97 protein-coding genes are annotated in these 115,343 nt (G+C 32.0%); 44 read left to right on the top strand and 53 right to left on the bottom strand.

The window, feature by feature from the left end; translation table 11 throughout:
- Positions 1-82: 82 nt before the first annotated feature.
- Complete coding sequence (gene dnaK / locus M4I23_RS17910) at positions 83-1,987, bottom strand: molecular chaperone DnaK (RefSeq protein ID WP_249755302.1); 1,905 nt, start codon at positions 1,985-1,987, stop codon at positions 83-85.
- Positions 1,988-2,468: 481 nt separating this feature from the next.
- Here dnaK and M4I23_RS17905 point away from each other — a divergent pair, with 481 nt between their 5' ends.
- A complete protein-coding gene (locus M4I23_RS17905; protein WP_158851108.1) occupies positions 2,469-3,890 on the top strand; it encodes an L-serine ammonia-lyase in 1,422 nt (473 codons plus the stop codon).
- Positions 3,891-4,057: 167 nt separating this feature from the next.
- Here M4I23_RS17905 and M4I23_RS17900 read toward each other — a convergent pair whose 3' ends face one another.
- The 6 genes from M4I23_RS17900 to folE all read right to left on the bottom strand — a co-directional run bounded on the left by M4I23_RS17900 (position 4,058) and on the right by folE (position 8,509).
- Complete coding sequence (locus tag M4I23_RS17900) at positions 4,058-4,873, bottom strand: mechanosensitive ion channel domain-containing protein (RefSeq protein WP_158851110.1); 816 nt, start codon at positions 4,871-4,873, stop codon at positions 4,058-4,060.
- 23 nt (positions 4,874-4,896) lie between these two features.
- A complete protein-coding gene (locus M4I23_RS17895) occupies positions 4,897-5,067 on the bottom strand; it encodes a hypothetical protein (RefSeq protein ID WP_199269886.1) in 171 nt (56 codons plus the stop codon).
- Positions 5,067-5,651, bottom strand: a complete 585-nt coding sequence (locus tag M4I23_RS17890) for an RNA polymerase sigma factor (protein WP_158851112.1) — start codon at positions 5,649-5,651, stop codon at positions 5,067-5,069. Before M4I23_RS17890 ends, M4I23_RS17895 begins: the two co-directional genes overlap by 1 nt.
- A 333-nt stretch (positions 5,652-5,984) precedes the next feature.
- The gene (lpdA, locus tag M4I23_RS17885) at positions 5,985-7,385 is read right to left on the bottom strand and encodes a dihydrolipoyl dehydrogenase (protein WP_158851114.1); all 1,401 of its coding nucleotides are present in this window, start codon (positions 7,383-7,385) and stop codon (positions 5,985-5,987) included.
- A 196-nt stretch (positions 7,386-7,581) separates the two neighbouring features.
- A complete protein-coding gene (locus tag M4I23_RS17880; RefSeq protein ID WP_158851116.1) occupies positions 7,582-7,860 on the bottom strand; it encodes a hypothetical protein in 279 nt (92 codons plus the stop codon).
- A gap of 58 nt (positions 7,861-7,918) precedes the next feature.
- Positions 7,919-8,509, bottom strand: a complete 591-nt coding sequence (gene folE, locus M4I23_RS17875) for a GTP cyclohydrolase I FolE (RefSeq protein ID WP_199269887.1) — start codon at positions 8,507-8,509, stop codon at positions 7,919-7,921.
- A gap of 122 nt (positions 8,510-8,631) precedes the next feature.
- On the opposite strand from folE, the gene M4I23_RS17870 reads away from it, so the two are divergent.
- Positions 8,632-9,294: an ABC transporter ATP-binding protein gene (locus M4I23_RS17870; protein ID WP_158851120.1), complete on the top strand. Its 663-nt coding sequence runs from the start codon at positions 8,632-8,634 to the stop codon at positions 9,292-9,294.
- A 118-nt stretch (positions 9,295-9,412) separates the two neighbouring features.
- Here M4I23_RS17870 and M4I23_RS17865 read toward each other — a convergent pair whose 3' ends face one another.
- Positions 9,413-10,579 carry an MFS transporter gene (locus M4I23_RS17865; protein ID WP_249755301.1) on the bottom strand — a complete coding sequence of 389 codons (1,167 nt, stop codon included), beginning with the start codon at positions 10,577-10,579 and terminating at the stop codon, positions 9,413-9,415.
- Between the two features lie 106 nt (positions 10,580-10,685).
- Between M4I23_RS17865 and M4I23_RS17860 the strand changes: the two genes are divergently transcribed.
- The 4 genes from M4I23_RS17860 (at position 10,686) to M4I23_RS17845 (ending at position 14,749) form a co-directional block, all read left to right on the top strand.
- On the top strand, positions 10,686-11,450 hold the full coding sequence (locus M4I23_RS17860; protein WP_249755337.1) for a TIGR02757 family protein: 765 nt from the start codon (positions 10,686-10,688) through the stop codon (positions 11,448-11,450).
- A gap of 445 nt (positions 11,451-11,895) precedes the next feature.
- Positions 11,896-12,957 carry a YHYH protein gene (locus tag M4I23_RS17855; RefSeq protein WP_249755300.1) on the top strand — a complete coding sequence of 354 codons (1,062 nt, stop codon included), beginning with the start codon at positions 11,896-11,898 and terminating at the stop codon, positions 12,955-12,957.
- Positions 12,958-13,134: 177 nt separating this feature from the next.
- Complete coding sequence (locus M4I23_RS17850) at positions 13,135-14,124, top strand: YHYH protein (protein ID WP_249755299.1); 990 nt, start codon at positions 13,135-13,137, stop codon at positions 14,122-14,124.
- A 10-nt stretch (positions 14,125-14,134) separates the two neighbouring features.
- A complete protein-coding gene (locus M4I23_RS17845) occupies positions 14,135-14,749 on the top strand; it encodes a hypothetical protein (RefSeq protein ID WP_158851128.1) in 615 nt (204 codons plus the stop codon).
- 642 nt (positions 14,750-15,391) lie between these two features.
- Here the strand turns inward: M4I23_RS17845 and M4I23_RS17840 are convergent.
- Positions 15,392-15,826: a peptidylprolyl isomerase gene (locus tag M4I23_RS17840; protein WP_158851130.1), complete on the bottom strand. Its 435-nt coding sequence runs from the start codon at positions 15,824-15,826 to the stop codon at positions 15,392-15,394.
- 448 nt (positions 15,827-16,274) lie between these two features.
- On the opposite strand from M4I23_RS17840, the gene M4I23_RS17835 reads away from it, so the two are divergent.
- From M4I23_RS17835 to M4I23_RS17825, 3 genes are all read left to right on the top strand, one after another.
- A complete protein-coding gene (locus tag M4I23_RS17835) occupies positions 16,275-16,610 on the top strand; it encodes a hypothetical protein (RefSeq protein ID WP_249755298.1) in 336 nt (111 codons plus the stop codon).
- 85 nt (positions 16,611-16,695) lie between these two features.
- Positions 16,696-17,148 carry a GNAT family N-acetyltransferase gene (locus tag M4I23_RS17830; RefSeq protein ID WP_249755297.1) on the top strand — a complete coding sequence of 151 codons (453 nt, stop codon included), beginning with the start codon at positions 16,696-16,698 and terminating at the stop codon, positions 17,146-17,148.
- A gap of 16 nt (positions 17,149-17,164) precedes the next feature.
- Positions 17,165-17,740 carry a hypothetical protein gene (locus M4I23_RS17825; RefSeq protein ID WP_249755296.1) on the top strand — a complete coding sequence of 192 codons (576 nt, stop codon included), beginning with the start codon at positions 17,165-17,167 and terminating at the stop codon, positions 17,738-17,740.
- A 24-nt stretch (positions 17,741-17,764) separates the two neighbouring features.
- On the opposite strand, the gene M4I23_RS17820 is transcribed toward M4I23_RS17825, so the two are convergent.
- The 10 genes from M4I23_RS17820 to M4I23_RS17775 form a co-directional block, all read right to left on the bottom strand.
- The gene (locus M4I23_RS17820) at positions 17,765-18,259 is read right to left on the bottom strand and encodes a hypothetical protein (protein ID WP_249755295.1); all 495 of its coding nucleotides are present in this window, start codon (positions 18,257-18,259) and stop codon (positions 17,765-17,767) included.
- 102 nt (positions 18,260-18,361) lie between these two features.
- A complete protein-coding gene (locus tag M4I23_RS17815) occupies positions 18,362-20,083 on the bottom strand; it encodes an energy-coupling factor transporter transmembrane protein EcfT (RefSeq protein WP_249755294.1) in 1,722 nt (573 codons plus the stop codon).
- A 113-nt stretch (positions 20,084-20,196) separates the two neighbouring features.
- Complete coding sequence (locus M4I23_RS17810; RefSeq protein ID WP_158851141.1) at positions 20,197-20,715, bottom strand: hypothetical protein; 519 nt, start codon at positions 20,713-20,715, stop codon at positions 20,197-20,199.
- Between the two features lie 94 nt (positions 20,716-20,809).
- Complete coding sequence (locus tag M4I23_RS17805) at positions 20,810-22,045, bottom strand: DUF6638 family protein (RefSeq protein WP_249755293.1); 1,236 nt, start codon at positions 22,043-22,045, stop codon at positions 20,810-20,812.
- A gap of 79 nt (positions 22,046-22,124) precedes the next feature.
- Entirely contained in the window at positions 22,125-23,366 is a 1,242-nt protein-coding gene (locus M4I23_RS17800; RefSeq protein WP_158851145.1) for a hypothetical protein, read from the bottom strand.
- A gap of 163 nt (positions 23,367-23,529) precedes the next feature.
- Positions 23,530-24,117 (bottom strand): NUDIX domain-containing protein, encoded by a 588-nt coding sequence (locus M4I23_RS17795; RefSeq protein WP_158851147.1) that lies wholly within the window; start codon positions 24,115-24,117, stop codon positions 23,530-23,532.
- Positions 24,107-26,068 carry an AAA family ATPase gene (locus M4I23_RS17790; protein ID WP_158851149.1) on the bottom strand — a complete coding sequence of 654 codons (1,962 nt, stop codon included), beginning with the start codon at positions 26,066-26,068 and terminating at the stop codon, positions 24,107-24,109. The genes M4I23_RS17795 and M4I23_RS17790 overlap by 11 nt, the downstream gene beginning before the upstream one ends.
- A gap of 81 nt (positions 26,069-26,149) precedes the next feature.
- Positions 26,150-27,214, bottom strand: coding sequence for a hypothetical protein (locus tag M4I23_RS17785; protein WP_249755292.1), 1,065 nt, complete (start codon positions 27,212-27,214; stop codon positions 26,150-26,152).
- 34 nt (positions 27,215-27,248) lie between these two features.
- Positions 27,249-27,716, bottom strand: a complete 468-nt coding sequence (locus tag M4I23_RS17780) for a hypothetical protein (RefSeq protein ID WP_249755291.1) — start codon at positions 27,714-27,716, stop codon at positions 27,249-27,251.
- Positions 27,717-27,929: 213 nt separating this feature from the next.
- The gene (locus M4I23_RS17775) at positions 27,930-29,273 is read right to left on the bottom strand and encodes a microtubule-binding protein (protein ID WP_158851155.1); all 1,344 of its coding nucleotides are present in this window, start codon (positions 29,271-29,273) and stop codon (positions 27,930-27,932) included.
- Positions 29,274-29,599: 326 nt separating this feature from the next.
- Between M4I23_RS17775 and M4I23_RS17770 the strand changes: the two genes are divergently transcribed.
- Both M4I23_RS17770 and M4I23_RS17765 read left to right on the top strand, forming a co-directional pair.
- A complete protein-coding gene (locus M4I23_RS17770; RefSeq protein WP_158851157.1) occupies positions 29,600-29,842 on the top strand; it encodes a hypothetical protein in 243 nt (80 codons plus the stop codon).
- Between the two features lie 80 nt (positions 29,843-29,922).
- Complete coding sequence (locus M4I23_RS17765) at positions 29,923-30,129, top strand: hypothetical protein (protein WP_158851159.1); 207 nt, start codon at positions 29,923-29,925, stop codon at positions 30,127-30,129.
- 73 nt (positions 30,130-30,202) lie between these two features.
- On the opposite strand, the gene ettA is transcribed toward M4I23_RS17765, so the two are convergent.
- A complete protein-coding gene (gene ettA / locus M4I23_RS17760) occupies positions 30,203-31,894 on the bottom strand; it encodes an energy-dependent translational throttle protein EttA (protein WP_158851161.1) in 1,692 nt (563 codons plus the stop codon).
- 62 nt (positions 31,895-31,956) lie between these two features.
- Entirely contained in the window at positions 31,957-32,139 is a 183-nt protein-coding gene (locus M4I23_RS17755) for a CAL67264 family membrane protein (RefSeq protein ID WP_158851163.1), read from the bottom strand.
- Positions 32,140-32,413: 274 nt separating this feature from the next.
- Here M4I23_RS17755 and M4I23_RS17750 point away from each other — a divergent pair, with 274 nt between their 5' ends.
- Positions 32,414-33,598: an MFS transporter gene (locus tag M4I23_RS17750; RefSeq protein WP_158851165.1), complete on the top strand. Its 1,185-nt coding sequence runs from the start codon at positions 32,414-32,416 to the stop codon at positions 33,596-33,598.
- Positions 33,599-33,684: 86 nt separating this feature from the next.
- On the opposite strand, the gene M4I23_RS17745 is transcribed toward M4I23_RS17750, so the two are convergent.
- The 4 genes from M4I23_RS17745 to M4I23_RS17730 are packed head-to-tail and all read right to left on the bottom strand — an operon-like array spanning position 33,685 to position 35,796.
- On the bottom strand, positions 33,685-34,407 hold the full coding sequence (locus M4I23_RS17745; RefSeq protein ID WP_249755290.1) for a pirin family protein: 723 nt from the start codon (positions 34,405-34,407) through the stop codon (positions 33,685-33,687).
- Between the two features lie 56 nt (positions 34,408-34,463).
- Complete coding sequence (locus M4I23_RS17740) at positions 34,464-34,904, bottom strand: MarR family transcriptional regulator (protein WP_249755289.1); 441 nt, start codon at positions 34,902-34,904, stop codon at positions 34,464-34,466.
- Between the two features lie 2 nt (positions 34,905-34,906).
- Positions 34,907-35,437, bottom strand: a complete 531-nt coding sequence (locus tag M4I23_RS17735) for an NADPH-dependent FMN reductase (RefSeq protein ID WP_249755288.1) — start codon at positions 35,435-35,437, stop codon at positions 34,907-34,909.
- A 2-nt stretch (positions 35,438-35,439) separates the two neighbouring features.
- A complete protein-coding gene (locus tag M4I23_RS17730) occupies positions 35,440-35,796 on the bottom strand; it encodes a DoxX family protein (protein ID WP_158851172.1) in 357 nt (118 codons plus the stop codon).
- Between the two features lie 147 nt (positions 35,797-35,943).
- Here M4I23_RS17730 and M4I23_RS17725 point away from each other — a divergent pair, with 147 nt between their 5' ends.
- Positions 35,944-37,572, top strand: coding sequence for a carboxyl transferase domain-containing protein (locus M4I23_RS17725; protein ID WP_249755287.1), 1,629 nt, complete (start codon positions 35,944-35,946; stop codon positions 37,570-37,572).
- Between the two features lie 72 nt (positions 37,573-37,644).
- On the opposite strand, the gene M4I23_RS17720 is transcribed toward M4I23_RS17725, so the two are convergent.
- Entirely contained in the window at positions 37,645-39,567 is a 1,923-nt protein-coding gene (locus M4I23_RS17720) for a long-chain fatty acid--CoA ligase (RefSeq protein ID WP_249755286.1), read from the bottom strand.
- 475 nt (positions 39,568-40,042) lie between these two features.
- Here M4I23_RS17720 and M4I23_RS17715 point away from each other — a divergent pair, with 475 nt between their 5' ends.
- From M4I23_RS17715 to M4I23_RS17700, 4 genes are all read left to right on the top strand, one after another.
- The gene (locus M4I23_RS17715; RefSeq protein ID WP_249755285.1) at positions 40,043-40,471 is read left to right on the top strand and encodes a hypothetical protein; all 429 of its coding nucleotides are present in this window, start codon (positions 40,043-40,045) and stop codon (positions 40,469-40,471) included.
- Positions 40,472-40,521: 50 nt separating this feature from the next.
- On the top strand, positions 40,522-46,386 hold the full coding sequence (locus tag M4I23_RS17710) for a BspA family leucine-rich repeat surface protein (protein ID WP_249755284.1): 5,865 nt from the start codon (positions 40,522-40,524) through the stop codon (positions 46,384-46,386).
- Positions 46,349-47,125, top strand: a complete 777-nt coding sequence (locus M4I23_RS19975; RefSeq protein ID WP_249755283.1) for a gliding motility-associated C-terminal domain-containing protein — start codon at positions 46,349-46,351, stop codon at positions 47,123-47,125. The genes M4I23_RS17710 and M4I23_RS19975 overlap by 38 nt, the downstream gene beginning before the upstream one ends.
- A 10-nt stretch (positions 47,126-47,135) precedes the next feature.
- Positions 47,136-48,056 (top strand): PorP/SprF family type IX secretion system membrane protein, encoded by a 921-nt coding sequence (locus M4I23_RS17700; RefSeq protein WP_249755282.1) that lies wholly within the window; start codon positions 47,136-47,138, stop codon positions 48,054-48,056.
- A 74-nt stretch (positions 48,057-48,130) separates the two neighbouring features.
- Here the strand turns inward: M4I23_RS17700 and sppA are convergent, their stop codons facing one another.
- The 7 genes from sppA to M4I23_RS17665 all read right to left on the bottom strand — a co-directional run bounded on the left by sppA (position 48,131) and on the right by M4I23_RS17665 (position 55,832).
- On the bottom strand, positions 48,131-49,894 hold the full coding sequence (gene sppA / locus M4I23_RS17695) for a signal peptide peptidase SppA (protein WP_249755281.1): 1,764 nt from the start codon (positions 49,892-49,894) through the stop codon (positions 48,131-48,133).
- 170 nt (positions 49,895-50,064) lie between these two features.
- A complete protein-coding gene (locus M4I23_RS17690) occupies positions 50,065-51,135 on the bottom strand; it encodes an AMP-binding protein (RefSeq protein ID WP_249755280.1) in 1,071 nt (356 codons plus the stop codon).
- A gap of 2 nt (positions 51,136-51,137) precedes the next feature.
- The gene (locus tag M4I23_RS17685; RefSeq protein ID WP_249755279.1) at positions 51,138-52,094 is read right to left on the bottom strand and encodes a CPBP family intramembrane glutamic endopeptidase; all 957 of its coding nucleotides are present in this window, start codon (positions 52,092-52,094) and stop codon (positions 51,138-51,140) included.
- Positions 52,085-53,131, bottom strand: a complete 1,047-nt coding sequence (locus M4I23_RS17680; protein WP_249755278.1) for an o-succinylbenzoate synthase — start codon at positions 53,129-53,131, stop codon at positions 52,085-52,087. The genes M4I23_RS17685 and M4I23_RS17680 overlap by 10 nt, the downstream gene beginning before the upstream one ends.
- Before the next feature lie 237 nt (positions 53,132-53,368).
- Positions 53,369-54,046 carry a metal-dependent hydrolase gene (locus M4I23_RS17675; protein WP_249755277.1) on the bottom strand — a complete coding sequence of 226 codons (678 nt, stop codon included), beginning with the start codon at positions 54,044-54,046 and terminating at the stop codon, positions 53,369-53,371.
- Between the two features lie 43 nt (positions 54,047-54,089).
- Positions 54,090-54,992, bottom strand: a complete 903-nt coding sequence (gene menA, locus M4I23_RS17670; protein WP_249755276.1) for a 1,4-dihydroxy-2-naphthoate octaprenyltransferase — start codon at positions 54,990-54,992, stop codon at positions 54,090-54,092.
- On the bottom strand, positions 54,993-55,832 hold the full coding sequence (locus tag M4I23_RS17665) for a 1,4-dihydroxy-2-naphthoyl-CoA synthase (protein WP_158851192.1): 840 nt from the start codon (positions 55,830-55,832) through the stop codon (positions 54,993-54,995). It lies immediately after the preceding gene.
- Positions 55,833-55,886: 54 nt separating this feature from the next.
- Here M4I23_RS17665 and M4I23_RS17660 point away from each other — a divergent pair, with 54 nt between their 5' ends.
- Positions 55,887-57,002 carry a C1 family peptidase gene (locus M4I23_RS17660; protein WP_158851194.1) on the top strand — a complete coding sequence of 372 codons (1,116 nt, stop codon included), beginning with the start codon at positions 55,887-55,889 and terminating at the stop codon, positions 57,000-57,002.
- 404 nt (positions 57,003-57,406) lie between these two features.
- Here M4I23_RS17660 and M4I23_RS17655 read toward each other — a convergent pair whose 3' ends face one another.
- The gene (locus M4I23_RS17655; protein WP_249755275.1) at positions 57,407-58,072 is read right to left on the bottom strand and encodes a uracil-DNA glycosylase; all 666 of its coding nucleotides are present in this window, start codon (positions 58,070-58,072) and stop codon (positions 57,407-57,409) included.
- A gap of 68 nt (positions 58,073-58,140) precedes the next feature.
- On the opposite strand from M4I23_RS17655, the gene M4I23_RS17650 reads away from it, so the two are divergent.
- The gene (locus M4I23_RS17650) at positions 58,141-58,575 is read left to right on the top strand and encodes a DUF1801 domain-containing protein (RefSeq protein WP_249755274.1); all 435 of its coding nucleotides are present in this window, start codon (positions 58,141-58,143) and stop codon (positions 58,573-58,575) included.
- 1 nt (position 58,576) lies between these two features.
- Here the strand turns inward: M4I23_RS17650 and holA are convergent, their stop codons facing one another.
- Positions 58,577-59,581, bottom strand: coding sequence for a DNA polymerase III subunit delta (holA, locus tag M4I23_RS17645; protein ID WP_158851200.1), 1,005 nt, complete (start codon positions 59,579-59,581; stop codon positions 58,577-58,579).
- A gap of 102 nt (positions 59,582-59,683) precedes the next feature.
- On the opposite strand from holA, the gene M4I23_RS17640 reads away from it, so the two are divergent.
- From M4I23_RS17640 to M4I23_RS17615, 6 genes are all read left to right on the top strand, one after another.
- Positions 59,684-60,136 carry a type I restriction enzyme HsdR N-terminal domain-containing protein gene (locus tag M4I23_RS17640; RefSeq protein WP_158851202.1) on the top strand — a complete coding sequence of 151 codons (453 nt, stop codon included), beginning with the start codon at positions 59,684-59,686 and terminating at the stop codon, positions 60,134-60,136.
- Positions 60,137-60,213: 77 nt separating this feature from the next.
- Positions 60,214-61,200, top strand: a complete 987-nt coding sequence (locus tag M4I23_RS17635) for a glycosyltransferase family 2 protein (RefSeq protein WP_158851203.1) — start codon at positions 60,214-60,216, stop codon at positions 61,198-61,200.
- Between the two features lie 107 nt (positions 61,201-61,307).
- Positions 61,308-62,147 (top strand): OmpA family protein, encoded by an 840-nt coding sequence (locus M4I23_RS17630; protein WP_158851205.1) that lies wholly within the window; start codon positions 61,308-61,310, stop codon positions 62,145-62,147.
- A gap of 663 nt (positions 62,148-62,810) precedes the next feature.
- The gene (locus M4I23_RS17625; protein WP_249755273.1) at positions 62,811-64,490 is read left to right on the top strand and encodes a glycoside hydrolase family 2 TIM barrel-domain containing protein; all 1,680 of its coding nucleotides are present in this window, start codon (positions 62,811-62,813) and stop codon (positions 64,488-64,490) included.
- A 234-nt stretch (positions 64,491-64,724) separates the two neighbouring features.
- The gene (locus tag M4I23_RS17620; protein ID WP_249755272.1) at positions 64,725-65,222 is read left to right on the top strand and encodes a CPBP family intramembrane glutamic endopeptidase; all 498 of its coding nucleotides are present in this window, start codon (positions 64,725-64,727) and stop codon (positions 65,220-65,222) included.
- Between the two features lie 127 nt (positions 65,223-65,349).
- Entirely contained in the window at positions 65,350-65,751 is a 402-nt protein-coding gene (locus tag M4I23_RS17615; RefSeq protein WP_249755271.1) for a hypothetical protein, read from the top strand.
- Positions 65,752-65,764: 13 nt separating this feature from the next.
- Here the strand turns inward: M4I23_RS17615 and M4I23_RS17610 are convergent, their stop codons facing one another.
- Entirely contained in the window at positions 65,765-66,385 is a 621-nt protein-coding gene (locus tag M4I23_RS17610; protein ID WP_158851212.1) for an L-threonylcarbamoyladenylate synthase, read from the bottom strand.
- A gap of 112 nt (positions 66,386-66,497) precedes the next feature.
- Here M4I23_RS17610 and M4I23_RS17605 point away from each other — a divergent pair, with 112 nt between their 5' ends.
- Positions 66,498-67,367: an alpha/beta hydrolase gene (locus M4I23_RS17605; protein WP_249755270.1), complete on the top strand. Its 870-nt coding sequence runs from the start codon at positions 66,498-66,500 to the stop codon at positions 67,365-67,367.
- Positions 67,368-67,431: 64 nt separating this feature from the next.
- On the opposite strand, the gene M4I23_RS17600 is transcribed toward M4I23_RS17605, so the two are convergent.
- Together M4I23_RS17600 and M4I23_RS17595 are read right to left on the bottom strand one after the other, a co-directional pair.
- On the bottom strand, positions 67,432-68,091 hold the full coding sequence (locus M4I23_RS17600) for a hypothetical protein (RefSeq protein ID WP_249755269.1): 660 nt from the start codon (positions 68,089-68,091) through the stop codon (positions 67,432-67,434).
- A gap of 167 nt (positions 68,092-68,258) precedes the next feature.
- The gene (locus M4I23_RS17595) at positions 68,259-70,631 is read right to left on the bottom strand and encodes an ATP-dependent helicase (protein ID WP_249755268.1); all 2,373 of its coding nucleotides are present in this window, start codon (positions 70,629-70,631) and stop codon (positions 68,259-68,261) included.
- A 139-nt stretch (positions 70,632-70,770) separates the two neighbouring features.
- On the opposite strand from M4I23_RS17595, the gene M4I23_RS17590 reads away from it, so the two are divergent.
- The gene (locus M4I23_RS17590; protein ID WP_249755267.1) at positions 70,771-72,315 is read left to right on the top strand and encodes an FMN-binding glutamate synthase family protein; all 1,545 of its coding nucleotides are present in this window, start codon (positions 70,771-70,773) and stop codon (positions 72,313-72,315) included.
- A 56-nt stretch (positions 72,316-72,371) separates the two neighbouring features.
- Here the strand turns inward: M4I23_RS17590 and M4I23_RS17585 are convergent, their stop codons facing one another.
- The 9 genes from M4I23_RS17585 to M4I23_RS17545 all read right to left on the bottom strand — a co-directional run bounded on the left by M4I23_RS17585 (position 72,372) and on the right by M4I23_RS17545 (position 81,690).
- On the bottom strand, positions 72,372-74,132 hold the full coding sequence (locus M4I23_RS17585; RefSeq protein ID WP_249755266.1) for a hypothetical protein: 1,761 nt from the start codon (positions 74,130-74,132) through the stop codon (positions 72,372-72,374).
- An 84-nt stretch (positions 74,133-74,216) separates the two neighbouring features.
- Positions 74,217-74,957 carry a LytTR family DNA-binding domain-containing protein gene (locus M4I23_RS17580; protein ID WP_249755265.1) on the bottom strand — a complete coding sequence of 247 codons (741 nt, stop codon included), beginning with the start codon at positions 74,955-74,957 and terminating at the stop codon, positions 74,217-74,219.
- Positions 74,957-77,806 (bottom strand): histidine kinase, encoded by a 2,850-nt coding sequence (locus M4I23_RS17575; protein WP_249755264.1) that lies wholly within the window; start codon positions 77,804-77,806, stop codon positions 74,957-74,959. Before M4I23_RS17575 ends, M4I23_RS17580 begins: the two co-directional genes overlap by 1 nt.
- Positions 77,807-77,854: 48 nt before the next feature.
- Positions 77,855-78,406 carry a hypothetical protein gene (locus tag M4I23_RS17570; protein WP_249755263.1) on the bottom strand — a complete coding sequence of 184 codons (552 nt, stop codon included), beginning with the start codon at positions 78,404-78,406 and terminating at the stop codon, positions 77,855-77,857.
- A gap of 80 nt (positions 78,407-78,486) precedes the next feature.
- Positions 78,487-78,921 (bottom strand): hypothetical protein, encoded by a 435-nt coding sequence (locus M4I23_RS17565; protein WP_249755262.1) that lies wholly within the window; start codon positions 78,919-78,921, stop codon positions 78,487-78,489.
- Positions 78,922-78,995: 74 nt separating this feature from the next.
- Complete coding sequence (locus M4I23_RS17560; protein WP_249755261.1) at positions 78,996-79,667, bottom strand: hypothetical protein; 672 nt, start codon at positions 79,665-79,667, stop codon at positions 78,996-78,998.
- A 20-nt stretch (positions 79,668-79,687) separates the two neighbouring features.
- Complete coding sequence (locus M4I23_RS17555; protein ID WP_158851229.1) at positions 79,688-80,119, bottom strand: hypothetical protein; 432 nt, start codon at positions 80,117-80,119, stop codon at positions 79,688-79,690.
- A 94-nt stretch (positions 80,120-80,213) separates the two neighbouring features.
- Positions 80,214-80,885, bottom strand: coding sequence for a putative metal-binding motif-containing protein (locus M4I23_RS17550; protein ID WP_249755260.1), 672 nt, complete (start codon positions 80,883-80,885; stop codon positions 80,214-80,216).
- A gap of 4 nt (positions 80,886-80,889) precedes the next feature.
- A complete protein-coding gene (locus tag M4I23_RS17545; protein ID WP_249755259.1) occupies positions 80,890-81,690 on the bottom strand; it encodes a prolipoprotein diacylglyceryl transferase in 801 nt (266 codons plus the stop codon).
- A 350-nt stretch (positions 81,691-82,040) separates the two neighbouring features.
- Between M4I23_RS17545 and M4I23_RS17540 the strand changes: the two genes are divergently transcribed.
- Positions 82,041-82,559 (top strand): hypothetical protein, encoded by a 519-nt coding sequence (locus tag M4I23_RS17540; RefSeq protein ID WP_158851235.1) that lies wholly within the window; start codon positions 82,041-82,043, stop codon positions 82,557-82,559.
- Here M4I23_RS17540 and M4I23_RS17535 read toward each other — a convergent pair.
- Together M4I23_RS17535 and M4I23_RS17530 are read right to left on the bottom strand one after the other, a co-directional pair.
- Positions 82,551-83,471 carry a patatin family protein gene (locus M4I23_RS17535; protein WP_249755258.1) on the bottom strand — a complete coding sequence of 307 codons (921 nt, stop codon included), beginning with the start codon at positions 83,469-83,471 and terminating at the stop codon, positions 82,551-82,553. The genes M4I23_RS17540 and M4I23_RS17535 overlap by 9 nt on opposite strands.
- A 202-nt stretch (positions 83,472-83,673) precedes the next feature.
- On the bottom strand, positions 83,674-85,671 hold the full coding sequence (locus M4I23_RS17530; protein WP_249755257.1) for a M1 family metallopeptidase: 1,998 nt from the start codon (positions 85,669-85,671) through the stop codon (positions 83,674-83,676).
- 107 nt (positions 85,672-85,778) lie between these two features.
- Here M4I23_RS17530 and recG point away from each other — a divergent pair, with 107 nt between their 5' ends.
- Positions 85,779-87,884 (top strand): ATP-dependent DNA helicase RecG, encoded by a 2,106-nt coding sequence (gene recG, locus M4I23_RS17525; RefSeq protein ID WP_249755256.1) that lies wholly within the window; start codon positions 85,779-85,781, stop codon positions 87,882-87,884.
- 49 nt (positions 87,885-87,933) lie between these two features.
- Positions 87,934-88,515: a tRNA-(ms[2]io[6]A)-hydroxylase gene (locus tag M4I23_RS17520; protein ID WP_158851242.1), complete on the top strand. Its 582-nt coding sequence runs from the start codon at positions 87,934-87,936 to the stop codon at positions 88,513-88,515.
- 29 nt (positions 88,516-88,544) lie between these two features.
- Here M4I23_RS17520 and M4I23_RS17515 read toward each other — a convergent pair whose 3' ends face one another.
- Entirely contained in the window at positions 88,545-88,991 is a 447-nt protein-coding gene (locus M4I23_RS17515) for a hypothetical protein (protein WP_158851244.1), read from the bottom strand.
- 665 nt (positions 88,992-89,656) lie between these two features.
- Between M4I23_RS17515 and M4I23_RS17510 the strand changes: the two genes are divergently transcribed.
- From M4I23_RS17510 to M4I23_RS17495, 4 genes are all read left to right on the top strand, one after another.
- Positions 89,657-91,528: a PAS domain S-box protein gene (locus M4I23_RS17510; RefSeq protein WP_249755255.1), complete on the top strand. Its 1,872-nt coding sequence runs from the start codon at positions 89,657-89,659 to the stop codon at positions 91,526-91,528.
- Positions 91,515-91,904, top strand: a complete 390-nt coding sequence (locus M4I23_RS17505) for a response regulator (RefSeq protein ID WP_158851250.1) — start codon at positions 91,515-91,517, stop codon at positions 91,902-91,904. The genes M4I23_RS17510 and M4I23_RS17505 overlap by 14 nt, the downstream gene beginning before the upstream one ends.
- Before the next feature lie 350 nt (positions 91,905-92,254).
- Positions 92,255-99,166, top strand: a complete 6,912-nt coding sequence (locus M4I23_RS17500; RefSeq protein ID WP_249755254.1) for a T9SS type B sorting domain-containing protein — start codon at positions 92,255-92,257, stop codon at positions 99,164-99,166.
- Between the two features lie 181 nt (positions 99,167-99,347).
- Entirely contained in the window at positions 99,348-100,709 is a 1,362-nt protein-coding gene (locus tag M4I23_RS17495) for an exonuclease domain-containing protein (protein ID WP_249755253.1), read from the top strand.
- A gap of 78 nt (positions 100,710-100,787) precedes the next feature.
- Here M4I23_RS17495 and M4I23_RS17490 read toward each other — a convergent pair whose 3' ends face one another.
- From M4I23_RS17490 to M4I23_RS17480, 3 genes are all read right to left on the bottom strand, one after another.
- A complete protein-coding gene (locus M4I23_RS17490) occupies positions 100,788-101,522 on the bottom strand; it encodes an acyl-CoA desaturase (RefSeq protein WP_249755252.1) in 735 nt (244 codons plus the stop codon).
- A 58-nt stretch (positions 101,523-101,580) separates the two neighbouring features.
- On the bottom strand, positions 101,581-102,153 hold the full coding sequence (locus M4I23_RS17485; RefSeq protein ID WP_158851256.1) for a Crp/Fnr family transcriptional regulator: 573 nt from the start codon (positions 102,151-102,153) through the stop codon (positions 101,581-101,583).
- A 216-nt stretch (positions 102,154-102,369) separates the two neighbouring features.
- Positions 102,370-103,134 carry a hypothetical protein gene (locus tag M4I23_RS17480; RefSeq protein ID WP_249755251.1) on the bottom strand — a complete coding sequence of 255 codons (765 nt, stop codon included), beginning with the start codon at positions 103,132-103,134 and terminating at the stop codon, positions 102,370-102,372.
- A 561-nt stretch (positions 103,135-103,695) separates the two neighbouring features.
- On the opposite strand from M4I23_RS17480, the gene M4I23_RS17475 reads away from it, so the two are divergent.
- The 10 genes from M4I23_RS17475 (at position 103,696) to M4I23_RS17430 (ending at position 115,143) form a co-directional block, all read left to right on the top strand.
- Entirely contained in the window at positions 103,696-104,538 is an 843-nt protein-coding gene (locus M4I23_RS17475) for a T9SS type A sorting domain-containing protein (protein ID WP_249755250.1), read from the top strand.
- A gap of 228 nt (positions 104,539-104,766) precedes the next feature.
- Positions 104,767-105,882: a T9SS type A sorting domain-containing protein gene (locus M4I23_RS17470; RefSeq protein ID WP_249755249.1), complete on the top strand. Its 1,116-nt coding sequence runs from the start codon at positions 104,767-104,769 to the stop codon at positions 105,880-105,882.
- Positions 105,883-106,559: 677 nt separating this feature from the next.
- Positions 106,560-107,609, top strand: a complete 1,050-nt coding sequence (locus M4I23_RS17465) for a T9SS type A sorting domain-containing protein (RefSeq protein WP_158851262.1) — start codon at positions 106,560-106,562, stop codon at positions 107,607-107,609.
- A gap of 319 nt (positions 107,610-107,928) precedes the next feature.
- On the top strand, positions 107,929-109,392 hold the full coding sequence (locus tag M4I23_RS17460) for an alpha/beta hydrolase-fold protein (protein WP_249755248.1): 1,464 nt from the start codon (positions 107,929-107,931) through the stop codon (positions 109,390-109,392).
- Between the two features lie 61 nt (positions 109,393-109,453).
- A complete protein-coding gene (locus M4I23_RS17455; RefSeq protein WP_249755247.1) occupies positions 109,454-111,388 on the top strand; it encodes an alpha/beta fold hydrolase in 1,935 nt (644 codons plus the stop codon).
- Between the two features lie 153 nt (positions 111,389-111,541).
- On the top strand, positions 111,542-111,973 hold the full coding sequence (locus M4I23_RS17450) for a phage tail protein (RefSeq protein WP_158851268.1): 432 nt from the start codon (positions 111,542-111,544) through the stop codon (positions 111,971-111,973).
- A 194-nt stretch (positions 111,974-112,167) separates the two neighbouring features.
- Positions 112,168-112,437 (top strand): T9SS type A sorting domain-containing protein, encoded by a 270-nt coding sequence (locus M4I23_RS17445; RefSeq protein ID WP_158851270.1) that lies wholly within the window; start codon positions 112,168-112,170, stop codon positions 112,435-112,437.
- Between the two features lie 1,022 nt (positions 112,438-113,459).
- Positions 113,460-113,642 carry a hypothetical protein gene (locus M4I23_RS17440; protein WP_040757494.1) on the top strand — a complete coding sequence of 61 codons (183 nt, stop codon included), beginning with the start codon at positions 113,460-113,462 and terminating at the stop codon, positions 113,640-113,642.
- A 177-nt stretch (positions 113,643-113,819) separates the two neighbouring features.
- Entirely contained in the window at positions 113,820-114,071 is a 252-nt protein-coding gene (locus M4I23_RS17435) for a hypothetical protein (RefSeq protein WP_249755246.1), read from the top strand.
- 244 nt (positions 114,072-114,315) lie between these two features.
- The gene (locus M4I23_RS17430) at positions 114,316-115,143 is read left to right on the top strand and encodes a hypothetical protein (protein ID WP_249755245.1); all 828 of its coding nucleotides are present in this window, start codon (positions 114,316-114,318) and stop codon (positions 115,141-115,143) included.
- Positions 115,144-115,343 lie beyond the last annotated feature (200 nt).

The raw sequence follows: 115,343 nt of genomic DNA, 5'->3' as shown, positions 1-115,343 counted from the left end.
TTACGAAATGTTTTATAGAAATTCCAAATAAATTCAGAATACAATATTCATTCATTTCGATTTAGCAAAATAGAATTTCTGCTTATTTTACTTCTTCGAAATCTACATCTTCAACATCACTTCCTTCAGCTTGAGATTCTGCTCCTGCATCTGGTCCTGGTTGTGCTCCACCTTGTTCTGCTTCGGCTTGTGCTTTGTACATTTCTTCACTTGCTACTTTCCAAGCTTCGTTTATTTTATCTAAAGCAGGTGTAATAACAGCTAAATCTTTAGATTCGTATGCTGTTTTCAATTCTGCTAAAGCATCAACAACAGGTTGTTTTTTATCTTCAGATATTTTATCACCAAACTCTTCTAATTGTTTTTCCGTTTGGAAAATCATAGAATCTGCTTCATTTAATTTCTGAGCATTTTCAGCTGCTATTTTATCAGATTCAGCATTTGCTTCAGCATCAGCTTTCATCTTTTGGATTTCATCTTCACTTAATCCAGAAGATGCTTCAATTCTGATATCTTGTTTCTTACCAGTCGCTTTATCTTCAGCTCCTACTTTAATAATACCATTCGCATCAATATCAAAAGTTACTTCAATTTGTGGAGTACCTCTTCTTGCCGGTGGAATATCACTTAAATGAAAACGTCCAATTGTATTGTTATCGGCAGCCATTGCTCTTTCCCCTTGTAAAACGTGAATTTCTACAGAAGGTTGATTATCGGCAGCTGTCGAGAATACTTGCGATTTTTTAGTTGGTATTGTTGTATTTGCTTCAATTAATTTTGTAAATACATTACCCATAGTTTCAATACCTAAAGATAAAGGTGTTACATCTAAAAGTAAAACATCTTTAACATCTCCAGATAATACACCACCTTGGATACCAGCTCCTAAAGAAACAACTTCATCAGGGTTTACACCTTTACTTGGTGATTTTCCGAAGAATTTCTCAACTGCTGCTTGTACTGCAGGAATACGTGTAGAACCACCTACTAAAATAACTTCATCAATATCAGATTTAGATAAACCTGCTGCTTTTAAAGCTGTTTGACATGGCTCAATAGTACGTTTTACTAAATCGTCAATTAATTGCTCGAATTTAGAACGTGTTAATGTACGTACTAAGTGTTTTGGTCCACTAGCAGTAGCTGTAATATAAGGTAGGTTAATTTCTGTTTGTGCAGAAGATGATAACTCAATCTTAGCTTTTTCAGCAGCTTCTTTTAAACGTTGTAAAGACATTGGATCTTTTCTTAAATCCATGTTCTCTTCAGCATTAAACTCATCTGCTAACCAACCGATGATTTTCTCATCAACATCATCACCACCTAAGTGTGTATCACCATCTGTAGAAAGTACTTCAAATACACCATCACCTAATTCAAGGATAGATACATCATGCGTTCCTCCACCAAAATCAAATACTACTATTTTTTGGTCAGTTCCTTTTTTGTCCATACCGTAAGCTAAAGCAGCTGCAGTAGGTTCGTTAATAATACGTCTAACTTTTAAACCAGCAATTTCACCAGCTTCTTTAGTTGCTTGACGTTGACTATCGTTAAAGTAAGCAGGTACAGTAATTACCGCTTCAGTAACATCAGTTCCTAAATAATCTTCTGCCGTTTTCTTCATTTTTTGAAGAATCATAGCCGATAATTCTTGTGGCGTATATAAACGACCATCAATATCAACTCTTGGCGTATCGTTATCACCTTTAACTACTTTATAAGGTACACGTTCCGCTTCTTTTTTAGACTCAGAATATTTGTTACCCATAAAACGTTTAATAGAATAAACTGTTTTTGTTGGGTTTGTAACTGCCTGACGTTTTGCAGGGTCACCAACTTTAATTTCACCGCCTTCTACAAAAGCGATTACAGATGGTGTTGTTCTTTTTCCTTCTGCGTTAGGAATAACTACTGGCTCGTTACCTTCCATCACAGAAACGCAAGAGTTGGTTGTTCCTAAATCGATTCCAATAATTTTACTCATAATATATTTTTTTAATGTGTTGAATATTAATTTTTTATTTCGAGTAGTATAAGTCAATCATTATGCCAACCAAAAACAACTGACACAGTGGCAGTTTTTTAATAGTCAATTTTTTAATCAGTAATACTCAGTGCCATACTAATTTAACAACAATCTTCAGTGCTAGCAAAGGTTTTCAGCGCTTATTAAATTATTTAATAAAATGAGTGACAATTATTTTGCAGTGTCTTTCATTAATATAAAATGTTTTTCGGGCGCATCCCAAAAGGGTCGGGCTATCACTACTCGCTCCTCCTTAGGTCGGGAGCTCAAACAAACCGTTCTATCCCTTGCGCACATTTCTGCCAAGTAAAGTAACATAACGAGAGTATATTTCAATTTGTAACCTTTTAACTTTTCATTTATAAAAATTGACACAAAACTTTAAATCCCTCTTAAAACATTATATATATTTGTTTCTAAATACAACGTTTTCGCAACTATGGAATGTATCTCTGTTTTCGACATGCTAAAAATAGGCATTGGCCCATCTAGCTCACACACATTAGGACCATGGCGAGCTGCCGAACGCTGGATTGGCGAGCTAAAAGCCAACAAAACCTTCGATAAAGTCGAAACGATTCAAGTGGATTTGTACGGTTCATTATCCTTAACAGGAAAAGGCCATGCTACAGACTATGCTGTAATGTTAGGTTTAACGGGTGCCGATCCAGAAACCCTTCCTATAAAAGATATAGAAACAACTATAGCTTCAATAAAGGCAACAAAAAAAATACAATTCAACAACGAAAAAACAATAGACTTTCAAGCTGAAAATAATATTGTTTTTAATAAGAAATTTTTACCATTTCATTCCAACGGCATCATTTTTAGCGCCATGATTAACGGTAAAAAAGCAAAATCTACCTTCTACTCTATCGGCGGCGGTTTTGTTGTAAAAGAAGAACGTAAAAACTCCAAAAAGAACTTTGAAATAAAGTGTTCGTTTCCTTACCCTATTGATAAAGGAACAGAACTACTAAAATTCTGTAAAGATTTAAATAAACCTATTTCTGAAGTTGTTTTAGAAAACGAAAAATCTATACGTACAGAAGCAGAAATAGATTATGAACTAAAACGCATTTGGGATACTATGCTAGAATGTATGTATACAGGTTGCCATACCGAAGGCCATCTTCCTGGTGGTTTAAATGTACGCCGTAGAGCTTTCGATATGCACAAACGCTTACAAGGATCATCTCCATACTCAAATCCTGTAGAATGGATTTACTCCATTAGAAATACCGAAGTTAAATTTAGACAAATATTAAAATGGGTAAGCTGTTTTGCCTTAGCAGTGAACGAAGTTAATGCAGCCTTAGGCCGTGTAGTTACAGCTCCTACAAACGGGAGTGCAGGCGTTATTCCATCTGTACTTATGTATTATTTAGTGATTGAAAACCACGATGGAAATTTCGAGGATATTAAAAAATTCTTACTTGTTGCTGGAGAAATTGGTAGCATCTTTAAAAAAGGTGCCACAATTTCGGCTGCCATGGGTGGTTGTCAGGCAGAAATTGGTGTTTCATCTGCAATGGCGGCCGGAGCGTTAACCGAATTACTTGGAGGCACACCAGAACAAGTTTTGGTCGCTGCCGAAATTGCCATGGAACATCACTTAGGTTTAACCTGCGATCCTATTGGTGGTTTAGTACAAATACCATGTATTGAGCGTAATGCTATGGGTGCTATAAAGGCAATTAACGCCGCAGAACTGGCATTAGATACCGATCCGAAAAATGTAAAAGTACCACTAGACAAAGTAGTAAACACCATGTGGGAAACTGCAAAGGACATGAATTCTAAATACAAAGAAACGAGCGAAGGCGGCTTGGCTGTTGGTGTAAATATGTCCGATTGCTAATTTATTATTTTAATTCCAATTTTAGAACAGCATACTTATGGTTGTTTTTATTCAATTTGAATTTTAAACAAAAAAAGGTCCCTTCCCAAATTAATGAGAAGGGACCAGTAGAAAGTGGTTCGGAAAAACGGAATAGTAACCAACCAAATTTTAACCCTAACTTAAAGTTAATCCTGCAATCTTACTTGACTTTCTACTATATCTTTAATAGGAACAATAATTTTCCCAGTACTTGTTTTTAATGTTACCGATATACCATCGATAGATTCTATTTCTCCTTTTATATCGTCAAACTCAATTTTCTGACCGACTTCATATATTTTTCTTGTGTAGAACGTTCTAAACAAATCGCCTACTACTTTTTGAGCTCCAAAACCAACAGCTAAAGCAAAGGCTAATAAAAATGCCGCCAAAATCATGGTAATGTTACTTGTGATAATCTCTGTATCTACACCTGCTTGATTTAATGCTGTTATAGAAATAAAAATTAAAAGCAACATAAATATAGCTTGACTAATCATTTTTCCTCCAGACAACTCCATGGATTCAAAAAACGATTGCAATGATTTTTTAACAAAATTGGCAAACAATAAACCAATAACAAATATGGCTAAAGCTGTTATTAATTTCGGCATATAACCAATCACGCTTTTTATACCATCAGATATCATTGTTAAATTCAACAAATCTGTAACAATCATTACTAAAATAATGTAAAGCATCCATTTAACGAACTTCGCTACAATGTCTATAACATTAAATTGTATTTTTTTATCTCCAAATAAATCAATTTCATTTAGCTTATCATCAAGCTTATCTGCCTTTACAAACTTTAATGACTTCCTTATAATATTAACTACTAATTTTATAATTAATATTCCAATGATAATACCTATTATCGCTCCTGCGATAGTGGGTAAAACATCTACTATACTTTCCCAAATTGTACTTAATGATTCTTTTAAACTGTCGACAAGGTTCATTTTATATTGAGTATTTCGGTTACTTATTTTCTACTTCTCATGGTTAGCTCTATTACGCTCGTTAAATTGTACGAAAACAATTCGGCTATTTCCATAATTAACTTGGCCATGGCGATATCACTCATAACCTTAGCCTTAAGTTCCTGCGGAACTTGCTTTAATGGCTTATTTATGTCTAAAAACGGGTTCTCCATTATCCAAGGTTATTATTATAAACGTCTACTAATTTATCTTTAGCTCGTTTAATTCGCATTTTTACAGCACTTTCTCCAATCCCTATAACATCTTCAATTTCTTTTATAGTTAAGGAGTCTTGATATTTTAAAAGCAATATCATCTTTTCCTCCGGAGAAATCAACTCTAATGCTATTTTTAATTTATCAACTTTCATACTTAGAAAGCTACTATCATCTTCCTCTTCTTCATAGAGGCCTTCTATATTTTCAATATCGGTATAATCTACCGATTGTTTCTCTATTTTTTTTGCTGTGTTTCGAGTAACATAATTAACACAATGATTATAAGTAAACGCATATAACCACGTTGAAAACTTTGAATTTCCTTTAAAGCTTGCTAATTTAACAAATAACTTTAAAAATACATCTTGCGTTAAATCTTTTGCTTCATCTTCATCTTTAGCAAACCCCATACACTTGTTATATACTAAGGTGGCATACCTGTCGTATAAAACTTCAAAAAGCATGGTATCATTGCTATGCACAATGCCTTTTATCAAATCTTCATCAGATTTGTTATTAATGTTTGTTAGGGTTTTCAAATTTAGCTCACGCTAGTTTAATGGTTACAAGTTTTAAGACACAGACTCTTTTAAAAAGTCACATTTTTTTTTCGAAATTTCTAAAAAAAAATAAAACAAAAATTTAATAATCTAAAAACAAGGTATTTATCTTTTAAAAAAAAATATTTTTTTTGTACATAAATTTATTTTGAAAGAATAAACTTGTTAAAGAAATGTAAATTTAATCTAATTTATAGAAAAACAATGCCCTTATTTTATTTTAATATTTTTAAACATAACAAAAGGCTGCTAACAAAAAGTTAAACAGCCTTATAGCATTAAATTTATTTTTATTAAATATTTATTTATAACTTAAATATGTAATGGTCTATTATCGGTTGCTGCTAATGCGGCTTCTTTAATAGCTTCTGTAAATGTTGGATGTGCATGAGACATGCGAGATACATCTTCCGCGGAAGCACGATATTCCATAGCTACTACAGCTTCGGCAATCATATCGGCAGCACGAGCTCCAACCATATGTACTCCTAAAATTTCGTCGGTAGTTTTATCGGCTAAAATTTTAACAAATCCATCTAAATCCATACTCGCTCTACTTCTACCTAAAGCACGCATTGGAAATTGCCCCGTTTTATATTCAATTCCAGCTTCCTTTAATTGCTCTTCTGTTTTTCCAACAGTAGCCACTTCTGGCCATGTGTAAACTACACCGGGAATTAAATTATAATCTATATGTGGTTTTTGTCCTGCAATAGTTTCTGCTACAAACGTTCCTTCTTCTTCAGCTTTATGAGCTAACATAGCACCTTTGATAACATCGCCAATAGCATAAATATTAGATGCACTAGTTTGTAAGTGTTCGTTAACATCAACTAAACCTCTGTCTGTTAATTTAACTCCAGCAGCTTCTGCATTTAAACCATCTGTATAAGCGTGACGCCCAACAGATACTAAACAGTAATCTCCTCTAAATTCTACTTCTTCACCTTTTTTATTATCAGCCTTAACAATAACTTCATCACCAACACGCTCAACAGATTTAACTTTGTGAGATGTATTAATTTTGAATTTTTGCTTCTTTAAAACTTTGTTTAATTCTTTTGATAAACCGGCATCCATAGTTGGGATAATACGGTCCATATATTCTATAACAGAAACTTCAGCACCAAGACGCTTATATACTTGCCCTAATTCTAAACCAATTACACCACCACCAATTACGATTAAGTGTTTAGGAATTTCTTTAAGTTTTAAAGCTTCGGTAGATGTAATAACACGTTCTTTATCTAATGTGATAAATGGCAGCGTAGATGGTTTACTTCCTGTTGCAATAATGGTGTTTTTTGCTTCAATTTCGGTTGTTTCTTCGCCAACAATTGTAATATGTGTAGCGTCTTTAAAACTTCCTAAACCTTGATAAACATCAATTTTATTTTTCTTCATTAAAAAATCAATCCCGCCTGTTGTTTGGTCTACAACAGCTTGTTTGCGGTTTATCATTTTTTCTAAATTCACTTTAATTTCACCAGGAATCTCAATACCGTGTTCTTCAAAATGTTTTACGGCATCATCATAATGGTGTGAAGAGTCTAAAAGTGCTTTACTCGGGATACATCCTACATTTAAACACGTACCGCCAAGGGTGCTGTATTTTTCAATAATTGCAGTTTTCATTCCTAATTGTGCACAGCGAATAGCTGCTACATAGCCTCCTGGACCTGAGCCTATAATGGCTACATCGTATGAATTCATAATATTTTTTTGAAATTTATCATTGTAATTTGAAAATCAAAAATACAAATGTTTTGTGGGAAGTCAATAAAAAAAATAACTTATCAAATAGAATTATAATACTTGTATTTCTTTGGCCTAATTATTTAAAATTCAATTATAAAAGTCTATAAATGGTAGATTATCATCATAATTGGTTAACCAGTTTTAGAAAAATTTAAGCATCAATAATAACGTCTTCCCTTTTGTAAACATAGGTATATAACCACATAAGTGTAAATGTTGGAACAACATCTAAGCCTGGTGCTGCTTCTTCTATAAAAGAAATTACGGCTGCAATTTTACCAGCTTTGCCTTTGTAAAGTTTCGTCATTAACCAAGCAGAAACAGGAGCCCATACCACATCGGTAAATTCTCCAAAACCTGGAATAATAAAAGACACATAGCCTAAAGCATCAAAGGCGATACTGATTGCTAATTTTTTGTATTTGTTCATTTAAATAGTAATTTATACTTTTTTTATAAACAAGAAACATACCAAATTTACTTATAGCCTACTTTCCTATTAATTTTAAAAATTCATTTCTAGTCTCAATTTTCTCAAACTGCCCTCTAAAACCTGAAGTTGTGGTCACTGAGTTTTGCTTTTGTACACCACGCATCATCATGCACATGTGAGATGCTTCAATAACAACAGCTACACCTTGTGGTTTTAACGTATCATTAATACAATCTAAAATTTGCTTGGTTAAACGTTCTTGAACTTGCAAACGACGCGCAAAAACATCTACAACTCTAGGTAATTTACTTAAACCTACAATTTGTCCATTTGGAATATAAGCGATGTGTACTTTTCCGAAAAACGGTAAAATATGATGTTCGCAAAGGGAATATAACTCGATATCTTTTACAATCACCATTTCGTTATAAGACTCTTTAAACATAGCGCCTTTCAATATTTCAACAGGATCCTGATCATAACCCTGCGTTAAAAACTGCATAGCTTTTGCGGCACGTTCTGGAGTTTTTTGAAGCCCTTCGCGTTGCGTATCTTCACCTAAATTCTCAATAATGCTTTTGTATTTATCTTGAACATCTTCGGTAACTTGCGTGTTATATTCTTCTAGATTCTTATAAGCCATCATTTTTGTTTTTCAATTATCTTCAAAAATAAATATAATTATTTAGAATAAGCTAGGTAATAAAATTAAATCAAAATTGTGCGGCACAACTTAAAGTAGTAATTTCACGCCTATATTTTAATTAAATGATTAGAGCAAAAAATATTCAGAAATTCTACGACGATTTACAAGTTTTAAAAGGTGTTGACATACACATAAAACCAAGTGAAGTTGTTTCTATTGTTGGAGCTTCGGGCGCCGGAAAAACAACACTTTTACAAATTTTAGGGACTTTAGATAAAGCATCGCCTAGTGAAAATTTCGAATTAATTATAAACAACACTAATATTGGTGCGCTTAACGATAAGGCTTTAGCTAAATTTAGAAATGAACATATTGGTTTTATTTTTCAATTCCATCAATTATTACCAGAATTTACAGCTATTGAAAACGTATGTTTACCCGCATTTATAAAAGGTACTAATAAAAAAGATGCTGAAAAACGTGCTAAAGAATTATTAGATTTTTTAGGATTATCTCATCGTTATAATCATAAACCAAACGAATTATCGGGAGGTGAACAACAACGTGTTGCCGTTGCTAGAGCTTTAATTAATAGTCCTGATTTAATTTTCGCAGATGAACCTTCGGGGAATTTAGATAGTGAATCGGCAGAGAATTTACATAGTCTGTTTTTTAAATTACGTGATGAGTTTGGGCAAACTTTCGTAATTGTAACGCACAATGAAGAACTCGCTAATCTTGCTGATAGAAAACTAACTATGGTTGATGGGAATATTGTAAATTAATTTCTTATTAAAAAAAACAAGAATTTAATAATAAGCTTATTAACCTTTTAAGCATCTTAAAGTTGAATTTAAAAAAAAATCTGTTTATTATAATCGCCTTTAGTCCTTTATTAAACAGCTAATTTTTCTTTAAAAGACCTAGAAGTCCTAATATTGGGCCGGTAGCTATAATTAAAAACAGATATTTCACTTCCATAACATCTATTAAGTTGCTTGCTAATTGAATACTAACAATAGTTATAGCAAACCCAATAGAATTAACGATTGTTAGCGCCGTACCTTTATGTTCTGCATTTACGTTTTGGGCTACTAGAGTTGAAAACAAAGGTGAATCGGCCACGACAACCATACCCCAAAATACTAAGAATATTATAAAAACAACTTCTGAGTTTAGGCTGAAAAATAACGGAGACACTAAACAACAAAGTCCTGAGAACAATAATGCCATCGCTCCTATTTTTTTAGCGCCATAAACTTGAGATAAATAACCAGAAACAACACATGCCAAAGATCCTGATGCTATAATTACAAAACTGAGCATTGGGATATTGAATTCTACTTCTGGATGTAACTCCACATAAGCCTTTAAAATAATAGGAACAAAAGCCCAAAACGTGTACAATTCCCACATGTGCCCAAAATAACCAAAGGCTGCTTTTCTAAAATCGTGAACTTTAAACACATTGAAAAGTACAGAAATATCGAATTTTGTAACCGGCTTTCTAAACGGTCCATCTGGAACAAATACAAGCATAACGATACCTCCAAGCATTGCCAACACTGTTGTGGTGTAAATAATATGTTGCCAAGAAAATGAACTTCCAAAACCTTTTAAAACATGAGGGAAAGCGGTTCCTAAAACTAAAGCTCCAACCAAGTAGCCAAGTGATTTACCCAAACCTTTATCGAAATAATCGGCTGCAATTTTCATACCTACGGGATAAATACCAGCTAGAAAAAAACCTGTACCAAACCTAAGTATTAACAAACTAGAGAGATTATGGTCTTCCAAAACAATCATTAAGTTAAAAATTGCAGCTAAAACTGCGCTAACAAAAAACACTTTAGATGGAGAAAACCTGTCGGTTATTGTTAAAAGTGCAAATAAAAAGGTTCCTATAATAAAACCAAATTGCACGGCTGATGATAAATGCCCTAAAGCCGACTGATTTAAAGTAAAGTTATTTACCAAGTCCTCAATCACACCATTTGTCGCAAACCACAGCGAGGTGCAACAAAATTGAGCAAATACAATAATTGGTAAAATGTACTTTGTTTGTTTCATCAAAAGGTATTAGAAACGAATTTAGTTTTTAATTGATTAGTAAGACGTGTGTAAAGTCAAGTTATTACAATATTTTTGTTTTATTATGAAAGATCAATCGAAAAAAATATCCAAAGCGGAACTAAAAGAATTTTTAGACGCCAAGGTTTACGAGTTTAACAATCCGAAGTTTATTGATAGTGATCCAATACAAATTCCCCATCAATTTTCGAAAAAAGAAGATATTGAAATCGCTGGTTTTTTGGCTGCTACTATTGCTTGGGGAAACCGAAAGAGTATTATTAACAACGCCAATAAACTAATGAACTTATTGGATAATTCGCCTTTCGATTTTGTTTTAAATCACACAGAAAGTGATTTAGAAAAATTACTACCCTTTGTACACCGCACCTTTAATGGCGGCGATTGCGTGCAGTTTATAAAATCTTTACAGCATATTTATAAAAACCATAATGGATTGGAAGCTATTTTTACTAAACATGCTGATGGTGCTTTTTTACAGACTTCCATTTCTGAATTTAAACGTGCTTTTTTTGAAGTTGATCATTTAAAACGAACAGAAAAACATGTGAGCGACCCCTTACGAAAATCGGCAGCCAAACGTATTAACATGTTTTTACGTTGGATGGTGAGAAACGATAATACTGGTGTAGATTTTGGCATCTGGAAAAGCTTATCTCCTGCTCTATTATCTTGCCCTCTAGATGTACATTCTGGAAATGTTGCTAGAAAATTGGGTTTATTAAACCGAAAGCAAAATGATGCTAAAGCGCTTTTGGAATTAGACACGAGTTTAAGGGCATTGGATAAAAACGATCCTGTAAAGTATGACTTTGCTCTTTTTGGCTTGGGAGTTTTTGAAGGGTTTTAGGGATTGATTTAAAATGTGTTTTGTTTAATGGTCTGAAGATTTTTAATAGAACATTTATAATATTATTGATTTTTTAGCTGTTTTTCCGTTCCTTTCTAAAAGAACATAAAGCATAACGACGACACTAGCGTTAGGGATTGAACGGCGTGTTTGAAATCCTTTTTGCGAAAAAAACTAAAACGGAACATTCTTGGTTGAACTGAATTTTAATAAAAATAGTAATTCTTAAAAAGTTAAGAACGTTTCGCAAAAAGATTGAGTAGTGAAAGCCCGACCCTTTTCGGGTAACGCCAAAAAAAAAATTATTCCGTGAAACATTTTCTTTTTATATCTTCTTTGATTGATTAGTTTATAAAATCGAATTTCATCTTGTCGAAATAAATGGCTAACTTCGTTTAATCTCAATACATACACTCAAAGATAAACATAAAACAGCCAAATTATTATGATAAAAAATCAATATAATTTTTTAACATTAAGTTTAATATTAGTCAGCTTTTTGGCTTGTAAAAACAGTAGTTCTAACACTAAAACGGTTAATAAAGATAAAGTAACCATCTCGGTTAAAAGCGAAAATTTTCTGACGGGAGGGTTAGCTGAACCTATTTCGATAGAAAGTAGAACACTTTCTGATGGTTCTACTGCCGATTGTTATAAAATAGTAGCAACAAGCACGCCAACAGACCATAATATGGGACCTTGGTGCCCTGGCAATGTTTCTGATGATGCTTCGGCTGGAGGTATTTGGTTAGATGATGGAAAGGTGTATGATGTGGATGGTGCTTTTGTAAAAAACTTAGCAACATTTTTTAAAGATGATACTTGGATGTTATACAACAGTGAAACTGGCGAAATCACAAAAACAAAAACGAAACAAGAGTGCCAAGAAGCTGCAAATCCAAATGTTGGAGCAGAATACCAAAATTATTGCGTAGAGTGTTTACCGGCTTATGTGGCAGATGTGCAACATACATATTATATTCCGGTTACTCCTAAAAAAGCTGTTTCGGCCTATACCTTTTCAAAAGGTCCTGGTGGTCGAGGTCCTGGCGGACCAGGTGGTCCAGATGGTCACGAAAGACCAGAACGCCCTGAAGCAGGACACGAAAGACCGGAAGGTAATTCTGGAATGCCTTCTAGCAGAGGTTTAGCTTTTAACGGTGTTGTTTTTGATGCACCTGCTCCTGTAGATAATATTTTAAGTGCTTACACTTTGGCGCCTTTTGATGATGCTGGTGGACATATAAACTTAGCCGCTGGTTATCACTACCATGCTGCAACTGGTATTTCTAAAAAAATAGAACAAGCCGACGGGCATGCTGCTATGATAGGTTATGCCTTTGATGGTTATGGAATTTTTGAAAACACAGATGCCAACGGAAAAGCGTACATAGATTTAGATGAATCTAGAGGTCATTACGACGAAACTAGAGGATATCATTATCATGTAGACGATGCTGGGAATAATAATTTTATAGATGGTTTACGCGGTGAATATGCTTTATAAGCAAAATAAATCTTTCATATTTTAATAAAAAATAAGACACTTATTATTAAAATTGTTAGTCATAATAAATTTTAATCTTTTTAAAATAAAAACATTTTATCACAAGTTTTTTAAATAAAAGACATCTAAACATTTAAACCTTATTATTATCTGAGGTATAAATAATCAAAAAAAATTATGAAAACAACTAAAATTCAAAATCTAGCATTAAGTTTTATTTTACTAGCTTTTACCGCTTGTAGTGACGATGATTCCAACACCGATACAGAAACATCTACAGATGATGAAGTAACGGTATCGGTACAAAGTGACAACTTTCTTTCTGGTGGGCTATCTGAAGCTATTTCTATTGAAAGCAGAACGCTCTCTGATGGTACAACTGCAGATTGTTATAAAATAGTAGTGACATCAACACCTACAGATCATGAAATGGGACCTTGGTGTCCAGATAATATTTCTGACGATGCTTCGGCTGGTGGTATTTGGTTAGAAGATGGTGAAGTTTTTGATGTAGACGGTGCTTTTGTACAAAACTTAGCAACCTTTTATAATGATGACACTTGGATGATGTATGATAGCGAAACAGGGGTAATAACCAAAACTTCTACTATTGAAGAATGCGAGGAAGCTGCAAACCCTAATGTTGGAGCAGAATATGAGAATTATTGTGTAGAGTGTTTACCATCTTATGTGGCAGATATTACTCATACATATTATATTCCTGTAACTCCTAAAAAAGCGACTACCGCATACGTATTTGCAACAGGACTTGGCGGCACTGTAAGTACTGTTCCATCTAGTAGAGGTATAGCATTTAACGGTGTTGTTTTTGATGCGCCTGCTCCTACAGACAATATATTAGCAGCTTACACTTTAGCGCCTTTTGATGATGCTGGTGGACATATAAATCTAGCCGCAGGTTATCATTATCACGCTGCTACGGGTCTTTCTACGACAATAGAACAAAGCGATGGCCATGCTGCTATGATTGGTTATGCTTTTGATGGTTATGGAATCTATGAAAATACGGATGCTAGCGGAAATGAATATACAGATTTAGATGAATCTAGAGGTCATTACGACGAAACTAGAGGTTATCATTATCATGTAGATGAAGCTGGGAATAACAATTTTATAGATGGTTTACGTGGTGAATATGCTTTATAAAAAATCTAAAATGAAGTTTTCCTTTATTATTATTTCAATGTTGGTGAGCCATTTTTTATTTGCTCACCAGCCTGATTTATCGAATGTTATTATTTCTAAAACAGATAATGGTCAAATTATTTTACAAATTAATAGTTCTTTAACCGCTTTTCAGCAAGAGGTTAATTACATTAATGGTGAAGGTGTTTACAAATCTCCAGAAGAGTTTCAAGACTTAGCTATAGCACATTTTAAAAATAGTTTTTCTATTGTTGTTAATGATAGAGATACGTTGCAGTTGAAGAACCCAAAGGTTTTCTTAGGTCATGAAACTAAATTAGTTGCCGAAATTATTGGTCTTCCTGACAAGGTAAACACAATTGATTTAAAAAATGAATTATTTAAAGATATATATAATAGCCAATCTATTATTATCTTTTTAATAGATGAATTTCCGAAGCAAAAATTTACTTTAAATAAAGATAATAATCATGAAATAAATTTAGAAAGCTTAAATGGAACTTGGCAACCGTTGAAAATGCAAAGCGCCGGTTTTAATTCTAATTATTTAATATTCCTCGTGATTCTATTGGCTGCTAGTTTGCTCCTTTATTTTATTAGAAAGAGAAAAAAATTGAACGAATAAACTAATATATTTTTGATGTTTTGAATGAATTCTAATACAATGACTTTGCAAACACACCAATTAGCTCTAAAATAGAATAACACTAGCAAGTACTTGCGTTAGGGATTGCAGTGAAAAACCCACAGTAAGACCAATGATAATTGGGCTTGCGAGGATTTGTAACGGAAAGCCCGACCCTTTTCGGGTAACGCCAAAATTATTTTATTTATGTTTTTTAGAAAAGGATTAATTATAACTTGTACCGAGCCTAAATAAATTTTATTTCTTCGGAAAGTTTTATGTTAGAGCCTTGTTTACCATTAGAGTAAAAAAATATTTAGCTTGCTTTATAAAAAGTTCCAGTTAACTTAGTTCAATGCTGAATGTAAATATTAAAATAATTTTACATCATCGCATCAACAATAATTTAAAGATAGAACCTTAACATAAAATATCATGGCAAAAAGTAAAGATGCAAAGAAGAACGTAAAAAAAGAAGCGACTAAAACTCCTAAGGAGAAAAAAGAAGAAAAGAGACTTAAGAAGTCTAAATAAGATTGCTTAAAACTGAATATTTTTTATAAAAAAACCTGACAAGTATCGTTAAACAATAGCTGTCAGGTCATTAAAAACAAAGTGTTTGTTTTATTTTTTAATTTCTATTTATTTAATCTCTAACACTTCTAGATCAAAAATAAGTTCTTTACCAGCTAAAGGATGGTTGCCATCTATAACAACACTTTCTTCTTTAACTTCCACAACAACTAAATTCATTTCTTGTCCATCTGGAGTTTTAGAAACTAAGCCCATACCAACTTCTGGAGCCATATCTTGAGGAAGTTCGCTTTTATTAACTTCTTGTATTAAATTTGGATTAACATCACCGTATGCTTCTTCTTTAGCAATTGTAATGGTTTTTTTCTCGTTCAACTTCATGTCGATCAATCCTTTTTCGAAGCCAGGTATTATTTGTCCTTGACCTAAAGTAAATTCTATTGGCTCTCTGCCTTCTCCTACAGAACTATCAAAAATTTGTCCGTCAGATAATTTACCCGTATAATTTACTTTTACTGTGTTGTTCTCTTTTACTTGACTCATACTATAATTACTTAATTTTTAAAAATATTCTTTGCATAATTCTTACACAGTAAATATTTTAATTTAAACTTACTTCACCACTAGCCGCCAAAATCAAGCCAAAAACTTAAAAAGAACAAAAAGACCGTTTACAAACTACTTATTTTAAGTGTTTAAAATAAAAAAATAACGTTCTATCCCTTTAATAACAAGAAATACAAGTTTTGGTGATGTAATTAAAAAATAACGACAAAAAATGAAAACTAAATCAGTAAATATGTCAGTTAGCATAAAAACAGAGAACATATTTGTGTCAATTTTATTAAAAACGCCTAATTTCTATAGTCTTTTATCACCTTCTTTTTCGAACTCCTTTTTTATTAATATTGTAATACTTGCCCTTAATTTGTACCGAGAGTTCTATATTAGTAACTTAAAACGAATATATCTTTAAATTAAAATATATAATATGTTAGGACTAGTTTTACTGTATTGGATTGGTAAATATTTTTACAAATTGGCCGAAGAATATAACAAAAGCCCTTGGGGTTTTGCAATTTTAGGAATTGTGGTTTATTACGGTGCTATTGTATTATCGGGTTTAATAGTAGGCATTGTTATGGCATTGACATCTCCAGAGACTTTAGATAATTTTAATGAAACTTTATTAAGCTTTTTATTGCTTCCTTTTGGTATTTTAAGCTGTTATTTATTGTATAAATATTTAGAAAAAACTTGGAAGAAAAACACTCCAGATCCTGTTGAATTAATTGATGAAATTGGTAAACCAAATGAAATTTCTTAGATGCTTTAGGTTTTAAGAGTTTGAGCTAATTTAATTTGTATTGTTTCTAAAAAATAATTATCGAGAAATATTAAATGTGTTTAAAATGAAAATATTAAGAACCAATTCTGAAAATAAAGACTTTATAAAACTTGTAAAGCTATTAGATTTAGATTTGGCCATAAGAGATGGTGAAGACCATTCTTTTTACGCTCAGTTTAACAAAACTGATAGTATTAAACATGTAATCGTTGTTTATAAAAACAACATCCCTTTAGGTTGTGGAGCAATAAAGGAATACGATAATAACGCGATGGAAATTAAACGTATGTTTACCTCTATTGAAAGCCGAGGTATAGGCATTGCTTCCCTAATTCTTAATGAATTAGAAAAATGGGCCAGAGAATTATTGTATAAAAAATGTATTTTAGAAACGGGAATTAAACAACCAGAAGCTATTGGTCTTTATGAAAAAAATGGTTATAAATTAATACTTAATTATGGTCAATATGCAAATATTGAGAATAGTAAATGTTTTGAAAAAGTAATTATAAAATGAATATTCGTAAAAAATAATGACTAATACATTTAGAATAACAATAACTGCTTTGCTTTTGATAGCCTTTAATTGCTTGTTTACCAGTTGCGATTATCAAGAAGAAGAAACTATTGATAAAACGAGCATAATATTACCTAACGGAAAACATATAGTTGTAGAAAAAACAAATACAGAAAGTACTGCTATAGGTGTTTTTTCCAATCATAATTATGGTACAACGCATAGGTTTACTTATAAGTTTTCTATAGATCAAGATCGTATTGATTGGGATGGCGGCAGTGGTGAACCTAAAAACATAACTTTTTGTAAAGACACCACATATATTCGTTATCTAAAAGAGAAAACAATAACAACTAATTATACCGACTCTTTAACTCAGGAAACCGAGCGACATCAACGTAACGAAATACAAGAGTTTTTTCAAAAACACATTGATAAACGTTACTTTTTTAAACTTTTAGGAAGTGATTATTGGGTAGATATTCCTTTAGAACATTATACGTCTATAAGTAACGAATGTGAAGAATACCAAATCCCGAATGATGAGGAATTAGCTTTACCATCTATGAAAAATGATGATTTTAAAGAATAAGGTTTAACACCAAAATCTCTTCTTTTAGAAAACATCTAGAATAGCATCTAATTCGGCACAATATTTATTATCGTTACTACAAAGTATACTCAAGGTTTCAATCATTAACTGGTTTAATTCTTTGTTTTCTGGGTTAATGTTATATGCTAGTTTAAACTCAGAATACGCCATTTTAATTTGATTAGTTCTTAATCGGTTTTCACCTGAATTCACTAAAAAATTAAAAGCTTCCAAATTCTTGAAATTTGTAATTTTAATAATTCGCTGAGACTGTTTATTTGAATAATCTACAAAATGATTAAAAGTAAATACTGAAAGAATTAAAAAGCTAAAAACAAAAACAACCGTTAAAAGTCCGTTTAGTTTTTTGTTTTCTTTTATACTCGGCTTTAAAATGAATGTTCTTGAATATTTAGGCAGCGCTGTAAAGGATTTTAAACGCTCTTTTTTGAACATCTTTTTTTGAGGATCTCTAGAGTAAATCCACTTTTGTAAACCCAAACCCATATAGCCACCCATAATATTTCTTTATTATATAGGTAGAGATTAAGAAGTAAATGTTACAGCTTTTTTCAAAAAAAAACCTTCCAGAATAAATAATCTGAAAGGTTTTGAAAGCTTCTATTTAGATGCTGCTTTTAAAGAATCTATCTCTTTTTGCAGTTGTTTAATTTCTAATACTTTTTTCTGCTCTTGTAACTGTTTTAATAACTCGTCGTTAGAAATCACTGGCTTTATAGAATCTGTAGGCTGCTGCACAACAGCATCAATCTGTTTAGTTTCTTCTACAAAATACGTCCCAATGCCTTCACTAGATCTCCAAGCTTCGTTAAGCTGATCGTAAACCGTTTTATCCCATTGACTCGGGTGTTTTACATCTATCCAAACAACATCACGATACTCACTATCTACTAAAGCTAAATCTGGAGTTGCAGAACCATCGAAATTATTAGAGTCTTCTCGAATAGCCGAAATAGTCCCTAAGAAAAACATACGACGACGCCCTGCTATATCTTTAATATACGGACGAAATTCTACAGGTTTATTAACAGACCAATCGAATTCTTTTCGAGATTCAATAACCTTTAAAGGCATAGCCGAAACACCTGCATAACCTTGTTTTTTAGAAGCATGATCGTAATAATAAAAAGCATCGCTACCATCGGCAGGAATAAAAACACTATACATTAAACTCGTACGCTCATTCCCCACAGGCTCTAAACCAAACCAATGATAAAGACCGCTGTATGCACCTGTTTTAGTATCCGTGAAATTAAAATCGGTTACATAAGGTTGCTTATTTTGATCGTCTGTTAGATTTGGGATTTTAACGGCAGTTTCCATATTCCAAGGTAATGGATCACTAAAACCTCCTAAGAACTTTAAAGATTCTGCTTGTAAACGTGATACCTTTTCGGCTAAAGTATTTTGACCAATTAAATACGGATGATCTTTTATTTCCTCCGGACTTACATAAGTACCTTTCCCTATTAAAATACGCTCAAGATAATCGTTCATGTCGTGCTCTCCACTATCAATTACCATAACACCACCAAAGGTTGGATATGGAAATAAAAAGCCTTTCCATTTAATTAAACTCACCACTTCTACCCATTTACCAGCGTCGTTTTTCATGTAATAAGTATCACTAGGCTCTAAGGTAAATAGTTGAAAAATATTGAAACGCTGAACAACAGCATTGTAGGTGTTTCGACTAAATTTAAGAGATTCTCCAATAGAAAATGTTACAGGAATACGATTCTCACTCGAAAAACGTGGGAATGGTGTGGTACTCGATACAGCAAAAACTTCCTCAGTATTATCGGTCATTCCTTGCCATCTGTATTTTTCAGTTGGTTGAATGGCCATCGTCCATTTATTTTCTTTCCCAATACGAACTAAATGTGGCAAAGAAACATCTTTAGTTTCTCCAACACTTTCATTCGCCATAGAATACACGTTGCGCATAGGTTGAATGCGCTCATTTTGAGTTAATGGTAATTCGTTTATTTCAATACGATTTAAATGATTAAATACGTTATAAGTTTTCATGTATTCGTACATTTTAAACTGCCAACCAACAATGTATAATGCACCGAAGAACACTATTAAAACACCTAGCATAACTAATCTACCAAATGTACTTGTAGAATTTCTAAACTTTCGCAAGCCTAAAAACAAAACAACTACACTTAACAAAATAACAAAAATGTACTTTCTAACAAATAGTAAAGCTGGCTGGTAGTCGTCACGCAACACAAACAATGCAATAAGTAAAATTAAGAACGCAATTATGGTTACTCTTTTTTGCTTTTTTCCTTTATTCCAATAATTTTTAATCATTTTATTTAGTTTGAAGTTTAGAATAAAAATTTACTTGATCTAAACTTTTTATTAATTTGTTTACTATTTGAACAAAACATAATTGTTTTCTTCATGATAATTGTGACTAATTATTAGAGCAACCCCTTATCTTTCAAGCGTTCTCTAGCACTTTTCCCTTCTACTTTTGGAGATTCCTCTTTAATATTTTCTATAACTTCACCTGAATCTCTAGTTTGTAAATCTTCTATAAAGTCTTTTCCTTTTTCAATAGTATCATGCACCATATGCTCAAGAGAATCACTTTGCTCTTCAATAACTTCACTCGATTTAAAGATGAAATTTGCTAAATACGTCCCCACCAAAGTACCCACAATCATAGATGCAAATATAGAAATTGTTGCTATATCTATCGGAATTAAAAAACGAACTAAAACAATACCGATTAGAAACAGAAAACCAACAAAAACTAACCGCAACAGAAATGATTGTTTGTAAACAAAGCCCGTTTGGTCGTTAGGTTTCATTTGCAATGTTTTGGAGTTTATTACCTTGTTAAAAAAACGATACAATGCATTACTTCTTGATTCTCTCCAATAAATAAAGATTCCGAAAAGGATAGCGGCAACGAATATTATGAGTTCTAGTGTCATATTTTTGTTAGTTTGAAGTTTTATTTAATAGCTTTTATGGATTCCGCATCAAGTACAGAGTTACAAATGCCTTTTTTATATTAGTCTTTAATTATCAAATATTGTTACTAATTGTTTCAATCGCCCAATCCTTTAAAGAATCGTCCCAAGTTTCAAAACTAGCATAAAAAGATTCTTTATCATACCAATACCAGAAAAGTACATCTTTAGGTGAAATATTAACGAGTAGCATCCAAATTAAATCCTGATGTTTCCCATCTAAAGATGAATGTGGCTTATGTAATGCCTCAAATAATTTAAAGTCGACAATATCGGCAATTTTAAACTGATTACTATTTTCTATTTTCTCTAAATAACGTTCAACACTCATCACTTTTTTACGAGCATTAATATCTAGTTTATTCAAATAACTCTTATATAAAATCGGATCGTTTAAAATATCTTTTATAGGGTGTTGCGTATTTTTCAAATATGTAGACATCTCAAACTTTTTAATACGTTCGTAACGTTTCGTCTTCACAACAGTCTCTAAGTTATACTCAATAATAACGTGATCTCTTAATTTATCCATAAGTTCTGGTTGTTGAATATGGAAAATTAAAACCTCGTAACTGGTATTAGTTATAGCCTCTTTATGCCATTTTTCATCTTCAAAAACCACTATAGGCGTTATAAAATCACGCAATACATAAACACCGCCAAAGGCTCTTGTATAAAACGAATCTGTAGTGTATTGCAGTTCGTGTAAATCTAAATCTCGATGACGTAAATCACCATATTTTTTAGCGGAACTCAATAGTTCCGCATGAAGCGCTTCATCAATAAAATTAGTGCTCTCATTAAACGTTGAAACTAATTTTCGTTGATCCTTTTGTACGTTTAACAAATCATTAATTAAATGAAAATGAATGTTTACCGTTTTATATTTTAAAACATCTAAAGGTTCATAAAAAACATCGATACCTTGGTCGAAATCTAAGCAAATAGCGCAATCTCTAGTTATATCTTTTATTTTTTCACCATGAATTTTAAATACAAATTTCATGAGTTCTCTATCGAAAGTATGAAACGACAAGTAAACAGGCTTACCTTTCTGCAAAGGAGAAATAATGATACCATGCGGATTCGCTTCACCATTATTAAGGTAATTAATCTCACCTTTTTCATCAGCAATTTCAGGACTCCAACCTATACCATCAATTTGAAAAGACTTTAATTTGGTTTCCGAAAAGCCAAGCTTTACCAAGCATTTATTGTAACGCTCGACGAGTTTTCCACTCACTGAAATGAGTTCGCTTCGGTATAAATTCGCTTCTAGTAATTTTTGCATGTTTTTTATTAATTTAATACTTCAACTATATTATTATTGATAGTTTGTATTTAATTTGATATGTTGGTTAAATAATTCATTATAAACAATCTTGGGTAAAGTTTTTTTTCACGAACTCTTCTCTCGCATTGTTACTTATGTTACTTATACTTTTAGCACTTTTTGAATGATTTTTATTAAATAAATACATTTTACCATTTAAAAAGTCTAAAATTACTCTTTCGTATTCCCAAATGAGAGGAACACCAATAAGATTACTATTACCTGTGTCCTCAATTAAAACATTCTTGAAATTAATATTTGAAATTTTTAAATCAGTAAAAATTTGCCTTTTTCCTTTTTGCGCTTTTTTAGTAATTTCAGAACTATCCTCTTTCTTATAACAATCTTCAAAAGAGAATAATCCTATTGAATTAGAGTGACCAATTTTGTATTTATAATTTTCTTGAAGTGTAATTGAATCTTTAATAGTTAGAGTTCCATTAGAGCCCGTATCTAATTTGATTCTTTTTCGATTACCATTCACTTTAATATTAATTGACCAACTTTTTTTACCACTTTTTAATAAAGGAATTATTTCAAATTTAGAAATGTTTTGTAATTCTATTTTTTCACTTATTTTAACCGTTTTATTTAACATATCAAAATCCCAAATAAAAGAATTTATTATATTATTGCCTAATACTCCCGCTATTGAATCTTGATTAAAAAAAATTCCACATTCATTTTCCCAAATATCTTTATTCATTGATATGTAATCAACCTTTTCAAAATCGATATTTTTGAAGGTAAGTTTATTAAGCTTTTGTATGCTTACATTTTTTGTTTTAATTTGAGAATCGGTGAGAGAAATAATAGTTGTTTTTTTAGAATTATTATAGTTTTCATTAAATCCACATAATTCAGCACCAGTATCAAAACCAATATATTTTGTTTCGTTTCCAATTTTTGCTTTAAGGAAAAGGTGACCCGATTCAGAGCTATAAAAAGGAATCGTGGTGTTATGTTTATTACTGTTCCAAACTGTTATATGATCAGAAAAGGAGGTTAAATGTTTATGTCTAAAAATATTAATTAAAAAATTCAGCACTATAAAAAGCATGGAAATAGTAATTCCTGTAATAAAGTAAGTCTTTTTCTTTTTAAATAAAAAAATAAAAACACAACTTAATATAGCTCCAATATATATAATATAATTATCGAAAGGTTTAGCTTTTAGGTGATTTGACAGATTAACTATAAGTAAAGTTAAAGCTATAAAGAAAAGTACTGTAAGAATTCCTAATACGATGTGGAGTAATTGATTTAACCTTTTCTTCATAGTTACTTTTCAACTTGTGTATACCTCGTTAATAATGCTAATTTTAAAGATAGCATACGTGCAACTGCCTTTTTCTAAAACAAAAAAACAGTGTGTGTTTTATATTCGTATTTAGCAATCGTTTTTATCCCCAATTTTCTTTCAACCGATAATTTAGTTTGTTTTAACTTGTTACAAGTTTATTAATAATAGCATACTGCAATAAAACAATAGTACGCATATCCTGAATTTCACCATTATTAAGCATCTCTATCGCTTCTTTAATGGGTAATTCTAGCACTTCAATATCTTCGGTTTCAGTTTCAACACCGCCGCCTTCGCTTACTTTCATATCATCGGTATATTCAGCAATAAAAAAGTGCATTTTCTCGGTCATTACACCAGGCGACGTATAGGCTTCGTAAACTTTTGTTACTTTATTTATACGGTAACCTACTTCTTCTTCTGTTTCTCTAATAATGCAGTCTTCCGGATTATCTTTATCCAGCATTCCTGCAGTAATTTCAACCAAAAAACCATCTTTATTATCATTTTGATAGGTTGGCATTCTAAACTGCTTCGTTAAAATAACCGTTTGTTTTTCGGTATTGTAAAGTAAAATTCCTGCTCCATCTCCTCTATCGTAAACTTCACGCATTTGGTTAACCCAAGTACCGTTAGTCATTAAATAATCGAAACTTAATTTTTTAAGAATGTAATAATTATCAGAAAGCAGCGTGCTTTTTATGTTTTTTAATCTATTAGATGCCATTTTCAAAAGTTTTTCTTGCTGCAGTTTCTATATTTAATTGATTGACTCTCGCATCTACCTTTCGTTTAAAATCAGTATCTGCAATAGTGGCAACATTATCTAAATAACGCACAACTTCTTGCCTTCTAATTTCCGAAAAGTCTAGACCTTTCATATTCGATTTCATCAATTCCTGAAGCATATTAAATTTCGTTTCATATTCTTGTTTGAAATAAATTTCGGGGTTTTCAAACCAACTTTCTTCCAAATCAAAATCTGTTAATCGTAATGAAATAGCCGACTGAATATTCCTTACATCACGAGACGAGAAGAACGGAAACGCTTTTTGCATATCTTTATACAAATTAGCATAAAAAAGGTGTTCACTGGTTTTATATTTAGCCTCTACTTTATCACAAATAGCATGAACTCTAGCTTCACTTGGTTTACTAGATACATTTAAAATTTCACCCATATTTTTAGACAAACCTTGATCGCTCAAAAAGTTATAGTCCTCAGGGTTTTCCATGTTTACAAAATCGGGTAAAGATTTATCTAATTTGTTCCACCAAATATAATCTTGATCTAAAAAATCATGTTCCGTTCGGGCACCATCAATCTTAAATCGACCTTGCACACGAGAGATTACAGCTTTATCTAACATTTCTGGTAAATTGGTAAATAAACCAATAGAGCTATTACCGTAATTTACCGCATAAGCGCCTTCTGTATAACGCAAAAATACGCCAATAACTTCTTTTACACCAGCAGAAACACCTTGTGATGTTCGCTCTTGTAAATTATTTTCAGCATCATCAATTGGAGCAAAAATTAACTTTGTAGGATCTTGCATGGGTTTCATCCACTCTACCATTTTTTCTGCTGAACCACCTTGAAATGTTGAAATTAAGGTATCTGGCATAGGATGAAACAAAAACGGAATTTCTAAATTATCACAATGCTCTTTTAGCCTGGTTGCGATGGCTGCTATAAGCATTGATTTTCCTGTTCCCGGTATTCCGTAACCCATAAATACTGGCATAAAACCACCAAGTTCTTGAAACGGGTTCTTTTTTGCTTTAAAATCGTAACTTAGCATACGCTCGGTTAAACGGCGCGCAAAGTGCTTAGCATCACGATTACCAACTATTTGTTCAAATTTTATTTTATTAAATTCTATACTTTCAGCCGTTCCAGAAAACACGTTGTTCCACCCTGAAATAGCAAACTCAGATTTTTCTAGTTTATAGGTTCTATCTTCAATAGTTTCGGTGTATTCTAAACTACTTTTTCTAAGTTGAATTTCGCCAATTAAAGCCTCAAAATAGACTACCGTAAAATCGATAACATCTTTATCCGATTTTACAATTTCTGGATGTCCTAAATATTTATCATAATAAAACAGATTACAAGAAATCCCTTTTAGCGGCGACAATAGCGACACTTCTGGAATACCAGCAAACTTCTGTTTCATAACCGATAAATCATCGGAAGCAAAAGGTTTTAAATCATTTAAAATTTTATAAGCTGTAGCAAATAACATAAATGCCGTTGCTGTATGCATTTTACTTTCGAACTCACGTTTTCCGTTAGAATCTAAAGCAGATTTATTCTCATTTAAACTTGATAAACCAGAAGCATCATAGAAACTATCTTTAATCCAAATCCCTAAAGTAATACCTTCTTGCACTGCATAAAGCGTTTGATTTAGATGAATAGGAAGTGCAACAGAATCTGGTAACAATCGTTTTTTTAAAGCTAAAATAGTTTTAGAAACCGAAGTGATATCTACCGAAGAGCCATTGTTTGCTCTCGACAAATAGAGTAAAATAGATTCATCTTTAGCATCTTTATCTTTATTCTTCGCTCTTGATCCTTGCTCCCATTGTACGCTTTTTAAGTAAGATGAAGCTTCATCGCGAAGCATATCGAGTTCTGATAATTTTATTGGAAAAGTTGAGTTGTGTTCCATGTTTTTTTAAGTCTTCAATTGGTAGTCTTAAGTTTTCAGTCCTAAATTACTCCGACTGTCACTTTAACTAAAAATTAATTTTTATTTTTTAATTTCAATTTTTAAACCAGCTACTTCAAAAGGTGCTTCGGCTAAATCATCCAAAATTTCGGGTGTTTTATTGTATAATAGTTGAATAATACGGTGTGGTGCAAAAATGAATTTTTGTTTAAATACGTCGTCCCATTTTTGAAGGGTTTGCTTACTAAAAAAACTACCTTCTTTAAATTCGCTTCCAGATTTTACTTCGTCTATTTTTAAAGAAATCGCGTAAGATTCTAACGGAATTTCCTTTTTACCTATAGCTTGTAAAATGGTGTGCGTTACTACATTTTCGTCTTTTGCAAATACGTTATGTATAGCACCTAAGTCTATACGTTTTATTAATTTTGGTGATACTTTTGGTAATTTCCTATCGATGGTGTAAGCCATGGTATCTAGAGACATTTTACGGTCGGATGTGGTTTTTAACACCTCGTAAATTTCATCTTTATAATCATTTATTTTATTGCCATCATAATTAAAGTACATAAAGCACATAAATGGCCGGTTGTGTTGTACATCGAAAAAACTCCAACTTACTAATAAATCGGCTATGGCATTTTGTGGTGCGCTTAATATTTTTCCTTGTACAAAGCGATTAAATATATATTCTTTTTTTACAGATGAATAATAAACAATGGATGCCGCTTGAAACAACTTTCGTTTAGGAATGGGTTGCTTTTTATGCATTAAAGTGTTTAAAAAATCTTCTTTTAAAGTGGCTATTGGTGTTAATTTTTCTAAATATTCCTGACGTAATTCAAGATCGTTAAATAGGTACCGGAATTCTAAATAGTTTGGAAATCCAGACTCGGTTAAATCCACTTTCATATTATCTTCATCATCATACATATATTTAATACGCATGGCTTCAATGGAATATAATAGTAAATCGGCATATTGTTTAAATAGTTGCACTTCTTGATCGTTACAAAGTTTTTGTCTTTGCACCGCTACTATAAGTTCTTTAAAAACAAAGTCCACCATTTTATGATAAAAGACATACTGCTCCTTGGAATCTAGGATGGCCGAGTCTAATGGTGTTACTATTTGGTTTATTGACATTTATTTTAATTAAATATGAATCTTTACAGATTATTTATTTTAATGCACTTTCGAAAAGGACATCGCCTGATTCTAAAAACACTTTTCCATCGCTTATACGCTTAGATAAATGAATTAAATTCAAGTCTTTTCCGTTTCTTAAATATTCGAGAATAACGCCATTTTCTAATTCGGCATTTGGTCCCATAATTTTTATGGAGTTCTCAGTTTCTTTGGTACTCCAAGAGCCAATAATAATTTTGGTTTCACCGCCTTCGGAAACCAAAACATGAGCGGTATAATCTTTTTTGAAGTCAATTTTGATAATAGAACTAGCTCTCCATTTTTTAGCTGCTGGTGCATGGCTATTTTGAATCCATTTACCAATAAATACATGATCATCCTGATTGTGGTTGATAACAACTATTGTATGGTTTATGTTAGATTGAAAAGTAGCTTTAGTTTTAAAAGATGTTAAGATTATAAAAGCAGATAAAATAATGATGATATGTAATGATTTCATTTGGTTATTTTAAAGTAACATCTGTTTTAAAAACCTTGCCATGGGTTTAATCCCGCGTTAAGGATTAAACGGCCTGTTTGAGCTCCCCGACCTTAGAAGGGAGCGAGTAGTGAAAGCCTGACTTTTTACGATGCTGCAAGGTTTACTAAAAAACCTTGCAGGATTGTAAAAAGGAACGCCCAAATTTTAAAAAGTGTGGCGCTCTTTAATTATTTAGCTCAACAAATCGTCTTCTGTAGCTGCTGGCTTTGGTTTAGCTGCAGGCGCATCATCACTTCCTTTTGGAGCATTAGCATCTGCTTTATAATAGTCTTCAAAAATTTCTTTCATATCGATACCATAGCGCTCTGCAAAATTCTTTTGAATAGCACCATCTTTAGCACGAATTTCTTGTAAAGCCTCGGCATAACTACTGTAAACACCTTGCATAACTTTCTCGTGAACCGGAATATTATCCATCATATCTTGACGCGCTTTAGCACTTGCAGTATGCATTGAGGCTAGAGTTTGACCAATATGCTCATCGGTTTTAACACCTAAATGTTCTAAAATAGCAGCAAATTCTTGATCGGTACGCGCTTTTAAAGCAACAACGTAACCATCGTAATATTTAAGACGCTCTTCAGTATCCGACTTTAATTTGGCACGATGCGTTTGTAAGTTGCTACGTAACGATGTTAACACCTTTATAGTTAAATTGTGCTTATGCACGAAACTGTCTTTACTTGCGGCAAGCGTGGTGTAAGCATTTTTAAGACCTTCCAATTCTTCTACTTTTTGTTCTAAAGTCGTCATTTTACCAATGGCTTCAGAATACTCTGTAGATTGTTTATCGGCGATATCTTCTAACTCTTGGCGCGCTTGTTTTAATAAAGCATATTGCGTTTCAAGCTTTCCTTCTACCTCTTTCTTTTTCTCTAAGGCTTTGGTGTGGTTTTTTGAAGCTTCTACAATAGCATCTTTAAGCTTTTCTTCAACTTCTTTAATTTCTACTTCACGATTTTTTAAACGTGTTACCGCAGCTTGCGATTTATATGATAATTCGCTTAAAAGTGTTTGGATATCGGCACTTTCTATACGCTCTTGAAACATAGCTTTAGCTTTATTATCTGCTCCTGCTCGCGTTTTTTCGGCTACCTTAAACTCTTCTTGTTCTTTTTTAATTTTACTTTTACGTCCCCAAAGGTTATTCCACCAAGTATCTTCTTTCTTTTCGGCATCTTCTAACTCAATTCTGGCGCGTTCTAATGCCTTTTGAGCATCATCAATCACCTTTTGTTCTGTTGGGTTTAATGCCGAAAATTTCTCGAACATAATACCAACTTCATCTTGATAATCGGTTAAATCCTTAATAGCATCTAATAGCGTAGATCTATCTTTTTCTGCCATATGCACAACATCGTCCAAAGTAGCATTTAGAATTTTTTGACGCACTTCGGGGTCATCCTCTTGCGATAATTTAGATTTCATGGTATCAATGGCTTTTCCCCAATTGACATCTACTTTTTCTGTTTTTTCGTTTGAATTAGTTTCTAATAAATCAAAATCATCGGACATATGAATACTGTATTATTTAAGATTAAACATTTTCGATAAGCAATTTCGGTAAAATATATGAGTTCTAAAAGTAATAAAAGAAAATATACTTTTCTAGAACTTAGAATTTCACTTTTTATTCCTACAAAATATAAGTCTATTACTTTAAAGAAATGTTACACCAAATTTTTAACTATAAATATAAAACACTGCTATAAAGATAAATACCAACACTATTTTTTTAAAAAAACTGAAGGAAAAAGTATTGAAAAATAAAAAATTAGAAGAAAAAACTTATAAAAAAACATTATCTTTGAAATGCTATTAATTATATTTCGCACTAAATCATGTTGAATTTTCAACTAAGCCAGACCATACTTGCAATTGCTTTAGTATCACAGTTTGCTATCGCATCCCTACTAACTGTTGTTGTTATATTTTTTACGACCCTATTGTGTCTTGGTGTTAGAAAATCGTATAAATTAAAAAAAGAAAATGAACGCTTAGAATCTATGAGCCCTCAAATAAACGACGAAAAAGATAAGCCTTATAATGATTTTACACAAGGCCACATGTATGATGAAAAATAAAGATTAAGTACATCAATACTATCTAAATATTTTGAACTTTAAATTAAAACCAAATCTTTTTTATATAAAAATAAGCTATTATGAATTTATTATTTACAATTGTTACAGCTCAAAATGCTATTGAAAGTACAAATAGCTTAATTTCAATTTTATCCATCGCATTTATTACAATTCTAGCTTTACTAACAATGAACTTATATAAAGTGTACCAATTAAAAAAGAGAAACGCGGAATTAGAAGCCGAATTAAAAGCTTTAAAAACCGAAACAAGACATCTTTCAAATTAATTTTAATTGAAATTTTTTCTATAAAAAACGCCCACTTCTCAGTGGGCGTTTTTTAATTTATCTGTCAGTAAAACTATCTTACTAATTTCTTATACTTAATTCGTTTCGGCATTAAATCACCACCAAGACGTTTCTTTTTATTCTCTTCATAATCAGAGAAACTACCTTCAAAGAAATAGACTTGCGAATCGCCTTCAAACGCTAAAATATGCGTACAAATACGATCTAAAAACCAACGGTCGTGACTAATAACTACAGCACAACCTGCAAAGTTTTCTAAACCTTCTTCTAAAGCTCTTAATGTATTTACATCTAAATCATTGGTTGGCTCATCCAGAAGCAATACGTTTCCTTCTTCTTTAAGCGTCATAGCTAAATGCAAACGGTTACGCTCTCCACCTGAAAGTAATTTCACCTTCTTGTTTTGCTCACCACCAGAGAAATTAAATCGACTTAAATAAGCTCTTGAATTCACTTCTTTACCTCCCATCATTACCAATTCTTGCTCATCACTAAAGTTTTGCCAAATGGTTTTTTCAGGATCTATATTAGAGTGTTTTTGATCTACATAAGCTAGTTTTGCAGAATCTCCAACTTTAAACTCCCCTTTATCAGGAGTTTCCTCACCCATAATCATTCTAAAAATAGTGGTTTTACCAGCACCGTTTGGTCCAATAACACCAACAATTCCCGCCTGTGGTAAGTTAAAATTTAAATCATCATATAATAATTTATCATCGTAACCCTTGGCAACACCAGAAGCTTCGATAACATTAGTACCTAAACGAGGTCCGTTCGGGATGTATATTTCTAATTTTTCGTCAAGTTGTTTTTGATCTTGACTCATTAATTTATCGTAATTATTTAAACGCGCTTTTTGCTTAGTTTGGCGTCCTTTTGCACCTTGACGTACCCATTCTAGCTCACGTTCCAATGTTTTTTGACGCTTAGAAGCTGTTTTGCTTTCTTGTGCCATACGCTTAGATTTTTGATCTAACCAAGAAGAGTAGTTCCCTTTCCATGGAATACCTTCTCCTCTATCTAATTCTAAAATCCAACCAGCAACGTTATCCAAAAAGTATCTATCGTGAGTTACGGCTATTACAGTTCCTTTGTATTGTGCTAAATGATGCTCTAACCAATGTACAGATTCTGCATCTAAGTGGTTGGTTGGCTCATCTAACAATAATACATCTGGTTCTTGTAAAAGTAAACGGCATAAAGCTACACGACGTTTTTCTCCACCAGATAAAACTCCTATTTTTTTATCGCCATCTGGAGTACGTAAAGCATCCATAGCAATTTCTAATTTGGTATCTAATTCCCAAGCGTTAGAAGCGTCTATTTGATCTTGAAGTTCCGCTTGGCGGTTCATTAACTTCTCCATTTTATCAGCATCAGAATACACTTCTTCTAATCCAAATTGATCGTTAATTTTATTGTACTCATCAAGAATAGCAACCGTTTCAGCAGCACCTTCACGAACTATTTCAATAACCGTTTTCTCATCATCTAATTTCGGTTCTTGCTCTAAATATCCTACCGAATAATCTTGAAGAAATGTAACATCACCTTGATAATTTTTATCGACACCTGCGATAATTTTTAATAAAGTAGATTTACCCGATCCGTTAAGACCTAAAATTCCAATTTTTGCTCCGTAGAAAAAACTTAAATAAATGTTTTTTAATACAGGCGTATTTGCTCCTGGAAATGTCTTGGTTAAACCAGACATTGAGAATATTATTTTTTTATCATCACTCATTTTTTGTACTTATAAATTTAAAATGGTTTATGAATTTATTTATTACGTTCTAAATTCTAGATTTAAACACGTCCTTTAAGTGCATTAAACACCCAAGCTACGGCAAAAAAGCCAAAACCTACTGCTGCAAAACCCCAGCCCGCAACATCATCGTATCGAAAAGCCCCTAAGGCTATTAAACCTAATCCTACTAAAATCATTATGATTGTAGCCCAAGCTAAAACCGTATTTTTATCCATTGCCATATTCTTTCTCTTTTTTTGATGGTTAGTCTAAAGGCAAATATCGGATTTTTAGAAGTAAAACTAAAGTTCTAATCGTTATATTTTTTTAAACTTCACATATTTATGTTTTGAAGTGAAATATAAGAATAAAGCAAAACCGAACCCCTTCCCTTATTCATTTAACAACTTTTTAGAACTTATTTTAAACACTTTTCAATTAACTTTTTTTTAATAAAAAACACAAATTGATACGTATTTTATACTCTATTTTTGTAGTTGATTAAAACCTAACTATATGAATAAAGCCTTACTATCCTTAGCTATTGGCGGATTTGGGATCGGACTTACCGAATTTGTAATCATGGGCATATTGCCTGATATTGCGACATCTTTCGACATTAGCATTCCTGTAGCTGGCCATTTCATTTCGGCATATGCCTTAGGTGTTGTTGTGGGAGCTCCTATACTTACGGGCTTAGGTAGCAAATGGCCTGCACACAAAGTTTTACTAGTTTTAATGCTCTGGTTTACCGTTTTTAATACACTTTCATCTTTTGCTACTGGTTACAATTCCTTTATTATTTTAAGGTTTTTATCAGGCTTACCACATGGTGCTTTTTTTGGAATTGGAGCTGTTGTTGCCGGTAAATTATCGAAAAAAGGAAAAGAAGCTCAAGGTATTGCCATTATGTTTAGTGGTTTAACATTCGCTAACCTTTTAGGTGTGCCGTTAGGAACATATTTAGGAAAATATTTTAATTGGAATGTATCATTTTTAATGGTTGGTATTGTTGGTGTTTTAGCCGTTTTAGCTGTTAAATTCTGGATGCCTGTTTTAAAACAATCTTCGGAAACTAGCTTTATAAAAGAATTAAAAATATTTAAACGCTTAGAACTTTGGCTTATCATTTTACTAACCACAATTGGTACTGGTGGCTTCTTTGCTTGGTATAGCTATATTGCCCCATTAATTACTGATGTTGCAGGGCATGAAAAAGAAGTCGTTTCATACGCCATGATTCTTGCTGGCTTAGGTATGGTAATAGGAAATATAATTGGAGCCAAACTTGCAGAAAAATTACAACCTATTGTTGCCGTTATGTTAACCTTAGTTTTTATGGCAATTTGTTTAATACTAAACACGTATTTAGCGTCCGATAAAGTTATGGTGTTAGTCATGACGTTTATAATTGGTATGGTTACCTTTTGCTTATCAACTCCAATTTCATTAGCAATTATAAATGCTTCCAAAGGATCTGAAACTTTAGGATCTTCGCTAAACCAAAGTGCTTTTAATGTTGGAAATGCTGCTGGTGCTTACTTTGCAGGTTTACCAATTGCAATGGGCTATGGTTATACAGCAGCCGATTGGGTTGGAGCAGCTATGGCTGGTATTGGTGTTTTTATTGCCTTCGGAATTATTCTATATAGGAAACATCGCTTTAAGCGGAAAAACAAAATGAAAGCGTGCTATTCATAATAGCTTTTTGAAACGTTTTTAAAACAAAAATAAAGACTGTCTAAATTAAATTTAAACAGTCTTTTTTATGCCTTAAATTTAATGTTTTAGAACAACATCGGTACTTCTATAAAAAGTAAACTAGCATCCTTATTTGATATTATTTCAAATGAATTTGTTTCTGAAACACCTATGGCATCCCTAATATTTAAAATTGAATTATTAATGATAACTTCTCCAGAAATCGTCATGATGTAAACACCATGATTTTCAGTTTTTAAGTTATAATTGAAGCTTTTGTCTTTATCCAAATCTATTCGAGAAATCACGGCGTCTTGATGAATTTTTAAACTGCCTTCATGAGCTTCATCTATTGATGTTACCAAAGTTTGAAGTTTGTTTTTTCTTTCATCTAAATTGAACATTTTTTGATCATATCGAGGCGTTACATTTTCTTTATTTGGTATCACCCAAATTTGAAATAAAGATAAATGTTCATCTACCGTACCATTAATTTCAGAATGCTCTAACCCTGTTCCTGCCGACATAATTTGAACTTCGCCAGGAAGAACTGACTGCCATACATCGTGCATAGAATCACGATGTTTTAACACGCCTTTTAACGGAATGGTAATAATTTCCATATTGTTGTGAGGATGTGTACCAAAGCCCATTTTAGGAGCAATAACATCATCATTAAAAACACGTAAAGCTCCAAAATTTACTTTTTCTGGATTATTAAAATTAGCAAAACTAAAAGAATGATTAGCTTGCAACCATCCATGATTTGCAAACCCTCTACTATCTGCTTTATGAATTATTGTTTTCATATTCATGCTTGTTTTAATTAAAATCTCGAAATCCATTCAAAGTTAAAAACCTGTATTTACCATCGCATTTTATCAAGTAAATCGCTTAATTGTCCTGCTTCTTCTTCATTTAAATTTTTAAATAAATCTGAGTTCAATGTATTTGGTATAGACTCTAATAAATCGATGCCTTTTTGGGTAATTTCAATATTAACCACACGCCTATCTTCCTTACAAGACAAACGGTTTATATAGTTCTTGGCATACAATTTATCCATTAAACGTGTTGCATTAGGCGCACGCTCTACCATTCTATCTTTTATTACTTGTACACTTAAAGCTTCTTTTGCACCGTTAAGAATTCTTAAAATATTGAATTGTTGTGCAGAAATCCCAAAGGGTTTAAAAAACTCTGCTTGATAACTCGCAATCCAATTTGCCGTGTAAAGAACGTTAAGCATCGCTTTCACCTTATTATTAGGGAATTTCGAATTTATATCTTTACTTATATCGCCCACGTTTACAAACTGTTTTGAAATTTATTAACCGCTTCTTTTAATTGCGTATCCAATATATTGTCTACTATTTTGTTTTCCTTAAAATTTTCACCGAAAAAAGGAAGCGAAAAACTCTCTACAATATTTGCATCGTGAAAAGGGAAACGGCCTTTGGCTATTTCTAAAACAGATAAACCACCTCGTCCTCCTGGAGATGTAGCCATAAGTAGCATTGGTTTTTTGAAAAATAATTTACCTTCAATTCTAGACATCCAATCGAATAAGTTTTTAAAAACAGTTGAATATGCTCCATTATGCTCAGCCAACGATAATATAATACCATCTGTATCTTTTAGAATTTCTAAAAACCGATGTGCATCTTGTGGAATGCCATGTTCATTTTCAAAATCGATACCATAAAGTGGTAAATCAAAATCGTTTAAATCTAATACAGTGGTTTCTACATTTTCGACTAAACTCGCTACGTAAACCGCTAACTGCTTGTTAATAGATAACTTACTATTACTTCCTGCGAATGCTATAATTTTTTTCATAATTATTTATTTATTCGTTTATTAAAAATATACGATATTATTAAAAACACTAACGCTAATGCTGCTGTCATGTGTCCACCATCATTAACCATAATATGGGCCGAAAACGCTAAAATAAAGGCAAAAAAGAAACCAGAATACGCCCACTCTTTTAATGCTTTAAAATTAGGATTCCATACGGCAAATAAACCGAGTAATTTTAATCCTGCATAAGGGTAAATTATGTACGACGGATAGCCTAAACTAGTAAACGCGCCAACAATGGCTTCATGCTTAAAAACATACATGTAAACCGAAAACAATACAATTACAGATAATAAACCTGTTGCGATATAAAATATAATTTTATCTCTTTTCATCTTTTTTTATTTCATTATTAGATCACAAAACTAGTAAATTAAAATTTATATTCCAAGGAATATATTTCCATGGTTTGTATTTTAACAAAATATTCGCTTTATAATTGATTTTTGGTTTTGTAAATTCGTGCAAATAAAATTTCGATAATGGACATCAACTTCAATAAAAACGAAGATCATAACAAACTCTTACTTTCCGAATTAAAAAAACGCCTTGTTAAAGTAAAATTAGGTGGCGGAAAAAGTCGTATTGAAAAACTGCACGCCAAAGGTAAAATGACGGCTAGAGAACGTATTGATTATCTATTAGATTCTAAAAATAAATCGATTGAAATTGCTGCTTTTGCAGGTGAAGAGATGTATGCTGAACACGGTGGATGTCCTTCTGGAGGCGTAGTGGTAAAAATAGGCTATATAAAAAATAAACAATGTATTGTTGTTGCAAATGATGCTACGGTAAAGGCTGGTGCATGGTTTCCCATTACTGGGAAGAAAAACTTGCGTGCCCAAGAAATTGCTATTGAAAATAGGCTACCTATTATCTATCTGGTAGATTCTGCTGGCGTGTATTTGCCTTTACAAGACGAAATTTTTCCTGATAAAGAACATTTTGGACGTATTTTTAGAAACAACGCCATAATGAGTAGCATGGGCATTACACAAATTGCGGCTGTTATGGGAAGTTGTGTTGCTGGTGGTGCTTATTTGCCAATTATGAGCGATGAAGCTTTAATTGTAGACAAAACAGGAAGTATCTTTCTTGCCGGAAGCTATTTAGTGAAAGCGGCTATAGGAGAAAGTATAGATAACGAAACTTTAGGAGGAGCCACAACGCATTGCGAAATATCGGGTGTTACCGATTATAAAGCCAAAGATGATGCCGACGCTTTAAATACTATTAAAAATATTATTGATAAAATTGGTGATTTTGATAAAGCGGGATATAACCGTAGTGAAGCTAAAAAGCCAAAAGAAAATCCTGAAGATATTTACGGGATTTTACCAAAAAGTCGTGCAGATCAATACGATATGCACGAAATTATTAAGCGTTTAGTCGATAACTCGGAATTTGATGAATACAAGGCTGGTTATGGAAAAACTATTATAACTTGTTATGCTAGAATTGACGGTTGGGCAGTTGGTATTGTTGCCAACCAACGTAAATTAGTTAAAACTGCTAGCGGAGAAATGCAGTTTGGAGGTGTTATTTATAATGATAGTGCAGATAAAGCCACACGATTTATTGCCAATTGTAACCAAAAGAAAATTCCTTTGGTGTTTTTACAAGATGTTACTGGTTTTATGGTAGGAAGTAAAAGTGAGCATGGTGGTATTATTAAAGATGGTGCCAAAATGGTAAATGCTGTAAGTAATTCTGTAGTACCAAAATTTACTATTATTATAGGAAATAGCTACGGAGCTGGGAATTACGCCATGTGCGGAAAAGCATACGACCCTAGATTAATTGTAGCTTGGCCAAGTGCTGAACTTGCCGTTATGAGTGGGAATTCTGCTGCGAAAGTGCTACTTCAAATAGAAAAAGCATCTTTACTAAAAAAAGGAGAAGAAATTACACCGGAAAAAGAAGCTGAACTTTTTAATAAAATTAAAGATCGATACGATAACCAAGTATCTCCTTATTATGCGGCAGCACGTATTTGGACCGATGCTATTATAAACCCTTTAGATACCAGAACATGGATAAGTATGGGTATTGAAGCAGCGAACCACGCTCCTATTGAAAAACCTTTTAATTTAGGATTATTACAAGTATAAAAAAGAGCGACTTAACAGTCGCTCTTTTTTTAAATTATTTTTTAGAAAATATTCCGAAGTAAAAACCTCAACTTATTCAGAATACATTTTATCAATAAGTTCTTTGTATTTTTTCAAAATTACTTTTCGTTTTAATTTTAAAGTGGCCGTAATCTCTCCTGCTTCAATACTAAACTCTTTTGGTAATAGAGTAAATTTCTTAATTTTTTCAAACTTTGAAAACTCTTTTTGCAACTCCTCAAAACGCTTTTCAAACATATCTTTAATTTGATTATTACTAATCAAATCTTCTATATCTTTAAAACTAATTTTATGCTCTTCAGCATATTTTTTAATATTCTCAAAACTGGGCACAGCCAAAGCGGTTACATATTTTTGTTGATCTCCTATTACCGCAATTTGCTCAATAAAAGAATCACCAATTAATGCTGTTTCTAGCTTTTGAGGAGCAATATATTTTCCTCCCGAAGTTTTCATTAAATCTTTAATTCTATCCGTAATAACTAAGTTTCCATATTTGTCAATTTTTCCTGCATCACCAGTTTTAAACCAACCATTTTCAAAAACTTCCGCAGTTGCCTCAGGTTTTTTGTAGTAACCTCTCATAACTCCTGGCCCTTTCACTAAAATCTCATTATTAGCACCAATTTTAATTTCAGATCCTGTAATTGTTTTTCCTGCAGAATTAAATTCAAAAAATTGATTTCCAAACAAAGAAACCGTAGCAGTTGTTTCTGTTAAACCATAACCACATTTAATATTTAACCCAAATGAATGAAAAAACGAAACCATATCCGGTACTAAAGGAGCACCTCCACAAGGCATAAATTTTATATTTCCACCAAAGACATCCCGTAATTTACTAAGCACCAATTTATCTGCTATTTTATATTTCAGCTTTAGCTTTAAAGGCACTTTTTTATTAAGACGATGATACTTGTTATGGTATGCATTTCCAATTCCCAAAGCCCAACTTGCTAGTTTCATTTTAGTTGGAGAAGCTTCTTTTCTTTTTTCTTGAATAGCCGTGAAAATTTTTTCAAAAATTCGTGGTACCGTGCACATTAAAGTTGGTTTAACTTCTTTTAAAACCTCAGCAATTTTTTTTGGATCTTGGTTAAAATAAACTTGAATACCCTGTTGCAAACAGAAGAATACCCAACTGCGCTCGTAAATATGACTTAATGGTAAGAAACTTAAAGAAACATCGTTTTCATCAACATCTAATTCTGCTTCGTGTACTTTTAAAGACGATGCAAAATTATTATGGTCTAACATAACGCCTTTTGGTTCTCCTGTTGTTCCAGAAGTGTAAATTATACTTGCTAAATCATTTAATTCAGATTCAAAATGTCGCTTTTCTAATTCTGCTTCAATACTTTTTGGAAATTCAGCATTTATAAAATCGGTAAAATAAACGGCATTTCTATGATTTCTTAAATCAACCGTTTTAGTTAAAACAACTATTAACTTCAGATATTTATTATCCTCTGAAATATTTTCGACTTTGTCAAATTCTTCTTGATCACCAACAAACAACACGCTAATTTCAGCATCGTTTACAACATATTCTACTTCCTTTTTAGAGTTGGTTGCATAAATTGGAATACTTACGGCTCTTACCCCCATAATCCCAAGGTCTGTAATAATCCACTCTGTCATATTTTGAGCAAAAACACCAATATTATCTTGCTCTTTTATTCCGAAATTAATTAAAGCCTTCGAAACTTGTTGGATTTGACGGTAAAAAGAATCCCAAGAAATTCCTTTCCAACTTTGTGAAGCTTCATCTTTATAAAAAATAGCCTCCTTAGTTGTAAATCGCTTCGTGTTATCCTTAATTACTTCTAATAAATGTTTGTAATTCATAATTAATGTTTCGATTATTTTCAAAACTTTTGTGTAACCTTCAAATTTACGAATAATTAGATGACTTAAACATAAATTACTATTTTGATTGTCACTATTAGATATAATACCTTTAACCTTCAACATATCATTTTTGGAAGCACTTCTCTTTAAAGGTTTTGATATGAATTAACTAATCTTATAAATTCTAATCTATAACCACCTTTATCATCTCCTCTACCTGCCTCTACTAGTTTAACTACCTCTTCTAAACTGGTTTTATATTAGTATTTAGAAACTCTTAACCTATAAGCCTTGTACTTTAGTTGAGTTAAATTCTACTTGTGGTTTCAAATTTTTAGCTATTGTAAAGCATATCTCTTAACGAACATGAACAGCATTTTTTCACTGAATTCAGGGTGAAAAAGCTAACTAAAAAACAAGACATTTGCATGATATAAATAAATATGACATCAAAAAAAATATTCTTATTAGAAGGATTAGAATTAACGAATGCCTTTATAACTTATTTTAAACCTTGGGCTTTAACCCATTCGCCTATTCAAGTACCTTTCAAGATAATCACTTTACAATACCAGAATCATATAAAACGGTAGTTCAAATGTATAACACAATACTATTTGGTGTTGGAGCACCTAACTATATAGAATTTAATGGGTATGATGTTGAATCTCTTTCTTCTGAATTTATGTTGGAAGAACTTAAAGGTGATAAGGAAATACGTCAAAGGTTTTGTGATGCTGGTCAAAATTGGATTATATGGGATCATCAACGAAAAAATACTTTAAGAGAACCTGTTATTGTAATTGCTGACCATGGTTTAACCGTTGAAGATATCGATGATTTCCCAGGACAAGATAAAATAGCTTTCGGTATAGGAGGACTTTTTTTAAGATTGATGAGCCAATTTATATTAAACGATACTGATTACGAATGGGATATAATAAATTTAAAATCACCAATGAATGAGGCTTCCTTTTTAACCAATTTAACTCACTTAATCGAAATAAAACAACACTTTAACCGGTAAAAGTTAAATTTTAACAGTATTTTAGCCGCATATATCTTTAAATCCCTAATATGAAATATATAATTAACCTGCTCTTTTTATTTTTAAGTCTCACTTCATTTTCACAAACGGAATTCTTATCTCTTTGGAATACTTCGAATACAGACACAGGGACTTCTGCTATTAATGAAATTGCAATACCAACAAACCCAAGTTACACTTATAATTACAACGTAGATTGGGGAGATGGACAGACTGACGCGGGAGTTACTGGAGATATTACCCATACCTATGCTACTCCAAACACATATACTGTAACTATTGATGGTACTTTTCCTTCTATATATTTTAACAATCAAGGTGACAAATTAAAAATTATAGAGATTTTAAATTGGGGTAACATCCAATGGCAAACTATGGAAAACGCTTTTTATGGTTGTGAAAATTTAAATTTTGATGCCATAGATTCTCCTGACTTATCACAAGTGACTTCTCTTAAAAACATGTTTAAAGCTGCCACATCTTTTAACGGTATTATCAATAATTGGGACATCAGTACTATTACCAATATTTCAGGTTTGTTTTACGGAACAGATATCTTTAATAGACCTCTAGATCTATGGAATACAGGAAATGTAACAGATATGTCTGAAACATTCTATCGTGCGTCAAATTTTAACGAACCCTTAGACAATTGGAATACGGCACAGGTAACAAACATGACCAAAATGTTTTATTCTGCTTTTACGTTTAATCAAAATATAAATGGTTGGGATGTTAGTAGAGTCACGGATATGTCTTACATGTTTTATGGTACTATTTACAACCAACCTTTAAACAACTGGATAGTAAACAATGTTACTAATATGTATTACATGTTCTACTCATCAGATTTTAATTTACCCTTAAATAACTGGACTGTTGATAATGTTACCAATATGTCTAGAATGTTCGGACAATCGGAGTTTAATCAACCTATAGAGATTTGGAATGTTAGTAATGTTACCGACATGTCTTACATGTTTTATAGGCATAGAACCTTTGACCAACCTTTAAACGAATGGGATGTTAGCAATGTTACTAATATGACGAGTATGTTTGATGGATATAGCTGGGGTGGTAAATTCAACCAACAATTAAACAATTGGGTCGTTAACAATGTAACAAACATGAGTTTCATGTTTAGAGATAACAGATATTTTAATCAACCTTTAAATAATTGGATTGTTAGTGCGGTTACAGACATGGAATCGATGTTTGAAGATACCGAAATCTTTAATCAGGATATTACAGGTTGGGATGTTAGTAATGTTATTGACATGAGTTCTATGTTTGAAGATGCCGATGCTTTTAACCAAGCTATTGCTAGCTGGGATGTTGGTAATGTTACCAATATGAGCTCTATGTTTTATTTAACTGACACGTTTAATCAGCCTCTTGAAATTTGGGATGTTAGTAAAGTTAGAAACATGAGTTCTATGTTTAATCGAGCGCTAGCATTTAATCAAGCGTTAAATGGTTGGGAGACCTCGGCTGTAACCAACATGTCTTACATGTTTTATACTTATAACACTGTTACAGCATTTAACCAGCCTCTAAACAACTGGGATACTTCTGCCGTATCAAATATGTCTGCCATGTTTGGAAATGCGTCTACATTTAATCAAAGTTTAGGTTCTTGGAACATAAGTAACATATCAAATATGTCTGATATGTTAGACAACTCGGGGCTTTCTCAAACTAATTATGATAATACATTAATAAGTTGGGAATCGCAATCTGTAAAAGATAATGTGACTCTTGGTGCTGCTGGATTAAATTATTGCGACAGTAGAGATCAACGACAAAACCTAATAGATAATTCTAACTGGACAATCAACGATGACATTATTAACTGTTCGTTTGTGCTTTGCACCTCTTTGGTTTCTCCTGTTAATGGTGATACTAACGTACCTTCTAACACTAATATAACTTGGGAAGCCGTACCTGGAGCTACAGGTTATAAAGTTAGTTATCGAATAGAAAACGGAGGTGCCATTACCGCTACAGAAACCGATTTAGACGTGGGCTACGTTACTGGTTTGGACTTTACATCAGATCTAACTCCTGGCGACACTGTTTATGTAACCATTGTGCCTTACAATACAACTGATGGTGATGCTACAGGGTGCACAGAGGAAAGTTTTACCGTTATATCTAATTGGGTAAACGATCCTACCGCTTTTAAACTTACGATTGACACGAGCATAGCAGAAAGCTACACTAGTGCTGCAAATCAACTTGAAATAGATGCTAATTCTGGGTATCCAGATTATTTAACTTATAACTACTCTATAGATTGGGGAGACAATCAATTTAACAATAATGTTACAGGAGATATTACACATACTTACCTTGTTCCTGGTATTTATACTATCAGTATTATTGGAGATTATCCTGCTCACTATTACTCTTCTTATTTTTCTGACAGCAAGAAACTTCTATCGATAGACCAATGGGGAACCCAGCAATGGCAATCTATGAAGGATGCTTTCTACGGATGTTCGAATATGGAATACAACGCCACAGATATACCAGATTTATCACAGGTAACAACCGCGTATCGTATGTTTGGATCAGCTAGTCTTTTTAATGGTGATATAAACGATTGGGATGTTAGTAATATAGAAGACATGTCTAGTATGTTTCAAAGCGCAACTGTTTTTAACCAGCCTTTAAATGATTGGGATGTCTCTAGCGTCACCAATATGCAGTATATGTTTTCTAGTACGAGAAATTTTGACCAACCACTAGACAACTGGATTACAAGTAATGTTACAAATATGCTCGGAATGTTTTCATATGCCAGTATATTTAATCAAAACATCAACAACTGGGATGTAGGTTCCGTAACTACCATGAGGCGCATGTTTGATAGAGCCAGTCTATTCAATCAACCGTTACTCGGTTGGGATGTGTCATCTGTTAACTCCATGGAAGAAATGTTTAACGACGCAATCGCTTTTGATCAACCAATAGATAACTGGATTGTTAGCAACGTTACCAACATGTCTTCTATGTTTGAAAACGCCACAGCATTCAATCAAAATATTAATAGCTGGATTGTAAGTGCCGTTACTGATATGAATTCTATGTTTAACAGTGCTACAAACTTTAACATGCCTTTAAATAATTGGGATGTGACTTCTGTAACCAACATGCAATCTATGTTTGAAAGTGCTGAAACGTTTAACCAAAATATTAATACATGGAACGTAACCAATGTTATAAATATGGCGTCAACGTTTGAGAGTGCTAAAGCCTTTAACGAACCATTAAACGGTTGGGACGTTAACTCTGTAGTAGATATGACTTCTATGTTTGAAAGTGCTGAAGTCTTTAATCAGCCATTAAACATTTGGAATGTAAGTGCTGTTGCCAACATGACTTCTATGTTTGAAAAAGCTTTGATTTTTAACCAAGACTTAAGTACTTGGAATGTTAGCTCTGTAACTTTGATGCCTTCTATGTTTGAAGATGCTAGAGCCTTTAACCAACCTATTAACACTTGGAATGTTGCTTCTGTTACAACCATGGAAGAAATGTTTAAAAATGCTATTGTTTTTAATGAATCATTAGACAATTGGAACACAGGAGAAGTATTAACCATGGAGGAAATGTTTAGTGGAGCAACTGCTTTTAATCAAAACATAGACAACTGGAATGTTTCCTTTGTAAAGACCATGGAAGCCATGTTTAAAAATGCTTCAAGCTATAACCAAACCATGAATTCATGGAATGTTGCCTCTGTAACAACTATGGAAGAAATGTTTAGTGGGGCCACTGTATTCAACAAGATTATTGATAGTTGGAATGTTAGAGCCGTTACTACCATGGAAGAAATGTTTTATAATGCTACCGCTTTTAATCAAACTATTAATAGCTGGCGAGTTTCAAATGTCTTAAATATGGACGCCATGTTTAGAAACGCCTCATCTTTCGATCAAGCGTTAGATCGTTGGGATATTGGAGAAACAAGTATGCGTTATATGTTTAGCAATGCTACGGCTTTAAACCAAGAGTTTAGTACTTGGGATGTTAGTCGTGTTACTAACATGCAATATATGTTAGATAATACAGCATTAACTAGAGAAAACTATGATGCAACTTTAGTAGCTTGGTCTAAGCTAGTCTTAACTCCTAACATAAACCTTGGAGCTCAAAGCTTACTTTATTGTGACGCCCTGGAAGAAAGACAATCCATGATTGATACTTATGGTTGGACATTTACAGGTGATATTTTAGACTGCCCGATTCCTGCTTGTACCCAACTTATTTCTCCTGCAAATGGAGATACAGATGTACCTGTTAATACAAACCTTACTTGGGAACCTACTCTTTATGCCAGAGGATATAAACTAACGGTTATAACTCAACCCGGAAACGTTTTATTAGTAGATAACGAAACAGTAACAGATCCATCGTATCAATTTTCATTAGATTTTTCAGGCAATGAAATTGTAGAAGTTACTATTACTCCTTTTAATGATGAAGGAGAACCAACAGGGTGTACCATGGAAAGTTTTACTATTACCAACAATAGTGTTCCAACAGTTCCTGAATGTACTTCTTTAACAACGCCTTTAGATGAAACTATAGATATTTCTGTAGAAAGCAACTTAGAGTGGACGCCAATTGCGAATGCAGATGGATATAGAATTACAGCAGGAACAACTTCAGGTGCTACCGATATACTAAATGATATTGATGTAGCCAATGTAACGGTTTACGATTTACCTTCAGACCTTCCTGAAAACACTAAAATTTATATCAAAATAACGCCTTATAATGCCACTGGAGATGCAACAACCTGTTCCGAAGAAAGTTTCACTACAGAAATTATCCCTGTTGCTCCAACGTGTACAAGCTTAACATCTCCTTTAAATGGAGCTACAGATGTTCCAACAGATACAGATATTAGTTGGAACGCTACACCAAATACAACAGGATACCTACTTTCTGTAGGTACTACAGGAGGAGGAATTGAAGTTCTTAATAATATTGACGTAGGTAATGTAACAACTTATGATCTTCCTGATAATCTAAATGCTAATCGATTAATTTTTGTAAACATTACGCCTTATAATGAAGTTGGTGACGCAACAAGTTGTAACGAAGAAAGTTTTAGAACAGGATCTTTTGCAAGCACAGATACTCAAACATGCACAAGCCTTACAAGTCCACTAAACAACGCAACAGATATTTCTATATCAACAAATTTAACTTGGGCTAGTAATGCAACAGCTAATGGTTATAAAATATCTATAGGCACCACAACAGGAGCAACAGATATTCTTACTCTAACAGATGTGGGCAATATAACAACCTACGATTTAGTAACAGACTTACCTGAAACTACTACTATTTTTGTTACTATAATTCCATACGGCGATATAGGTGATGCTACTGGATGCACAGAAGAATCTTTTACTACAGAAACCTTACCAACGGCTCCTAATTGCACAACACTTAATAATCCGCTAAACAATGATACAGATGTAGATATTACTGCAGATTTAAGTTGGATAGCTACAACAGATACCGCTGGATATATTATTTCCGTGGGAACAACTTCAGGCGCTACCGATATTTTAGATAACGAAGATGTTGGAAATGTAACAACTTACAACTTAACTTCAGATTTACCTGAAACAGAAACTATATTTGTAACCATTACACCATACAACGCGGTAGGCAATGCCACAGGATGTACTGAGGAATCGTTTGTTACAGAAACCTTACCAACGACCCCTAATTGCACAACACTTAATAATCCGTTAAACAATGATACAGATGTAGATATTACTACAGATTTAAGTTGGATAGCTGNCAGCAGATACCGCTGGATATATTATTTCCGTGGGGACAACCTCAGGTGCTACAGATATTTTAGATAACGAAGATGTTGGAAATGTAACAACTTACAACTTAACTTCAGATTTACCTGAAACAGAAACTATATTTGTAACCATTACACCATACAACGCGGTAGGCAATGCCACAGGATGTACTGAGGAATCATTTGCTACAGAAACACTTCTAACGATTCCCAATTGTACAACACTTAATAATCCTGTTAATAACGATATAGATATCTCAATAGAGACTACTATTGATTGGGAACCTGTTACAGGTGCAGATGGATACAAAATTTCCATAGGTTCTACATCTGGAGGAACACAGATAATAGATAATTATGATATCGGGTTTTCTACATCTTATAGTTTAGATAACGACTTACTAGAAGGAACGTCTTACTATGTAAATATCACGCCGTATAACGTTATGGGAGATGCTGAATCTTGTACAGAAAGCATTTTCACAACATTAACCCTTCCAAAAAATGATGTTAAATATGGGTTTTCGCCGGATAATGATGGCATTAATGATTTCTGGACCATTGAAGGCATAGAAGTCCACCCTGATAACATCGTTACTATTTATAACCGTTGGGGAGATATGGTATTTCAAACTAAAGGCTATAACAACACAACTAATGTGTTTAGAGGTATCGCTAACAAAAAGACCAAAATGGGAGCAGATATATTACCTGAAGGAACTTACTTCTTTAATTTCTCAATTAAAGGCTCACATAATTTTGACAAACTACAAGGCTTTGTTGTTATAAAAAGATAAACCCAAATCAATGAATTTCACAAAAAAAACAATAGCAATAGCTATACTTATAGGGTTTGCACACTGTATAAACGCACAACAAACACCTACATTTTCAGAATACAATTACAATCCTTTTATAATAAATGCAGCGTACGCTGGCTTAACAAAAAACACAGAGTTCTCTATGAGTAATACTGGTTTTTTCAATCAGTTCGAAGGTAGTCCAATAAGTTTTTCACTAAGTGGGCATGGCTCTTTAAATGAAAACAAGATGGGTATCGGTGCAGCCATAATACGAGACGAAATAGGTATTACCAAATCAACTTCTTTTTTCGCCGCATACTCGTATAAAATATTTTTTGATTTTAAAAGTAATAGACCTTATTGGCAATTGTATGATACAGGAGTTCTATCCTTTGGTATTACTGCTGGATTACAGCAATATCAAAGTAACTTAACCGAATTAGGTATCATAGGAGACCCTAAATTTGCCCAAGATATAAATACATCTATACCAACCATAGGTCTTAGTTTTCTTTTTAACCATGCTTCCTTTTACGTTGGTTTTTCGACTCCAAATGTTATGGGAGATAGCTTAGCTTCAGACAAAAACTTAGTACTAAACAGCCCTTATTATGGATATTTTGGTTACCGTATTTACAATAACCGCTTTGAAGATTTTATGATAAAACCAAATATGCTAATTAAATATGAAGATGGAGCACCATTACAAGCAGATTTTAATGTTGCGCTTAGTTTTAAAAATAAGTTTGAAATAGGAACAGGATATAGAACAAGTAATTCTATCAACTTTTTAGCTGGTATTTATTTATTTAATAATATGCGTGCTATTTACAATTACAATATAGCAAACAAAAATTCACCTTTAGGAAATACCCATGGCCTGATATTAAGCCTTCAATTAAATGAAGGTTATAGTAATAATTAATTACTTATAAAAAATTGAACAAAAAAAAACAGACACCTATCAAAGTGTCTGTTTTTTTTTGTTTATAAAATGGATTACTTCACATCCAAACTATAAGGAAATAATAACTGAATACCTTTACGTTGCGCATGGGCCTTCACTTCCTTATAAATATTATATTGCACTTCCCCAAGTTCATCTTTTAAAATAGTTTCTTTAGCTTTTACTAAACCAAACTCTTGTAGCATTTTATCTAAGTCCTTTTTAAAGATAGGAAATTCGTTAATTTTATAATCTTCAATTCCAGCAGCTTCGGCTGCATATTTTAAGGCTAAATCTAATCCACCTAACTCATCTACCAATCCGTTTTCCAAGGCATCATTTCCTGTCCAAACACGACCTTGAGCAATAGCCTTAACATCATCTTGGTTCATGTCTCGTCCATCAGCAACTCTTTTGGTAAACAACTCATAAATATCTATAATACCTTCTTTTATAAAAGCATGTTGATCTTCACTCATCGGTTCAAAAAAGCTAAAAGTTACTGCATTCTTATTTGTAACCACTTGTTCTGCATTAATACCCATTCTATCGGCTAAAACCTTACCGTTTGGCAACATACCAAACACACCTATACTCCCCGTAATTGTTGTAGGTTCCGCTATAATTTTATCTGCATTGCAAGCAATATAATATCCTCCAGATGCAGCAAGATTACCCATAGAAACAATTACAGGTTTTACTTTTTTAGTCAATTCAATTTCTCTCCAAATTAACTCACTCGCTAAGGCGCTTCCTCCTGGAGAATTAATACGTAAAACAACTGCTTTCACCTTATCATCCTCTCTTGCTTTCTTAAGAGATGCATTCATAGTACCTTGTCCAATATTATTCTCATCGCCTTCTCCATAGATAATTTCACCTTCAGCATAAATTACGGCTATTCTATTTTTGTTAGTTTTCAACTTCAACTTACTAGCTGTATGGATTGCATAATCATATATAGATATCGTTTTTAATTTTTTATCATTTTCAACACCAACGGCATATCTTAATCCATTTACATACTCATCATGATAAGCAATTTTATCAACCATTTTTGAGGACATTGCCAAAGTTGCATTTCTTGCTAAAAGGCTATCGGCAATAATATTTAATCTACTTTCATCAATCATTCTACTTTTAGAAATGTCTTGTTTCATTTCATTCCAAAGTGAATTTAAATACACCGTAATTTGTTCACGATTATTGTCGCTCATTTCATTTTCTAAAAATGGCTCAACAGCACTTTTATATTTACCAAAGCGAACCACTTCCATTTTAACTCCAGATTTTTCTTGAAAATCTTTGAAGTATAATTGTTCGGAAGACAAACCTTTAAACTCCATCATCCCAACAGGGTTCATATAAATAGTATCAGCAACCGAAGATAAATAGTAATCTTTTTGCGTATAAACATCGGCGTAAGCCACAATAAACTTTCCAGATTCTTTAAATTTTAAAAGTGCATTTCTTAAAGCTTTAGTTTGCGATATTCCAGCATCTATAAAATTATTATCAATAGAAATTCCTTTAATTTTATCATCTGTTGCCGCAAAATTAATAGCATCAATTATATTGAAAAGCCCATTTTTCTTGTCTTCATTTAAAAATGGATATTCTGCAAACTCAGTTTTTCCTGCGTAATCCTTAATAGGAAAATCTAGTTTTAGTTCTAAAATAGAATTGTCTCTTACTTGAACAACATCATCACCTCCAGAGCCGAAAATAGCTCCTAAAAGAACAATACCCAAAAAGAAAAGCACACAGAATAAAATAATTCCTGTTACTGTTGATAATACACGTTTTATAAAATCCATAATTATTATTTTTCTATAAGTATTAAAAAAAGCTGTAAAGTTACAGTTTCTACTTATTAATTTTAAAATATTATTCAAAGGAATAATATTACTTTAATTTAAACTAAAAAATAATACCTACAAGGTTATAAAAACCTTGTAGGTATTATTAAGTGATGCTTTATATTTACTTAAAAAGTAATTTGATCTAAAGTATTTTTACGATGAATTTTCCCTGAAGCAGTATTAATAAATTTATTTACTGTATAAATAGCTTTCGGCTTTTCATATTTATCTAAACCATCAAAAATAGAATCATCTAGCTTTTTATTTTTACCTTCAATAATTAAAATAGCTTTTTCACCTAAAGTTTCATCTGGGATAGATGTAATAAAAAATTGTTGTTCAATTTTACATTGAAGTTTATGTTCGATTACCTCAGGGTATAATTTTATCCCGCCAGAATTAATCACGTTATCAAAACGACCTAACCATTCAAAACTAGAATCCGAATGTGTTTTTACTATATCGTTAGTAATAATTTTTTCATCTAAAAGTTCTGGTGCATCAATAACCAAACAACTTCTATCGTCTGTAGAGACCGTAATTCCTGGTAAAGTTTTAAAACATGTTTTGGAATCGGAATCTGTGAAATTATTAATCTTTTTAACAGCAATATGTGAAACAGTTTCTGTCATACCATAGGTTTCATAAACCATAGGTTTTTTATCTTGAATTAAAGCTTTTATACTTTCAGAAACGCGTCCGCCACCAACAATTACAGTTTTTATTTTATCAAAATATTTTGCGAAATTTTTAAGTTGCATAGGTGTAAAAGCGCAAAACTCATAATCCTTCTCGTAATCTATTCTTGGAAAAGCAGCAGGCTCTACAATATCCAATTCTAGACCTAAAACAATAGCCCGAACAATCATCATTTTACCAGCAATAAAATTTGATGGCAAGCAATGTAATACTTTTTTACCTGGCGTAAGATTAAAGAAATTGCCCGTAGCAATAGCCGATTTTATCATGGCTTCTTTTTTAATCATTATCTCCTTTGGCCTACCAGTAGATCCAGATGTACGCACTTTTATAAAATCATGCCTATCCAACCAATCAAGTAAAAATTCACCCAATTCTCGTTCGTAAGCATCTCCTTCTTTTACAAAGCTATACGCTACTTCCATTAAGTCTTCGTGAGAATAATGGTGATCATTTAATTTAAACCTTACATGTACTTTAGTGTAATCTGGTATCATAATTATTCTATTATTTTATAGTCTTCTTTTGTTGGTTCGGTAACGTTGCCTATAAGTTTATCTTTCCAATTGGTCCAATTATATTTCTTAGAAAGAATAAATAAAAGTATTGGAAAAACTACAAATACAGGTATAAATATTTCGCCCAAGGCCATAGTATCAGGATCGGACATATCTTTTAAAATTGAATCGGTTTGAAAGGCTGTCCAATCGGCAGTAACTAACAAAGCTGTAAATAAATTATTGGCTGCATGGAAACCTAAGGCAAGTTCTAAGCCTTCGTCCATTAAAGTTAAAACACCTAAAAACAAACCTGTGCCTATGTAATAAACCATAATTACTGGCCCTAATTGCTCCACTTCAGGATTTGCAATATGCATAAGTCCAAAACCAACAGAAGTTATTAAAAGTGGTAACCATTTATTTTTAAATACCACACCAATACCTTGCATTAAGTAGCCTCTAAAAAAATACTCTTCGAAACTCGTTTGTAACGGTATTAATGTAATAGCTATAGCTGCTAATATTAAAAATGGTTTTAATTTAAAATTAAGCACATAGTCTTCTGGAGCAAAAAAGAAATAATCCACCAATACAAAACTAGATGAAATAACACCCCATAGAAAAAAAATAAACCAAAAACGTTTCCAATCTATTTTTTTTCTCGCCGTTGTTAATTGCACAAACGACTGTTTATGTAAAACTTTAGCCGAAAAAATAACACCTGCCAATCCTGCTGCAAAAGACAACAGCATTAAAAACAGAAATAAATTACTACCCAAAGCCTCAATCATATCTGGGATAGTAACTGGCATATCGCCTGTTTGAAAAACTTTTATGCCTAATACAATTCCCAGAGGAATCATACCTATCATTTGCCAAGCTATAAAAATTATTAATACACCTAATAAATATCGCCACCAATCGTGTAAACCTTTAAAGGCTTGAGCTATATACATACTTCTAAATTAAATTTCCAAGGTTCGACCTTATTATACTGCAATGTACCATTTTTAACTAAAAGTGGTGACTCAAAATTATTAGAAAACAAACTACCAGTTCCTAAACCTTGTGGCAAATTACTGTTTAAAGCATACGTATATTGCGCGATGGCATTTAACCCCACATTGCTCTCTAAGGCACTTGTAATCCACCAACCTATATTTTGTTTGTTGGCTAAACTAATCCAAGAGTCGCTCCCTTTAAAACCCCCAATTAAAGTTGGTTTTAGAATAATATATTGTGGACAAATAGCTTCTAGTAATACTTGTTTTTTTTCTTCGGAAAACACACCTATAAGTTCCTCGTCTAGAGCAATAGGTAATGGTGTAGCTTCGCAAAGTTTTGCCATTTCGACTATTTGGCCTTGTTTTATAGGCTGTTCAATGGAATGTAAATCGAAATCTGATAATATTTTCAGTTTTTCTAAAGCTTCCGAAGGTTTAAAAGCACCATTAGCATCTACACGTAATTCAATATCATTTGAATTGAATTCCTTTCGAATAGATTTTAGCAGATTAATCTCTGTTTGAAAATTGATAGCACCAATTTTCATTTTAATGCAACTAAAACCAGCCTCTATTTTATCCTGAATTTGTTCCTTCATGAAACTTTCCGTTCCCATCCAAATTAATCCGTTAATAGCAATACTATCTTCAGTTTTAGTAAATTTTGAAGGAAATAAATCAAAACCATCAACGCTGTCAATAGATTTAAATGCCATTTCTAAACCAAATTGGATACTAGGAAATTCTTCTAACTGCAATAACAAATTATCTAAACCTAGATTTATGTTTTCGCAAACCCATTTTAGTTTTTCTTCATAATCGGGTCTATCATCAATAGAAAGTCCTCGAAACATTCCACATTCTCCAACACCTTTCTTGGGTCCTTTATCTAAGATAATAAACCAAGTTTCTTTAGTTTTCAAAATACCTCGCGATGTACCGCTGGCTTGTTTGAAGTTTAAAGTATATGGTTGGTAAGTTGCCGTCATAGTCATGCTAAATTAATAATTTATTCCATGAAACATTAAAACTTAACAAGGATTATCATAAAATTTTCAGATTGATTAGTTGTTTATTCTTTTAATATAAAATTGATAATTATTAGACACATAAAGTCATAATAAACCACTTTTTATATAAAATTAGAATTATTACAACGAAATAAGGTCTTAAAAACCAGATGATTCAAATTTAAAAACAAACAGATTAAAAATTACGATGCGTATTTAAAGCTCAATACTCTCTCCTATTTCTAAAAGCATTAAATCTTTATCCTTCTCGAAAAATTTTCGCTTTGCGACCTCGTGATCGATTTCGATGTAACCAAAAGTATCAAAATGACAACCTAATATTTTATCGCATTCCACAAAATCGCTCGCTAAAATGGCATCGTTAATACCCATAGTAAAATTATCACCAATAGGAAGAATTGCCAAGTCTAGTTTGGTTTGCATCGGAATTAATTTCATATCAAACGTTAAAGCCGTATCTCCAGCGATATAAATATTTTTATGCTCACTTTCAATTATAAAACCGCCTGGCTGCCCACCATAAGTACCATCAGGAAAAGACGAGGTGTGAATAGCGTTTACATATTTCACGTTTCCGAACTCAAAATCCCATTGTCCTCCATGGTTCATTGGGTGTCCTTCTAAACCAAGATTCCCAAAATGAGTTACAATTTCGAAGTTAGAAATTATAACAGCATTAGTCCGTTTGGCAATGGCTTCAACATCTAGAATATGATCTTGATGCGCATGCGTAACCATAATATAATCGGCTTCTATGGTGTTAATATCAATATTTGCAGCCTTTTCGTTACCTGTAATAAAAGGATCGACAAGTATGCTAATATCATCTATTTTAATACCTAAACAAGCATGACCGTAAAATGTGATTTTCATTAGAAATAAATTATTAAAATTGAACTCTAAATTTACTAAATTTTTACAACAATTGCCCCAAACCCAGTAAAATAGATAAAAGCACCGTTGTAAGCGCTAACTTTTTTAATTCAGGATCAAAATGTTGTGGGTTTTGTGTGTTATTCACTTTTTTAAGATGAAGAAATAAAGGTATAAAAGCAATTAAAAAAATAAAATTAAAAGCTGACTTATAAAACAAAACACCAAATAAAATGGATAGTAAAATAGCCAAAATAATTAAAAAACTATGATATGTTTTAGCCTTTAAGCTACCTAATTTTAACGCTAAAGTAATTTTATTGGATTTTGTATCCGATTCTATATCACGCATATTATTAAGGTTTAACACAGCGGTGCTTAACAAGCCAATTATTACGGCTGGTAAAATCACTATAAAATCTATCGTTTTTGCAAACAATACATAACCACCAATAACACTAACAAAACCAAAAAACAGAAACACAAAAATATCTCCCATGGCATTATAACCATAGGCATTACCACCAACTGTATATTTAATTGCGGCAATTATTGCCCCAACGCTAAGCACAAAAAAGACTACTGAAAGTAAAAAATGAGTGCTTCCAAAAGCAAAATAAATAGTCAATAAAGCCAAAATGGTTGAAATTACCACGTTTATTGTAATGGCCCTTTTCATTTCCTTTGGAGATATTACGCCACTTTGTATAGCACGCTCCGGCCCTATTCTATCATCATTATCGGTTCCTTTAACACCATCACCATAGTCGTTTGCTAAATTGGAAAGTATTTGAAAACTTAGAGTCGACAAAATAGCCAACAAACAAATTACCCAATTAAAGACATCTTGATAAGCTGCTAAAAAGGAAGCTAAAATAATTCCGGAAATGGATAAAGGTAAAGTGCGCAAGCGCATAGAAGAAATCCAGATTTTTGTTTTATTCATTTATGGTATCCATTTTTTAGGAAAATTAGGCTTTCTTTTTTCAAGAAATGCATCTCGACCTTCTTTGGCTTCATCTGTCATATAAGCTAAACGTGTTGCTTCACCAGCGAATACTTGTTGCCCAACCATACCATCGTCTGTTAAATTCATTGCGAATTTCAACATTTTTATCGATGTTGGGGATTTTCCTAATATTTCCTGAGCCCAATCATAAGCTGTACTTTCTAATTCATCGTGTGGGATAACGGCGTTTACCATGCCCATATCATAAGCTTCTTGTGCTGAGTAATTTCGTCCTAAAAAGAAAATTTCACGCGCTCTTTTCTGCCCTACCATTTTAGCCAAATAAGCCGAGCCATAACCACCATCAAAACTAGTAACGTCGGCATCTGTTTGTTTAAAAATAGCGTGTTCTTTACTTGCTAAAGTTAAATCACAAATTACATGCAAACTATGTCCGCCACCAACAGCCCAACCAGGAACTACTGCTATCACAACTTTAGGCATAAAACGAATTAAACGCTGAACTTCTAATATATTTAAACGATGATACCCATCTTCTCCTACATAACCTTGATGACCTCGTGCTTTTTGATCTCCACCACTACAAAAAGAATACACACCATCTTTAGTAGAAGGCCCTTCGGCAGATAATAATACCACACCAATATTCACATCTTCATTCGCATCATAAAATGCATCATACAGTTCTGCCGTTGTTTTTGGTCTAAATGCATTTCTAACATCTGGTCTGTTAAACGCGATTCGCGCTACACCATTACATTTTTTATATGTAATATCTGTATATTCTTTAACAGTTATCCAATTTTCTTGACTCATTTTCTTTATTTTAGCCAAAAATAAATTTTATTTCATTAAAACCATTCATTCCCTATGAAAAATAATATTTCATTACTTGTTTTGCTCTTCATTTGTATCTCTATAAATGCACAAACTTATAAGTTTGAAACTGTAATAGATATTGAAACTACCGATGTTATTAGTCAAGGAAATACAGGAACATGTTGGAGTTTTTCTACGTCTTCATTTTTAGAAAGCGAAATAATAAGACTTACAGGTAAAAAAATTGATTTATCTGAAATGTACACGGTACGTAATACCTATCCTAAAAAAGCTTGGAACTATATAATGCGCCAAGGAAAAACACAATTTAGCGAAGGTGGCTTGGCTCACGATGTTTTAAACAGCGTAAAAGATCATGGTTTAGTTCCTAGTTTTGTTTTTACAGGACTGGATGAAGCTAATACAAGACATAACCATTCTGAAATGATTACAGTTTTAACTGGTGTTTTAAATACCTATGTAAACGATGTAAAAAAACCACTATCTCCAAAATGGAAACAAGTTACAGAATCGATTTTGGACATTTACTTAGGTAAAAACGTTGAAACTTTTAATTATGAAGGTATACAATATACTCCAAAATCATTTTTAGAAATGACTAAAATTAATCCAGATGATTATGTGAGTTTAACATCTTTTTCTCATGAACCATATTACACCAATTTCGTTTTAAACATTCCTGATAATTTTTCAAACGGGAGTTTCTACAACATCACAATTGAAGATGCAGTTAAAACGGTAAATAATGCTCTTAAAAAAGGATATACAATAGCTTTAGATTGCGATGTAAGTGAAAGTACATTTACAGCAAATCCTGGTATGGCAATAATTCCAGAAGACAGCAATGTAAACCTAAAGGAATTGACCGAAATTGTACCAGAAAAAGAGATTACACAAGCGTACAGACAACAAGAATTTGAAAATTTCAATACCACAGACGATCATTTAATGCATATTACAGGATTAGTAAAAGATCAAAACGGAAATACATACTATAAAGTAAAGAATTCATGGGGAAAAAACTCCGAACGTATTGCAAATAACGGTTTTATCTACATGAGTGAGGCTTATTTCAAATTAAAAATGATTTCTATAACACTTCATAAAAATGTAGTTGATAAAAAATATCATAATATTTTGAATTAATCATAAATCTAACTCCTAAAATATTACGGATACCACAAAAATCAAAAACCGCATTTATAAACGAATGTTCATATTATTTAAATTATTAACTTTGCACATATAAATAGTAGATTATGTATAATTTGCATATCGTCGATATAATTTGTACATTGTCGAATATTTAAACCCCATTTAATATGATTTCAACAATTATTCTTACACTTTCAATACTTATTTTATTTAATTTATTGCTTCTAAAATTTAGCTGTAACAAGACACCTAAAACTACGAAAGTAAATAAAGAGCCTGTTGTTTTATCACCGTATTTAGAATTAGATAACATGAATGAAAGACTTGCACCTACAGGAAGCTAATAACACTTTCTTTTTAGCTTAATGCTAAGTTTTAATTTTCCCTATTTAATTTTACCAGTTAAGTGTTTTTTCACCTAAGTCTTTAAGATATTGGTTTACCTGCGAAAAATGCTTATTCCCAAACCAATACCCTCTATTTGCAGATAAAGGTGATGGATGTCCACTAGTTAAAACCAAATGCTTCTTATCATCTATAAGTTTCACTTTCTTTTTTGCAAAACCTCCCCAAAGTAAAAATATTATATTCTCATTTTTATCACTAACTGTTTTTATCACAGAGTCCGTAAAGGTTTCCCAACCTTGTTTTTGATGACTTGCAGCTTCGTGAGCTCTAACTGTAAGCGTAGCATTTAAAAGTAAAACGCCTTGTTTTGCCAAACGTTCTAGATTACCACTTTTAGGATAGGGAATTCCTAAATCGGCTTCAATTTCCTTAAAAATATTAACTAATGAAGGTGGATGTTTTACACCATCGGCAACAGAGAAACATAAACCATTAGCCTGACCGTAATCATGATATGGATCTTGCCCAATAATCACAACTTTTACATCATTAAAATGACAATAATTAAAAGCATTAAAAACAGCTTCTTCTGGAGGGAAACAAGTATTCGTGTTATATTCATCAGTTACAAATTTCATTAAATTCTTGAAGTATTCCTTTTTAAATTCTTTATCTAAATACGGTTTCCAACTATCGTGAATGTCTAAATTCATTTATATTTTTTTAAGAAGAAACTAAATTAACACTATCTTTAATCTAATTTCAATTTAAGAAGAAAAAAATGGCTTTTAATTCCTTACAGATAGAAACAGATTCTAGAATTGAACAAGTGTTTAATAATTATCCAGAGTTTGTTAAAAACCAGATACAACAACTTAGAACACTTATTTTAGAAGTAGCAAATAGCATTGAAGGTATTTCTAAAATTGAAGAAACCCTAAAATGGGGAGAACCTAGTTATTTGGTAAAAAAAGGAAGTACAATTAGAATAGACTGGAAACCTAAAAAACCAGACCAATATGCCATGTATTTTAAATGTACCAGTAAATTAGTTGAAACTTTTAAAATTGTTTTTAAAGATATTTTTGAGTTTGAAGGGCATCGCGCTATTGTATTTAAATTAGATGATAAAATCCCCGAAACCGAATTAAAACAATGTATTAAAGCTGCTTTAAAGTACCATAAAGTAAAACAATTACCTTTTTTAGGATTATGAACTAAATAAAAATACGCACCAAAAGTTCTTTAAGCAAATCGCCTTGAGGAATAGCATTAGAACCAACACCTTTACTTTTTACATCGAATTCGCGCAAAGTTGCCACTACACCACTCACCTTTCTCATCGGGAAATTTCTAGCAGCAGTAATATAATCATTCACAAAATACGGATTAACACGAAGCGCAGAGGCAACACTTCTAGGCGACTTATCACTTAATCCATGAAACGTAAGCAATTGCGAAAAAAAAGCAAACAATAATGAAACAGTAACAACCATTGGGTTATCTTTTGGGTTATCTCCAAAATATTGTACAATTTTAAAAGCTTTAACCGCGTTGCGTTCACCAACAGCTTTCCTTAACTCAAAATTATTGTAATCTTTACTAATCCCAATATTTTCCTCAACATGTTCTGGCGTAATTTGTGTGCCTTTTGGTAAAATAATCTGAAGTTTTTCTAACTCATTATTTATTTTACTCAAATCAGTTCCTAAAAACTCCACAAGCATTTGTGCTGCTTTCGGGGTAATTTCATATTTCTTCGGAGCCAGTACACGACGAATCCAATCGGCTACTTGATTATCATAAAGTTTTTTACTCTCGTAAACAATACCCTCTTTTTTAAGCGTTTTATATAGCGCTTTACGCTTATCAATTTTTTTGTACTTATAATTAAAAACTAAAACAGTACTTGGTTGTGGGTTTTCGGCATATTTAGCCAATTTCTCAATACTTCTGGATAAATCTTGAGCTTCCTTTACAATAATAACTTGGTGCTCTGCCATCATTGGGTATCGTTTAGCATGCCCAACAATATCATCTATAGTAACATCACGACCGTACAAAACCATTTGGTTAAACCCACGTTCAGCTTCATCTAAAACAGAAGTTTCAATAAAATCTGAAATTTTATCAATATAATAAGCCTCTTCACCCATTAAAAAGTAAATAGGTTTTAAGTTTTTATTTTTTATATCGGTTACTATTTGTTTTACTTCGTCCAAATCTGGTATAAATTCCTAATTATAAATTTCAAATTCCTAAAAACGATTGCTGCCTATAAAATTTGATTAATTGCTTAACTTTGAAAAAATTTTAAAATTTCAGTGTTACAAAAATTAAATTTTCCTGAGTTTTCATTTCGTTTCAAAAATAGCGAAAATAAAGTATCTATTTTCGATTGTATTCGCAAAAAATTTGTGATTTTACAACCCGAAGAATGGGTTAGACAACATTGCACACTCTATTTAATAAATGTTAAAAAATATCCCCTTTCATTAATTAACGTGGAAAAAGAACTCACTATTAACGATTTAAAAAAACGTTACGATATTGTTGTTTTCAATCCCGACGGCAGTATTCATTTAATTGTAGAATGTAAAGCACCAAAAATAAACATTAATCAAACCACATTCGACCAAATTGCACGTTATAATACAGAACTAAACGCCACTTATTTAATGGTAACTAACGGAATAAATCATTATTATTGCCAAATGGATTTCGAAAACGAACGGTATCAGTTTTTAAAAGATATTCCGGAGTATAATCCACAATAAAATAGTTTTAACACCATTCAACAATCTAAACGTTATATTTTTAAACAAATAAACTTTTAACCCATAAACAAGATCAATTGAAAATCGCCATCGCCATACTAAACTGGAACGGAAAAAAACTTTTAAAACAGTTTTTACCTTCGGTAGTTGAACATTCTAAAGAAGCCGAAATTTATGTAGCCGATAATGCATCAACCGATGATTCTATTTCATTTATTAAAAACAACTTCCCTACTGTAAAAATTATTCAGAATGAAGAAAATGGAGGTTTTGCAAAAGGTTATAATGATGCTTTAAAGCATATTGAGGCCGAGGTGGTTTGTTTATTAAATAATGATATAGAAGTTACAAAAAACTGGCTTCTCCCTATTATTGAGGCCTTTAAAAGCAACCCAAATACCGCAATACTTCAACCTAAAATATTAGACTTTAAAAACAAAGCCTATTTTGAATATGCTGGTGCAGCAGGCGGATTTATAGACAAATACGCCTACCCATATTGCCGAGGCCGTATTTTTAACACGCTTGAAAAAGACAATGGACAATACAACGACACTAGCGAAATTTTTTGGGCAACCGGAGCTTGCTTTTTTGTAAAAAATCATATTTTCAAACAATATAATGGTTTCGATGAGCACTTCTTCGCTCACATGGAAGAAATAGATCTATGCTGGCGCGTAAAAAACGAAGGTTATTCTATAAAATACGTTGGAACATCTACTATTTATCATGTTGGTGGAGCTACATTAAATGCTATAAATCCAAAAAAAACCTATCTTAACTTTAGAAACAGCCTTTATACACTTACCAAAAATGCAAAAGGCTCTTTATTCTTTATTATTTTTATCCGTTTAGTTCTCGATGGTTTTGCTGCAACAAAATTTTTATTCGAATTAAAACCCAAGCATACCATAGCAATTCTAAAAGCCCATTTTAGTTATTATTCTAATTTAAATAGGTTATTAAAACAACGCAAGACAATAAAAAATAAAACAAATTACTACAAGAAAACATCCATTGCTATCGATTATTTCGTAAATAAAAACATCTATTACAAAAGATAAAAGAAATTAGCAAAAGTTTTGTTAATAACTCTGCTAACAACCTATTTTTATATACTTTTGTTAATTATAGAACGAACATTTTTTAATCCAAAATTATAAAACAACTTATGAAAAAAGTTTTATTACTTAGTCTGTCAGCCATGTTACTTTTAAGTTCATGTGTTTCAAAAAAACAATTTACAGATCTTGAAGCTAAACAAAAAGAAACTCAAGATTTACTCAACTCGGCAACCGTAAAATTAAACTCTTGTTTAGAAGATCGCGCAGCAGCAACAGCTAAAGCTACCGTATTAGAATCTCAAGTAAACGATTTACGTAATAACAATGATAACCTTCAATTATTATCTTCTAAAGGAGCTAGTAGTATCGAGAAAACATTAGAAAGTATAAAAGAAAAAGAACTTAAAATTTCACGTTTACAAGACGCACTTACTAAAAAAGACAGTATCACGTTAGCTTTAGTAACAAGCCTAAAACGCGAAGTTGGTATTAACGATCCAGATATCCAGGTAAATGTAGAAAAAGGTGTAGTTTTCATTTCTATCGCCGATAAATTACTTTTCCAAAGCGGAAGTTACAACGTAACCACTAGAGCTAAAGAAGTATTAGCTAAAGTAGCTAAAGTTATCAATAGCAAACCAGAATTTGAAGCAATGATTGAAGGTCATACAGATAGCAGATCTTACCAAAAAGGTGTACTTTTAGACAACTGGGATTTAAGTGTTAAACGTTCTACATCTATCATTCGTGTGTTACAAGGCTTAGGTGTTAATCCAGGACAGTTAATCGCTGCAGGACGTAGTTCTTATGTACCTTTAGTAGATAACGATACTGCTGAAAACAGAGCAAAAAACAGACGTACACGTGTTGTTGTTCTTCCTAAAATCGATCAATTTTACGATATGATCGAAAAAGAAATGAAAAACTTAGAAGCTGGAGGAAAATAATCAGCTTAGTATTAAATATTTAAAAGCCCGACTGTAAAGTTGGGCTTTTTTTATACCTTTTTTTGGGCGTTACCCTATCGGGTCAGGCTTTACGTTGCAATTCCTCGTTCGTACCTCTCTGCGGGATTTTCACTGCAATCCTTAACGCAGGGCTTAACACAAAGGTTTGGTTAGAATAGCCTTCTTATAGTGACATAATTATTACAGAATTCTTTATAGGTTCTACTTTTGGAATTGTATTTTTACTTTATTAATATGTGCCAGTTCTATCATTATTAGGCACAAGCTGGAAAAAAACAACATTAGAGCTAAATATGGCACTTAGAGAATTGAAAAAGGAATTAAATCTCAAGCACTAAACAATTCGTTTAAATTTAAGACATATATTATATTGCATAAAGCTTTCGATGAACTTGGAATTAAAATATTGGATGGAATAGAAATTGAAAAACCAATAATGATTTATGGAAATGAGCACGATTGCGAACCGATTAACATCTATGCATTTGAATAAAAAAACTGGCTACAACACAATATATAATTTATTGTTAGTCTTAGCTTGTTTGGGAAAACCCTCCGGGTTCCCAAACTTATGGGTTTTATTTGCTAAATTAGTGGCTTAAACCATACACAAAACCGAGTCCAATTAAAAAAACGGAGTACATGAAAAAAAATTTAACATTAATACTCATTCTATGTATCACCCAACTGATTTTGGGCTGTTCTCAACCGGAGAAGTCTAAAACGGCACAAAAGGAAGTAGAAACCAATATTGAACTAAAAGACAATTGGTACTACCTTAATGGAGAAAAGTTTTTTATAAAAGCAATTGGATACGAAATAGGTGCACGTCCAGGACAACATCCTTATGAAGATGAAAAGAAAGATCATTTGGAGTTAATGAAATTTGATCTCGATAACATTAAAAAAGGTGGTTATAATACGATAAGAACTTGGAGTCAATTTTCTGAAGCTCAATTGAAACTTGTACAAGAATCGGGTTTAAAACTTATTATGGGTTTAGATGTTAATCCAGAAGAAGATTATAGGGATCCTAAATTTATAAATCACTGCAAGACACAGCTTGAAAACATTTTAAAATATGCACCAAAATATAATTGTATAATTACGTATTTGGTTATTAACGAACCTCAAACGGATCATATTCATGAGGTTTCTGCTCAGGCATTTAAAAATTTAATGAAAATGATGATAGATATGATTCATAAAAATCATCCAAATATACCAGTAACACTTTCTGCAAATGCTATGATTAGTGATTGGATGGATATAAGTATGTATGATGTATACGCTTATAATTGTTACGGTTACAATGAAGGCCAAACAGCAACAATGGGGTTTAGAGATTATATTAAAGGTTTAAATAAATTAAACGGATTAGATAAACCATTTATAATAACTGAGTTTGGACATTCAGTATCTCCAAAAGGAGGTTTTGGTAATTTTGGCTCAAGAACCTTAAAGGAACAAAGAGAAGGATTAGTTTCTAATTACAGAGATCTTATGGATGCTGGAGCTGTAGGTATGTGTCCATTTTATTATGCTGATGGTTGGTGGAAAGGTGGAGAAAAAAGCATACATAATAAAGAGCAACCAGAAGAATGGTTTGGATTTTGGGGTTATAAAGATATTAACGACAAATATGGCTCGCCACGCCCAGTTTGGTTTGCCATGCGAGATTATATGAAAGGACTAATTATAAGTCCTAAAAACAAAACAGTACACACCAACACAACAACGATACCTTTAGAGTTTTATAATGATGCCACTATAAAAAAAGTAGTTGTAAAAAACCGTGATGAAATTATCTATTCTAAAAACATAACAAACGCAGGTTATTTTGCAGATCAATTAACAATTAATCCAGATGGTATTGAAGCCATGGAGCTTGCTTTTGAGTTTTTTGATAGTGAAGATAATAGTGTTAAAAACGAATCTATTATAATTCTGGCTTCCAAAACAGTTATAGACTTGCCTAAATTAAGCATAGAAGTTTCACCCAAAAAAGATTTAAACGACGTAAAAACTGGAAGCATTACAACAAAAATAGAAACCAATGAAAATTTTAAACTCATTGGTGATTTAATCGTTAGCTATAATACACATCTTGGATGGGACGTTGGTCCACAAGTATCTGTTTCGGTTAAAGATCAAATGGATAAAAAAGTAATTACTTCTGAAAATTTCTTTAATATTCCTGATAATTGCTGGGTTGTAAATGCATCTGCAGGAATCTCAGTTAGGTATGGTAAGTTTACCTTTAAAATTCATGACCAAAAAATAATTTATAAAGGTGATTGGGCTAAAGAAATCAGTCGTTAGCAAGACTTTGGGTAGGGATTTTAACTTTTATGACTCAAAAATTTATGATGGTTGGACACAATGGGAAAATGGAAATAAAATTGTAGAACAAACATAATATAACACCTATTGCTAACATGTATAAAAAACATAGGACATCTTTGGCTAAATAGAGACGATAGTGCTTATAACCTACCCTGCGTTTCTTGCACCAAACTTAGTGTGAACTATGCCTCTTAAAGAACACAATAGATAATGAAAAAATCACTACAATTTGTAAGGTTTAAAAAGTTTAATGTTTTAATACAATTACTAATATTTACTTTTATACTCTTATTTATTGGAGAGATTTTAGAATTAGTTTTTGGCATGTTTTTTGGAAACAATAATTTTTCAAAATTAGACTTTAGTGATAGTTCTATTGAATATGTGTTGTTCGAAACAGTAATTTTATCTCCACTAATTGAAACGTTTTTTATTCAATTTCTTCTGCTTGAATTTTTACGAGTGCTTTTTAACGGATTATCAATAAATTATTTTTTAGCAGTTTTAATATCTGGTTTTATTTTTGGAGTGTTACATCATTATAATATTCCATATATGATAGCTTTAACAATATTAGGTTGGATATTTGGATATATTTATGTCTTTTATAAAAAAAACAAAAAAATACATCCTATTTTAGCTGTATTGATTACACATTCTTTATATAACTTAATAATTGTATTAAAAGATTACATTTTAGTAAATTAGAATAATTCAGTTGAAGAGCACCTTTAGTAAGTAAAAATAAAAAGATTATTAAACACAAAATCTTTAGTATTCATTGTAGAATTCAACTAAAAACTCAAGAACTTGAGTCGTAATTTAAATAGAACCCATGAAAAAGTCAAACCAAAAACAATATCACTATATTTTAATACTCTTTGCATTTATACTATTTAGCTGTAATTCTGGTAAAGAAAAATTTATAATTGAAGAAATCGAAGAACCTACTAATGGCACAGCCATATCAATAAGAAAGTTTGAAGTTACAAGTTTTGGTTCGAGTTTCTCTTATTCTACGAACTCTACTGACAACGACAACGAAGTAAAAGACATCAAAATTAGTTTCAATAATGAGCCACTAAGCACTATTCTAGAGAAATTGGAGCATTCATACAATATAGGCGACCTTAAAAAAGATCCTATATTGAACATTGACTATTACAGAGAAAACATAACAAATGAAAAGGCCGTTAAAGACATCATTTCTCAATTAAAAAAAACGTACCAGTTTTAAAAAAGAGTATAAATTAAAAAATATCCAAACTTCCCTTACCTTCACGAATAATAACTGGTTCACCTTCAGAAAGATCAATAACCGTAGAAGCCTCATTATCACCATAACCACCATCGATTACTAAATCGACTAAATTACCCCATTTTTCAAGTATCAATTCAGGATCTGTAGTATATTCCAAAACAGTATCATCATCATGGATAGATGTCGAAATAATAGGATTCCCTAACAGTTTTACAATATCTAAAGCAATAGCATTATCGGGTACACGAATACCAACTGTTTTCCTTTTCTTAAATGGATTAGGCAAGTTTTTAGATCCCGGTAAAATAAATGTATATGGCCCAGGAAGTGCACGTTTTAGGATTTTAAAAACAGAGGTGTCAATTTGTTTTACATAATCACTTATATTACTTAAATCGTGACAAATAAAAGAAAAATTAGCTTTATCCAACTTAACACCTTTAATACGTGCAATTTTCTCTAAAGCTTTTACGTTAGTAATATCGCAACCCAAACCATAAACGGTATCGGTTGGATAAATTATGAGTCCGCCACGTTTCAAAATAGCGACCACTTTTTCAATCTCTTTAGGATTTGGGTTTTCCTCATAAATTTTAAAAAATTCAGCCATAATAACTATCTTGCATTACATTATTTACTGGTACAAAGTAAATATTATTTTTAACATACAATTATATAGTCCGATATACTTCAATTAAAAAAGTTATAAAATTATTAACAATATGAAAGTTTTTAAGTTTCTCTCCCTAAATCTCTTAGTTTTAATTACCTTTTTAGGTTGTTCAGAAAAAATAGAACCTATTGCAACAACCAATATTTTAGATACCACGCAAGTCTACGAAGAGTTTGATGTTGTTTATGGTGATGATGAGAACCAAACCTTCGATTTATATTTACCAGCAAACAGAACGTTAGATACTAAAGTGATTATTTTAGTCCATGGAGGCGGTTGGTCTGGAGGTGACAAGACGGAAATGGATGCACTAAAAACACTTTTAATTGAAGATTTTCCTGATGTGGCCATAGCCAACATTAATTACCGATTAGCAGACAGCAACAACAAACCTTACCCAATGCAAACCAACGATATTAGTACCGTGGTGAGATATTTAAAAACAAATGAGATTAAACTTTCTATTTCCGACCAACTTGGTTTTATAGGTACAAGTGCCGGCGGCCATTTATCCTTACTTTGGGCTTATAGTTTTGATACGTTACAAAAAACGAATATGGTTTGCAGTATTGTTGGCCCTACCAATTTAACCGACCCAAATTATGTTACTGCAGCGGAAGAAAGTGATGAACTAGCCACTTATTTAAACTTATTTGGTGATAATCTTACAGATGAATATTTGCAAGAAGCAAGCCCGCTCTATCAAGTTACTGCCAATGCACCTGCTACGCAATTGTTCTACGGTGGAAATGACCCGTTAATACCAATTAGCCAAGGCGCAGATTTAAACGAAAAATTATCTAAACTAAACGTAACTCACGAATATACACTTTATCCCGAAGCTGGACACGGCTGGACAGGTTTAGAGTTTTTAGATACTTGGACAAAAATGAAAGCATTTATTAATACTAATTTGTAGAAATAAAAAAGGCTAAAATTCAGAAATTGAATTTTAGCCTTTTTTATTTTAAAATATATTTTTTCTAACGCATGCCGCCACCCGGAGGGCCTCCTTGTCCTCCTCCACTAGACATTCTTGAATCGCTACTTTGATTCGTTTCCGGCTTAGGGTTTTGTTCCGATTTAACGAAAGTTTGATATTTAATCCACTTAGTATATTGTTTTTCGCTTAAAATAGCTTCTAAGCCTTTATTTAACTTTACCTCAGCAGCTTTAACTTCTATTTTAGCAGGATTAATTTTTGCTTCAATTAAAGCACGTTCTGAATCTTTAGAATCATCAGAAGCGTCACTTCTATCCATTCTTGAACCACTTTCACTTCGACTAGACTGCATGGCTTTCATCTTAGCATTTACATACACATTCAATGTATCAAAGTTATCCTTATTTAAAAGTGCAATTTCATTTACTCGGTTATTATACTTCTCTATAGATTTACGAACCTTTAAGATTAGTTCTTTATCCTTTTTCTTAATTTTAATTTTCTTAATGGCAGCTTCGTCATCATAATTAAAAATTCCTGCAACTTTAGAGGCACTAAATTCAACCATTTTTGGACGCTCTTGGCTGCTCATTCCGCTACTTCCTCCTGGGCCACCACCTTGTCTCCCTCCGCCACCGCCAGGTTGCGCATGTATAAAACTAAAACTTAAAACGCATACTATTAATAAAAGAATTCTCATATAAATTTATTTTTCTGTTGTTCTTAAGTTTAGATGCGGAATCGAAAAAAAACTTTCGGTGTTGGGAAAACTTTAACGGTTTCAACTAAAGTATAAATTTCATACCAAACCTAAGAACAGACCATTTTAAATATCAAATTAATAAAACCATCTCTTCTTAAAAAACTCTACCCAATAACCTCAAGCTTCGCAAACCTTAATAATAACTTCTTAATACCACCATGTTGAAAACTAATTTCAGCTTTCATATCTGCACCTACACCTTCAATTTTCATAACTTCACCAGTACCAAAACGGATGTGCTTTACAATATTACCAACAATTAATTTACTATCAAATAAATTGGTGTTACTACCTGTTTTAGCAACAGGTTTTAAATTTTTAGGTGTTGTAACTTGAAACTTTTCCGGATTAGATTTAGTAGGTCCTCCTTTTTTAAGCACAGCTTGTTTTGCAGGTTTAAACCTAATTTTATTTGGATTTGCAGGTTTATTGTCAACATCACCAAAAATATTAGCATCCAGCATCGGGTTAAATCGGCGCTCCTCTATTGGTGTTACAATATCGAGGTATTGTTCGTCTATTTCTTCTATAAAACGACTCGGTTCAGAATCTACTAATTTCCCCCAACGGTAACGAGATAGCGCATAAGTTAAATACGCTTGTTTTTCGGCACGTGTTAAGGCTACATAAAATAAACGACGTTCCTCTTCAAGTTCGCTACGCGTATTCATACTCATACCACTTGGAAACAAATCTTCCTCTAAACCAACAATAAAAACATGTTGAAACTCTAGCCCTTTTGCCAAGTGAATCGTCATTAAAGCCACGTGATCGGCATCACCTTTATCAGAATCTAAATCTGTTGATAAGGCAACATCTTCGAGAAATTCGGCTAAATTACCTGTGGTGTCGGCTATTTCTTTTTGGCCTTCCACAAAATCTTTCATACCGTTTATAAGCTCCTCAATATTTTCTATTTTAACAACACCTTCTGGCGTGTTATCCTTTTTATATTCGGAAATTATTCCTGCTGTTCGGGTCACGTATTCAGCCAATTCAAAAACATCGGCTGTTTGATTTAATACTTGGAAAGTTTCAATTAAAGTAACAAAATTTACAAGCTTAGTTTTGGTTCCTGCATTAATTTTAACATCCGTTTTATCAATATTTTTCATCACCTCGAAAATAGAACGCTTGTAACCATTGGCTGCAACAATCAATTTATCTACGGTAGTTTGACCAATACCACGGCCAGGGAAGTTTATAATTCGTTTTAATGCTTCCTCATCGGCTGGATTAATAATTAATCGCAAATAAGCTAAAACATCTTTAATTTCTTTCCTTTGATAAAAAGATAAGCCTCCATAAATTCGATACGGAATATCTCGCTTTCTTAAAGCATCCTCAATAGACCGCGATTGAGCATTGGTACGATACAAAATAGCAAAATCACTATTTGGTAACTGGTCGTTCATTTTAGTTTCCCAAATGGTACTTGCCACATAACGCCCCTCATCACCATCGGTTAAAGATCGGTTTACTTTTATTAACGGTCCTTCATCATTAGCTGTCCAAACTATTTTTTCAAGTTTAGTTTCATTTTTATCAATAATTGAATTGGCAGCATTGACAATATTTTTTGTAGATCGGTAATTTTGTTCCAATCTAAACTCCTTCACATCATCATAATCCTTCTGGAAGTTTAAAATATTGCTAATATTAGCACCACGGAAGGCGTAAATACTCTGCGCATCATCTCCTACCACACAAATATTTTGAAATTTATCTGATAAAGCTCGAACAATTAAATACTGGGAGTGGTTTGTATCCTGATACTCATCAACCAAAATATATCTAAATCGGTTTTGGTATTTCGCCAACACTTCCGGAAAACGAGTTAATAGTTCGTTGGTTTTCAATAGTAAATCATCAAAATCCATCGCACCTGCTTTAAAACAGCGATCTACAAATTCTTTGTAAACCTCACCCATTCTAGGTCGGCGTGCCATTGCATCGGCTTCTTTCAATTCTGGATTTTGAAAATAAGCACGAACCGTAATTAAACTATTTTTGTAAGATGAAATTCGAGAACGTACCTGCTTATATTTATATAGATCTTTATCTAGCCCCATTTCTCTAATAATAGAAGAAATCAGTCTATCGGAATCTTGAGTATCATAAATAGTAAAATTAGATGGATAGCCCAATTTATCAGCTTCTATACGTAAAATTTTGGCAAATACGGAATGAAAAGTTCCCATCCATAAATTTTTCGCTTCACTATTACCAACAATAGTTCCAATACGCTCTTTCATTTCACGAGCCGCCTTATTGGTGAAGGTTAACGATAAAATATTAAACGGATCAACGCCCTGACTCATTAAATATGCTATACGAAAAGTAAGCACACGTGTTTTACCAGAACCTGCGCCGGCAATAACAATCATAGGGCCATCCTTTTGTATGGTAGGTGCCAATTGAGCTTCGTTTAACTTACCTAATTGCACCTTTAATTCCTTCTCTAAATCCTTTTCCAAATCCTGTTCATTTTAAAGCGTGAAATTAACCATTGTTACGCATTTTTTAAGTTTGAATTATTAAAAATTATGAACAATCAACTTAAATATTTAAGTTTTAAATATCTTTACGTCTAAGTTATTCAAATAAAAAAAATATATGTTAGATTTTCTAGGAACAATTTCATGGTGGGTATGGGTCTTAATCGCACTAGCCATTGTGGCCATTCGTGATGTATTACAAAAGCATCACACCATAAGTCATAATTTCCCTATTGTAGGCCATTTGCGCTATTGGTTAGAAAGTATAGGTCCCGAAATGCGACAATATTTTGTAGCAAATAACCGTGAAGAATTACCTTTTAACCGTATAGAACGTGGCTGGATTTACGCCTCTGCAAAAAAAGAAAACAACTACGAGGGTTTTGGAACCGATAGAGATATTTTCCAACATCAACACATATTTGTCAATAATGCCATGATGCCTTTTGAAGTAAAAGACAAAAACCATCCGCACATAACCGATAAAACCTTTTTGCCGTGTGCAAAAATAATGGGAGAATTTAATAAACGTAAAAAACCATTTCGTCCAGGATCTATAATCAATGTATCGGCTATGAGCTTCGGTTCGCTTTCTGCAAAAGCAGTAGAATCCATGAACAAAGGTGTGAAAATAGCAGGCGCTTACCATAATACTGGTGAAGGTGGTTTATCTCCATATCACAGCTACGGTGGCGATGTTGTTTTTCATTTTGGAACAGGATATTTTGGTGTACGCGCTGCGGATGGTGGTTTTTCTATGGAAAAATTAGTTGCTTTAGTAGAGAAAAACCCATTTATACGTGCCATAGAAATCAAACTTTCACAAGGCGCAAAACCAGGAAAAGGCGGAGTTTTACCAGGTGCAAAAATAACCAAAGAAATTGCTGAAATTCGCCATGTAGAAATGGGAAAAGATGTGCTTTCTCCTCCCAACCATAAAGCATTTTCTAACGTACCAGAAATGTTGGTTTTTATCGAAAAAATAGCAGAAGCAACGGGCTTACCTGTAGGTATAAAAGGAGCTATTGGAAAACTAGAACAGTGGAAAGAATTGGCAGATATTATGCAAAAAACAGGTAAAGGTCCTGATTTTATTACGGTAGATGGTGGCGAAGGCGGTACAGGTGCTGCACCTCCAAGTTTTGCCGACCACGTATCTTTACCATGGGTTTATGGTTTTTCCGATTTATACAAAATGTTTAAAGATAAAGGATTAAGCGAGCGTATTGTCTTTATAGGAAGTGGAAGATTAGGCTTTCCTGCTAAAGCAGCGATGGCCTTCGCAATGGGTGCCGATTGTATTAACGTAGCTCGTGAAGCTATGATGAGCATTGGTTGTATACAAGCACAAATTTGCCACACCAACCGTTGCCCAACAGGAATTGCTACGCAAAACAAATGGACACAAAACGGTATCGATCCAACTTTAAAATCTGAACGTTTAGCTCAGTATTTTAAAACCTTTAGAAAAGAATTAGTAGAAATTACACATGCTGCAGGTTACGAGCATCCTTGCCAATTTAAAATGACCGATATAGAAATTAATATCGACGGCAACGACTTAGCAAGAGACTTAAGCAGAACCTATATGTACGAGAAAACAAAAGTGCCTTTTAATGGCATGCAAGCTTTAAAAAATTGTGAATATTTAGGAGGTAAATAAAAAAAAAACCGTTTCTATTATAGAAACGGCTTTTTAATTTTAAGATTAAGATCTAGTTAATTATCTCTTAACACATGGATTGTAACAGAAAGTGTTCTTAGACTTCCTGATGTATCTGTATAGGTTCCATTAATCGTTGCATCAATATAATCGCCTACATTACCATAGCTCGCCAAGTTTAGCTGTAAACTATTCGCGACATTATAATCTAAATTTACATTTCCTCCTTCAAAACCAAACTGAGAGAAAGCATAATTACCAGGCGTTATTGTATCTATTCCTATATAAAACCAATCGTTAGTAGCTCCAGTGTTCGATTTTGCACTTATCGTAAAACCTGTACCTTGTTGATATGCATTTGCATCGATACCTATAACATAATAATCTACTGGATTATTATCTACCTGTATGCTAACGTATTCTGTTATAGTGTTACACGCTATAATATTTCCAACATTACTATTGGTAAAATTAAACGTTAACTCATTGGTTGTTTGAAAACTATCATAATCTACACCTTCTAATGTAAAATCGAGAACAGAAGGACATTGTAATACTGAAAATGAAAATGAACCATTTGTTACTTGAGATGTTGCATATTGGTTACCATAATCTAAAACCACATAACCATTTGTAACATTAACACTAGAACAATCTACCAAACTTCCCGTAATAGTTGAAGAAACAACTGAAGACAGTACTACATCTCCTAAATTAGTATCTGCTGAAAAAGGACCAACTGTAGTAGTATACTCTAAATCTCCACATTGATTAAAGGCTTTTAAAGTTAATACCTCATTTGCAGGTATTAATCCACAAATTTCGCCGTCGCTATTAGAATTACCAATTCTTGGATAAACAGCACCACTTCTCCATAACTCTACTTTCACATTAGAAACAGGATTATTAGCATTGTCTACAATATTTAAACACAGGTTTACTGTTGGAAATTGTGCATCGCAGTTCCACCAAGAAAAATGAGCAACTTCTCCAATATATTTTCCGCCTACTAATGTTGCAATACCATCTTCAATCCAATATCCATTAACCTCATCAAAATGCCATAACGGTATACTTGCTGGCGCTACACTTATTTGTGCAGGATCTACAGGTAATTCAATTTGTGCAAAACTACCATCGGCAATGTTTAATTTTTCTCCAGAATCTCCTTTTAATTCAACATTTATCATCCCGTAAGTTTCTAAAACACGCTCTTGTCCATTAGAATTTTGAGCTTGTAAACTTCCTGGCATTAAATCTTCCACATCAGGATTAGCTGGGTCTAAGTGATATACAAATACCTTAACATTACCTGAGTAAGCGTTTCCGTTTTCATCTTTAAAATCACCATCAAAACTTACTTTTGTTCCATTGGTTAAAGAAACCTCACTACTACTTCCAGAAGCTACTGTACCGGCTAAATGCTCCGCTACTAGTATTATTTTAATTTGGTTTGTACCAGAAGTTGGCACTACGGAACGCATTCCTTTTAAATAACCCGATTTTTCGGCTGTAATAAATGCTAAATCTTCGTTTACATCGGTATTATTAATAATAAACATACCGTTTTCGTCTGTAGAAGCGATCTTACCTCCTATTGTAATGTTTACATTTTCTACAGGTAAATTTGTTTCATCAACAATTCTTCCCATAAAATCTCTTTGAATACTTGAACCTAAATCTAAAGTTGCTTCGCTATTTTCTCCAAAATCTACAGAAGAGTCATTACTATCCTTTGGATCGCATGAAGTAAATAATGTGCTTAACACTATAAATAGGCTAAGCATAAATCTAAAATTTTTGTTTACTATTTTCATAATTTAAATGTTTTAGTGTTCGATTTTTACTGATTATACACTTATATACATTTACCTTATTTTTTGTTACCCTATTTTTTAAAATTAATTAAATAAACTTAAAAATGCTTTTCTATTTGTTTTAGATATAGGTACACGATATTCGTTATCTAAAACAACATAACCTTCATTTTCAAAATGACGCACTTTTCCAAGATTAATTATGTGAGATTTATGACATTTAAAAAAATTAGAGTTTAACATTTTTTCGAACTTCCCTAAATTGTAAGAGCTCATTATTGTTATTTTATCTATTAAGTGAATTTTAGTATAACCATCGTACCCCTCTAAATGCAAAACCTCATCTTGAGGAATAAAGGAAACTCCTTTTTTAGTAGGCACCACAATTTTGTTATTGTTAGAAATATTTTCTTCTAATAAACTTACCAATTTTGAGTTATTATCACTTTCATTTTTTAGCTTTATTAAGTCTAAAGCTTTATTTACAGCAGCAATCAAATCATCATTATCCACAGGTTTCAAAATATAATCTATGGCAGATTTTTTAAAAGCTTCAATAGCATATTCACTATATGCTGTTACAAAAATGACCTGAAAATTGACATTTTTTAATTGAGCCAACAGTTCGAAACCATTGATTCTAGGCATTTCTATATCTAAAAACAAAATGTTAGGTTCTTCTTGCAAAATAGCTTCTATGGCTTCTTCTGGTTTTTGAAAAGCACCCAAAACTTTAATAACAGGAAACAGTTTTTTTATCTTGCGCTGTAAACCTTTTAAGTTTGAAATCTCATCGTCTACCAATATTGCCGTTATACTATTCATTATTTATTTTTTTCAATTATAAATATCGACTTATTCCCTTTATCCTCTCGATCCGGATACATTTCTTCTTTACTGTAACTTATGTTCCATTTTTCTGAAGAATTTAAAAAGTGTAATCTATCTTTTAAAACATTAGAAGATTTAACTTCCTTTTGGTTTCTTTTTTTTGTCTTCACAAACCCAACTCCATCATCAATAATTTCAACCTTAAAAGTGAGCGGATTTATGTAAATAAAATTAAGCGTAATTAACCCGTTATCCATTTTATTAAAAACTCCATGATTTACAGCATTTTCAACAATGGGTTGCAACAACATGGTTGGTATAGTTATGCTTTCTTTATCTAATTTCACATCAATATTGATGGTAAAATTCAGCTTTTCTTTAAACCGAAGCTTCTCTATCTCCAAATAATTGTGAAGCACACTTATTTCTGTTCCTAAAGAGATTTCGTTTTCTTTGGATAACTCGAAAAATTGACGAATAAGTTTTGAGAATTTCACTAAATATGTTTCGGAAGCTTCAAAATTATTTTCACCTATATAGTACTGTATTGCCGATAAGGAATTAAAAACAAAGTGAGGATTCATTTGAAATCTTAGTGCTTTTAACTGTAATTCTGACAAACGCTTGTCTTGATATATTTGTTGATTTCTTTTGAATTGTGAACGTTTTACAAAAAATCTAGAAATTAACACAACGAGCATAATACTTAGTAACACCATTAACCCTTTTACCCATATAGCTTGCCACCACAAAGGTTGAATTGTGAAACTTAATTGTTTTTTCGCACTACCGGCATCGATATGCAGCGTATATTTTCCGGGTTGAAGATTATTAAAACTAAAGTTATTAGTGGTTGTTGTTACCCAATCTTTTTGAATAGGTTTTAATTTGTATTTATATGAAAAAACATCGTCTCCCGACGAAAAATTAATATGCGATATATTGAAATTTAAGTTATTGTTTTTTTGATATTTAAAAACAGAATAATCTTCAGAAATATCACTTTTATTATATGTTGCCTTGTCTATATAAACATCTAACAAATGGGTTTCGTTTTGTACATCTTTAGGTAAAACTACAATCCCTTTGTCTGTACTCGCCATTAATTCATTCTTGTAAACAATAACACTGCTCACACTATTAGAAGATAATCCGTTGTTTTTATCTAGAACCAATTGTAGACTAAAATCCTCATTATTTTTTATGTATTTAAATATACCAGACTCTGTTGCTAACCAAATAATATCATCTTCAATAAAGGCATTATTTACAATTAAAAATTCGGAACCAGGAAGTTGCTTTATGGTTTTTAAATCTGAAATGTAAGCTCCAAACCCATCTGTATTTATTAAAATGTCTTCTTCTGAAACTGCTTTCAAGTTTAAAATAGACTTATTAAAATCTTGATTGGTAAATGGTATAGATTTAAATTCTTCATCTATAAACTCTTTTAAACCACTAGATGTAGCTATTAAAAGCTTCTGATTGAATAGGAATATTTGATTAACCCCTTGTTGATTATACTGATTTTCAATGCTGTAATTATTTGGATTTATTTTATTCATTCCAAATGCAAACCTTGTATAAAAATAATCGTCATGATAAACTAATTGCCTAATTTTATCGTTAATATCGTTGACATTGTTTAAAAAACCGAGCTTCTCAATTTTATTGTTTTTTGCGATTCTTACACTCGATTTAGACAGATAATATTCTGCGTCTAAAGCTTTAATATAAGAAGCATCAAAAATATAATCATCTTCTGCTATAAACTGTACAAACTCTTTTTTAAGATCATCATATTTATAAAATCCTTTATTAAAAACATTGGCGATTATTTTATCATTCACATAAGCAATGTTACTTACGGTTTCTGCAGATAAGCAATATTTAACTTGTTGTTTTTCTTTAGGCAAGTGGTAAATACCATTTGTAAAAGTACTTAACCATATAGAACCCACTTTATCATAAAAACCAAAATGTGCTTTTAATTCCTTCAGAATATAATATGTATTGGTGATATGAAAATTGGAGTCTAGCATACCAACAAAGCCTTCTCCTGAAATTTGCAAGCCATTATTGACAAGATTAATCCTTACGTATTTAGACGTTTCAACATTAATCTCATTTTTAAAATTTCTCCTATATAATTTTAAAGTATTTAAGTTGAGAAAAGCGTATTCTTTATTATTTACCCAATAAAATAAACTATCGGTAATTTGGCCTCTTACATTCTTATTTTCAAGTACATCTTTAAACTCAAAACCATCAATAACAGTCTTATTTTCATCTCTAACAAAAATAGAATCTTTAGCTGTATTTGTTGTAAAACTTGAAACCTGAGCATGCTTAACATAAGCCACTCTTATTAAATCTTCTGCTCTAGAATCGGCTAGGCTACGCCATTTTTCATCTTTTAAAACATGAAATTTATTAGAACCCGTTAAAATAATAGTATTATCAACCTGACTTGAAAAAATTGGACTAAAAATCTCTCCTTTTTGCTCACTCTCAAAACCGTATACACTATCATTTTCTATGTAACCTAATTTTGATGATTTAGATAAATACCACAGCTTATTATCTGGTGTTGGGTAAATTCCCCAAACATCATTATTTGCCAAACCGTCTTTAGTAGTAAACACTTTAAAGGTATTGCCATTATATTTAACCAAACCTTTAGCAGAGGCAAACCATAAAAACCCTTTTTGATCTTGAGCTATTTTATAAATATGGTTACTTGGCAAACCATTATCGGTAGTGTAATTTGTAAATTGTTGTGAAAAGGAAAAACTCCATATCGAAATAAGTAATAAAGCGATATAGAGTTTTTTATATTTCAATAGTATTTAATTTTAATTGATTAAAACAAAAGTAAGGGTTTTAAGTATTTATTGATCTATTTCTCGTAATACTCTACCTTCACCCTCTACATAACCTTGAATAGCAGGATCTAATGCATCAATATAATCTCCAGAAAAGGTAAATTCTATATAATCGCCTACAATTACCGGGTGTGCTGTAACTGTGCACATAATAGGTGTGCTTGGTAAATTTGTTGTACTAGAAATAAACACATTTCCTGCAAAAATATCTGTAAAATAAAAATTACCCGTAACACCATCTGAAACTCCCCAAGTAAAATTGGTAGTAGATGTAAACGCGTTGAAATCTTGAAAAGAAAAACTGCCGTCTAAAATGGGGCTTGATCCTGATGCTGTTTCAGCACCTGCTCTAAAAGAAAACTTTTGGTATACTGAATTAGTATTTGTAGTAAACCAGCCTTTAGCATAAGAATCGAAAACCCTTTCTGTTCCGTTATTGATAGTGTATTTAAAATACTCATCGGTATTACCTGTAGAGATCAATGCATCATCACTACTACAACTGTACATTAATAACAATATAACGGTTAAGCTTACTGATTTTAAAATTGAATTCATTATTGTTGTTTTTTATTATCGATATTGATATCTTTAAAACTGATTAGGTATTTCAGTTGTTCTTCATCTAAAAAATAGTTTTATAAAACCTCATCTATTATTACGCAAAACTCCAATTCCATACTGCCATAAATAACATCTAAGCGTACCTCATCGCCTACTGCTGTTCCTGCTCGTTGACAGGTTACTGTTACTCCCTCTAATTCAGCACCATTTATTGAAATCCAACCTGGGCCAGTTTCGTTTAATTCAATAACATTGGTTGTAAAGAACAAGGTTGGAGAACTTGTAAATGATGCTATTTCTATTCCTGGCGCACCATAAGGTCCGTTACTTGCATTGGGAAAATATTGTGTATCTAACTCCGTTTCTGGAATCAAAGTTTGATCGTTATTGCTATCGAAATATGAGAAACCTTGATAGTTACATTGCGACTCGTTTGTTGCATTACCATCATCATTATCACACGATGTTCCTAAGGATAATAAGAGTAATAAAATAAATATATTTTTCATTTTATGCATTTTTAAAGAGATATGGAATTACCAAAACCTTGATTGAATTTTGTTATTAAATTTTAATATGCCTTTTAATCTTGAAAAACACCTAGAGTACCTTCATAGTGTCCTGTAAATGTTTCACCAAGGTGATTCACATAAACATAATCCACATCAATCGTGCTTTCTTCTGGATTGAAACCATCAATATTAATAGCATTTATCGTTAATGTAGGCGTAGCGTTTCCTGGGCCTTGAGCATTAGTATAATCATCTGAAGATGGATTGCCATACTCAACTCCATCAATAAAATAAGGCGTACTTAAAGATTCAAAAGTGCCTGTATAATTTTCTACTATCACAGTATCTGGAGTTGAATTAATTGTTGCATGATAAAGATCACCGACATACGTATTTCCTGCAGTTGGTGCAGAATTTGCTAAGCTTGGATTATCTTCAACTGTTAAATTAAAGAACACAAAGTTAGACGTGTTTAATGTAAATATATACTCGTTAGCATCTGCTGGAGCTCCCGTGCTAGAATCGCCATCTGCCATGCGCCCATCAATGAAGAAAAAGTTGTATTGATCTGGAGGGTTATTATCTTCATCTACTTCAAAATAAGCATTGGCCGTTTCGTAAAATGTGCCATTATGTGTAAAACCATCTGTTGGGTTTGCTGGATCGGTTTGAGCGTCATCATTATTATCACAACTATACATTGAAATAGTAAGAAGTATTAAAAGTGCTTTTATTATTTTCATCGTTATTTTTATTTTTTCTATTAATGGTATAAGTCAATAATTACGCAGTATTCAGCTTCTACACCACCACCAGTAATATCATATCTAAATTCTTCTCCTATGGCATTACCGGCTCTTTGGCAAGCAACATTTACAGTATGGATTGTACCATTAACACTTAATTGTCCTACTCCAGTTGCCCCGTCTGTTACAACTAATGTTACAAACCAAAAATTCCCTGGGTCGCTAGATTTATATATCTCTACTTCTGGCCCATTTGATGATGTGTAAAAGAAATCGGTGGTTAGATCAGATTCCGCAATTAATGTTTGCGTATTATCTGAAGTATCTAAAAAAGTAAACCCGGCAAAATTACATTCATCTTGATTGTCTGCATTGCCATCATCATTATCGCAGTTAAATAAAACTAGTGTTAAAACTAATAGGCAAAGCGTTTTGATAGTTGTTTTCATAATCGTTAATTTATTTTTATATTTATTATATATTTCCCTTATATCAAAGCAACTAAGAAATTGTTACCCCTTAATTGATTCTTTTTTTAATTATTTAAGAAACTTCATCTACTATTCCATCACAATCATTATCAATACCATCTTTAATTTCTAAAGCATACGGATGTATTTTACTATTGGTATCATCACAATCTAAAGCATTATAAACACCCTCTTTTTCTGCTTGTACTTGAGAACCGTAACCATCGCCATCATCATCTACATAAGTAATATCATCTGTATCAATTTCTCCGTTACAGTTGTCATCTATTTCATTATTATAAATTTCGTCTGCTATAGGGTTTATGTTAGGATCTTTATCATTACAATCTGCATTATTAGTCACAAAATTTTCTGGAGCACCTTCTCCTAAAACGATCTCAATAACTTCTGAAACATCCGAATTTCCAAAACCATCACCATCTTCATCATGATAAAAAGTAAAAGCGTGTAAATCATTACAATCTTCATCTATAAGATTATCTGGAATTTCTGTTGCTCCAGGATAAACACTTGCATTGGTATCATCACAATCTGTATTATCTGCTACATATCCTTGAGGTTGGTCATATTGACTATTATAACTTCCATTATCACCATAACCATCTCCATCTGCATCTTCAAACCAATCTCCAGATGGGTCACCAGTACACCCGGAACCTATAATAAATACAGCGGTTACTAATAACATAATTGGTAATATTATTTTTAAAAATCGATTTTTCATAATGTTATATATTAATTGTTTTTAAATCTGTTTGTGTATAATATTTATAGTAGAAATAAGCTGAAATTGAAATAAGGCATAAGCCGATAAATTGCGAATGCGAAAGCACATTTTCTATAATAAACCCTCTATCGTCTCCTCTAAAAAACTCTAGAATACCACGACCTAAAGCATAAAGCATCAAATAGATTAAGAAAATTTGACCATTAAATTGTTTGTGTTTTTTAACCATTAATAATGTTAACATAATGCACACCAATAATAATACCTCGTACAATTGTGTTGGATGTACAGACGCACCATGTGTTGTAGGGAATATTAAACCAGAGCTACTAGTTGTTGGAGCTCCATAACAACATCCTGCGCTAAAACAGCCTAATCGTCCTATAGAATGTACAATGGTTGTTGTAATTGCAAAAATATCTAGCATTGGCAAAACCGGTATCTTCTGCTTTTTTAAATACCAAATGATATATGGAATAATAACTACAAACGAACCATAGAATACAAAACCGCCAGAGAAATTATCTAGCATTAAACTGGGGTTTTGTATATAGTGCAAAGGATCTTGTAAATAGAAAAATAACTTTCCGCCAACAAACCCCGCTATAAAAATGAGATAAAAAAATGTGTTAGAAATATTAGTGATACCTAGTTCTCTTTTCGCACTCCATTTAGTATAAATAGCTGCTGCCAAAGTACCTAATGCAATTAAAAAAGCATAAGAGTAGACTGTAACATGTTTTACACCCAATAGATTTGATAAAAATTCTGGTAATGAAAAATTGAATAGTTCTGGGTGCATCTCGTAAATTATTTTTTTTGTTGAAAAACCTTCTTGTATAATTTTTATAACATTTATTTAGAAGCAGTAAATACTAACTTTATATGCTTTTCTTATTTATACCAATAACACCTTGAAAATATTACCCTTTCAGTAAAAAAATACGTTAGCGAAAATTGATAAAATCCTACTAACGATAAGTCTTATAATAATTAAGAACACGTGCAAAATAAAGTGTATTACTAAGATTATGAAGATGTATTTACCCAATAGATATTTTCGTTGAATGAAACCGTGTTTTCATTCAACCATTAGATAATTTATGTTTTTATAAAAAAACACCTTATGTTTGTAGGAGGATAATTAAACTTATGGAACAGCAAATTTTAAACCTTTTAATGTATATAATTCCTTCTATAATTACGGGAGTTATCGCTTTTTACTTTTTTAAAGAACACACAAAAAATGAGGATGGTCGCAGACGTTTTCTCTTAAAAAAAGATCTGCAAGTAAACGCATTGCCTTTACGCTTACAAGCTTACGAACGGATGGCTATTTTTTTAGAACGCATTACGCCATCAAAACTACTTATTAGAGTAGCTCCAACATCTTCAGATAAAGAAAATTATGAATCTCTATTAATACAAAGTATAGAACAAGAATTTGAACATAACTTATCACAACAAATCTATATAAGTGATAAATGTTGGAACATTATTACTGCATCAAAAAATGCAACTATTCAACTTATTAGAAAAGCCAACTTACTCGAAAAAACCGATTCTGCTAATAAATTACGTGAAGTTCTTTTAACCGAAATGATGGACCGTTTAGCTCCAACCGATGCTGCTCTATCTTATATAAAAGAAGAAGTTTCTAGTTTATGGTAAAATATCTTGGCGCAACTCATTAGAGCGAGCTTCATGGCTTTTTGCCTTCGCATATTCAAAACCTTGTTGCCACCAAGTAGCCATATGTTTTTTATTAAAAATTAATGAGTTTTCGGTTAGTTTCGATGGTGTATAATATAAATTAAGTTGTACATTTTTATATTTGGCAGCTAATTTACCAATGGTAATATCACTACGCTCTACCTGATCTAGTAAGTGCCCAAATAAGTTAAGCATTAACGAAAACGGATTTTTACCAAGTACTTTATTGTACTCCATATTTTCAGATTCTAAAATAACGGCATCAATTTCGGTAGCACCACGTAAAATAGCTTCTCGAATAGGAACAACACAGCCAAAAGCGCCATCTGCATACTCAAAACCATCAACTTTAGCTAAAGACATAAATGGAATGTAATTACATGAAATCCAAATCCATTCGCAAAACTCTTCGTAACTAAATTCTTTTATAGACTTATACTCTACTCTATTTCTTGATAAATTAGAAACCGTAACTACAACATCTTCTTTGGTTGCTCTAATTAAATCGAACTCCTCTTTTGTAAAGTGCTTTTTTAAGTAACGTTTTAGCGATTTACTTTCACCAAAAGTCCTTTTACTTTTTGCAAACTGAAGTAATGTGTTAAAATAATTGATAGTTACATACTCTCGGTCACCCTTTTTTCTCATTACAAAAGGATTTATACTAAAAATATTACTCTGCTTCACGTTTGTAAAAACATCATATATTTTATCAATTTTACCCGCTGCTAAATGAGGCACAAGTAAGCTTCCCGTAGATGTTCCTAAAAACAAATCGTATTCCCTTCCTTCATGTTGCATTAAATATTGAGCCACACCACCGGCATATGCTCCTTTACTTCCTCCACCCGATATTACTAATGCTTTCATTCAAAAATTTTAATGGGTAAATATAAACAAGAATTTATAGATAGCTTATTATTCGTTTAAAACTTATTATTCTAAAAATTAAAAAATAGTATAGTCTATTAACTGTATTTGTAAAAAAACGAATATTAAATATAGTTTTAAAACTAAATCATTTACTTAACAAGATGTTTAACATTTAGAAAACTTAGAACGATTAAAACAATTACTCAACCTTTAATAATTCTTTTGCAAATTTTGAAAATCTCCAATTATGATGTTTTGTAGCTTCTTGCAAATTTTCTTTGCAAGAAGTATTACAAGCTTGTATTTGATGTAAATACTGAAAAGCATTTTGTCTAATTTCAAAACCATATTCAGGACTTGTATAGTTTGTTAATTCTTCAAAATATTCCGCTTTGTTTTTGGTTTCATAATCTTCCGTTATTAATGCTAACACCAACCAAAGTTGACGCACATTTTTACTATTAAAACCTTGAATTCCTTTTGTTTTATCAAGATATTCTTTTCGCTGTAGCGGAAAATTGCTCCACAAATTAAACAAAGCCGTTTCTATAGTGATATACGATTTATCATCTAAAAGCGACTCGTATTCTGTTTTAAATTCTGAAGGGATATTGGACATAGATTTAGCTACCTCTTGACGAACTTTAATGTCTTTTGAGTTTAAAACACCTTTAAATAAATTATCCTTATCAATTAATGAGTCATTAACTAATGATTTAAAAAAATCAACACGAGCAAAATCCCCCACCATTCCATAAAGTAAATCCCATTCTGTAAAACTCTTTTGGTTAACTTCTGCCAATCTACAAGAAAACATAACACCTTTATTCCTTTGTTTTTTTAATATCTCATCAGACTTTCTTTTTAAAACAGATTGAAAAGAATCAACATTCACGATATAGTTCTGCATAAACATGCTTAAATCTAATCCACTTGCCTGCTCTACTTCACCTATAAAATCTTTAGTTTCAACATTTTTAAATTTATACTTCTGTAAATAACTTTTAACACCCTTTTTAAAAGCTTCTTCGCCAACTTTTTCTCGCAACAAATGCAATATCCAAGCTCCTTTTTTGTAAAATGTGGTGCTACTAGATTTCGGGTTTAAAAGCGAAGTGCTTCCTCCTACTTCATCTTGCTCTAATAATTCCTGAGCGTACTCGTAAAGTCTCCAATAGTAATAATCGAAACCAAACACGTCACCTTCTGCTAAAAGCGCGTAATAAGTTGCAAAACCTTCTTGTAACCAATGGTGCGTTCCAGAGGTTTCTGTAACCAAATCTCCAAACCATTGATGTGCCAACTCATGTGCATTCACGTTTACATAATTCTTATCTACAAAACCAATAGAATCGATAACAAAAGCATCAGAAAACAAGGTTGTGCTCGTGTTTTCCATACCTGCATATAGAAAATCTTTAACAGGAATCTGCTTGTAATTTTGCCAAGGATATGGCACACCAATTTCTTTTTCTAAAAAATCGAACATTTGCTTTGTATAGCGATATGTAGGCTCAAATTTTAGAGAATCTTCTGGGTAAAAGTACATTTCTAACGGAATCCCGCTTTTAGATATTTCGGTGTTTTTAGAATATTTTCCAATAGCTAAAGCCAGTAAATAACTTGACATTGGGTGCTGCATATCATAATGCCATGTTGAGGTTTGATCTTTAACGACTTTATTTACAAGCTTTCCATTCGCTATTACTTCATAATTACTATAAAATAAAATAGTTAAATCAAACTCAACTTTTTCGTTCATATCATCGAAACTCGGCAACCAGTTGCTTGTATACTTTCCTTGCCCTTGCGTCCAGATTTGTTTATTTCCATTAGAATAACCCCAATCTATAAAATACATGGCTTTTTTAGGATTCGTTTTAAATAAAATTTCAATGGAATGCTTTGTATTCGCCTTAAACGGGTGTTTTACAATTAGCTGATCCCCATTGTAAAGACTATCAGAAAACTGTGAATCTAAAACATAAGAAATATTTTTAAAATTTCTAGCATCAATAAAAATGGAATCGGTGTTTTTTAATATTTCAAATTGATAAACAATCTTCCCTTCAACCTCTTTTTTTAATAAATCGCCAAATAAAATATCAGCTTTAGCAGTAGTAAAATCTACATATTCGGTTTGTTGACCAAACGAAAAATTCCAAATAAAAATAAATACTAACAAAGACAATCTCATAAATAAATTCTTTCAAAAACTAAACCAATATAGATGTTTTAAAAATGAAATATTAAAAATAAGCAACAAAGTTATTGTAATTTGATAATTATTTCTAGTTTAGTTTTGTGAAAAGTAACTACCTACAAACCCCGATAGATTATTTAAAAGGCATTGGCCCCAATCGTGCCGATGCTTTGCGTAAGGAACTTGGTATACATACGTTTCAAGATTTGATGAATTTATTTCCAAATCGCTATATAGATCGTACGCAGTTTTACAAAATTAGCAGGTTACAACAAAGTAATGCCGATATACAGATTATAGGAAAAATTACAGGTTTTAAAGAAGTTGCCCAAAAACGAGGTAAACGACTTGTTGCTAATTTTGTTGATGAAACAGGCACGATGGAATTAGTTTGGTTTCGTGGCCAAAAATGGATAAAAGAGAATTTAAAAACCAATATTGAATACGTTGCTTTTGGAAAAGCAAATGCATTTGGAGGTAAATTCAGCATGCCACATCCGGAGTTAGAATTGCTAACAGAACACGAAAAAAATATGAGATCGGCCATGCAACCGGTTTATCCATCAACCGAAAAATTGGCCAATAAAGGCATTACAAATCGTGTAATTAGTAAAACGATGCAGCAAATATTTCTGGATACAAACGGAAAATTTGTTGAAACTTTATCCGATAATCTACTTTCTGAATTAAAATTAATTTCGAAAAGCGAAGCCCTTTTTAACATCCATTTTCCAAAGAGTCAAGAATTACTTTCTAAAGCACAATTTCGATTAAAGTTTGAAGAATTATTTTATATTCAACTACAGTTAATTATTAAAAATTTAATTCATAAATCGAAAATAAAAGGTTTTCCTTTTGATAAAGTAGGCAAATATTTTAATCAATTTTTTAAAGACCATTTACCTTTCGAATTAACTGGTGCGCAAAAGCGTGTTTTAAAAGAAATTCGGTCAGATTTAGGTAGTAATGCACAAATGAATCGCCTTTTGCAAGGCGATGTAGGTTCTGGAAAAACCATAGTAGCTTTCATGTCTACATTAATGGCGCTTGATAACGGTTTCCAAGCTTGTCTAATGGCACCAACCGAAATCTTATCAGTCCAGCACTATAATGGTTTAACTGAGCTATCTAAAGAATTGAACATTAGCATCGAAATTCTTACAGGCTCAACCAAAACCTCAAAACGACGAATAATTCATGAAAAACTAGAAAATGGCGATTTGCAGCTTTTAATTGGTACACATGCTCTACTTGAAGACAAAGTGAAATTCAAGAATTTAGGTCTTGCAATTATAGATGAACAACACCGATTTGGAGTTGCTCAACGGAGTAAATTGTGGCGTAAAAACACCTCGCCTCCACACGTTTTAGTGATGACGGCAACACCAATTCCACGTACTTTAGCCATGTCCGTTTATGGTGATTTAGACATATCTGTAATCGACGAATTGCCACCTGGAAGAAAGGCTATAAAAACAGTTCATAGATTCGATAAAAATCGACTAAACGTTTTTCGTTTTATTCGTGACGAAATTAAATTAGGTCGACAAATTTACATCGTGTATCCGCTTATAAAAGAAAACGAAAAAATGGATTATAAAGATTTAATGGATGGTTACGAAAGTATCTCGCGAGACTTCCCGATGCCAGAATATCAAATCTCGATTGTACACGGAAAAATGAAACCTGCAGATAAAGAATTCGAAATGCAACGTTTTATAAAAGGTGAAACTCAAATTATGGTTGCCACTACCGTTATTGAGGTTGGTGTAAATGTGCCTAACGCCTCCGTAATGATTGTAGAAAGTGCCGAACGTTTTGGTTTATCTCAATTGCACCAATTACGTGGTCGTGTGGGTCGTGGTGCAGAGCAGAGCTACTGTATTTTAATGACGGGACACAAACTAAGCTCCAACAGTAAAACGCGTATAGAAACCATGGTAAAAACTAATGATGGTTTTGAAATTGCTGAAGTCGATTTACGCCTTCGTGGTCCTGGAGATATTATGGGTACGCAACAAAGTGGTATTTTAGATCTTAAGATAGCAGATATTATTAAGGATAACGATATTCTTCAACATGCAAGACACCATGCTAAAGCCATATTAAGCGACGATAAAAGTTTATCAAAACCAGAGAATCTGGCTATTTTAAACACTTATAAATCGTTAAGTAAATACAAAAATATTTGGAATTATATTAGTTAGACTTTTAGTTCCAACCTACAAATAACTACTTTTACAAAAAATAAAAAACATGCTTGGTTTAAAATTAGCTACCGACCCGCGATGGGTAAATATTGTAGAATCGAATATTGAAGAAATATTAACCGATCATGCTTGGTGTGAGCAAAAAGCAGCCACTAACGCTATAACTATAATTACTTTAAACCCTGAACACGAAGACTTAGTAACCGATTTACTTGAATTGGCTAAAGAAGAATTGGAACACTTTCAAATGGTACATGATATCATTAAGCAACGTGGTTTTAAGCTTGGTCGTGAACGTAAAGATAGTTATGTAAACGAACTCTATAAATTTATGAATAAAGGAGGTAGTCGCTTACAATCTATGGTAGACAGACTATTATTTTCCGCCATGATTGAAGCTAGAAGCTGTGAGCGCTTTAAACTCCTTTCAGAAAAAATTAATGATCCCGAATTATCTAAATTTTATCACGATTTAATGATTAGCGAAGCAGGGCATTACACTACTTTTATAAGCTTTGCCCGTAAATACGGAAAACCGATAAATGTTGATAAACGCTGGCAAGAACTAATTGATTTTGAAGCCGAAGTAATTCAAACTTATGGAAAATCGGAAACGATACATGGGTAAAACCCATTAATATAAAAATGAAATATATTTTAGTGAAATTCACTAAATTCATGTAAAGACTTCAAAGTTTCTTCATAAAACAAAATCGCAGAAATTAAATTATCTGTATCAGAATACGGTAATATACGATCCTGAAACTCTTTCATTTTTTCTAAATACTCAGCGGTAGCTTCAAATTGATCGTCTAAGGCATTTCTATTATCGCTATCATTAGGTATTCCAAGAGTTGACATTGTTACACCTGGCTTAGTTGCAAAAGCAATATAAGGTAACAATTTAGCCAAACTTTCTATCCGTTCTACGTATAAAACCAATAATTCGCCTTTTTGCATGCGATCTAAGTCTGTTTTATTATGATATTTTCTAATAGCAACTTTTGAACTAATAATACTTTTAGCCACTTTAGTTTTTTGAGCAAAGCCCACACTGGTTATCATAAATAGGCTTATGCAAAATAATACAACTTTAAATTTCATATTGAGGTTTTTTGGGTCAGGAATGCAAATTTAAGTGATTTAACGTAAAAAAAAAGCGTTTTGTCGATTTTTTTTATCAAAAAAAATTTTTCAGAATACAATATATTGAATTCAAAACTTACCTTTTTTTTCTTTATTTAATCACGATAATACTATATTACCTTTATTAAAAAAATACATTTCTTTTGTTTTAACTATCTAAAATCAAAAACAATACCATAATTAATATTTTCAAAAATTCAAATAAGTTTTACTCTATTTAATCACACAAAAACAAGCCCTAACTAACTAAAAACCTGCGTTATAAAAAATTAAATATTTTCATTTAAACTCTATCAATTTTCTTTACAAATATTAATATTGAATGATAATATGAGTATGTCCAATCAATTTCAGATTGTTAAAAATACCATAAATTATATATTATAATAATCACAGACTTATTATTAAAACAAAGGTTTTAATTTAAAATTAACCAAAAAATATTAATTCCATAGATAAAAGGTTATTTTATAGGTTATTTCTTATTTAAAAATTTAATTATTACATTTAAACATGTGTTATACGTAAATAAACTATTTTTACAAACAAAACGTAATAGAAAACTGCTTTTTTATTGAATTTTTATATTATACCTATAAATAATCAAATTATTCCAAACCTAAATGAACTATTTACAAAAAGAGCTTTATAGTTCTTTAAAAACAGATCTTAAAATCATTGAGTTTGTTCAAAGTAATTCACTCGATGGTATGTGGTATTGGGATCTAGAGAATCCGGAAAACGAGTGGATGAACGATCGTTTTTGGGAAGTTTTAGGCTATAATCCTGATGAAATGCCACACAAAACATCTGCTTGGCAAAATATTATAAACCAAGACGATTTAAAAATTGCTGTTGCTAATTTTAATGATCACGTTGAGGATCCAACAATACCGTACGATCAAGTATTAAGATACACCCATAAAAATTGTAGAACTATTTGGATTAGATCTAAAGGACTTGCTCTAAGAAATAAAGAAGGCAAAGCCATTAGGATGGTAGGCTCACATATTGAAATTACGGAACTTAAAGAAAATGAAGAGTTTTTAAACCGTTGCAATCATGAAGCTAATATTGGTTTCTGGGATATGTCTGTAGAAAATAAAACAGTAAAATGGAGTAATACAACTAAAACAATACATGGCGTAGCATTAGATTACGAGCCAAATCTCGAAACTGGTATTAATTTTTACAGAGAAGGTTCTAGTAGATCTAAAATTACCGAATTAGTATTTAGAGCTTTAAATTTTGGAGAAGCTTTTAAAATTGAATTACAAATTGTTACTTTACAAGGAGAATACAGATGGGTTAAAGTTATTGGTATTCCCGAAAAAACAGAAAACAAGTATAGTAGAATATACGGTACCATACAAGATATTAACGATCTTAAAAAGTACCAAATAAAATTAGAACAAAGTGAACAAGCCTTTCGAGGTAATTTTGAAAACGCTGCCATTGGGATGGCCTTATTTGATAAGGATGGTAAATGGATTAAAATAAACCAAACACTTTGTGATATATTAGGGTACACTCAAGATGAGTTAAACCAATTAACTTTTCAAGATATTACACACCCTGAAGATTTAAATACCGATGAATCTTTAATTGAAGACGTAATCATCGGAAAAAAAGACCATTACAAAATAGACAAACGTTATTTCCATAAAAAAGGACATATTGTTTATATTCATCTCGCTGTTTCTGTTGTAAGAGGTACTGAAAAAGAAGCCCTTTATTTTATTTCTCAATTTATTGATATTACACTTTTAAAAGAACAAGAAAAGGCTTTAAAACGTATTATCACTTTTACCCAAGACCAAAATGACCGTCTTAAAAACTTTGCCCATATTGTATCGCACAATTTACGTTCGCATTCTGGTGGAATTTCGGCTCTTTTAGAAATTTTGAAAGATGATGAACCTGATTTTTTTGAAAATGAAATGATTCAATTATTAGCAACATCGTCTACGAATTTAGAAGAAACGATTAATCATTTATCCGAAGTTGTTCAAATTAACTTATCTTCAACTGAGAATTTAACACTAATTCCTCTAAATAATATTATTAATAAACAAATCTCCTCTGTAAAACCACTTGCTGAAAAAAACAATATAAAAATAACAAATAATATAGAAAAAAATATTGAGGTACTCGGTGTCCCTGCTTATTTAGAAAGTATTATTTTAAATTTTGTAACTAATGCAATTAAATACAGCTCTGACGAAAGAAATAGTTTTTTAAATATAAATTCAGAAAAAAATGGACGATACACTATAATTTCATTTACAGATAATGGTATTGGAATAAACCTAAATTTACACAGAAAAAAACTATTTGGAATGTATAAAACATTTCATGACAATGAAGACGCCAGAGGTATTGGTTTATTTATTACTAAAAACCAAATAGAAACTTTAGGTGGAAAAATAGAAGTAACTAGCGAACTTAATAAAGGAACAACTTTTAAAGTATTTTTTAAACATGAAAAAAATTAACTTAGCTTGTATAATTGAAGACGACCCTACACACGTCTATATTACTAAACGGTTTTTGAAACGAACCGGACTTGTGGAATCGATTTTAACATGCTCGAATGGAAAAGACGCATTTGACAAATTAAAAGCAATAATTTCTGACGGAAAGCAGCTGCCAGAATTAATACTCTTAGATTTAAATATGCCTATTTGGGATGGGTGGCAGTTTCTTGATGCTTTTAAAGCAATACCCAGCGAAAAAAAAATAAATATTTACATACTTACAAGCTCTAACAGCGAAGCAGATATAGAGCGCGCAAAACTATATAATATTGATAGTAATTATATTGTTAAACCTATAACTTTAGAAAAATTACAAGAGGTGCTTTTTAATTAATAAAATCTATAGTTTAATTTACTACCCCCTCTTTTACATCACTATCAATCCTCTCAATAAAAACTCAAATTTATTGAGAGGGTTTAGTTAAAAGGCAACCTTAATCAATGTGTAATACACTACCGACTTCATTTTACTTTATAAAACCTTCTCAAATTTCTATAACTCTTTTCTTTTTTAAATTTAGTATATTACTTATAAAAAAGAGTTATTAGCAGTAAACGTCACCTCAAAAACCAATCAATACAACACCCATAAAAGGAGATACGTCGAACAAAGAAAACTTAAAGCTTTGTTAAATCTAATTTTCCATATATTTATTTTTTTATTAAAATAATCAAGATAATTATATGTGGCACTATAGGTCCCTCCTTATATCCCTGATATTACCAACAATTCTTTTTTCACAAAATATCACCCCTTCAATCGAAATTAGCGATGCTGGAGGTTTAACAGATATTTTGGTAGATTGTGATTATCCCACGGATGCCGATCGCTGCTTTGTTTTACAAGCCAATTACACCACTATTTACGAAACTACTTCTTACGAAGTAAACAGTATACCTTTTACTAACTTATCTGGTTTAACAAATGAAAATTCGGTAACCGTTTCTGCCGACGATAAATGGAGTTCTGTTTTACCATTACCTTTCGATTTTTGTTTTTACAACGAAGGTTTCAATTCATTTATTCTTGGAGATAATGGACTAATCAGTTTCAACACCACACTGGCTCTTGCCGATAGCCCTTATTTTTCAGGGAGTTTACCAAACTCATCCATGCCAACCAATGCTATATTTGGTGCTTATCACGATTTAACAAACGATGATAATGTGTTTGGCTGCACCGACGACCCGAGCACACCAGAAAACGAATGTGGCGAAATTAAAACCTATACTACAGGCACTGCTCCGCAACGCACCTTTGTTATTAGTTACGACAATTTAAACCATTTTAACTGCGAAAACACAAGGTCTACAACTCAAATTGTACTTTACGAAACCTCGAATATTATCGATGTTTATATAAAGGACAAACCAATAAATTGCGAAATAACATCTGGAGCTTATCGAAAAAATGCTTTGATAGGAATTCAAAATGAAGATGGAACATCAGCAACAACGCCTACCGATAGAAATTCTGGTATATGGAGCGCCACTAATGAAGCTTGGCGGTTTACACCAAACGGAATTCCTACAACAGTTGTGCAATGGCGAGATGCCAGAAACACACTCATTGCAACAGGCGATCAAATAACCATTTGCCCAGAAGAATCTACAAGTTATACCGCTAGAGTCACTTATGATATGTGTATTGGCACCGATGTTGTTTTAGAAGACACCATAGATATTACCATTGATTTCTCTTACCCAATAGCTATAGACAATGAGCAAACCGTATGCGATATTAACTTGGTTGGAGAAGAAACTATAGATTTAACAACCTATGTGCCATTAATGGTTGGCACGCAAACTGGTTTAGTGTTGAGTTACTATAATTCTCCAGACGATGCGAAAAATGAAACTAACCCAATACCGACTCCAGAAAACTACCTTTTAACAACCTCAACAGAAAACATATATGTTAGATTACAACGTGGCATTGGTTGTTTTGATGTAGGAACACTAACCGTTAATTTAGAAGAATTAGCAACCTCACAACTCTCTCAAATTTCAGAATGCGATGTAGATAATGATAATTCAGAAATTATAACATTTTCCGATTACACCACTCAAATTATTGGTAGCCAATCTAGCGCTACACTTTCCTATCATTTAAATCAAAATGAAGCTGAAAACAATCTAAATCCGCAAACTAATCTAACCGCTGCAAATGGCGATTCTGTTTTTGTTCGCTTAACGCTTCAACCCGATGAATCTTGCCCGAATATTGTAGAAATCCCCATAGTTCTAAATCCCGTTCCCGTTGTTGCACCTATTGAGGTTACGCTTTGTTCTAATATTGCTATTTACAATTTAACACAACATGAAACAGATGTACAATCGAACAATACCTCGGCTTTAAACTTTAGTTATCATCTTTATGAAAGTTGGGCGGAAAGAAACATTTATCCTTTTGACCCAAATGCCACGAGCAATCCTATAGACCCAGAAGTTTACCGTTTAAATAGCGCTTCTCAAATTTGGGTACGATCGTACACATCAAATGGTTGTATTGAAATTTTTCCTATAAATTTCACATATATCGATGGTGTAACCGTTCAAAACGATAACCAAGTTAGTACAGGAACTATTTTCGATTTAACCACATCTATTAATGATATGGTCACCGATTTAACAGGTATTACTGTTCAATATTACGATTCTGAAAATGGAGCACAAATACAAGACCCGAGCAGTTTAATAAGTGATCCAGCTAATTTTGGAGTTACTAATCCTGAAACCGAAGTCTTTGTTGTTTTCACTAATACAGATTCTGGTTGTATCACCATAGGAAGTATCGAATTAGAGTCTGTTGGATTTTCCGGAGGAGCTATCGATGGAGATTTTCAAATTTGTGATACCGATAACGATTCCGAAGAATTAATAACATTAAGCGCATATGATGATAGCTTAATTTCTAGTTTTGATGATTCTAGATACATGGTTGTCACCTATCATATTTTAGAAACCGATGCCGACGCTAATACTGGTGCTATTACCGAAATAAACATTACCACACCAACAACGCTTTATGCTCGTATTGCATTAGTTTTTGAAGGAACCGAACTCCATTCTACAGTAGAAGAAGTTAATTTAGATTTTCAAACCACCATACTTCTTAATCCGGTTTTAGCTACTATTTGTGACGAATTTGGTAACAACAGAGAAGTACATGACATTACTCAATATGAAGATGACATCACTACAGAAACAGGTGCCATTTTCGAATATGAAGACATTTACGGACGAGACATTAGCTCACCAGAAACCTACAACATTATTGGACCAACACGAGTTATTAATGTCTTTGTAACTACACCCGACGGCTGTACAACAGAAACCGATATTACTTTCGATTTTTATCCAATAATAACTACAAACGACGCCGAAATTCAAGCTTGTGATAGTGATAACAATAATGAAGAGCTAATTAACCTAAACGATGCTTTACCAGATGTAAACACAAATTTTATAGACTATGAAACTTCTTTTTACAATACTGAAGCAGAAGCCGAAACAGGAGATCCAACAACCCAAATACCAACACCTGAAAATTATTTAGCCACATCTAACCATTCCGTTTTTGTTCGCTTATACAATACAACCACAACATGCTATAACACAGCCGAAATAGAAATAACTATTGTTTCCATACCCGATTTACGATCTAATATGCTAAGTCTTTGTGATTTTGAAAATGACGGTATTGAAAACAATGTTGATTTATCAGATTTCAACTCAGAGATAATTGGAACTCAAAACAACATCGATTTAACGTATTACAACAGTTTAGATAATGCAAACAACAAAAACACACCAATAACTACAGCGAATATAACAAACACCACAACCTTATATGTTAATCTTTCCGCACCAGATGGTTGCGATATTTCTGGAGACATTAACTTCAGTTTAATTTCCGCACCAGTAGTTAACAACATTGATGTTACCGTTTGCGATAACTTTACCGATGGCAGTGAATATTATGATTTACGTTTAAGTCATGATGCTATCATTTCCGATCCTATAAACCATACATTCCGTTATTTTACTTCAGAAAATAATGCTATTAATAACAGCGGAGCAATTTCATATAGATATCTAATTACTAGTGTTCCGGAAACTATTTATGTCAGGGTTACAAATAGAACCACGGGATGTTTTTCAATTGCTGAAATAACATTAAATTTTACATTTCCTATCGCTGTAAACGACACCGAACTTACGGCTTGCGACGATGATTTTAACCTTTCCGAAGAGTTTGACTTAACCACCGCCATTCCGGCTATGTTAGCCGATACTACAGGGCTTGACATTACTTATTATTCTGATGAAGTAGGCGCACAAACTGCTAATACAGCTTTTCTAATTTCAACACCCGAAAATCATAATACAGCTTCAGAAACCGATAATATTTTTGTTAGATTCGACAATCCATTAACGGGCTGTTTTTCTATAGGTCGCGTTATTTTAAAGGTACTCGCCACACCTAAATTAATTGATAGTAGTCATACTATTTGCGATACCGATTTCGACGGATTTTTCACGCTAGATTTAAGCGACTTAAATGCATTAATCATACAAGATCAAACGAATCTAGTGTTCACATACTTCACCTCATTCTCAAATGCTGAAAATGAAACCGGAGCTATTTCTAACACGACAAATTATGCCATTCCAAATGATAATCATACTGTATATATTCGAGTGAAAAATCAATTTGGTTGTTGGGCTGTTGCCGCAGTTAATGTTAGTATTAGAACATCGACCAATGTTAATACTGTCACCGAAACTTTAGAAGCCTGTGACGATGATTTAAACAATTACTCCTTTTTCGATTTAACGGCTTTTGAAAACTTATTCACTACCGAAATTGGAGCTACTTTTAGATATTTCAATACCAGAATGGATGCTAATTTGGAGCAAAACCAAATTCCAAATCCAACAGTACATCAAAATGTAAATCCAAATTCACAAACTGTTTTTGTTCGAGTGTCTGTTCCCGATAAATGTGATAATATTACGAGTTTCAGTATTGAGACTATTCATATTACACCACCAACATTAACAAAAGCAACCTTTTGCGCGGGTACTTCTGTGGTTTTAGATATGGGACCAAATTACTCAACATACACCTGGAGCACAACAGAAACCACACAATCCATTGAAGTTTCCGTTGCAGGAACGTACAGCGTAACTTTAGAAGACAACGATGGCTGTATTGGCACCTTTGATGTTGAAGTTGAAGAGTTACCTCTACCAAACGTAATTTCAACATCAATTACAGAATGTGATTATACAGATATTGCCGATGGATTAATGCAATTTAATCTTCATGATTATGACAATCAAGTTACAGGCAACAACAGCAACGTTACAACTCACTTTTACTTATCGCAAAGTGCATTAGACAATGATTCCAACGAACAAAGCGCAACGTTTACAAACACAACAAATCCGCAAACCATTTACGTAAAAGTCGTTGATAATACCACAGGCTGTTTCGATTCTACAACACTAAATTTAAATAGTAGTTTTATAGAGTTAACGCCAAATACATACCAAATTTGCGATACCGATTTCGATGGTAATTACAGCTTTAACCTTACTGAATTAAACACTTTAGTAGTTGCAAACACAGCGAACCTAGTTTTTGAATATTACAATTCGCAAACCAATGCCGAAAACCAAAACGCAGCTCTTTCTGGTACTTACACCATCCCGAATAATAACCATGATGTTTATGTTCGAGTAGAAAACAGTTTAGGTTGTGCCTATATCACTTCCGTGGAAATACAACACAGAGCAAACACTTCCGTGGAAACGGTTACCGAAATATTAGAATCTTGTGATGATGATTTAGATGATTATGCCATATTCGATTTAACGGCTTTCGAAAATTTATTTACTTCAGAAATTGGAGCCACTTTTAGATATTTCAATACCAGAATGGATGCTAATTTGGAGCAAAACCAAATTCCAAACCCAACAGTACATCAAAATGTAAATCCAAATTCACAAACTGTTTTTGTTCGAGTGTCTGTTCCCGATAAATGTGATAATATTACGAGTTTCAACATTGAGACTATTCATATTACACCACCAACATTAACAAAAGCAACCTTTTGCGCGGGCACTTCTGTGGTTTTAGATATGGGGCCAAATTACTCAACATATACCTGGAACAGGACAGAAACCACGCAATCCATTGAAGTTTCCGTTGCAGGAACGTACAACGTAACTTTAGAAGACAGCGATGGCTGTATTGGTACATTTGATGTTGAAGTTGAAGAGTTACCTCTACCAAACGTAATTTCAACCTCTATTACAGAATGTGATTATACAGATATTGCCGATGGATTAATGCAATTTAATCTTCATGATTATGACGATCAAGTTACAGCAAACAACACCAACGTTACAACTCACTTCTACTTATCGCAAAGCGAATTAGACAGTGATTCCAACGAACAAAGCGCAACGTTTACAAACACTACAAATCCGCAAACCATTTACGTAAAAGTAGTTGATAACTCTACCGGTTGCTTCGATTCTACAACGCTTACCTTAAATAGTAGCTTTATAGAATTAACGCCAGCCATACTATATGTTTGTGATGAATTAAATTCTGAAGACGGATTAAACACCTTCGATTTAAGCTTAGCGTCTCCTCAAGTTTTAATAAATTCAACTGAAAATTTTGATGTCGCTTATTATGACACCTATCAAAATGCAGAACAGCAACTAGATATATTAGCAAATAATTATCAAAATACAGAGGCTTATTCTCAAACCATTTACGCTCGTGTTGAAAATAACGAAGGTTGTTCTTATATTGAAGAAGTTCTACTAGTTGTAAATAGCTTACCAAATATTGAAGTTACTCATGAAACTATTTATTGTCTAAACATCTACCCTGAAACCATCACCTTAGATGCTGGTTTAATTACGGGTTCTACAAATAATTTCACTTATTTATGGAACACAAACGAGACAACTCCGGAAATTGAAATTAACGAAGTTGGATCATATAACGTAACTGTAACATCTTTAGAAGGTTGTTCGAAAACAAGAGATATTATTGTTTCACCTTCAACTATACCAACCATTGATCGCGTAGATATTATAGATGCTATGGACATACAAACTGTTACTGTTTATCTTAACGAGAATAGTATTGGAGACAATGAATATGCTATAGACAGCGAATTTGGACCATACCAAGACAGTAATATATTTAATAATGTAGAAGGCGGATTGCACACCATTTACGTTAGAGATAAAAATAGTTGTGGTATAGATTCTGAAAAAATTTCGGTTATTAGCATTCCTAAATTCTTTACTCCAAATGGAGATGGTTTTAATGATACATGGCTGGCTTTAGGCATATCTAAAGAATTCCAAACAGATGTTTCTATTTATATTTATGATAGGTACGGAAAACTATTAAATATTTTAGATCCTTTTGGTCCAGGATGGGATGGTACTTTTAAAGGTTACCCGATGCCATCTTCTGATTATTGGTACACCGTTGATTTCCAAGAACTTTTCAGCGAAAAACATCGTCAATTTAAAGGCCATTTTACTTTAAAACGATAAAAATCAACTATTTAAATCTTTCACAAAATATATCAAAATCTAATTTTTTAAATATTTCATTCACAATAAAATTCACAGCTACATATTAAAGCAATTATTGCTTACATTTGTAGTACAACAAAAAAAACACTTCATTTAAATATAGTGTCATATTCCATAAGAATTTAGAAAGATTAGCATAATGATTTATACCGTAATTGATGTTGAAACCGCTGGACCAGGAAATAAACTTACTGAGATTTCTATTTTTAGATATGAAGACGATGAGTTAATAGATGAATTTACATCGCTTGTAGATCCTCAACAGTTAATCCCTGAATACATTACCGATTTAACAGGCATTGACGATTTGATGGTTGCTAAAGCACCAACATTCGCAGAAATTGCAGAAAACATTTTATCTATTACCCAAAATGCCATTTTTATAGCGCATAATGTGAGTTTCGATTTTAACGCCATACAAAATGAATTTGCGGCAATAGATATAAAATTTGTTAGAAAGAAACTCTGCACCGTTAGACTTTCTAGAAAATTATTACCAGGCCACAAAACCTATAGTTTGGGTAAACTGTGTGCTAAATTAAATATTCCCATAGTAGGCAGACACCGCGCAAGAGGCGATGCTGAAGCTACTGTTATTCTATTTAAAATACTACTAAATCAGCCAACAGCAGCCGAAGTTATTGAGTCCTTTTTAAAGAAAGCCACTAAAGAAACTAAAGTACCAAAACATCTTAAACAAGAAACTTTCGATCAGCTACCAAGTACCACCGGAATCTATTATTTTAAAGATGAAAACGATGCTATTATCTACGTAGGCCGGGCTAAAGACATAAAAAAACGCGTGTTAAGTCATTTTTCGAGTAAAGCAGAAAAAGAGATTAATTTATCTAAAGAATTAACCGATGTAGATTATGAACTTTCGGGTAGTGAAACCATTGCATTACTGATGGAAGATGCTGCGTTAAAGGAACATCTTCCAAAATACAATCAAGCCGCTAAACGTGCTCCTAAAGCGTATGCTATATTTAGTTATCAAGACAGAAATGGTATATTACATTTGGCTTACAATACACTAAAATCGACACCAAACGCCATACAAGTATTATATAGCATTCAAGAATGTAACCATTACTTAGAAGTACTTTGTAAACAGTTTAATTTATGCCCAAAATACACACATTTACAGGAAGGTACCGCAAATTGTTCGCTCTACCCTATTCAATCTTGTAAAGGTATTTGTGATAAAAAAGAATCGATGGCTTTATATAATCTTCGTGTTAAACAAGCTATAGATTATCTTAAAAACATGTCTAAAAACGTGATCGTAAAACAACAAGGTCGATATGAAAATGAAGAAGCCTTCATTTTAATTGAAAACAGCAGCTACAAAGGTTACGGTTTTATCGATAAGTACGAGCAAATTAATACTTCGGAAGATTTAGAACCTTTTTTAATTCCCCAACAAGACAACATAGATATTAAAAGAGTTTTGAATAAAATATTGATTAGTCCTGATCAAAGTGTCTTGCAAACCCAGTAACATATTTTAATTTACATAAAACAAAAAAGCAACCTAATTAGGTTGCTTTTTTGTTTTTGCTATATAATACCGAATTTACTAACTAACGGCTTTCTTCAATTTAATAATATGTAGTTTATCTAAAACAACCATAATACAATACGTAATATCAACCTCAAACCAACGCACTCCAAAATTTGCACGTCCACTGTGAGAATGATGATTGTTATGATAGCCTTCGCCCATCATTAAAAAATCGAATGGTAATAAATTTTTAGACGTATCGGCAACTTTAAAATTTCTATACCCATAAATATGAGCAAACCAATTTATAATTACGCCGTGTATTGGTGCCATTAAAAAAGCTACAGGTAAAAATAACCATTGCCACCAAGCAGTTGCAAAGAAAATAAAAAACACAGTGTATAATGCAGCCCAAACTAATCGAGACACTCTAGAACTTGCAAATTTATCGAAAGACTCCCATTGCGGAACGTTTTTTGTAAACTTATCAGCAACCTCAATTCGTTTTTGATTTATGTCTTGATAAATGTTTTTTGTACGCCACATCATAGAAAACACATTGGCATCATATTTAGGCGAATGTGGATCTTTTTCTGTATCAGCATAAGCATGGTGCATTCTATGCATAACACCATAACCATAAGCACTTAAATAATTAGAACCTTGAAAAACCCAAGTTAAAAAGAAACATATACGCTCTGCCATTTTAGACATGGTAAAGGTTTGATGCGCCGCATAACGATGTAAAAAGAATGTTTGAAAAAACAAACCTGTATACCATAAAATGATAATAAAAATAAGAATACTCATAATCTTTGTTTAGTTAACAAAGGTCTTATTACTTTATGGAAATTACAATGAACCTAGGTTAAGAAATTCGTTTCCTAATTCGGCTTAAAGCCTGTGCTGTAACCCCAATATACGAAGCAATATATTTTAAAGGCACCTCTTTAATTAAGTTTGGACGCTCTGTAAATAGCTTAAGGTAACGCTCTTCTGCAGTTTCATTTAAAAGCGATTGCTCTCGTTTAGATTTTATGAGAAATAAACGCTCTGACGACATGCGCCCGATAACATTACCAACAAAACTTTTTTGATATACTTCTTGTAAATCTTTATAAGAAATACTCCAAATAACCATATTTGTAAGCGCCTCTATTTGGTAGAGCGATGGTTTGTGTGTTAAAAACGAATCGTAAGCGCTTATAAATTCATTTTCGAAACAAAACCCGAAAGTGATTTCTTTCTCTTTATCTTCCTTCGGAATTAAAAAACGTGCAATACCAGATTCTATAAAAGAGATGTAGTTCTCCACCTGACCAATTTCGGTAAGTTTATCTTTTTTATTAAACTCGCGCTTAATTAATTTAGATGAAAACAACGTCCAATCGGTATCGTTCACAGTAATGGTTTCTTCTATATAAGCTCTAATATTTTTCATATGAAACTGTTATATACAAATAACGTTATTTTTAATAAAAAAAGTAATTTTTTTTCAGACTATCCTAATATAATCTAGATAACGCGTTTGATGAGGGAAAAAACATTTTAAAGCATAACTCTTTCCTTTTTTCAAAAAAAGCTATCCAAAAGGATAGCTTCTTTTAAGTTTCACTTCAAAACTCTAGTAATATTATTAAGAAGAAACTTCTTAAAATTATTTTATATACTGCTTCAATATTTCTTTTAAAATAAGTAAATCTTTATCCTTACTTCTAATTATGCTCTGTTTATCATCACATTCAAATAAAGAATAATCGATTTCAACTAAATTGATGTCTTTTTTATCAAGCACATCTTTTCGTCTTTTATTATATTTTTTTATTTGCTCACTTCTAGTAATACCGCTTACCGTCATAACATCTAGCTTATCCGAATCTTGATCTACTTCGTTCTGCTTTTCTGCAAATTCAATTACTAAATTAGCCTCTTTATAAAAGCCCGGTAAAGATAATTTTGTTCTTGTTTTACCTCTTTTATGCATATCTCCTAACAAAAAAGGAAAAGTATGTTTACGCGAAGATTTTTCACTAAGTAATTCGTCACATAGATCTAAGATGTAGAACTCATCACTATTTTCTCTTTGTGCTTTAGATTTTTCTTTTTTAGAAACGGCTGTTATAGCTTCATTTGGAACAAACTTAGCGCCTTCTCTTACCAAATACCAATAGACTGCTGTTTCTGTGCGTTCTGCGTGAACTAAAGGTATTCTAGTCAAGGCTTTCTCTTTATCTAAAGCTCGTAACACTTTACGAAGAGGTAAACCTTTTTTATTATCCTTTGTAAAAACACCTGCTAATATTAAATCTGCCATGATGTCTTTTGCAGGAATCCAATCTTTATTAGTATGTGTATTAAAGTAATTCTCTATTACCTTATTAATTTGAGTGACTATGTCTTCGTTATTACGATTATTCTCCATGATTATAACTTTTATGTATTGCATTTGACTGCAACTAAAAACGGGCGCAAGGTAAGCCAATATTATTATGATATAATTATACTAGTTACTTAATTATGTTTTTAAAATAGTATATGCATATATTTATTCTGAATAATATACAAAGTTCCTATAAAATGTAATAAAAAAACAGAGCTCATTCTTCCCTCCTTTTAATTTAAATAAAGATATTCTGTATTTAGAAATTTCCCAGAATTACTCAACACGTGTCCATAATACTATCAAAATCATATTATTAGATTATATTAATTTCACTAAAAAGATTATAAAACCCTTAAAGTTTAAATATTTTTAATTACTTTTAAATCCCAATAAGCTATAAGCAAGCTTATTACACATCCTCCCTATTTATTTTTACAATTAGAAGCAAAAGTCAATTTTAGTTGCTATCACTAAATATTGCTAACGAGTTATGTAATTTATTACGGCCTCTTTAATAAATAATAAGATGCTATTTAAATAACCATTAGATATACACTATTGCCTTTATTCAATTGTTAGCAAACATTAAAAAATAATATTATGAAAAAAAATTACACAATACATTTTTTATTATTAGTTCTTTTATTTAATAGTAACGCTATAATTGCCCAATCCACAGAAGATTTTGAGTCTGAAACGGCAGGTGCAACTAATTTTACAGATAGCGGTCAAGGATTTACTATAACAAATGGTTCTGGTGAAACAACATATGACATTGAACCTTTTGCAAATGGTGGATGGAATGGATCTTCACCTGATAATCAGTTTATTGATAATTCAAGTGGAACACCAAATCAAAATGATGGAACTTCATTTACAATTACCACCACAGATGGAACAGATATAACTATAAAAAGTCTTTACTTATTTGTATCAAAAAGAAATTTGACAGCAGGAGTTTCAACTACACTAACAATAGAGGGTAAAAGAAATGGAGCAACAATTTATACCATAGTAAAAAATTCTGGCATTATTGATGGAGCAAACTTTACTCCAAACAATGGTTTTAACTTTATAAATTTTTCTACAGAGGGAAGTGTTGATAACTCTAATAAAAACGTAGATGAGTTAATTATTTCTGCAACTGGTAATGGAGACTATTTAGCGCTCGATGCATTTACTTGGAGTGCAGAAGTATTATCCACTAACAATTTTGAAATTGCACAAAATAAAATTAAAATATTTCCAAACCCTTCCTCAGAATTAATTACAATTTCAGGTTTAAAAAAAGATGATAGTTATAAAATATATAACGTTTTGGGTTCTATAATGGATAAAGGTATTATCCATGACAAAGAAAAAATTAATATTCAAAATTTAAATAATGGTTTATACTTCTTGAAATTTGACCAAGGAAACACTATAAAATTTATAAAAAAATAAATAACGTTTGCTAACACCGTATAAAAATAATTGCGATTTAGTGCTTAATCAAAGGTCGTTGCGTGTTTGTAACGTCTGATTTTCCTGCGGAAAATCCTCGCATACAAACCCGCAACTATTCTTATGCATAAACGTTTTACAACATTTGTTTGCTCACAAAAAAAATGAAGATAAATTAACTAAAAAACATCTTGTATTAAACCCAATCCCTTTTAAGGAGAAATACTTATGAAAAAAACACTTATAATAACATTCCTTATTTTAAGCACATGCAAGGCCGTAGCTCAAATAGCGAACGTTGAAGAAGTTTTTGATTTACCAATAACATTGAGTGAATCATCAGGAGCTATATTTTTTAATAATAAACTTATTACTCATAACGATTCGGGTAATGAAAATAAACTTTATGAGTTAAATACAATTTCTGGTTTAATTATTAGAACTATTACAATTACCAATGCTACAAATGTAGATTGGGAAGATATTGCACAAGATGAAATATCTATATACATTGGAGATATAGGTAATAACAGTGGAAATAGAACCGATTTAAAGATTTACAAAATAAATAAAAGTGATTATCTAAGTTCCTCCAATGTAAAAGCAGAAATTATAAACTTCAGTTATTCAGATCAAGTAGATTTTGATTCTAACCCTAATAATACAGAATGGGATGCAGAAGCACTCATTTCTTTTGACGCAGATAATCTCATTTTATTTACTAAAAACTGGGTTAATGGCACAACAAAAGCTTATTCATTCCCAAAAAACAGCGGCACTTTTACTTTAAAATCATTGACAACAGCGTTAACTAGCGGAGGGTTAATAACTGGAGCTACCTACAATCCATTAACAGAAAAAGTATATTCAATAGGTTATAATTCAGCATTACAACCTTTTGTTTGGGTTAGTGAAAACTTTAAAAATAATGATATTTTTTCGGGTACTAACACACAAATATTACTTACAAGTTTGGGATTTGAACAAGCAGAGGCTATAACACATATTGAAGATAACAAGTATTTTATTACATCCGAATCATTTAACATCGGCCCCTTATCTAGTAATGGAAAATTAGTTTCATTTACAACAAACGATAACGTGTTATCTAATGTAGAACAAGTAACTAGCGAATTTATTATATATCCAAACCCTGTTAAAGACATACTATTAATTGATAACCTAGAATTTACTTCAATTGAAATTTATGATATACAATCTACACTTCTTTATAGAGGATACAACAAAAAAATAAATGTTTCAAAACTTAGCAAAGGGCTTTATTTGGTTAAGATTAATTTAAAAAATAATAAATATAAAATTAAGAAAATAATTAAAAATTAATTGAATATTATTAAAACGGGATTTAGTGCTTAACCTAAAGTTTAGATATTTAGTCATACTATTTTTGTTTTAATATCATGTAAACATTCCACAGATAACATGTCTGAAACCTAAACTTTCGAAGACATTTACAATCAAGCAATATTAGTTGACACACATAATGATATTCTACTCCAAAAAATAGAAAGATATTTATAATAGATAATGATTTAAAAGCATATCAATCAAAGAAATAACTACTACAAAAAATACTTTAGTAAAAAAGCATTACATTTTTAATAGATAATTTATATAACTATCATTAAATGATAATCTTAAAAAAAGCCATAAAGTATTAACATATCATCCAAATAAATCTCATATTTCAAAAAATCAGCAAAAATTAAATATTATTAAGTTTTTCTTTTTTAACATATCTGTTTTTATATATTTTTAACACATATACCTCATTGAAAGGTTATTACCCATCCTCCCTATTTACTTTTAAACCATTACTTAAAGTCAAGATTAGATGTTTATTCTATTTTTTGACTTGGAATTGTTGTAGATACTTCTTTTTATAAAAAGTGTTATTTACATAATTTCCAATGCATAAGTTTAAAAAAAACAGTACCAACTATATAATTTAAAAAGACGCGATTTACTGTATCAAATTGTTAGTAAACATTAAATATATTATGAAAAAAAAGCTATACTTATTAGTCTTATTAATACTAAGTGTAAATATTTTAATAGCTCAAACAATAGATGTTGTTACAGGATTATCTGGAAATCCTAACAGGCTATTGCTAGATGGTAATGATCTATATTTTACGGAACAGACAAGTAACAAATTGTCAAAAATTGATATTTCAAATAGTAATCCAATCCCTATAGATATTATTGCAGGATTGGATGATCCATTAAGTATGGTTCTAAATGGAAATGACTTGTATATTGCAATTGGATTTGACAACAAGATTTCTAAAATTGACATATCATCCAATTCGCCAGTTTTAAAAGATGTGATTACAGGACTAAATAAACCGAATGGTATGATTCTAATCGGTAATGAACTCTATTTCTCTGAATCTTATGTTGGCACTATTTCCAAAATTGACATTTCTGATAATTCACCAACACGAGAAGTTGTTGTATCTGGTTTAAATTTTCCAAGTGCGCTTGCCCTTAATGGGAGTGATTTATATGTTTCTGAAATATTGGGAGATAAAATCACCAAAATTGATCTTTCTAGTAACCCACCAACAACCAAGGATGTTATTACAGGTCTGAATGGACCAATAGGCCTTAGAATTAATGGAGACGAATTATTTATTGCACAACTTGCTGAAAATAAAATAACTAAAATCAACATATCGAATAATACTCCAACTCCCATTGAAGTTGTATCCGGACTAGACGGTCCTACAGACATTATATTCATAGAAAACGAACTGTATATCTCTGAACATAGTGGTCAAAAAATATCAAAACTAGAAAACACCCTTTTAGGACTAAATGAATTAAGCTATAACAAAATTATTATGTACCCTAATCCAACTTCAGACTTTATAAGCTTTTCAAACATTAAACAACCAATGGAATATAGCATATTTAGTATTAACGGAATGAAAATATTAAGTGATATAGCTAATCCAAATGAAAAAATTGACATAAGAAGCTTAAATTCTGGCACATACCTTATTAACATAAACAACAAACTTACTGAACGTATAATTAAAAAGTAACATTTCCAGAAAATACACATCACTCAAAGAAATCTCTTATTTCAAAAATTAAATATTATTAAGTTTTTCTTTTTTAAATATTTTTTTTCATATATTTAACACAAGCACCTTATTAAAAGGTTATTACACTTCTTCCCTATCTACTTTTTAAAGCATAATTTAAATTCATTTTTAGATATTTATTCTAAAGATTGATACCGAATTATTGCGGATATTATTTTCTATAATAACGCAGTATTTACAAAAGTTCGAATGCATGGTTTTAATAAAAAACTAACCATATAATTAAGTTGGCATTAACTATAAACACATGTCTATAATGAAAAAAACATACCTTTTAATTGTTCTCTTTTTAATATTTGGCTTCCATTCTAATGCTCAAATATTTGAAGTTAGCTTCGCTTCTAGCCTAATTAAAGAAGATTTTTCAGGAAATGTGCTCCTCTACCTTTCAAAAGATAATAAATCACCAAAAGACATTTTTGTTGGACTTGAATTAACTCCTGTTTATAGAGTAGTTGTAAATAATTTAAAAGCCAATGAAATCGCAGTTTTCAAAGATGATGCCGTATCATATCCCGTTGAATTATCAAATATTGAAAGAGGAGAATACTATGTACAAGCTGTATTTGATTTAAATCTTGGTGATGTAAATATTGGTTCAAGTTCTGGAAATATTTATTCCGATCCGATAAGAATTAATCTAACCAAGGATTTTAATAAAGTTTTTAAGATTAAAGCAGATAAGGTTATTAAACCAATAAAATTTAATGAAACTGAATTTTTAAAAGAAGTAAGTGTTAAATCGAACCTATTGAGTAAGTTTCATAAAAAGGATATGTTTATTAACGCCGCCGTTAGCTTACCTAAAGAATACTATAACCAGCCTAATAAAGAATATCCGGTGATTTTTTCAATTTTTGGTTTTGGAGCGAATTATAAATTGCATTCAGGTCGTAGTGCTTTTTTAGAGCAATTAGAAGAGGAGTCTACCATTGTTGTTTATTTAGATGGAAATTGTTCAGAAGGACATTCTACCTATGCAAACAGTGATGTTAACGGTCCTTGGGGAGACGCACTTGTAAAAGAACTCATTCCTGTCTTAAAGCAAAAATATAGAACTAACGGTGCCTTTTTACTTCACGGTCATAGCAGCGGAGGCTGGACGACCCTTTGGTTACAAATAAATTATCCAAAAACATTTGCAGGAGCTTGGTCTAGTGCTCCCGATCAAGTAGATTTTAGAAACTACCAAAACGTAAATATTTATGAAGCGGACAATATCTTTTATAAAGATAAAGGCAACATGCTACCTTTATTCACAATAGCTGGAAGAATTCCTGTCATTAATGCCAAAGACTTTTATAAAACTGAGAATGTGATATATAGAGGTTCACAAATTCATTCTTTTGATGCCGTTTTTGGTGGATATGATAAGGACGGAAACAGAATTCGGTTAGTAGATATTGCAACCGGAGAAATAAATAAGGATGCACTTGCTTTATGGAAAAGATATGATATATCTATTTTATTAAGAGAAAATTGGGCAAACCTTAAGGACGATTTACAAGGTAAAATTAGAATATCAGTTGGTAATAGTGATAATATTTTTTTAAACCGTTCTGTACAATTACTAGAAAAAGAAATGAAGCCGTTAAATACCAATATAGTATTTAGTTATGTTCCCGGAGACCATTTTACAATATTTACGGATGAGTATAAAAAGGATGGCATGCAATTTTTGATAAAGTGTTATAAAAATTGGTTGATTAAAAACAAATAAGAAACAACACCAAACCTACTATAAATCAATGATTAACAGTAAAAAAATTAAATATAATATTATGAAAACAAATTTTTTAGGATTATGCTTATTAATACTCATGTTTTCTTGCAAAGACAACAAAACAGATAAAGTGATGGTAGATCGCGAAATCAAGCAATATACTATTGAACAATTTATGGATAATGAAGCTGTGAATGGTGGAAGTTTTTCTGCAGATAATAGCAGCTTACTTGTTTCTAGTAATCGCTCCGGAATCTATAATGTTTACACTATTCCTGTTAAAGGTGGAGAAATGAATGCGATTACTACCTCTGATAGCACTTCTATTTTTGCAGAATCGTACTTCCCGAATAGCAATAGAATGCTATTAAGTGCCGATGGAAATGGTGATGAAATAAATCATTTATTTGTAAGGGAATTAGACGGTACTATCAAAGATATAACACCAGAAAAGGGGGCTGTTTCCTTTTTTTATGAATGGTCTAAAGATGATAACTATCTATATGTTGGTTCTAACAAAAGAGATCCAAAATTCTTTGATGTGTATAAAATGTCTATAACTGATTACTCCTCGGAAATGATTTATCAAAATAATGATGGTCTTAACTTTGAAGTAATTTCTAGTGATGAAAATTATTTTGCTTTATCAAAATCTTTAAACACAAATGATAGCGACTTGTTTCTTTATGACGCAAAAACAAAGGAAACGATTAAAATCAACGAAAATCAAAGTAAAAATACAGCTCAAGATTTCTCAGATGATAATTCTACATTTTATTATACAACAGATGATGGCGGAGAATTTTCATATTTAATGTCTTATAATTTACAGACTAAAGAGCAATTAAAAGTTCTAGAAAAATCTTGGGATATTTCGGGAAGCCGTTTTACTTCCGAAGGAAAATATATGGTTGTTTACGCAAACGAGGATGGTAAAAATGTTATTGACATTTTAGATTCTAAAACAATGAATCCCATTGATTTACCAGATTTTAAAGATAAAAGCATCACAAGTGTTAGTTTTAGCAACGATGAAAAATGGATGCGCATGTATGTTGGTGGTTCTAATTCACCTTCAGACTTATATACCTATAATTTTGAAACTAAGGAACAACATAAATTAACAAATGTTCTTAATGATGCTATAGATGTTGAAGATTTAGTGACGGCAAAAGTGATACGTTTCAAATCGTTTGATGGTGTAGAAATTCCTGCTATTTATTACTTACCTCTTCAGGCGTCTGTAACAAACAAAGTACCAGCAATGGTTTGGGTTCATGGTGGTCCGGGTGGTCAAACACGCCAAGGTTTTAGCTCTCTTATTCAATATTTAGTTAATCATGGTTATGCGGTTTTAGCGGTTAACAATCGTGGAAGTAGTGGCTACGGAAAAACATTTTATAAAATGGATGACCGCAACCATGGCGAGAAAGATTTACAAGATTGTGTGGAAGGTAAAAATTGGTTGGCATCGCAAACCGAAATTGATAACAGCAAAATAGGCATCATTGGTGGATCCTATGGTGGATACATGACTATGGCGGCATTAACTTACACTCCAGAAGAATTTGATGTTGGCGTAAATCTCTTTGGTGTTACCAATTGGATTAGAACATTAAAGAGCATTCCTCCATATTGGGAATCGTATAGAGAGTCATTATATTTAGAATTAGGCGATCCATTTTCGGTAGATTCTGTGAGATTAAAACGCATATCCCCTTTATTCCATACCGATAAAGTAACCAAACCCTTAATTGTTTTACAAGGCACTCAAGACCCGAGAGTATTACAAATAGAAAGTGATGAAATTGTTGCTGGCGTTAGAAAAAATAGCGTTCCTGTAGAATATGTATTATTCGAAGATGAAGGTCATGGTTTTGTTAAAAAAGAAAATCAAATAGAAGCTTATAGTAGAATTCTAAAGTTTTTAGATAAATACCTTAAAAAGGAAAACACACCAATTGAAGGAGAAACAGAAGGTTCTAAAATATAAAGGCCATAAAGTTGCAACCCTCTTAAATAAATAATATTGAACTATTTAAATTTGATTTAGCACGAAGATATGAATTGACTCATTTGAAATAACGGAATGAATGATACCATAAAAAAATACATCCACATTTTAAAACTAAAAATTAAGCGCATTATGAGCAATTATCCATTAACCACAAGTCACTTTAAAGTTGAATGGGGAGGAACTAGAACAGGTTTCACCGAAATATCAGGATTATCTATTGAAGCAAAAAGTATAAAGTATAGAGAAGGCGATTCTGCTGTACACTCCACAGAAAAAATACCCGGACAATTAAAATATAATAATATCATTTTAAAAAGAGGTCTTAAAAAAAATGATCTTGAATTTTATGATTGGATAAACACAATACAGCACAATAAGGTTGAACGCAGAGATATAACGATTTCCTTACTAAATGAAAATCATGAACCAGTAATAGTGTGGAAACTAAAAAATGCATTTCCCATAAATATTGAATGGTCAGATTTGAGAGCTAATGCTAATGAACCAGCAATTGAATCTATTGAAATTAACCACGAAGGTATATTTATTGAAAGTATTTAGTATACTATTTTTATAAAAAAGTAGAAGTAACAAAAATATTATGTCTTCCAGCGATAGAAGAACCTCTGTTACCATAATAGCAGATTGGAGAAAAACGAACTGTTGTAGAATGAATTTGTATGTAAGAAATGAAGGTTTAATGGCGTAACCTAGCGGAGATACTTGGCACACCTAATGAAATATTAAAGGAAGTAATGAGTTATGAGGAAACCTTAGTTCCTGATCACGTTGAACGGAATACAGCCAATCAAATTTACCCAAATCCGTTTGCTAATAAACTAACCATTACTGGGAAAAATTTACTGAATAAAGAAGTGAAATTATACTCTATGTTAGGCAGAGATATATCCAATACTGTTGAATTTATATCTCGCTCTAACAATAAAGTTGTACTCAGAATAAATAATTTAAATTCCGAAAACTTATTTCTTGAAGGTAGGAAACACAACAAGAATGATAAATAAACTTGAACGCTAATTACTATGCTATTCAAGCGTATTTACAATTAAGCTGTTTATTTTTTGCTTGCTTTTTTAGCCAACTTTGCAGCTTTTTTTTCTTTAGGCGTTAATGTTGCCTCTTTTTTTACATTCTTTTTTGAATCTTGCGATTTAGCCATAACTTAATGTTTTAAGATGTTTTAATTGTGGAATAAATGTAGTGAAAAGGATGATATGAAAATTTTATTACCTATTTTTTTTATAAAAATTAGGTGTTACGCCTTAAAAATGATACAAAAACCTAAAATCCACGATAACAAAATAAGCTCTTTTCATCATTTATTTATTCAAATTACGGTTTTCCGTAAAACTAATTAAAACGGCCTTTGTACTTTAGCTTCAGTTTAAGAAAAATAGGTAGAAATACGTATGTTTTTTTTTACTAAGAATAACTAACTTCGGCCGAATCTCTTCAATGGGTTTCTATGATGCAGAATAATCCATATTGGGATCTTTTTGGAGAGAATGAGTAGTTGAAGTAGTCATATGAATAAGTTGTGCAACATATGCCAAAGATTGATAATTTGAAATAATAAATTGAAAAAGTATATAAAATATCTAATTTCCTTCCTTCTGATTTTCGGTCTGACGGTTAACGAATGTTCTCTATATTCTCAAACCAATTCTTCGAACTATCATCAAGTCTCAAACATCAATACCCGAAAAGAATTTAGCCATAAATATTCGGAATTATACGTTTACGGTAGACAGCTTCAATCAGAAAAAATATTTGTTGCGCTGATTACATATCTCAACTTACGAGATTTTTATAGTGCTAAATTTACAAGAATCTTTAATTTACAAATTGAACGGTATCAAACAATAAGTTCAATAATAGCTCGACACGTTTTCTTAAATAAAAAATTCGTGTCCAGCAATCAATATACAAGTTTATACATAGCCTAGAACAGACTTTACTTTCTATGCGAATATGCTTTACTGCATAAAATGATAAAACAAATGTCTAATCATTTATCATTACTAAAATGTATAAACAAAAGAATAAAACACATTTGGAGAAATCCAAACAAATCCTTAATTGGATAAAAAGAAAAATTATATTAATAATTACTGCCGTTATGCTTGGAATGTCAAATGCAATGTATGACGAAGATAAAATGATTAATGGAAATCAAAATCATACTGAACAAGAACATAAAAAGGATTGACAGAATAAAAAACAAAATACGTTGCACAACACAGTATATAAAAAATTGCTATTTTTAGCTTAACCAATGTGATTTGCTTTGTTTGCTTGCGTCCGATTTTCCTTCGGAAAATCCTCGCACTCAAACACGCAACTTTCCATATACATAAACGTTACCTGCAAGCTGAAAATCGAACTTATGAAAAAAATTGGGACAATAATTTTACTGCTGATTTCAATTAACTCAATTGGACAAAACCTCGTTGAATGCGGAATTGATAATAATCCGAAACTTACTCAAACGGAATCTGAATTTCTGACTGAATATATGAATGACGAACAGCTGAAAAATTATGATTTAACCGACAAGAAAGTGATTTTTGTAACTGGAAATAGTGCTCAACAATTCGGAACGAAATCGGAACGAAATCGGAATATTTTGACCAAATAAAAGAGTCAAATAAAAACGAAAGTAAAATTGCAACTTGGATTGTTGAACTGAATGAAAATGAACGAAAAATATCTGGTGGATACGATGTTATAATCACATATTGGGTTAAAATTTTGACCAAAAAAAGAAAGAATAAAATTATAAACGAAATAAAAGCCAGCAGGTAACACCGTATAAAAATAATTGCGGTTTAGCGCTTAATCAAAGGTCGTTACACATAACCGCTGCAGCCAATTTTAGAATAATGCCAGATAAAAAAGCAAAACAAATTTTATTTAAATCATTTTGGAAAAATGGTTGGATTGACACTAAAGACAGACAATTATTAAAGGAGGATTTCGAATATGCTAAATCAAAAGGCTATATGTTTGAACCTTTAACAATTGACCATAATGAATGTTTGGAAAAAATCATCTCAATAAGAGATAAAATTAGCTTAGAGAACATATCTAAAGCCTTTCTTAGTAGTCTTTCTTCAAAAAGACTTGATCTACGCTCTTCTTTATCAAGTTACTTCTTATCTCATAAATTTAAGAAACACGACTACTCCCCTGTTGTATCAGGAACTTCTTATGAAAACGGACAACCTAAATATCATTCTTACACTTGTAAAATATGTAGGGATGTTCAGTATGGTGTTATAGGTGATAAAAACTATGTAGAACGAGACTTAAATGTACTGAATTTTGAGAGACTAAAATGGGGAGGAGTTAGACATGGTGAATTAATATATACATTGTTTGACTTACAACAGTTTGAAAAAGAAACAATTGAAGAACCTCTAAAAGAAGATATAAATATCTTTAAAAACATACTAAATATTATTGAAACCTCAGAACCAAATGATTATCCAGGAAAGTTAGAAACAAGATTAAAAGATGTTATAAAGTCAAGTAAACCAGAAAGACAAGCACTCATTGAAATTTTAGCTTCAATTGGAATTCTAAAACCTAAAAGTTACGATAGACCCATAAAAGGAAAAAATGACTGGACATTTGTTGAATATTGGAGAGGTGAAGATAAATATGACCAACAAACAGTTGAAAAATATTTTGGAACACACTTGAAATAAAAGTGACCTAAAGTAATGATTATCATTAATACGGGTTTTGGTGCTTAATCGAAAGTTAAGTGTTTTTTTAGAGAGTCCGCCAAAGCTTTGAACTGCTCCCAAAAAGTTAGACACTATTTGAGGGTATTATTATGGGAAGAAAAGTCAAGTATGATTACGCATTTAAACTTCGATGTGTAAAGCAAGTTTTAAAAAATCAC

Source organism: Algibacter sp. L4_22, from assembly GCF_023473045.1.
GTDB lineage: Bacteria > Bacteroidota > Bacteroidia > Flavobacteriales > Flavobacteriaceae > Algibacter.
Note: the sequence above shows the minus strand (reverse complement) of the source record. Positions and strands in the feature narration are given on the sequence as shown.

Excerpts from the sequence above, each read along its gene's own strand:
- M4I23_RS17900 (WP_158851110.1), bottom strand. The coding sequence starts at position 4,873 with ATGAACCTTGTCGACAGTTTAAAAGAATCATTAAGTACAATTTGGGAA.
- M4I23_RS17550 (WP_249755260.1), bottom strand. The coding sequence starts at position 80,885 with ATGAAAAATCGATTTTTAAAAATAATATTACCAATTATGTTATTAGTA.
- M4I23_RS17435 (WP_249755246.1), top strand. The coding sequence starts at position 113,820 with ATGAAAAAAATTGGGACAATAATTTTACTGCTGATTTCAATTAACTCA.
- M4I23_RS17685 (WP_249755279.1), bottom strand. The coding sequence starts at position 52,094 with ATGTATATAGCTCAAGCCTTTAAAGGTTTACACGATTGGTGGCGATAT.
- M4I23_RS17805 (WP_249755293.1), bottom strand. The coding sequence starts at position 22,045 with ATGCAAAAATTACTAGAAGCGAATTTATACCGAAGCGAACTCATTTCA.
- M4I23_RS17530 (WP_249755257.1), bottom strand. The coding sequence starts at position 85,671 with ATGAGATTGTCTTTGTTAGTATTTATTTTTATTTGGAATTTTTCGTTT.
- M4I23_RS17835 (WP_249755298.1), top strand. The coding sequence starts at position 16,275 with ATGTTAGGACTAGTTTTACTGTATTGGATTGGTAAATATTTTTACAAA.
- M4I23_RS17880 (WP_158851116.1), bottom strand. The coding sequence starts at position 7,860 with ATGAACAAATACAAAAAATTAGCAATCAGTATCGCCTTTGATGCTTTA.
- M4I23_RS17465 (WP_158851262.1), top strand. The coding sequence starts at position 106,560 with ATGAAAAAAAAGCTATACTTATTAGTCTTATTAATACTAAGTGTAAAT.
- M4I23_RS17780 (WP_249755291.1), bottom strand. The coding sequence starts at position 27,716 with ATGAAATCATTACATATCATCATTATTTTATCTGCTTTTATAATCTTA.
- M4I23_RS17615 (WP_249755271.1), top strand. The coding sequence starts at position 65,350 with ATGAAAAAGTCAAACCAAAAACAATATCACTATATTTTAATACTCTTT.
- M4I23_RS17825 (WP_249755296.1), top strand. The coding sequence starts at position 17,165 with ATGACTAATACATTTAGAATAACAATAACTGCTTTGCTTTTGATAGCC.
- M4I23_RS17540 (WP_158851235.1), top strand. The coding sequence starts at position 82,041 with ATGGAACAGCAAATTTTAAACCTTTTAATGTATATAATTCCTTCTATA.
- M4I23_RS17620 (WP_249755272.1), top strand. The coding sequence starts at position 64,725 with ATGAAAAAATCACTACAATTTGTAAGGTTTAAAAAGTTTAATGTTTTA.
- M4I23_RS17895 (WP_199269886.1), bottom strand. The coding sequence starts at position 5,067 with ATGGAGAACCCGTTTTTAGACATAAATAAGCCATTAAAGCAAGTTCCG.
- M4I23_RS17430 (WP_249755245.1), top strand. The coding sequence starts at position 114,316 with ATGCCAGATAAAAAAGCAAAACAAATTTTATTTAAATCATTTTGGAAA.
- M4I23_RS17545 (WP_249755259.1), bottom strand. The coding sequence starts at position 81,690 with ATGCACCCAGAACTATTCAATTTTTCATTACCAGAATTTTTATCAAAT.
- menA (WP_249755276.1), bottom strand. The coding sequence starts at position 54,992 with ATGAATAAAACAAAAATCTGGATTTCTTCTATGCGCTTGCGCACTTTA.
- M4I23_RS17870 (WP_158851120.1), top strand. The coding sequence starts at position 8,632 with ATGATTAGAGCAAAAAATATTCAGAAATTCTACGACGATTTACAAGTT.
- M4I23_RS17605 (WP_249755270.1), top strand. The coding sequence starts at position 66,498 with ATGAAAGTTTTTAAGTTTCTCTCCCTAAATCTCTTAGTTTTAATTACC.
- M4I23_RS17725 (WP_249755287.1), top strand. The coding sequence starts at position 35,944 with ATGGACATCAACTTCAATAAAAACGAAGATCATAACAAACTCTTACTT.
- sppA (WP_249755281.1), bottom strand. The coding sequence starts at position 49,894 with ATGGATTTTATAAAACGTGTATTATCAACAGTAACAGGAATTATTTTA.
- M4I23_RS17515 (WP_158851244.1), bottom strand. The coding sequence starts at position 88,991 with ATGAAATTTAAAGTTGTATTATTTTGCATAAGCCTATTTATGATAACC.
- M4I23_RS17440 (WP_040757494.1), top strand. The coding sequence starts at position 113,460 with ATGTATAAACAAAAGAATAAAACACATTTGGAGAAATCCAAACAAATC.
- dnaK (WP_249755302.1), bottom strand. The coding sequence starts at position 1,987 with ATGAGTAAAATTATTGGAATCGATTTAGGAACAACCAACTCTTGCGTT.
- M4I23_RS17815 (WP_249755294.1), bottom strand. The coding sequence starts at position 20,083 with ATGATTAAAAATTATTGGAATAAAGGAAAAAAGCAAAAAAGAGTAACC.
- M4I23_RS17680 (WP_249755278.1), bottom strand. The coding sequence starts at position 53,131 with ATGACGGCAACTTACCAACCATATACTTTAAACTTCAAACAAGCCAGC.
- M4I23_RS17570 (WP_249755263.1), bottom strand. The coding sequence starts at position 78,406 with ATGAATTCAATTTTAAAATCAGTAAGCTTAACCGTTATATTGTTATTA.
- M4I23_RS17865 (WP_249755301.1), bottom strand. The coding sequence starts at position 10,579 with ATGAAACAAACAAAGTACATTTTACCAATTATTGTATTTGCTCAATTT.
- M4I23_RS17715 (WP_249755285.1), top strand. The coding sequence starts at position 40,043 with ATGTATAACACAATACTATTTGGTGTTGGAGCACCTAACTATATAGAA.
- M4I23_RS17510 (WP_249755255.1), top strand. The coding sequence starts at position 89,657 with ATGAACTATTTACAAAAAGAGCTTTATAGTTCTTTAAAAACAGATCTT.
- M4I23_RS17735 (WP_249755288.1), bottom strand. The coding sequence starts at position 35,437 with ATGAAAAAAATTATAGCATTCGCAGGAAGTAATAGTAAGTTATCTATT.
- M4I23_RS17485 (WP_158851256.1), bottom strand. The coding sequence starts at position 102,153 with ATGAAAAATATTAGAGCTTATATAGAAGAAACCATTACTGTGAACGAT.
- M4I23_RS17820 (WP_249755295.1), bottom strand. The coding sequence starts at position 18,259 with ATGGGTGGCTATATGGGTTTGGGTTTACAAAAGTGGATTTACTCTAGA.
- M4I23_RS17495 (WP_249755253.1), top strand. The coding sequence starts at position 99,348 with ATGATTTATACCGTAATTGATGTTGAAACCGCTGGACCAGGAAATAAA.
- M4I23_RS17630 (WP_158851205.1), top strand. The coding sequence starts at position 61,308 with ATGAAAAAAGTTTTATTACTTAGTCTGTCAGCCATGTTACTTTTAAGT.
- M4I23_RS17800 (WP_158851145.1), bottom strand. The coding sequence starts at position 23,366 with ATGAAGAAAAGGTTAAATCAATTACTCCACATCGTATTAGGAATTCTT.
- M4I23_RS17905 (WP_158851108.1), top strand. The coding sequence starts at position 2,469 with ATGGAATGTATCTCTGTTTTCGACATGCTAAAAATAGGCATTGGCCCA.
- M4I23_RS17775 (WP_158851155.1), bottom strand. The coding sequence starts at position 29,273 with ATGTCCGATGATTTTGATTTATTAGAAACTAATTCAAACGAAAAAACA.
- M4I23_RS17745 (WP_249755290.1), bottom strand. The coding sequence starts at position 34,407 with ATGAAAACAATAATTCATAAAGCAGATAGTAGAGGGTTTGCAAATCAT.
- M4I23_RS17585 (WP_249755266.1), bottom strand. The coding sequence starts at position 74,132 with ATGAAAATAGTAAACAAAAATTTTAGATTTATGCTTAGCCTATTTATA.
- M4I23_RS17675 (WP_249755277.1), bottom strand. The coding sequence starts at position 54,046 with ATGAAAATCACATTTTACGGTCATGCTTGTTTAGGTATTAAAATAGAT.
- ettA (WP_158851161.1), bottom strand. The coding sequence starts at position 31,894 with ATGAGTGATGATAAAAAAATAATATTCTCAATGTCTGGTTTAACCAAG.
- M4I23_RS17790 (WP_158851149.1), bottom strand. The coding sequence starts at position 26,068 with ATGGAACACAACTCAACTTTTCCAATAAAATTATCAGAACTCGATATG.
- M4I23_RS17600 (WP_249755269.1), bottom strand. The coding sequence starts at position 68,091 with ATGAGAATTCTTTTATTAATAGTATGCGTTTTAAGTTTTAGTTTTATA.
- M4I23_RS17830 (WP_249755297.1), top strand. The coding sequence starts at position 16,696 with ATGAAAATATTAAGAACCAATTCTGAAAATAAAGACTTTATAAAACTT.
- M4I23_RS17850 (WP_249755299.1), top strand. The coding sequence starts at position 13,135 with ATGAAAACAACTAAAATTCAAAATCTAGCATTAAGTTTTATTTTACTA.
- lpdA (WP_158851114.1), bottom strand. The coding sequence starts at position 7,385 with ATGAATTCATACGATGTAGCCATTATAGGCTCAGGTCCAGGAGGCTAT.
- M4I23_RS17750 (WP_158851165.1), top strand. The coding sequence starts at position 32,414 with ATGAATAAAGCCTTACTATCCTTAGCTATTGGCGGATTTGGGATCGGA.
- M4I23_RS17535 (WP_249755258.1), bottom strand. The coding sequence starts at position 83,471 with ATGAAAGCATTAGTAATATCGGGTGGAGGAAGTAAAGGAGCATATGCC.
- folE (WP_199269887.1), bottom strand. The coding sequence starts at position 8,509 with ATGATGGCTTATAAGAATCTAGAAGAATATAACACGCAAGTTACCGAA.
- M4I23_RS17730 (WP_158851172.1), bottom strand. The coding sequence starts at position 35,796 with ATGAAAAGAGATAAAATTATATTTTATATCGCAACAGGTTTATTATCT.
- M4I23_RS17450 (WP_158851268.1), top strand. The coding sequence starts at position 111,542 with ATGAGCAATTATCCATTAACCACAAGTCACTTTAAAGTTGAATGGGGA.
- M4I23_RS17460 (WP_249755248.1), top strand. The coding sequence starts at position 107,929 with ATGAAAAAAACATACCTTTTAATTGTTCTCTTTTTAATATTTGGCTTC.
- M4I23_RS17445 (WP_158851270.1), top strand. The coding sequence starts at position 112,168 with ATGAGTTATGAGGAAACCTTAGTTCCTGATCACGTTGAACGGAATACA.
- M4I23_RS17855 (WP_249755300.1), top strand. The coding sequence starts at position 11,896 with ATGATAAAAAATCAATATAATTTTTTAACATTAAGTTTAATATTAGTC.
- M4I23_RS17560 (WP_249755261.1), bottom strand. The coding sequence starts at position 79,667 with ATGAAAATAATAAAAGCACTTTTAATACTTCTTACTATTTCAATGTAT.
- M4I23_RS17455 (WP_249755247.1), top strand. The coding sequence starts at position 109,454 with ATGAAAACAAATTTTTTAGGATTATGCTTATTAATACTCATGTTTTCT.
- M4I23_RS17845 (WP_158851128.1), top strand. The coding sequence starts at position 14,135 with ATGAAGTTTTCCTTTATTATTATTTCAATGTTGGTGAGCCATTTTTTA.
- M4I23_RS17580 (WP_249755265.1), bottom strand. The coding sequence starts at position 74,957 with ATGAATAGTATAACGGCAATATTGGTAGACGATGAGATTTCAAACTTA.
- M4I23_RS17520 (WP_158851242.1), top strand. The coding sequence starts at position 87,934 with ATGCTTGGTTTAAAATTAGCTACCGACCCGCGATGGGTAAATATTGTA.
- M4I23_RS17840 (WP_158851130.1), bottom strand. The coding sequence starts at position 15,826 with ATGAGTCAAGTAAAAGAGAACAACACAGTAAAAGTAAATTATACGGGT.
- M4I23_RS17650 (WP_249755274.1), top strand. The coding sequence starts at position 58,141 with ATGGCTTTTAATTCCTTACAGATAGAAACAGATTCTAGAATTGAACAA.
- M4I23_RS17490 (WP_249755252.1), bottom strand. The coding sequence starts at position 101,522 with ATGAGTATTCTTATTTTTATTATCATTTTATGGTATACAGGTTTGTTT.
- M4I23_RS17475 (WP_249755250.1), top strand. The coding sequence starts at position 103,696 with ATGAAAAAAAATTACACAATACATTTTTTATTATTAGTTCTTTTATTT.
- M4I23_RS17795 (WP_158851147.1), bottom strand. The coding sequence starts at position 24,117 with ATGGCATCTAATAGATTAAAAAACATAAAAAGCACGCTGCTTTCTGAT.
- M4I23_RS17480 (WP_249755251.1), bottom strand. The coding sequence starts at position 103,134 with ATGGAGAATAATCGTAATAACGAAGACATAGTCACTCAAATTAATAAG.
- M4I23_RS17565 (WP_249755262.1), bottom strand. The coding sequence starts at position 78,921 with ATGAAAAATATATTTATTTTATTACTCTTATTATCCTTAGGAACATCG.
- M4I23_RS17655 (WP_249755275.1), bottom strand. The coding sequence starts at position 58,072 with ATGAATTTAGACATTCACGATAGTTGGAAACCGTATTTAGATAAAGAA.
- M4I23_RS17720 (WP_249755286.1), bottom strand. The coding sequence starts at position 39,567 with ATGTTGAAGGTTAAAGGTATTATATCTAATAGTGACAATCAAAATAGT.
- M4I23_RS17690 (WP_249755280.1), bottom strand. The coding sequence starts at position 51,135 with ATGATACCAGATTACACTAAAGTACATGTAAGGTTTAAATTAAATGAT.
- M4I23_RS17625 (WP_249755273.1), top strand. The coding sequence starts at position 62,811 with ATGAAAAAAAATTTAACATTAATACTCATTCTATGTATCACCCAACTG.
- M4I23_RS17505 (WP_158851250.1), top strand. The coding sequence starts at position 91,515 with ATGAAAAAAATTAACTTAGCTTGTATAATTGAAGACGACCCTACACAC.
- M4I23_RS17665 (WP_158851192.1), bottom strand. The coding sequence starts at position 55,832 with ATGAGTCAAGAAAATTGGATAACTGTTAAAGAATATACAGATATTACA.
- M4I23_RS17555 (WP_158851229.1), bottom strand. The coding sequence starts at position 80,119 with ATGAAAACAACTATCAAAACGCTTTGCCTATTAGTTTTAACACTAGTT.
- M4I23_RS17755 (WP_158851163.1), bottom strand. The coding sequence starts at position 32,139 with ATGGCAATGGATAAAAATACGGTTTTAGCTTGGGCTACAATCATAATG.
- M4I23_RS17500 (WP_249755254.1), top strand. The coding sequence starts at position 92,255 with ATGTGGCACTATAGGTCCCTCCTTATATCCCTGATATTACCAACAATT.
- M4I23_RS17660 (WP_158851194.1), top strand. The coding sequence starts at position 55,887 with ATGAAAAATAATATTTCATTACTTGTTTTGCTCTTCATTTGTATCTCT.
- M4I23_RS17785 (WP_249755292.1), bottom strand. The coding sequence starts at position 27,214 with ATGTCAATAAACCAAATAGTAACACCATTAGACTCGGCCATCCTAGAT.
- M4I23_RS17700 (WP_249755282.1), top strand. The coding sequence starts at position 47,136 with ATGAATTTCACAAAAAAAACAATAGCAATAGCTATACTTATAGGGTTT.
- M4I23_RS17810 (WP_158851141.1), bottom strand. The coding sequence starts at position 20,715 with ATGACACTAGAACTCATAATATTCGTTGCCGCTATCCTTTTCGGAATC.
- M4I23_RS17590 (WP_249755267.1), top strand. The coding sequence starts at position 70,771 with ATGTTAGATTTTCTAGGAACAATTTCATGGTGGGTATGGGTCTTAATC.
- M4I23_RS17610 (WP_158851212.1), bottom strand. The coding sequence starts at position 66,385 with ATGGCTGAATTTTTTAAAATTTATGAGGAAAACCCAAATCCTAAAGAG.
- M4I23_RS17770 (WP_158851157.1), top strand. The coding sequence starts at position 29,600 with ATGTTGAATTTTCAACTAAGCCAGACCATACTTGCAATTGCTTTAGTA.
- M4I23_RS17765 (WP_158851159.1), top strand. The coding sequence starts at position 29,923 with ATGAATTTATTATTTACAATTGTTACAGCTCAAAATGCTATTGAAAGT.
- M4I23_RS17470 (WP_249755249.1), top strand. The coding sequence starts at position 104,767 with ATGAAAAAAACACTTATAATAACATTCCTTATTTTAAGCACATGCAAG.